General features: G+C 68.4%; 121 protein-coding genes and 1 tRNA gene (1 of these 122 cut by a window edge). 50 read left to right on the top strand and 72 right to left on the bottom strand.

From position 1 onward, the window contains the following. Positions 1-220: the 5' portion of a lysylphosphatidylglycerol synthase transmembrane domain-containing protein gene (locus ACIA8G_RS34725; RefSeq protein ID WP_396422966.1), read on the bottom strand. The gene continues 794 nt to the left of window position 1, outside the view; the window shows 220 of its 1014 coding nt (coding positions 1-220); the start codon lies at positions 218-220; its stop codon lies off the left edge, out of view. A 226-nt stretch (positions 221-446) separates the two neighbouring features. On the opposite strand from ACIA8G_RS34725, the gene ACIA8G_RS34720 reads away from it, so the two are divergent. The 6 genes from ACIA8G_RS34720 (at position 447) to ACIA8G_RS34695 (ending at position 6279) form a co-directional block, all read left to right on the top strand. Continuing rightward, a complete protein-coding gene (locus ACIA8G_RS34720) occupies positions 447-1544 on the top strand; it encodes a DegT/DnrJ/EryC1/StrS family aminotransferase (RefSeq protein ID WP_396422964.1) in 1098 nt (365 codons plus the stop codon). After that, positions 1541-2521 carry a Gfo/Idh/MocA family protein gene (locus tag ACIA8G_RS34715; protein ID WP_396422963.1) on the top strand — a complete coding sequence of 327 codons (981 nt, stop codon included), beginning with the start codon at positions 1541-1543 and terminating at the stop codon, positions 2519-2521. Before ACIA8G_RS34720 ends, ACIA8G_RS34715 begins: the two co-directional genes overlap by 4 nt. A 6-nt stretch (positions 2522-2527) precedes the next feature. Further along, complete coding sequence (locus ACIA8G_RS34710) at positions 2528-3727, top strand: glycosyltransferase family 4 protein (protein WP_396422962.1); 1200 nt, start codon at positions 2528-2530, stop codon at positions 3725-3727. Between the two features lie 2 nt (positions 3728-3729). Then, entirely contained in the window at positions 3730-4911 is a 1182-nt protein-coding gene (gene lhgO, locus ACIA8G_RS34705) for an L-2-hydroxyglutarate oxidase (protein WP_396422961.1), read from the top strand. Between the two features lie 161 nt (positions 4912-5072). Further along, complete coding sequence (locus ACIA8G_RS34700; RefSeq protein ID WP_396422960.1) at positions 5073-5567, top strand: hypothetical protein; 495 nt, start codon at positions 5073-5075, stop codon at positions 5565-5567. A gap of 139 nt (positions 5568-5706) precedes the next feature. Continuing rightward, positions 5707-6279: a hypothetical protein gene (locus ACIA8G_RS34695; protein WP_396422959.1), complete on the top strand. Its 573-nt coding sequence runs from the start codon at positions 5707-5709 to the stop codon at positions 6277-6279. A gap of 60 nt (positions 6280-6339) precedes the next feature. On the opposite strand, the gene ACIA8G_RS34690 is transcribed toward ACIA8G_RS34695, so the two are convergent. The 11 genes from ACIA8G_RS34690 to ACIA8G_RS34640 all read right to left on the bottom strand — a co-directional run bounded on the left by ACIA8G_RS34690 (position 6340) and on the right by ACIA8G_RS34640 (position 16951). Next, positions 6340-7566 carry an acyl-CoA reductase gene (locus ACIA8G_RS34690; RefSeq protein WP_396422958.1) on the bottom strand — a complete coding sequence of 409 codons (1227 nt, stop codon included), beginning with the start codon at positions 7564-7566 and terminating at the stop codon, positions 6340-6342. Further along, on the bottom strand, positions 7563-8618 hold the full coding sequence (locus tag ACIA8G_RS34685; RefSeq protein WP_396422957.1) for an acyl-protein synthetase: 1056 nt from the start codon (positions 8616-8618) through the stop codon (positions 7563-7565). The genes ACIA8G_RS34690 and ACIA8G_RS34685 overlap by 4 nt, the downstream gene beginning before the upstream one ends. Then, positions 8615-9988, bottom strand: a complete 1374-nt coding sequence (locus ACIA8G_RS34680; RefSeq protein WP_396422956.1) for an AMP-binding protein — start codon at positions 9986-9988, stop codon at positions 8615-8617. The genes ACIA8G_RS34685 and ACIA8G_RS34680 overlap by 4 nt, the downstream gene beginning before the upstream one ends. Continuing rightward, the gene (locus ACIA8G_RS34675) at positions 9985-10719 is read right to left on the bottom strand and encodes an SDR family NAD(P)-dependent oxidoreductase (RefSeq protein ID WP_396422955.1); all 735 of its coding nucleotides are present in this window, start codon (positions 10717-10719) and stop codon (positions 9985-9987) included. The genes ACIA8G_RS34680 and ACIA8G_RS34675 overlap by 4 nt, the downstream gene beginning before the upstream one ends. Continuing rightward, positions 10712-10951: an acyl carrier protein gene (locus tag ACIA8G_RS34670; protein WP_355446320.1), complete on the bottom strand. Its 240-nt coding sequence runs from the start codon at positions 10949-10951 to the stop codon at positions 10712-10714. Before ACIA8G_RS34670 ends, ACIA8G_RS34675 begins: the two co-directional genes overlap by 8 nt. Positions 10952-10989: 38 nt before the next feature. Further along, positions 10990-11688, bottom strand: a complete 699-nt coding sequence (locus ACIA8G_RS34665) for a UDP-N-acetylglucosamine acyltransferase (RefSeq protein WP_396422954.1) — start codon at positions 11686-11688, stop codon at positions 10990-10992. A gap of 110 nt (positions 11689-11798) precedes the next feature. Next, complete coding sequence (locus ACIA8G_RS34660) at positions 11799-13151, bottom strand: hypothetical protein (RefSeq protein WP_396422953.1); 1353 nt, start codon at positions 13149-13151, stop codon at positions 11799-11801. Positions 13152-13264: 113 nt separating this feature from the next. Then, positions 13265-14512 (bottom strand): serine--tRNA ligase, encoded by a 1248-nt coding sequence (gene serS, locus ACIA8G_RS34655; protein ID WP_396422952.1) that lies wholly within the window; start codon positions 14510-14512, stop codon positions 13265-13267. A gap of 134 nt (positions 14513-14646) precedes the next feature. Beyond that, the gene (locus ACIA8G_RS34650) at positions 14647-15096 is read right to left on the bottom strand and encodes a DUF350 domain-containing protein (protein ID WP_396422951.1); all 450 of its coding nucleotides are present in this window, start codon (positions 15094-15096) and stop codon (positions 14647-14649) included. Between the two features lie 22 nt (positions 15097-15118). Beyond that, positions 15119-16282: a glutathionylspermidine synthase family protein gene (locus ACIA8G_RS34645; RefSeq protein ID WP_396422950.1), complete on the bottom strand. Its 1164-nt coding sequence runs from the start codon at positions 16280-16282 to the stop codon at positions 15119-15121. A 6-nt stretch (positions 16283-16288) separates the two neighbouring features. Further along, on the bottom strand, positions 16289-16951 hold the full coding sequence (locus ACIA8G_RS34640; RefSeq protein ID WP_396422949.1) for a hypothetical protein: 663 nt from the start codon (positions 16949-16951) through the stop codon (positions 16289-16291). A gap of 207 nt (positions 16952-17158) precedes the next feature. On the opposite strand from ACIA8G_RS34640, the gene ACIA8G_RS34635 reads away from it, so the two are divergent. Genes ACIA8G_RS34635 through ACIA8G_RS34625 form a run of 3 tightly spaced genes read left to right on the top strand, consistent with a single transcriptional unit; the run spans position 17159 to position 18950 of the window. Then, positions 17159-18148: a septum formation family protein gene (locus ACIA8G_RS34635; RefSeq protein WP_396422948.1), complete on the top strand. Its 990-nt coding sequence runs from the start codon at positions 17159-17161 to the stop codon at positions 18146-18148. Continuing rightward, positions 18145-18495, top strand: a complete 351-nt coding sequence (locus tag ACIA8G_RS34630; RefSeq protein ID WP_396422947.1) for a metallopeptidase family protein — start codon at positions 18145-18147, stop codon at positions 18493-18495. Before ACIA8G_RS34635 ends, ACIA8G_RS34630 begins: the two co-directional genes overlap by 4 nt. Then, entirely contained in the window at positions 18495-18950 is a 456-nt protein-coding gene (locus ACIA8G_RS34625) for a hypothetical protein (RefSeq protein ID WP_396422946.1), read from the top strand. Before ACIA8G_RS34630 ends, ACIA8G_RS34625 begins: the two co-directional genes overlap by 1 nt. On the opposite strand, the gene ACIA8G_RS34620 is transcribed toward ACIA8G_RS34625, so the two are convergent. Then, positions 18947-19540 (bottom strand): histidine phosphatase family protein, encoded by a 594-nt coding sequence (locus ACIA8G_RS34620; RefSeq protein ID WP_396422945.1) that lies wholly within the window; start codon positions 19538-19540, stop codon positions 18947-18949. The genes ACIA8G_RS34625 and ACIA8G_RS34620 overlap by 4 nt on opposite strands. Continuing rightward, positions 19537-20427 (bottom strand): prephenate dehydratase, encoded by an 891-nt coding sequence (pheA, locus tag ACIA8G_RS34615; RefSeq protein ID WP_396422944.1) that lies wholly within the window; start codon positions 20425-20427, stop codon positions 19537-19539. The genes ACIA8G_RS34620 and pheA overlap by 4 nt, the downstream gene beginning before the upstream one ends. Positions 20428-20563: 136 nt before the next feature. Here pheA and ACIA8G_RS34610 point away from each other — a divergent pair, with 136 nt between their 5' ends. Continuing rightward, positions 20564-21082, top strand: a complete 519-nt coding sequence (locus tag ACIA8G_RS34610; RefSeq protein WP_396423286.1) for a macro domain-containing protein — start codon at positions 20564-20566, stop codon at positions 21080-21082. A gap of 45 nt (positions 21083-21127) precedes the next feature. Here ACIA8G_RS34610 and ACIA8G_RS34605 read toward each other — a convergent pair whose 3' ends face one another. Next, entirely contained in the window at positions 21128-21565 is a 438-nt protein-coding gene (locus ACIA8G_RS34605; RefSeq protein ID WP_396422943.1) for a GNAT family N-acetyltransferase, read from the bottom strand. Between the two features lie 118 nt (positions 21566-21683). Here ACIA8G_RS34605 and ACIA8G_RS34600 point away from each other — a divergent pair, with 118 nt between their 5' ends. Beyond that, entirely contained in the window at positions 21684-22301 is a 618-nt protein-coding gene (locus ACIA8G_RS34600) for a response regulator (protein ID WP_396422942.1), read from the top strand. Here ACIA8G_RS34600 and ACIA8G_RS34595 read toward each other — a convergent pair. The 4 genes from ACIA8G_RS34595 to ACIA8G_RS34580 are packed head-to-tail and all read right to left on the bottom strand — an operon-like array spanning position 22279 to position 28850. Beyond that, positions 22279-23382 carry a GAF domain-containing sensor histidine kinase gene (locus ACIA8G_RS34595; protein WP_396422941.1) on the bottom strand — a complete coding sequence of 368 codons (1104 nt, stop codon included), beginning with the start codon at positions 23380-23382 and terminating at the stop codon, positions 22279-22281. The genes ACIA8G_RS34600 and ACIA8G_RS34595 overlap by 23 nt on opposite strands. 5 nt (positions 23383-23387) lie before the next feature. Further along, positions 23388-26399, bottom strand: coding sequence for a thiol reductant ABC exporter subunit CydD (gene cydD, locus ACIA8G_RS34590; protein WP_396422940.1), 3012 nt, complete (start codon positions 26397-26399; stop codon positions 23388-23390). A gap of 15 nt (positions 26400-26414) precedes the next feature. Continuing rightward, complete coding sequence (cydB, locus tag ACIA8G_RS34585; protein WP_396422939.1) at positions 26415-27383, bottom strand: cytochrome d ubiquinol oxidase subunit II; 969 nt, start codon at positions 27381-27383, stop codon at positions 26415-26417. 12 nt (positions 27384-27395) lie between these two features. After that, positions 27396-28850, bottom strand: a complete 1455-nt coding sequence (locus ACIA8G_RS34580; RefSeq protein ID WP_396422938.1) for a cytochrome ubiquinol oxidase subunit I — start codon at positions 28848-28850, stop codon at positions 27396-27398. A 329-nt stretch (positions 28851-29179) separates the two neighbouring features. On the opposite strand from ACIA8G_RS34580, the gene ACIA8G_RS34575 reads away from it, so the two are divergent. Continuing rightward, complete coding sequence (locus ACIA8G_RS34575; protein WP_396423285.1) at positions 29180-29758, top strand: TMEM165/GDT1 family protein; 579 nt, start codon at positions 29180-29182, stop codon at positions 29756-29758. A 3-nt stretch (positions 29759-29761) separates the two neighbouring features. On the opposite strand, the gene ACIA8G_RS34570 is transcribed toward ACIA8G_RS34575, so the two are convergent. Further along, positions 29762-30211, bottom strand: coding sequence for a MarR family winged helix-turn-helix transcriptional regulator (locus ACIA8G_RS34570; RefSeq protein ID WP_396422937.1), 450 nt, complete (start codon positions 30209-30211; stop codon positions 29762-29764). Between the two features lie 85 nt (positions 30212-30296). Between ACIA8G_RS34570 and ACIA8G_RS34565 the strand changes: the two genes are divergently transcribed. After that, a complete protein-coding gene (locus ACIA8G_RS34565; RefSeq protein ID WP_396422936.1) occupies positions 30297-30638 on the top strand; it encodes a cupin domain-containing protein in 342 nt (113 codons plus the stop codon). On the opposite strand, the gene ACIA8G_RS34560 is transcribed toward ACIA8G_RS34565, so the two are convergent. The 5 genes from ACIA8G_RS34560 to ACIA8G_RS34540 all read right to left on the bottom strand — a co-directional run bounded on the left by ACIA8G_RS34560 (position 30635) and on the right by ACIA8G_RS34540 (position 38324). Beyond that, entirely contained in the window at positions 30635-32764 is a 2130-nt protein-coding gene (locus tag ACIA8G_RS34560; RefSeq protein ID WP_396422935.1) for a DUF5682 family protein, read from the bottom strand. The two genes, ACIA8G_RS34565 and ACIA8G_RS34560, sit on opposite strands and share 4 nt — an antisense overlap. Beyond that, a complete protein-coding gene (locus ACIA8G_RS34555; RefSeq protein ID WP_396422934.1) occupies positions 32757-33842 on the bottom strand; it encodes an AAA family ATPase in 1086 nt (361 codons plus the stop codon). The genes ACIA8G_RS34560 and ACIA8G_RS34555 overlap by 8 nt, the downstream gene beginning before the upstream one ends. A 143-nt stretch (positions 33843-33985) precedes the next feature. Beyond that, positions 33986-35503 (bottom strand): DUF5691 domain-containing protein, encoded by a 1518-nt coding sequence (locus ACIA8G_RS34550; protein ID WP_396422933.1) that lies wholly within the window; start codon positions 35501-35503, stop codon positions 33986-33988. A gap of 451 nt (positions 35504-35954) precedes the next feature. Continuing rightward, positions 35955-37118: an SWIM zinc finger family protein gene (locus ACIA8G_RS34545; RefSeq protein WP_396422932.1), complete on the bottom strand. Its 1164-nt coding sequence runs from the start codon at positions 37116-37118 to the stop codon at positions 35955-35957. Between the two features lie 33 nt (positions 37119-37151). Continuing rightward, a complete protein-coding gene (locus tag ACIA8G_RS34540; protein WP_396422931.1) occupies positions 37152-38324 on the bottom strand; it encodes a homogentisate 1,2-dioxygenase in 1173 nt (390 codons plus the stop codon). 70 nt (positions 38325-38394) lie between these two features. On the opposite strand from ACIA8G_RS34540, the gene ACIA8G_RS34535 reads away from it, so the two are divergent. The 4 genes from ACIA8G_RS34535 to ACIA8G_RS34520 are packed head-to-tail and all read left to right on the top strand — an operon-like array spanning position 38395 to position 42189. Continuing rightward, complete coding sequence (locus tag ACIA8G_RS34535) at positions 38395-39258, top strand: hypothetical protein (RefSeq protein WP_396422930.1); 864 nt, start codon at positions 38395-38397, stop codon at positions 39256-39258. Then, positions 39255-40418: a fumarylacetoacetate hydrolase family protein gene (locus tag ACIA8G_RS34530; protein ID WP_396422929.1), complete on the top strand. Its 1164-nt coding sequence runs from the start codon at positions 39255-39257 to the stop codon at positions 40416-40418. The genes ACIA8G_RS34535 and ACIA8G_RS34530 overlap by 4 nt, the downstream gene beginning before the upstream one ends. Continuing rightward, positions 40418-41050, top strand: coding sequence for an IclR family transcriptional regulator (locus ACIA8G_RS34525; protein ID WP_396422928.1), 633 nt, complete (start codon positions 40418-40420; stop codon positions 41048-41050). The genes ACIA8G_RS34530 and ACIA8G_RS34525 overlap by 1 nt, the downstream gene beginning before the upstream one ends. After that, complete coding sequence (locus ACIA8G_RS34520) at positions 41047-42189, top strand: VWA domain-containing protein (RefSeq protein ID WP_396422927.1); 1143 nt, start codon at positions 41047-41049, stop codon at positions 42187-42189. Before ACIA8G_RS34525 ends, ACIA8G_RS34520 begins: the two co-directional genes overlap by 4 nt. On the opposite strand, the gene ACIA8G_RS34515 is transcribed toward ACIA8G_RS34520, so the two are convergent. Next, entirely contained in the window at positions 42186-42644 is a 459-nt protein-coding gene (locus ACIA8G_RS34515; RefSeq protein WP_396422926.1) for a hypothetical protein, read from the bottom strand. The genes ACIA8G_RS34520 and ACIA8G_RS34515 overlap by 4 nt on opposite strands. After that, positions 42635-43099 carry a hypothetical protein gene (locus tag ACIA8G_RS34510; protein ID WP_396422925.1) on the bottom strand — a complete coding sequence of 155 codons (465 nt, stop codon included), beginning with the start codon at positions 43097-43099 and terminating at the stop codon, positions 42635-42637. Before ACIA8G_RS34510 ends, ACIA8G_RS34515 begins: the two co-directional genes overlap by 10 nt. Positions 43100-43177: 78 nt before the next feature. Between ACIA8G_RS34510 and ACIA8G_RS34505 the strand changes: the two genes are divergently transcribed. From ACIA8G_RS34505 to ACIA8G_RS34490, 4 genes are all read left to right on the top strand, one after another. Beyond that, the gene (locus tag ACIA8G_RS34505; protein WP_396422924.1) at positions 43178-43942 is read left to right on the top strand and encodes a DUF2470 domain-containing protein; all 765 of its coding nucleotides are present in this window, start codon (positions 43178-43180) and stop codon (positions 43940-43942) included. A 73-nt stretch (positions 43943-44015) separates the two neighbouring features. Then, the gene (locus ACIA8G_RS34500; protein WP_396423284.1) at positions 44016-44714 is read left to right on the top strand and encodes a CPBP family intramembrane glutamic endopeptidase; all 699 of its coding nucleotides are present in this window, start codon (positions 44016-44018) and stop codon (positions 44712-44714) included. 147 nt (positions 44715-44861) lie between these two features. Continuing rightward, positions 44862-46049, top strand: coding sequence for an arginine deiminase (locus ACIA8G_RS34495; protein ID WP_396423283.1), 1188 nt, complete (start codon positions 44862-44864; stop codon positions 46047-46049). 99 nt (positions 46050-46148) lie between these two features. Then, positions 46149-46709 carry a ferritin gene (locus tag ACIA8G_RS34490; RefSeq protein ID WP_396422923.1) on the top strand — a complete coding sequence of 187 codons (561 nt, stop codon included), beginning with the start codon at positions 46149-46151 and terminating at the stop codon, positions 46707-46709. A 69-nt stretch (positions 46710-46778) separates the two neighbouring features. Here the strand turns inward: ACIA8G_RS34490 and ACIA8G_RS34485 are convergent, their stop codons facing one another. From ACIA8G_RS34485 to ACIA8G_RS34445, 9 genes are all read right to left on the bottom strand, one after another. Then, the gene (locus ACIA8G_RS34485; protein WP_396422922.1) at positions 46779-47921 is read right to left on the bottom strand and encodes an RNA polymerase sigma factor; all 1143 of its coding nucleotides are present in this window, start codon (positions 47919-47921) and stop codon (positions 46779-46781) included. A gap of 1 nt (position 47922) precedes the next feature. Further along, positions 47923-48330: a YciI family protein gene (locus ACIA8G_RS34480; protein ID WP_396422921.1), complete on the bottom strand. Its 408-nt coding sequence runs from the start codon at positions 48328-48330 to the stop codon at positions 47923-47925. Between the two features lie 107 nt (positions 48331-48437). Continuing rightward, complete coding sequence (locus tag ACIA8G_RS34475) at positions 48438-49310, bottom strand: hypothetical protein (protein ID WP_396422920.1); 873 nt, start codon at positions 49308-49310, stop codon at positions 48438-48440. Between the two features lie 88 nt (positions 49311-49398). Beyond that, the gene (locus tag ACIA8G_RS34470) at positions 49399-50007 is read right to left on the bottom strand and encodes a hypothetical protein (protein WP_396422919.1); all 609 of its coding nucleotides are present in this window, start codon (positions 50005-50007) and stop codon (positions 49399-49401) included. Positions 50008-50176: 169 nt separating this feature from the next. Then, a complete protein-coding gene (locus tag ACIA8G_RS34465) occupies positions 50177-50980 on the bottom strand; it encodes a hypothetical protein (protein WP_396422918.1) in 804 nt (267 codons plus the stop codon). Between the two features lie 3 nt (positions 50981-50983). Next, positions 50984-51508 carry a SigE family RNA polymerase sigma factor gene (locus tag ACIA8G_RS34460; RefSeq protein ID WP_396422917.1) on the bottom strand — a complete coding sequence of 175 codons (525 nt, stop codon included), beginning with the start codon at positions 51506-51508 and terminating at the stop codon, positions 50984-50986. Positions 51509-51598: 90 nt separating this feature from the next. Next, positions 51599-51934, bottom strand: a complete 336-nt coding sequence (locus ACIA8G_RS34455) for a DUF952 domain-containing protein (RefSeq protein WP_396422916.1) — start codon at positions 51932-51934, stop codon at positions 51599-51601. A gap of 60 nt (positions 51935-51994) precedes the next feature. Continuing rightward, positions 51995-52930 (bottom strand): DUF5926 family protein, encoded by a 936-nt coding sequence (locus tag ACIA8G_RS34450; protein ID WP_396422915.1) that lies wholly within the window; start codon positions 52928-52930, stop codon positions 51995-51997. A 26-nt stretch (positions 52931-52956) separates the two neighbouring features. Further along, a complete protein-coding gene (locus ACIA8G_RS34445) occupies positions 52957-53697 on the bottom strand; it encodes a glycerophosphodiester phosphodiesterase (protein WP_396422914.1) in 741 nt (246 codons plus the stop codon). Between the two features lie 89 nt (positions 53698-53786). On the opposite strand from ACIA8G_RS34445, the gene ACIA8G_RS34440 reads away from it, so the two are divergent. Beyond that, positions 53787-54986, top strand: a complete 1200-nt coding sequence (locus ACIA8G_RS34440; RefSeq protein WP_396422913.1) for a cytochrome P450 — start codon at positions 53787-53789, stop codon at positions 54984-54986. Here the strand turns inward: ACIA8G_RS34440 and ACIA8G_RS34435 are convergent. From ACIA8G_RS34435 to ACIA8G_RS34375, 13 genes are all read right to left on the bottom strand, one after another. Beyond that, positions 54958-55965, bottom strand: a complete 1008-nt coding sequence (locus tag ACIA8G_RS34435; protein WP_396422912.1) for a glycerophosphodiester phosphodiesterase — start codon at positions 55963-55965, stop codon at positions 54958-54960. The genes ACIA8G_RS34440 and ACIA8G_RS34435 overlap by 29 nt on opposite strands. A 23-nt stretch (positions 55966-55988) precedes the next feature. After that, positions 55989-56174, bottom strand: a complete 186-nt coding sequence (locus ACIA8G_RS34430) for a DUF397 domain-containing protein (protein WP_396422911.1) — start codon at positions 56172-56174, stop codon at positions 55989-55991. Between the two features lie 14 nt (positions 56175-56188). Next, a complete protein-coding gene (locus ACIA8G_RS34425) occupies positions 56189-57022 on the bottom strand; it encodes a helix-turn-helix domain-containing protein (protein WP_396422910.1) in 834 nt (277 codons plus the stop codon). 62 nt (positions 57023-57084) lie between these two features. Further along, the gene (locus ACIA8G_RS34420; protein ID WP_396422909.1) at positions 57085-57990 is read right to left on the bottom strand and encodes a DUF4328 domain-containing protein; all 906 of its coding nucleotides are present in this window, start codon (positions 57988-57990) and stop codon (positions 57085-57087) included. A gap of 2 nt (positions 57991-57992) precedes the next feature. Further along, positions 57993-58331 carry a rhodanese-like domain-containing protein gene (locus ACIA8G_RS34415; protein WP_396422908.1) on the bottom strand — a complete coding sequence of 113 codons (339 nt, stop codon included), beginning with the start codon at positions 58329-58331 and terminating at the stop codon, positions 57993-57995. A 58-nt stretch (positions 58332-58389) separates the two neighbouring features. After that, positions 58390-59250, bottom strand: a complete 861-nt coding sequence (locus ACIA8G_RS34410) for a hypothetical protein (protein WP_396422907.1) — start codon at positions 59248-59250, stop codon at positions 58390-58392. Continuing rightward, positions 59250-59756, bottom strand: coding sequence for a SigE family RNA polymerase sigma factor (locus tag ACIA8G_RS34405; RefSeq protein ID WP_396422906.1), 507 nt, complete (start codon positions 59754-59756; stop codon positions 59250-59252). Before ACIA8G_RS34405 ends, ACIA8G_RS34410 begins: the two co-directional genes overlap by 1 nt. Positions 59757-59866: 110 nt before the next feature. Next, positions 59867-61459 (bottom strand): cation acetate symporter, encoded by a 1593-nt coding sequence (locus ACIA8G_RS34400; RefSeq protein ID WP_396422905.1) that lies wholly within the window; start codon positions 61457-61459, stop codon positions 59867-59869. Next, the gene (locus tag ACIA8G_RS34395) at positions 61456-61806 is read right to left on the bottom strand and encodes a DUF485 domain-containing protein (RefSeq protein ID WP_396422904.1); all 351 of its coding nucleotides are present in this window, start codon (positions 61804-61806) and stop codon (positions 61456-61458) included. Before ACIA8G_RS34395 ends, ACIA8G_RS34400 begins: the two co-directional genes overlap by 4 nt. A 258-nt stretch (positions 61807-62064) precedes the next feature. After that, the gene (locus ACIA8G_RS34390) at positions 62065-63864 is read right to left on the bottom strand and encodes a cation acetate symporter (RefSeq protein ID WP_396422903.1); all 1800 of its coding nucleotides are present in this window, start codon (positions 63862-63864) and stop codon (positions 62065-62067) included. A gap of 1 nt (position 63865) precedes the next feature. After that, entirely contained in the window at positions 63866-64294 is a 429-nt protein-coding gene (locus ACIA8G_RS34385; protein WP_396422902.1) for a hypothetical protein, read from the bottom strand. Then, positions 64291-65160, bottom strand: a complete 870-nt coding sequence (locus ACIA8G_RS34380) for a LytR/AlgR family response regulator transcription factor (RefSeq protein ID WP_396422901.1) — start codon at positions 65158-65160, stop codon at positions 64291-64293. The genes ACIA8G_RS34385 and ACIA8G_RS34380 overlap by 4 nt, the downstream gene beginning before the upstream one ends. A 63-nt stretch (positions 65161-65223) precedes the next feature. Further along, positions 65224-66087 (bottom strand): S49 family peptidase, encoded by an 864-nt coding sequence (locus ACIA8G_RS34375; RefSeq protein WP_396422900.1) that lies wholly within the window; start codon positions 66085-66087, stop codon positions 65224-65226. A gap of 103 nt (positions 66088-66190) precedes the next feature. Between ACIA8G_RS34375 and ACIA8G_RS34370 the strand changes: the two genes are divergently transcribed. Further along, the gene (locus ACIA8G_RS34370) at positions 66191-66358 is read left to right on the top strand and encodes a hypothetical protein (protein WP_166048541.1); all 168 of its coding nucleotides are present in this window, start codon (positions 66191-66193) and stop codon (positions 66356-66358) included. Between the two features lie 235 nt (positions 66359-66593). Here the strand turns inward: ACIA8G_RS34370 and ACIA8G_RS34365 are convergent, their stop codons facing one another. Next, positions 66594-67847 carry a sensor histidine kinase gene (locus ACIA8G_RS34365; protein WP_396422899.1) on the bottom strand — a complete coding sequence of 418 codons (1254 nt, stop codon included), beginning with the start codon at positions 67845-67847 and terminating at the stop codon, positions 66594-66596. 119 nt (positions 67848-67966) lie between these two features. On the opposite strand from ACIA8G_RS34365, the gene ACIA8G_RS34360 reads away from it, so the two are divergent. Genes ACIA8G_RS34360 through ACIA8G_RS34350 form a run of 3 tightly spaced genes read left to right on the top strand, consistent with a single transcriptional unit; the run spans position 67967 to position 70645 of the window. Then, positions 67967-68674: a (Fe-S)-binding protein gene (locus ACIA8G_RS34360; RefSeq protein ID WP_396423282.1), complete on the top strand. Its 708-nt coding sequence runs from the start codon at positions 67967-67969 to the stop codon at positions 68672-68674. Further along, a complete protein-coding gene (locus tag ACIA8G_RS34355; protein WP_396422898.1) occupies positions 68656-70074 on the top strand; it encodes a LutB/LldF family L-lactate oxidation iron-sulfur protein in 1419 nt (472 codons plus the stop codon). The genes ACIA8G_RS34360 and ACIA8G_RS34355 overlap by 19 nt, the downstream gene beginning before the upstream one ends. Further along, positions 70067-70645 (top strand): lactate utilization protein C, encoded by a 579-nt coding sequence (locus tag ACIA8G_RS34350; protein ID WP_396422897.1) that lies wholly within the window; start codon positions 70067-70069, stop codon positions 70643-70645. Before ACIA8G_RS34355 ends, ACIA8G_RS34350 begins: the two co-directional genes overlap by 8 nt. On the opposite strand, the gene ACIA8G_RS34345 is transcribed toward ACIA8G_RS34350, so the two are convergent. The 4 genes from ACIA8G_RS34345 to ACIA8G_RS34330 all read right to left on the bottom strand — a co-directional run bounded on the left by ACIA8G_RS34345 (position 70646) and on the right by ACIA8G_RS34330 (position 73840). Next, complete coding sequence (locus ACIA8G_RS34345) at positions 70646-71092, bottom strand: hypothetical protein (RefSeq protein WP_396422895.1); 447 nt, start codon at positions 71090-71092, stop codon at positions 70646-70648. It lies immediately after the preceding gene. Between the two features lie 35 nt (positions 71093-71127). Then, on the bottom strand, positions 71128-71994 hold the full coding sequence (locus ACIA8G_RS34340; protein WP_396422894.1) for an Fpg/Nei family DNA glycosylase: 867 nt from the start codon (positions 71992-71994) through the stop codon (positions 71128-71130). Between the two features lie 15 nt (positions 71995-72009). Then, on the bottom strand, positions 72010-72447 hold the full coding sequence (locus tag ACIA8G_RS34335) for a DUF983 domain-containing protein (protein ID WP_396422892.1): 438 nt from the start codon (positions 72445-72447) through the stop codon (positions 72010-72012). Between the two features lie 103 nt (positions 72448-72550). After that, positions 72551-73840: a sigma-70 family RNA polymerase sigma factor gene (locus tag ACIA8G_RS34330; RefSeq protein ID WP_396423281.1), complete on the bottom strand. Its 1290-nt coding sequence runs from the start codon at positions 73838-73840 to the stop codon at positions 72551-72553. A gap of 174 nt (positions 73841-74014) precedes the next feature. Between ACIA8G_RS34330 and ACIA8G_RS34325 the strand changes: the two genes are divergently transcribed. Further along, positions 74015-74413 carry a hypothetical protein gene (locus ACIA8G_RS34325; RefSeq protein ID WP_396422891.1) on the top strand — a complete coding sequence of 133 codons (399 nt, stop codon included), beginning with the start codon at positions 74015-74017 and terminating at the stop codon, positions 74411-74413. Positions 74414-74445: 32 nt separating this feature from the next. Continuing rightward, positions 74446-74521: transfer RNA gene (locus tag ACIA8G_RS34320), tRNA-Gly, on the top strand. A 39-nt stretch (positions 74522-74560) separates the two neighbouring features. On the opposite strand, the gene ACIA8G_RS34315 is transcribed toward ACIA8G_RS34320, so the two are convergent. Then, entirely contained in the window at positions 74561-75463 is a 903-nt protein-coding gene (locus ACIA8G_RS34315; RefSeq protein WP_396422890.1) for an LD-carboxypeptidase, read from the bottom strand. 127 nt (positions 75464-75590) lie between these two features. Between ACIA8G_RS34315 and ACIA8G_RS34310 the strand changes: the two genes are divergently transcribed. Beyond that, positions 75591-76019, top strand: a complete 429-nt coding sequence (locus ACIA8G_RS34310) for an OsmC family peroxiredoxin (RefSeq protein ID WP_396422889.1) — start codon at positions 75591-75593, stop codon at positions 76017-76019. On the opposite strand, the gene ACIA8G_RS34305 is transcribed toward ACIA8G_RS34310, so the two are convergent. Beyond that, positions 75994-76785 (bottom strand): cytochrome P450, encoded by a 792-nt coding sequence (locus tag ACIA8G_RS34305; RefSeq protein WP_396422888.1) that lies wholly within the window; start codon positions 76783-76785, stop codon positions 75994-75996. The two genes, ACIA8G_RS34310 and ACIA8G_RS34305, sit on opposite strands and share 26 nt — an antisense overlap. A 314-nt stretch (positions 76786-77099) precedes the next feature. On the opposite strand from ACIA8G_RS34305, the gene ACIA8G_RS34300 reads away from it, so the two are divergent. Genes ACIA8G_RS34300 through ACIA8G_RS34285 form a run of 4 tightly spaced genes read left to right on the top strand, consistent with a single transcriptional unit; the run spans position 77100 to position 81375 of the window. Beyond that, complete coding sequence (locus tag ACIA8G_RS34300) at positions 77100-79886, top strand: BTAD domain-containing putative transcriptional regulator (protein WP_396422887.1); 2787 nt, start codon at positions 77100-77102, stop codon at positions 79884-79886. A 39-nt stretch (positions 79887-79925) separates the two neighbouring features. Next, positions 79926-80552, top strand: coding sequence for a hypothetical protein (locus tag ACIA8G_RS34295; protein ID WP_396422886.1), 627 nt, complete (start codon positions 79926-79928; stop codon positions 80550-80552). A gap of 28 nt (positions 80553-80580) precedes the next feature. After that, positions 80581-80973: a contact-dependent growth inhibition system immunity protein gene (locus ACIA8G_RS34290; RefSeq protein WP_396422885.1), complete on the top strand. Its 393-nt coding sequence runs from the start codon at positions 80581-80583 to the stop codon at positions 80971-80973. A 45-nt stretch (positions 80974-81018) separates the two neighbouring features. After that, positions 81019-81375, top strand: coding sequence for a septal ring lytic transglycosylase RlpA family protein (locus tag ACIA8G_RS34285; RefSeq protein ID WP_396422884.1), 357 nt, complete (start codon positions 81019-81021; stop codon positions 81373-81375). Positions 81376-81826: 451 nt separating this feature from the next. On the opposite strand, the gene ACIA8G_RS34280 is transcribed toward ACIA8G_RS34285, so the two are convergent. The 4 genes from ACIA8G_RS34280 to msrA form a co-directional block, all read right to left on the bottom strand. Next, on the bottom strand, positions 81827-82771 hold the full coding sequence (locus tag ACIA8G_RS34280) for a hypothetical protein (protein ID WP_396422883.1): 945 nt from the start codon (positions 82769-82771) through the stop codon (positions 81827-81829). A 7-nt stretch (positions 82772-82778) separates the two neighbouring features. Beyond that, positions 82779-83066 (bottom strand): multiprotein-bridging factor 1 family protein, encoded by a 288-nt coding sequence (locus ACIA8G_RS34275; RefSeq protein WP_396422882.1) that lies wholly within the window; start codon positions 83064-83066, stop codon positions 82779-82781. 5 nt (positions 83067-83071) lie between these two features. Further along, the gene (locus ACIA8G_RS34270; protein ID WP_396423280.1) at positions 83072-83335 is read right to left on the bottom strand and encodes a type II toxin-antitoxin system RelE/ParE family toxin; all 264 of its coding nucleotides are present in this window, start codon (positions 83333-83335) and stop codon (positions 83072-83074) included. An 80-nt stretch (positions 83336-83415) separates the two neighbouring features. Continuing rightward, on the bottom strand, positions 83416-84084 hold the full coding sequence (msrA, locus tag ACIA8G_RS34265) for a peptide-methionine (S)-S-oxide reductase MsrA (RefSeq protein ID WP_396422881.1): 669 nt from the start codon (positions 84082-84084) through the stop codon (positions 83416-83418). A 123-nt stretch (positions 84085-84207) separates the two neighbouring features. Between msrA and ACIA8G_RS34260 the strand changes: the two genes are divergently transcribed. Continuing rightward, positions 84208-85302 carry a hypothetical protein gene (locus ACIA8G_RS34260; protein WP_396422880.1) on the top strand — a complete coding sequence of 365 codons (1095 nt, stop codon included), beginning with the start codon at positions 84208-84210 and terminating at the stop codon, positions 85300-85302. On the opposite strand, the gene galE is transcribed toward ACIA8G_RS34260, so the two are convergent. Continuing rightward, positions 85287-86267 carry a UDP-glucose 4-epimerase GalE gene (galE, locus tag ACIA8G_RS34255; protein WP_396422878.1) on the bottom strand — a complete coding sequence of 327 codons (981 nt, stop codon included), beginning with the start codon at positions 86265-86267 and terminating at the stop codon, positions 85287-85289. The genes ACIA8G_RS34260 and galE overlap by 16 nt on opposite strands. A 53-nt stretch (positions 86268-86320) precedes the next feature. On the opposite strand from galE, the gene ACIA8G_RS34250 reads away from it, so the two are divergent. From ACIA8G_RS34250 to ACIA8G_RS34240, 3 genes are all read left to right on the top strand, one after another. Then, positions 86321-87739 carry a glycosyltransferase gene (locus ACIA8G_RS34250; protein ID WP_396422877.1) on the top strand — a complete coding sequence of 473 codons (1419 nt, stop codon included), beginning with the start codon at positions 86321-86323 and terminating at the stop codon, positions 87737-87739. Next, positions 87732-89675, top strand: a complete 1944-nt coding sequence (locus tag ACIA8G_RS34245) for a glycosyltransferase (protein WP_396422876.1) — start codon at positions 87732-87734, stop codon at positions 89673-89675. The genes ACIA8G_RS34250 and ACIA8G_RS34245 overlap by 8 nt, the downstream gene beginning before the upstream one ends. 69 nt (positions 89676-89744) lie before the next feature. Next, positions 89745-90686 (top strand): UDP-glucuronic acid decarboxylase family protein, encoded by a 942-nt coding sequence (locus tag ACIA8G_RS34240; RefSeq protein ID WP_396422874.1) that lies wholly within the window; start codon positions 89745-89747, stop codon positions 90684-90686. 6 nt (positions 90687-90692) lie between these two features. On the opposite strand, the gene ACIA8G_RS34235 is transcribed toward ACIA8G_RS34240, so the two are convergent. Next, complete coding sequence (locus ACIA8G_RS34235; RefSeq protein ID WP_396422873.1) at positions 90693-91979, bottom strand: UDP-glucose dehydrogenase family protein; 1287 nt, start codon at positions 91977-91979, stop codon at positions 90693-90695. A 440-nt stretch (positions 91980-92419) separates the two neighbouring features. On the opposite strand from ACIA8G_RS34235, the gene ACIA8G_RS34230 reads away from it, so the two are divergent. Continuing rightward, positions 92420-92794 (top strand): hypothetical protein, encoded by a 375-nt coding sequence (locus ACIA8G_RS34230; protein ID WP_396422872.1) that lies wholly within the window; start codon positions 92420-92422, stop codon positions 92792-92794. Positions 92795-92798: 4 nt separating this feature from the next. On the opposite strand, the gene ACIA8G_RS34225 is transcribed toward ACIA8G_RS34230, so the two are convergent. Next, complete coding sequence (locus ACIA8G_RS34225; RefSeq protein WP_396423279.1) at positions 92799-92987, bottom strand: DUF397 domain-containing protein; 189 nt, start codon at positions 92985-92987, stop codon at positions 92799-92801. A 12-nt stretch (positions 92988-92999) separates the two neighbouring features. Further along, positions 93000-93812, bottom strand: a complete 813-nt coding sequence (locus ACIA8G_RS34220) for a helix-turn-helix domain-containing protein (RefSeq protein WP_396422871.1) — start codon at positions 93810-93812, stop codon at positions 93000-93002. A gap of 73 nt (positions 93813-93885) precedes the next feature. On the opposite strand from ACIA8G_RS34220, the gene ACIA8G_RS34215 reads away from it, so the two are divergent. The 3 genes from ACIA8G_RS34215 (at position 93886) to ACIA8G_RS34205 (ending at position 94869) form a co-directional block, all read left to right on the top strand. Then, positions 93886-94143, top strand: coding sequence for a hypothetical protein (locus tag ACIA8G_RS34215; RefSeq protein ID WP_396422870.1), 258 nt, complete (start codon positions 93886-93888; stop codon positions 94141-94143). 65 nt (positions 94144-94208) lie between these two features. Further along, positions 94209-94553 carry a hypothetical protein gene (locus ACIA8G_RS34210; RefSeq protein WP_396422869.1) on the top strand — a complete coding sequence of 115 codons (345 nt, stop codon included), beginning with the start codon at positions 94209-94211 and terminating at the stop codon, positions 94551-94553. An 88-nt stretch (positions 94554-94641) separates the two neighbouring features. Further along, positions 94642-94869, top strand: a complete 228-nt coding sequence (locus ACIA8G_RS34205) for a hypothetical protein (RefSeq protein ID WP_396422868.1) — start codon at positions 94642-94644, stop codon at positions 94867-94869. Here ACIA8G_RS34205 and ACIA8G_RS34200 read toward each other — a convergent pair. Then, entirely contained in the window at positions 94866-96647 is a 1782-nt protein-coding gene (locus ACIA8G_RS34200) for a gamma-glutamyltransferase family protein (RefSeq protein ID WP_396422867.1), read from the bottom strand. The two genes, ACIA8G_RS34205 and ACIA8G_RS34200, sit on opposite strands and share 4 nt — an antisense overlap. A gap of 335 nt (positions 96648-96982) precedes the next feature. On the opposite strand from ACIA8G_RS34200, the gene ACIA8G_RS34195 reads away from it, so the two are divergent. Beyond that, positions 96983-97741: an SDR family NAD(P)-dependent oxidoreductase gene (locus tag ACIA8G_RS34195; RefSeq protein WP_396422866.1), complete on the top strand. Its 759-nt coding sequence runs from the start codon at positions 96983-96985 to the stop codon at positions 97739-97741. Here ACIA8G_RS34195 and ACIA8G_RS34190 read toward each other — a convergent pair. Continuing rightward, the gene (locus ACIA8G_RS34190; RefSeq protein ID WP_396422865.1) at positions 97738-99381 is read right to left on the bottom strand and encodes a TM0106 family RecB-like putative nuclease; all 1644 of its coding nucleotides are present in this window, start codon (positions 99379-99381) and stop codon (positions 97738-97740) included. The genes ACIA8G_RS34195 and ACIA8G_RS34190 overlap by 4 nt on opposite strands. Positions 99382-99463: 82 nt before the next feature. Between ACIA8G_RS34190 and ACIA8G_RS34185 the strand changes: the two genes are divergently transcribed. Beyond that, entirely contained in the window at positions 99464-99898 is a 435-nt protein-coding gene (locus ACIA8G_RS34185; protein WP_396422864.1) for a DUF6474 family protein, read from the top strand. Here ACIA8G_RS34185 and ACIA8G_RS34180 read toward each other — a convergent pair. Beyond that, positions 99895-101526 carry a BCCT family transporter gene (locus ACIA8G_RS34180; RefSeq protein ID WP_396422863.1) on the bottom strand — a complete coding sequence of 544 codons (1632 nt, stop codon included), beginning with the start codon at positions 101524-101526 and terminating at the stop codon, positions 99895-99897. The two genes, ACIA8G_RS34185 and ACIA8G_RS34180, sit on opposite strands and share 4 nt — an antisense overlap. A 58-nt stretch (positions 101527-101584) precedes the next feature. On the opposite strand from ACIA8G_RS34180, the gene ACIA8G_RS34175 reads away from it, so the two are divergent. Genes ACIA8G_RS34175 through ACIA8G_RS34160 form a run of 4 tightly spaced genes read left to right on the top strand, consistent with a single transcriptional unit; the run spans position 101585 to position 104427 of the window. Beyond that, complete coding sequence (locus ACIA8G_RS34175; RefSeq protein ID WP_396422862.1) at positions 101585-102100, top strand: hypothetical protein; 516 nt, start codon at positions 101585-101587, stop codon at positions 102098-102100. 46 nt (positions 102101-102146) lie between these two features. Further along, a complete protein-coding gene (locus tag ACIA8G_RS34170; RefSeq protein ID WP_396422861.1) occupies positions 102147-102884 on the top strand; it encodes a YcnI family protein in 738 nt (245 codons plus the stop codon). Beyond that, entirely contained in the window at positions 102881-103411 is a 531-nt protein-coding gene (locus tag ACIA8G_RS34165; RefSeq protein WP_396422860.1) for a copper resistance CopC family protein, read from the top strand. Before ACIA8G_RS34170 ends, ACIA8G_RS34165 begins: the two co-directional genes overlap by 4 nt. Next, complete coding sequence (locus ACIA8G_RS34160; protein ID WP_396422859.1) at positions 103408-104427, top strand: copper resistance D family protein; 1020 nt, start codon at positions 103408-103410, stop codon at positions 104425-104427. The genes ACIA8G_RS34165 and ACIA8G_RS34160 overlap by 4 nt, the downstream gene beginning before the upstream one ends. A 73-nt stretch (positions 104428-104500) precedes the next feature. On the opposite strand, the gene ACIA8G_RS34155 is transcribed toward ACIA8G_RS34160, so the two are convergent. Both ACIA8G_RS34155 and ACIA8G_RS34150 read right to left on the bottom strand, forming a co-directional pair. Further along, on the bottom strand, positions 104501-104782 hold the full coding sequence (locus ACIA8G_RS34155; protein ID WP_396422858.1) for a hypothetical protein: 282 nt from the start codon (positions 104780-104782) through the stop codon (positions 104501-104503). Positions 104783-104934: 152 nt separating this feature from the next. Beyond that, entirely contained in the window at positions 104935-106317 is a 1383-nt protein-coding gene (locus ACIA8G_RS34150) for a helix-turn-helix domain-containing protein (RefSeq protein WP_396422857.1), read from the bottom strand. A 191-nt stretch (positions 106318-106508) separates the two neighbouring features. Between ACIA8G_RS34150 and ACIA8G_RS34145 the strand changes: the two genes are divergently transcribed. Together ACIA8G_RS34145 and ACIA8G_RS34140 are read left to right on the top strand one after the other, a co-directional pair. Then, positions 106509-106799, top strand: coding sequence for a hypothetical protein (locus ACIA8G_RS34145; RefSeq protein WP_396422856.1), 291 nt, complete (start codon positions 106509-106511; stop codon positions 106797-106799). Positions 106800-106812: 13 nt separating this feature from the next. Beyond that, a complete protein-coding gene (locus ACIA8G_RS34140) occupies positions 106813-107172 on the top strand; it encodes a hypothetical protein (protein WP_035909125.1) in 360 nt (119 codons plus the stop codon). 244 nt (positions 107173-107416) lie between these two features. Here the strand turns inward: ACIA8G_RS34140 and ACIA8G_RS34135 are convergent, their stop codons facing one another. Genes ACIA8G_RS34135 through ACIA8G_RS34125 form a run of 3 tightly spaced genes read right to left on the bottom strand, consistent with a single transcriptional unit; the run spans position 107417 to position 110644 of the window. Continuing rightward, positions 107417-108196, bottom strand: a complete 780-nt coding sequence (locus tag ACIA8G_RS34135) for an SDR family NAD(P)-dependent oxidoreductase (RefSeq protein ID WP_396422855.1) — start codon at positions 108194-108196, stop codon at positions 107417-107419. Continuing rightward, positions 108196-109356: an MFS transporter gene (locus ACIA8G_RS34130; RefSeq protein WP_396423278.1), complete on the bottom strand. Its 1161-nt coding sequence runs from the start codon at positions 109354-109356 to the stop codon at positions 108196-108198. The genes ACIA8G_RS34135 and ACIA8G_RS34130 overlap by 1 nt, the downstream gene beginning before the upstream one ends. A 40-nt stretch (positions 109357-109396) precedes the next feature. Continuing rightward, positions 109397-110644, bottom strand: a complete 1248-nt coding sequence (locus tag ACIA8G_RS34125) for a GH1 family beta-glucosidase (protein WP_396422854.1) — start codon at positions 110642-110644, stop codon at positions 109397-109399. A 113-nt stretch (positions 110645-110757) separates the two neighbouring features. Between ACIA8G_RS34125 and ACIA8G_RS34120 the strand changes: the two genes are divergently transcribed. After that, positions 110758-111372 (top strand): TetR family transcriptional regulator, encoded by a 615-nt coding sequence (locus ACIA8G_RS34120; protein WP_396422853.1) that lies wholly within the window; start codon positions 110758-110760, stop codon positions 111370-111372. Positions 111373-111463: the final 91 nt, after the last annotated feature.

The raw sequence follows: 111463 nt of genomic DNA, 5'->3' as shown, positions 1-111463 counted from the left end.
CCGCGATCAGCGACAGCACGACGGACTGCCACGGCAGCGCGAGCAGTGTGGGGTAGACCTCGTCCCACTGGGAGTAGAGCGACCACGCGGCAGCGGCCAGCACGGCGACGATCAGGATTCGCTTGGCCCACGCGATCATCACGGCCTTGCGCGTCTTCCCCGGAGCCGGAGGCGTCACCTGCTCCTCTTGGGCAGCGGCGACGTCGGGCTTCACGGTCATGTTCTCTCCGGTTCCTGCATCGTTTCCCAGCAACGGGCCGGGCACGGCGGGCTGGGAGTCCACGAAAGTCGTTCTCCTGCGCTGCGGATCCACAACGGACCCTGAAAAAGATCACTCCATCAGGCAGGTAGCCTGTGGTCCGCGCCTGGTCTGCACCTGGCAGTAACACCGCGGGGCAACTGTACCGGACGCATCCAACCGTCTCCGGAAGTGGAAAGTCTGCTGCATGATTCCGATTACCGTCGTCGACGTCCAGGACGCCGAGCCGCTCGTGCTGGAAGTGCTCCGCTCCGGTGTCATCGCACAGGGCCCGATGGTCAAGCGGTTCGAGGACGCTTTCGCCTCCGTTGCGGGAGTGCCGCACGCGGTCGCCGTCAACAACGGCACGACCGCGCTGGTCGCGTCCATCCAGGCGCTCGACCTCAAGCCCGGTGACGAGGTCATCACGACCCCGTTCACCTTCGTGGCCACGCTGAACGCGATTTTGGAGGCGGGCGCCACCGCGCGGTTCGCCGACATCAGCGCGGTGGACTTCAACATCGACCCGGAGAAGGTCAGCGCCGCGGTCACCGAGCGCACCAAGGTCCTCATGCCGGTGCACCTGTACGGCCAGATGGCCGACATGGGCAGGCTCGTTCCGCTGGCGCAGCAGCACGGTCTGACGATCGTCGAGGACTCCGCGCAGGCCGTGGGCGCGACGTTCGAGGGCAAGCCGGCCGGCTCGTTCGGCATCGGCTGCTTCTCGCTCTACGCGACCAAGAACATCACCACCGCCGAGGGCGGCGTCATCACGACGTCGGACGACGCGCTGGCGGACAAGCTGCGCGTGATGCGCAACCAGGGCATGCGCGCCCGCTACCAGTACGAGATGGCGGGCCACAACTACCGCCTCACGGACCTGCACGCGGCGCTCGGCATCCCGCAGCTGGAGAAGCTGCAGCAGCTCACCGACGCGCGCCGGCGCAACGCCGAGGCGCTCTCGAAGGGCCTCGACGGCGTGACGGGTCTCACCGTCCCCGCTGTGCTGCCCGGCCGTGAGCACGTGTGGCACCAGTACACGATCCTGGTCGGCGACGACGCCCCGGTGACCCGCGACGAGCTCGCGGCGAAGCTCACCGAGAAGGGCATCGGCAACGGGATCTACTACCCGAAGCTGGTCTTCGACTACGACTGCTACCGGGACAACCCGCAGGTCATCGCCTCCGACGTGCCGGTCGCCCAGAAGGTCGCCGAGCAGGCGCTCTCGCTGCCGGTGCACCCGAAGCTGACCGACGGCGAGCTCGACACCATCGTCTCTTCCGTCCGGGAGGTGTTCGGCGCATGACCGCACGTCCCAAGATCGCTCTCGTCGGCGCGGGCACGATGGGCTCGCTGCACGCCCGCGTGCTGTCGCAGTCCGACCGCGTCGACTTCAAGTTCGTCGTGGAGCAGAACGCCGAGACCGGTCAGGCCATCGCCGACCGCTTCGGCATCGAGCACACCAGCTCGCTGGACGGGCTGAAGGACGTCGACGCCGTCGTCATCGCGGCCGCCACCGAGGCGCACTACGCCATCGCGAAGCAGGCGCTGGAGCTCGGCAAGCCGCTGCTCATCGAGAAGCCGCTGGCCGCGACGTACGCGCAGTCCGAGGAGCTCGTCGCCGAGTCGGAGAAGCGCGGTCTGCCGCTGGTCTGCGGCTTCCTCGAGCGCTTCAACCCGGCGATCCTCACCGCGAAGCAGTTCGTCGGCGAGGTCGTGCAGATCAACGCGATGCGGCACTCGCCGTTCGTGCCGCGCATCAAGACCGGTGTCGCGGGCGACCTGCTGATCCACGACGTCGACCTGGCGATCCGCTTCGTCGGCACCGCCCCGGCGGCCGTGAAGGGCTCGTTCGGCTTCTTCCACGAGCAGTCGAAGGACAACCGCGCCGAGGACTCCGCGGACGCGACCATGTCGTTCGACAGCGGTGCGCTCGCCACGATCTCCGCGTCGCGGATCAGCCAGCGCAAGGTGCGGCAGATCTCGGTGCTGGAGATCGACCGGCTGATCGAGATCGACCTGCTGCGCCGCGACATCACGATCTACAAGCACGTCGCGGACTCGCCGGCGGCGGACGGCGTCGGCTACCAGTCGCAGACCGTCATCGAGCTGCCGACGATCCTGCAGAGCGCCGAGCCGCTGGCCGCACAGCTGAACCACTTCCTGAACCTGCTCGAACTGGGTGCCGGTTCGGACGAGGTGGCCGCGGAGCGGAACGCGATCCTCCCGGCGCACAAGGTCGTGCACGAGGCGACCCTGTCGGCCACCAACGGGAAGGCCTGACCCGCGATGCGCATCGCGATCATCAACAACTTCTTCCCGCCGCGGATGGGCGGCAGCGCCTACGTGTCGGACACGCTGGCGCGGTACTACGCGGCACAGGGCCACGAGGTCCTGGTCATCACCGCCGCGTACGGCGGTGCGCTGCCGGTGGAGGAGCGCGACGGCATCAAGATCGTGCGTCTGCCGTCGTGGACGCTGCCGGAGACCCGCATCTCCTTCAACTTCGACATCACGTTCGCGTTGAAGTGGGGCAACCGCAAGAAGGTCTTCAAGCTGCTGGACGGCTTCAAGCCGGACGTCGTCCACCAGCACGGCCAGTTCTTCGACCTGACCTGGCAGAGCGGCCTGTGGGCGCGCAAGCGGAAGGTGCCGTCGGTGCTGACGCTGCACACCCGCCTGCAGAGCCCGATGAAGCCGATCCACGCGGTCTTCCGGATGCTCGACGCGTTCGTCGTCAAGCCGATCACGTCGTACAACAAGCCGACGAAGCTGATCGCGATCGACACGATCTTCTACGAGTACATCAAGAAGCGCTACAAGACGCCGGACGAGCGCATCGAGAAGCTGGCCGTCGGCGTCGAGCTCGACCGCTTCCACGACCTCGACCCGGTCGCCGAGCGCGCGAAGCTGCGCGAGCGGTTCGACATCGGTGACGGCCCGGTCATCGCGTCGCTCGGCCACGTGATCCCGGTCCGCGACCGCATCAACCTGGTCAAGGCGCTGCCCGAGGTGCTCAAGAAGCACCCGGACACCAAGGTCATCGTCATCGGCGGCCTGTACAACTCGACGTTCCTCGACCTGGCGAAGCAGCTGGGCGTCGAGGACGCGCTGATCTGCACCGGCACGCTGCCGAAGGCGGAGATCCCCGGCATCCTCGCGGGCTCCGACATGGAGGTCCACGACCTGCAGGGCTTCGGCATCGGCATCGCCTCGCTGGAGGCGATGGCGGCGGGCGTCCCGACGGTCATGGCCGAGCGGGCCGACTACTTCCCGAACGCCGTGATCACCAACGGCACGGAGTCGCTGCTCACCAAGCCGGGCGACCACCACGCGCTGGCCGAGTCGATCAACCGCCTCATCGAGGACGAGGGCGTCGCCAAGAAGATCGGCGAGGCCGGTCGTCAGTGGGTCTTCGACAACTTCGACATGCCGAAGATCTGCGAAGCCAACCTCGACATCCTGAAGAAGATCTCGGGTAAGGCCTGACGTTGAGTCACGTCGTCGTGATCGGCGGAGGGATCCTCGGTCTCTCCGCCGCTCACGAACTTCTCCGGCGCGGTCACGACGTGACGGTGCTGGAGAAGGAGGCTCGCTGGGCCGCCCATCAGACCGGGCACAACAGCAACGTCGTGCACGCCGGTCTGTACTACAGGCCCGGTTCGCTCAAGGCCCGGATGTCCGTGGCGGGCAACGCTTCCATGGTGGCCTTCGCCAAGGAGCACGGCGTTCCCGTCGACGTCTGCGGCAAGCTGGTCGTGGCCACCTCGGCCGACGAGCTCCCCCGTCTCAACGCACTGGCCGAACGCGCCGCGGCGAACGGCGTTCCCGCCAGGCTGATCTCCCCCGCCGAGGCTCGCGAGTACGAGCCAGAGGTGTCCGCCGTCTCCGCCCTGCGCGTCGAGTCCACGGCGATCATCGACTTCCCGGCCGTGTGCCGGGTTCTCGTCGGCCTGCTGTCCGGCGCCGACCTCCGCCTCCAGTCCCCGGTGCTGGCCATCCGCTCCACGGCAGCGGGCGTCGAGGTGGCCACGCCGCAGGGCATCGTCCGCGCGGACGCGCTGGTGAACTGCGCGGGCCTGCAGAGCGACCGCGTCGCCCGGCTCGCCGGCCTGAGCCCCAAAGCCACCATCGTCCCGTTCCGCGGCGAGTACTACGAGCTGCGTCCCGAACGGCGTGAGCTGGTGCGCGGCCTGATCTACCCGGTGCCGGACCCGGCGCTGCCGTTCCTCGGCGTGCACCTGACCCGCATGCTCGACGGCTCCGTGCACGCCGGCCCGAACGCGGTGCTGGCGCTGCGCCGCGAAGGCTACCGCTGGGCCGACATCAGCCCGCGCGACGTGTGGGACGTGCTGCGCTTCCCCGGCACCTGGAAGCTGGCCCGCCGGTTCGGCAGGACCGGCCTGGACGAGGTGCTGAGGTCGTTCTCCCGCAAGCGTTTCGCGGCGAGCCTGGCCCGCCTGGTCCCGGCCGTCGGAGAGCACGACATCGTGCGCGCCGAGGCGGGTGTGCGCGCCCAGGCGATGCTGCCGGACGGCTCGCTCGTCGACGACTTCCTCATCGAGTCCGCACCGCGCCAGGTGCACGTGCTGAACGCGCCCTCTCCCGCGGCGACCGGCGCGCTGGAAATCGGCAGGCACATCGCCGACGAGACCGTCGCCTCGCTCGTTTAGGCAGTTCACAGGGCCTTTACAGGTCCTTCAGGTTCTTAGCAGCGAACTTGCAGAAGATTTGCAGACCCTCCCCTCAGAGTTGGTGTTGTCAACCGAGCCCGCCCCGCTGGGGGTGGGGCGGGCCCGGTGGTTTCGCACACCAACTCCTTGGGGGGAAGAAAGTGAACCGCTCGCTCGTCCTCGTCACGATCGCCGCCGCTCTCGGCCTGGCCGCCTGCACGTCCACGCCCGCTCAGGAGCAGAACGCCGCTCCCGCCGCCGAGCAGCCGGCGGGCACGGCGCCCACGACCTCGGAGGTCACCGCCACGGTCTCCGACCAGCCCCAGGCCCAGAACGTGGCGAAGACCGACAGCCGCCTCGGCTACGGCGCCCTCAAGCTGGGCATGACGCTGGACGAGGCGAGGTCCGCCGGCCTGACCACCCTGACCTGGGACAGCCCCGGTGACGGCACCTGCGTGGGCGACGACAAGGTCGCGATCTCCAAGAAGTACGGCGTCGTCCGGATCTCGCTTCCCGCGGATGCCAGGACTTCCAAGGGGATCGGCGTCGGCTCTACCTACGCCGAGGTGAAGAGGGCCTACCCGAACGCTTCCGAGTACCGCGCGGGCTGGTCGGCGAGCATCGCCGACAACGCGGGGCTACGCCTTCATCGGTAGCTCCAAGACCGACCGGTTCACCGACACCGACAAGGTCACGCACATCACCATGCACTCGTTCGGGGCCGACTGCGCGATGTACCTCCTCTGAGGTTTCACGCAACACTCTTACGCAGCAACATCCCTGGGGGGAAAGAAAGTGAACCGCTCGCTCGTCCTCGTCACCATCGCCGCCGCTCTCGGCCTGGCCGCGTGCACGTCCACACCGGACACCAACACGTCCACACCGTCCAGCACGACGACGCCACCCGCACAGGTGGTCACCGAGGTCGTGACCCAGACCGTGACCAACCCGCCCGCGCCACCGACCAAGCCGGTGATCGGCTCGTTCGGCTACGGCAACCTCAAACTCGGCATGACGGGGCAGCAGGCGATCGACGCCAAGTTGATCGGTCCTGTCAGCGGGCCTGGCGGGTCTTGCTCTTCCCACCAGATCATCGGCACCGACCAGTACGTCTGGGTGTCCTCGAAGCTCGGCGTCGCGAGCATCAGTTTCACCGCGGACATGACGGCCGACGGCGCCGGCATCGGCGCGACCGAGGCAACGCTCAAGGCCGAGTACACCAATCTCAAGCCGACCGGCCCGAACTACAGCTGGGTCGCCGAGGCCGACGACAACCCGTCCGCCAAGTTCATCTTCGGGGTGAACAAGGAAACCAAGAAGGTCGTCGCGGCGATCCTCTCGCTCCACGACCAGGACTGCCACAACTAGTGTCGCGAAATGACGAAAGCCGCACCGGGCTCCGGTGCGGCTTTCGTCGTGTGTGGACTGTCAGCTTTGGACAGTCACCAGGCGGGTGAACTCCGCGGGCAGGTCGTAGCCGTCCCAGTGGTCGGAGAACGTCAGCGCGTTGCCGAACGGCACGATGCGGTCGACGCCGCGGCCGGCCAGCTCGTGCGCCAGCGTCTCCAGCTCCTCCTGGGAGAAGCCGAAGACCGACAGCGTCTGGTCCTTGCGCTGCACCATCGGCACCAGCGCGGACAGCGTCGGCAGGGTGGCGAACGGGAAGGTGCCCGCGCCGAGCCACTCGCGCGGCACGTCCGCCGCGGCCGTGAGCTCCAGCGTGGCCACCGCGTTGCCGTCGAACGAGATGGACGTCGCGTGGCCGTCCGCCGCGACACCGTAGGCGGACACCCGCTTCTGCACTGCCATCGCGGGCTCGACGACGTGGTGCTTGGCTTCCAGCACCGCGCTCAGCTCGACCCGGAACTCGGCCCGCGCCTGCTGGGCCGCGGCTTCGTCGCCCACCCAGAACAGTGCGCGCGGCGAGGAGCAGGCGGCCTGGTCGAACCAGTAGGAGTCGTTGTAGAAACCGAGGGCCACGTCGCGCTTCTGCTCCGGCGTCGCGGAAGCCCAGCCGTCGACGGAGATCAGGGCGAACGAGGCGCGGTCGGGGAACGTCACGTCGCGCGCGTGCGGCGCCAGCGGCAGCTTGCGCACCTCGTTGACGGCGCGGTCACCGCCCCAGATGACGCGCAGGTCGCACGCCGCGGACAGGGCGGCGGTCACCTTGTCGTCGCGGTCGTAGGTGACCATGACCTGGGTCTCGGCCACTGCCGGGTGCGCGTCCTTCAGCGCCTCGTTCAGCGCCTCGACGACGGCCTCCGCCGCACCGGCTGAACGCGGCGAAATGCGCACCACGTTGCTGTTGCCGGCGAGCGCCGACAGCGCCCACGAGTACACGAAGATCGTGTCGACGTTGGCGGGCGGGATGTGGAAGACGAGCCCGCGGCCGAAACGCAGCACGCCCGCCGGGGTCTCCAGCTGGCGCAGCACCTTGTTGATCTCGCCGCGGCGCAGGAAGAAGCCGAGCGACGCGAGCTCCGGGTAGCGGCGGGCGGTCGCCGGGGCGAGCAGCTTGCGCGCGAACTTCACCAGGAAGTCGACGATCCGCTCGTCGCCGACCTTCAGCCGGCCACCGGTGGGCTCACCGGAGATGCTGGCGAGCAGCTCGTCGACGGAGGAGACGTCCGATCCGGCGGGGAAACGGCGCTTCATGAGGCAACAGCTCCAGAGAAGGTGTCCGAACAGCCGCGGGCCTCGGCGCGCGGGAGCCTGCCGAGCACGGAGAACCGCTTGCCCGGCCAGTCGCCGTCGTCGATGCCGTGCACCACGCCGAGGTCCTCGGTCAGCAGCACGTGACCGGGGTAGCTGCGCGGCAGCGTCGAGACGACCTCGATGACACCGGGCACGCCGACCGGCTGCTCCTCCCAGGTGTCCGGGTTGCGGATGATCACGTCCGCGAAGTCCGGGCAGTACAACGAGTTCCCGGACCGACCCTCGAGGAAGACCGTGCCGATCTGCTCGATCATCCCGTAGTAGTTGTAGATCTGGGTCAGGCCGGTGTCCTCGGCGAAGCGCTTGCGGAACTCGGCGTTGTCGACCGCGATGTCGATCAGCTTTTTCCAGCCACCGGAGTGGATCAGGATGCCGTTCGACAGGTCGAGCTTGTGCTCACGCGCGACCTCGTAGAGGTACTGCCACACCATGAACGTGAAGCCGAAGATCAGGAACGGCTCGGAGCCGTGCTTCGCGAGGAACTCCTTGACCGCCTCGACGTCCGGCTGGTCGTTCTCGTCCAGCGCGTAGACGTGACCGCGGCCGAAGGTCGCCATGCCCAGCACGCCCGCACCGCGCGCGGAGAACGACCGGCGGTTCTTGATGATGCTGATCGTGTCGACCATCAGCATCGGCAGTCGCTTGCCGCCGAGCACTTCCTGCAGCGTCGCGCCGAGCTGGCGGGTCTGCACCCCGGCGGCTTCCTTGTCGAGGTAGATCCGCGACGCGCCGCCACCGGTCGTGCCGGACGACGTGAGGACCTTGAAGACCTCGGAGTCCGGAATGGACTTCAGCTCGTGCGTCTTGAACATGCGCACGGGCAGCCACGGCAGGTCGTTCAACGACGCGAACGGCTCACCGGACTTGTGGCCGAGCGACGACAGGATTCGGTCGTACTGCTCGGAGTTCGCGCGGTGGTGCTCGGTCAGCTCGGTCAGTTCAGCCAGGAGCGCGACCTCGCGCTCGGCCTGACTGCGTCCGAAGACGCTCATACCTGTGCCTCCAGTGACCGGTAGTCGATCTTGCCGCTGGGCAGCTGCGGGAAACCCTCCGCCGGCCGCACGTCGAAGCCCGTGACGTGCAGGTGCAGCGTCTCGGACAACAACTTCGCGGCCTGCTTGCAGGTGTCCTTCTCGGCCCTGTCGAGGAAGACGACGACCTTGTCGCCCGCGGGCACGGCGGCGGCCGCGCCGAAGCCCTTCACGATCTGCTCCAGGTCGTCCAGGTTGACCCGGTTGCCGAACACCTTGCCGATCCGCTTCAACCGGCCGGTGATGTAGAGGAACCCGTCCTCGTCGAGGTATCCGAGGTCGCCGGTGACGAGCACGCCGCCGGTCTCGTCACCGAGCGCGAGCTCGGCTTCGGACTCGGCGTAGCCCATCATCACGTTCGGACCGCGGTACACCACCTCACCGGCAACACCCGGCTCGGCGATTTCGTTCCCGTCCTCGTCGCGGACCGCGAAGGTGCCGCCGGGGAGAGCGGGGCCTGCGGAGCCGAGCTTCTCGGTGAGCCGGTCGGACGGCACGGTCGCCATCCGCGGCGCGGCCTCGGTCTGGCCGTACATCACGAACATCTGCCCGCCGACGGCGCGCATCTTGTCGTTGAACTCGCTGATCAGCTCGGTGCGGAGCTTGCCGCCGGCCTGGGTCAGCGTGCGCAGCGACGGGTACTTGGCCGGGTCGAACCGCAGCCTGCGCAGCATCTCGTAGTGGTACGGAACACCCGCGAGCGAGGTCACGCCGTACTGCGTGACCGCGTCCCAGAACGGGCGGGCGACCACGCCGGAGCCTTCGAGCAGCACGGTCGCGCCCTGGCGCAGGTGGCTGTTCAGCACGGACATGCCGTAGCTGTAGTGCAGCGGCAGCGTGGTCGGCGCGATCTCGTCGGAGTCGATGCCGAGCACCTCGGCGATCGCGTCGGCGTTCGCGAGGATCGCCGAGCGGGACAGCCGCACGAACTTCGGGTTACCGGTGGAGCCGCTGGTGGGCAGCATCACGGCCAGGTCGGAGTGCGGGGCGACGCCGTCCGCGTCCTCACGCACCCAGTCCTGCGAGTAACCGGGCGCGGGTTCGTCGTCGATGCCCAGGACGGCGGCGGGGCGGAACCGGGCGACGAGCCCGTCCAGCACCTCGCGGTCCTGCGCAGGGTCGAGCAGCGCGACCGCGCGACCCGCCTCGAACGCACCCAGGTACCGCAGCACGCTCGTCAGGTCCAGGCCGACCCGGAGGAACAGCACTCCGGACGGCAGATCGGCGAGTTCCTTGGCCACCTCGGACACGCGACCGGCGAGCTCGGCACCGCCGAGCAGCTCACCGGTCGCGGCGTCACGCAGGCGAGCCTGAGCGTGCAACAGCGTCACAGCACCAAACCTCCGTCGATACCGAGCACCTGGCCGGTGACGAACGAGGCGTCGTCACTGCTCAGGAATCGGATCACCTTGGCCACTTCTTCGGGCGTTCCGAGCCGGCCGAGGGCGGTGTCGCCCTTCACCCGCTCCAGCACCTCGTCGGACTGCTCCGAGATCAGGTCGGTCTGGATCACGCCGGGCGCGACCGCGTTGACCCTGATCCCGTGCCTGCCGAGTTCCTTCGCCGCGGACTTCGCGGCCGCGACCAGCGCCGCCTTGGACGCCGCGTAGACCATCTGACCGGCGTTGCCGCGCTCGCCGACGATCGAGCCGATCAGCACGATCGAGCCGGTGCGCTTGCGCATCATGGCCCGCGCCGCCGCCTGCACGGAGTTGATCGTGCCCGCGACGTTCGTGGTCAGCGTCCTGTTCACGTGCTCGTCGGTGAGCATGCCGATGAGGCCGCCCTCCAGCACGCCCGCGCTGGCCACGAGCACGTCGATGCGCCCGTGCTCCTTCGCGATCGCCTTGAAGACGTCCTTGATCGCGGCGGAGTCGGCGACGTCGAGCGCCACGCCGTGGACGCGTTCGCCCAGCTCGGCGGCACGCTTCTCGGTCGTCTCGCGGTCGCGGCCGGTGATGACGACCGTCGCACCGGCCTCGGCCAGCGCCGCGGCGGTGGCGAAGCCGATGCCGCGGGTGCCGCCGGTGACGACCGCTACCTTGCCGGCGAAGTCACTCACCAACGCCGAAGCCCTTGAGCATGTCGACGGCGACCTTGAAGCTGCTCATGTCGATGACCTGCTCGGTCTCGAACTGAACGTCGAACTCGTCCTCGATGGCGGCGACGAGCGCCATGTGGCCGACCGAGTCCCACTCCTCGATGTCGCGGTACTTCAGATTCTCGACGTCAACGGAGTCGTCGAGCTGGAGGGCGTCCACGAAGACACCACGAAGACGGTCGTTCAGGGACATGCTTCTCTCGTTCTCTTCGACGGGTGCTGGTCAGTAGCTCAGTGCTCGGTCGAACGCTCGGTCCACGCCTTGAGCAGCGCGGCGAGCTCCTCCGGCAGGCCGGCGGGAACATCCGCCTCCTTGCCGGTGAGGAAACCGGTGAGGCCGGCGATCGCGTCCTCGTCGCAGCCGCGGCGCGACAGGCCGATGACGTTGACGCCGGTCGTGCGGGCGGGGTTGCCCAGGGTGATGGTGAACGCACCGACCTCCTTGCGGATGGCCGAGCCGAGGCCGACCATCGCGCCGGGCCCGATCTGCACGCCCTGGTGCACGACGGTGCCGAGGCCGATGTTGGAGCCGCTCCACACGTGGCAGTGGCCGGCGATCTGCACGGCGCTCGTGATCACGACGCTGTTGTCGATCGTGCAGTCGTGCGCGACGTGCGCGCGGCCCATCACGTAGTTGTCGTTGCCGAGGCTCGTCGCGTGGCTGACGCCCTGGTTGATCGTGACGAACTCGCGGATGCGGTTGCGGTCGCCGATCACCACGCCGGGACCGTCGTTCTCGCCGTCCCAGCCGGCCAGGTGCGGCGCGCTCAGGTACTCGGCGGGGCCGCCGATGCTCACGTGCGGGCCGATGAAGTTGCCATCACCGATCCGGCACGGCCCGGCGATCACCGTGTACGGTCCGATCACGTTGTCGTCGCCGATCTCGACGTCCTTGCCGATGATCGCGGTCTCGTGAATTCGGTTCGCCACTGATCCTGTCCTGCCCGTGAGTTGATGTGTAACCCACGTCACCAGGGCACTTCCACCCGACGGGGCCGGTAGGCCACTCTACTTCACGGGCAGGACAGGGCCTGACGGGCTTAGGTGTTCAGCAGGCCGAGGCAGGCGTCCATGACGATCCGCTCGGTCGTACCCGCCGCCGGCGTGGCGCCAGCGGAGAACTTCAACGGGCTGGGCCACGCGTAGGAGATGGTCCAGCTGCCGAAACCCGCGACGAGCGGGTCGTTCTCGTTCCACCCTGCCTCGTAGCCGCCGTGCAGGTTGCCGCCCGAGCGCAGCGTGTCGTTGTCCGCGACGTAGCCCTCGCACTCGTTGGCGTATCCCATGACCCAGAGGTCTCCGTCGAACGCGGCACGAAGCTTCACGTCGTACGCGGACAACGGCTCGTGCGCGAGCGCGAGGATGGTCAGCCCGCCGAACCGCCAGCGGTGGATCGGCATCGGCAACGACGTGGGCAGCTCGCCCGAGTCGATCAGCTTCACCATCAGCTCGGCGTGCCGCCGGTGCGGGTCGCCCAGACCCATCACCTTGCGCCGGAGCTGGTACTTCGCGCGCAGGTTGGCTCGCGCGTCCGGGTTGGTGGTGTCGACCTGGAACGGCAGTTCGACCTCGATCAGCTTCGCCGTGACGGGCCCCGTGACGTCGGAGAACGCGCCACCCCCGAGCACGTTGACGACCTCCTGCCCGAGGACCGCCCCCAGGTTGTCGGTCGTGGCGGGAGCATGCGGGTCGTGCGCCTCCTGGTCACCGCACGCGCCCTGGACGAACAGCGCGGGCACACCGAAGGCCTGCTCGACGAGCGCGGCCGCCACGGCGGGGTACTCGCCGTCGAACACGTCGTCCTTGCCGCGCGAGACCGGGTGGCAGGCCGCTCCGAACACCACGGCGAACAGGTCTCCGCCGGTGGTGTCGAGGCGCAGCACCGGCACGGTGTCGAGCACGGCCGCACTGCTGGACACCCGGTTGAAGCCGATCTTGGCCTCACCCTCGGCGTAGGCCAGCGTGACGCCGGTCCGTGCCTGCTCCAGGGTGTCGCGCACCAGCTGGACCATCGCGTCGGTGATCAACCAGGTAGTGCCGTTGACCGCGTCGACGTCGGCCTGGCCGAGGTTCATCATCACGTGCGGGTTCGGCCGGGTGTCCCCGTACAACGGACCCGAGTGCGTGTGACTCGCCAGCAGGAGGAAGTCGTCGTGGGCGACGAGTCCTTCCGCGACGAGCGTTCCCCTGATCGCCTGGTGCACGTCCCTCGGAACGCTGATGAGGTCCGCGCGGAGCAGGACCTTCGGCACGTCGTTGTCCCAGATCACCAGGCACTGCGCACGCAACCGGCGTGCGATCGCGCCGTTGTTGCCGCGCGGGCCCCAGCCGTATCCGCCCATCCACAGGCTCGGGTACGGCGGGTGCACCGGCGTGATGTCGACTTCGTTCACTGCAGCTTCCAGCGCCATCGCTAACCCCCGTTAGTCGACACCACTCCCCCATGTGGTGGTGTCACCAACTAAGACGCGCAAGCGGCCGCAGAAGTACAGCTTTTGGTGAATTGTTACCTAAGGACTTCCAGGCCGCCCATGAACGGCCGCAGCGCGGCCGGCACGACGACGGACCCGTCCTCCTGCTGGTGGTTCTCCAGGATCGCCACGATCCACCGCGTGGTCGCCAGCGTGCCGTTGAGCGTGGCCGCGATCTGCGACTTGCCGTTCTCGTCGCGGTAGCGGACGTTCAGCCGGCGCGCCTGGAAGGTCGTGCAGTTCGACGTCGAGGTCAGCTCGCGGTACTTCTGCTGCGTCGGCACCCACGCCTCGCAGTCGAACTTGCGGTATGCCGACATGCCGAGGTCACCGGTCGCCGTGTCGATGACGCGGTAAGGCACCTCGATCTTGGCGAGCATCTCCTCTTCCCACCCGAGCAGCCGGGCGTGCTCCGCCTCGGCGTCCTCGGGCTTCACGTAGGAGAACATCTCGACCTTGTTGAACTGGTGCACGCGGATGATGCCGCGGGTGTCCTTGCCGTACGACCCGGCCTCGCGGCGGTAGCACGACGACCAGCCCGCGTACCTGCGTTCCCCGTCCAGGATCTCGTCGGCGTGGTAGCCCGCGAGCGGCACCTCCGACGTGCCGACGAGGTACAGGTCGTCGTTGGGCAGGTGGTAGATCTCGCTCGAGTGCGCACCGAGGAACCCGGTGCCCGCCATGATCTCCGGCCGGACCAGCGTCGGCGTGATCATGAGCGTGAAGCCGTTGGCCGTGGCCTGCGCCGCCGCCATGTTGAGCAGCGCGAGCTCGAGCTGCGCGCCCACGCCCTTGAGGAAGTAGAACCGGCTGCCGCCGACCTTGGCGCCGCGCTCCATGTCGATCGCGCCGAGCCTGGTGCCCAGGTCGAGGTGGTCGAGCGGCTCGAAGTCGAACTGGCGCGGCTCGCCGACCGTCTTGAGGACCACGAAGTCGTCCTCGCCACCGACCGGTGCGTCCGGGTGCACCAGGTTCGGGATCTTGGTCAGGAGCTCGGTGACCAGTTCGCTGGTGGCGTTCTGCTCGGCCTCGGCGGCCTTGACCTCGGCGGCCAGGTCCTTCGCCTTGGTGAGCAGCGCGGCGCGCTCGTCGCCCTTGGCCTTGCCGACCTCCTTGCCGAGCACCTTCTGCTCGGCGCGCAGGGTGTCCGCGCGGGAGATCGCGGTCCGCCGGCGCTCGTCAGCGGACAGCAGGGAGTCGACGACGCCCTCGTCCTCGCCGCGGGCACGCTGCGAAGCGCGCACGATCTCCGGGTTTTCGCGCAACACCTTGAGGTCAATCACCTGGAGAAGGGTAGTCCCCGCCCCTTCCGCACTTCACGCGGATATCCGTTCGCCGAACGTCACGCGGGGGCCCCGCGTTCCCCAGGAGGAAACGCGGGGCCCCCGCGTGACTTTCACAATGCGGAAAGGCGTGGCTAGTAGATCGCGACGGCCACCACGAGACCGAGCGCCACGTGCGCCGAGGCCACGACCACGGACGCGGGCGCGAACTTGTCGGACTCGATGATCCCGCCGATGTCGAGCTTGGTCACCCACTCGAGCAGCCGCACCGCGGCCACCTGCACGATGATGCCGACGACGCCGTAGATCAGCGCGCGGAGCAGGCCTTCGTCGAGCTTGCCGACCGCGCTGAGGATGGCGACGACGACGATGAACGCCATCGAGACCATGCCGGAGGCGGTCACGATGACGGCGTTCGGCGCACCGTTGCGAACGAGGATCGACAGCTTGCCCGGCGTCGTCCAGTCGATCGCGTAGAAGCCGAACACCATGAGGACCAGACCGACGACGGCGTACAGCGCGATCGCGCCGATGCCCTGGCCGATGTTCGAGCCGAAGCCGGGTTCCAACGCGAGCTGGATCATGTTGCTGTTCCCTTTCGGAGTTTCACTCAACAATTCGATGCGGCACGAACGCCGCGCCATCGTCGGTCACCAGACCGACTGTTTCCCGGATGCCGAGGCCGGCCGACGTGTCGCCGACGACCCAGGCGCCCAACGCGGGGCGGTAGCCGTCGAACTCCGGAAGCGGATCGAACAGCTGGTACACGAAACCTTCTTTGCCGTACACACCACCGGTCTGCGTTTCGTAACCGGGGGCGACGATCTGGATGTTCGACCCCTCACGGCCGAGCAGCGGTTTGCGCACGTACTCGGTGAGCATGCCGGGGTCGTTCAGGTAGGCCGGGAGCAGGTTGGGGTGGCCCGGGTACATCTCCCACAGCACCGCGAGCAGCGCCTTGTTGGAGAGCAGCATCTTCCACAGCGGCTCGATCCACAGCGTGCCGGGCAGCGACTCCACGGCGTGGCGGCCGAACTGCTCCTCGACCACCCACTCCCACGGGTAGAGCTTGAACGCCGAGTTCATCGGGGCCTCTTCGAGGTCGACGAACCGGTTGAGCAGGGTGTCCCAGCCGATGTCCTCCATCGCGATGCCCACCGTGTTCAGGCCGGCTTCCGCGGCCGTCTCCTGCAGGCACGCCGCGGTGAGGTGGTCCTCGCCGGACGGGTCGGCGCTCGACCAGCTGAAGTGCAGCTCACTGGACGGCAGCTTGGCACCGATCTCCGTCCAGCGCTCGACCAGGCGCTCGTGCAGCGAGTTCCACTGGTCGTCGTCCGGGAAGACGTCGGTCTTCCAGTACCACTGGATGTACGCGGCCTCGAGCAGTGACGTGGGGGTGTCCGCGTTGTACTCGAGCAGCTTCCCGGGACCGGACCCGTCGTAGCGCAGGTCGAAGCGGCCGTACACGTGCGGGTCGCGGCGGCGCCACGACTCGGCGATGTGCGGCCACACCCACTCGGGGATGCCGAAGTCGCGGTAACGCTCGGTCAGCACGACGTTGTCCACGGCGTCGAGGCACATGGAGTGGAGCAGCTCGACGTCGGCTTCGAGCGAGAGGATCTCGCTCATCTCGAACACGTAGTGCACGGACTCGTCCCAGTAGGGGCGGTCGGAGCCGTTCGCGTACTTCGCGGGCAGCCCGAAGACCAACCCCTGGTCCGAGACCGTGCGCTGCCAGTTCGGCCGCGGTTGCGAGGTTTCACGACGCAACTGTGCTCAGCCTCCGCTGCTGGACGAGCCGCTGCTGACCCCGAAGCCGCCGCGCTGCACCGAGGTGCCGGACTTCGTGGTGACGTTCGCGCCCTTGGGGATCGTGTAGCTGCCGCCGACGGCCTTCTGGCCGACCGCGCCGGACCCGCCGTAGTTGTAGCGGTACGAGCTGCCACCGATGTAGATGAAGCCGCCGCTGCTGTACCCGCCGTGACTGCGGTAGTACGACTCGTCGCAGTAGTCGTCGTCGACGATCACGTTGTTCGCGTCGGTGCACTGCGCCGTGACGTTGTCCGGCCTGCTGGCCGCGTACCAGATCGCGACCAGCGCGACCACGCCCAAGGTGACACCGCCACCGATGAGCAGGCGCTTGCGCTTCTTGCGGCGCTTCTCGAAGGCGGCGGACTCGGCGGCGAACCGCTCCTGCTGCGCCTTCAACGCGGCGGCACGCGCGCGCTGCTCGGCGACCGTCGCCTGGCGCGGCTGCGTCACGCCGGCCTGCTGCTGCCGCATCTTGCCCTTGACGGGCGGCTGCGGCGGCGGCTGGTTGGGCCCAGGCATCGGCACCGGCGGCTGCGGCGGCAGCTGCTGGTACGGCTGTTGTGGCTGGCCGGGCTGTCCCGACGGCGGCGTCGGCTGGCCAGGTCCTGGCAAGTTGTTGTCAGTCATCACCACTCCCGCGGGCAAGGTACCGAGCGACGCGGCTGAAACAGGGCCGATTGAGTGACGAGTGTCCTAATAGCAACACTCGACCCAACCCGGCGCACAGCCGCCTCACACAGCACGGGCATCATGGATGAGATGTCTCCGAGCGCCGGTTGGTTGAGTCGATCAGGTCACATCCGCGACACGCGGCTTGTGATGGTCGGCGCGTTCGTGGGCGCGTTCATCTTGTTGATGTTGTCCGCGTTCACCTCCGTGTTCGCCGGCGGACCTCTCGGCAAGCGCGAACTGGTCAACGCCGCGTACCAGGCGGTGACCGGCGACTGCCTCGACTGGGCGAAGGCCGACCTCTCCGACGCGAGGAAGGTCGACTGCTCGGCGGCCCACAAGTTCGAGGTCACGGGCACCACGGACATCACCGCCGCGTACCCGAAGGAAGCCCCGTTCCCGAACGCGGAGACCTGGCAGAAGATCTCGACGGAGCAATGCGCCCAGACCGCGACCACGTACATGTCCGGCAAGCTCGACCCGAAGGGCAAGTACGGCGTCAGCTCGTTGAACACGGACGAGAAGCGCTGGGGCAACGGCGACCGCCAGCTGCGCTGCGGCCTGCAGGTCACCGCACCGTCGGGCGCCCCGCTGCCGTCGTTCGGCAGCGCGAAGACCCAGGACCAGTCGAACGTGTACGACCCCGGCGTGTGCATCGCGCTCGGCGAGAACAACACGGTCGGCGACCCCATCGAGTGCGCTCAGCCGCACGCGTTCGAGATCATCGGCGTCGTCCAGCACCCGGAGGGCGCGTTCATGCCGGTCGAGCAGCAGGCAGAGGCCATGCTGACCCAGTGCACGCCGATGGCCGCCGAGTACACCGGCGGCGCGGACCTGAAGGCCAAGGGCCTGCTGGTCAGCTACGACACGCGTGCCGAGGAGAGCTGGGCCGTCGGCTCCCGCAAGGCGAACTGCAAGATCGCCGCCATCCCCCAGGGCGAGAACCTGGTCACGTGGAAGGGCAGCGTCCGCAACCCCAACGGCGCCCCGCTGACCACCGCGAACCCGCCGCAGACCACGTCGGTCCGGCCCCAGGACGAGCCGACCGGTGCGCCGCTGCACTCGGAGACCGGCAAGCCGTCGGGCAGCAACGAGCCCTCGGAGTCCGGCAAGCCGTCCAGCAGCCAGCCCACCGCGCCGTCTGAGAACCGATGACCGTCGAGATGACCCGCGCTCGCTTCGACGAGCTGGTCGAAGAAGCCCTGGACCTGGTCCCGCCCGAGTTCATGCACGCGATGAACAACGTCGTGGTGCTCGTCGAGGACCGCAACCCCGACGAGCCGTCACTGCTCGGGCTCTACCAGGGCATCGCGCTGACCGAGCGCAACACCGACTACGGCGGGACGCTGCCGGACCACATCTTCATCTACCGCGAGGCGATCCTCGACATGTGCGACACCGAGGACGACGTGGTGGAGGAAGTGATCATCACCGTCGTGCACGAGATCGCGCACCACTTCGGGGTGGACGACGCCAAGCTGCACGAACTGGGCTGGGGCTAGTGAAGGCCCCGCGGCCCGACCTGGCCGAGGCGGACCTGCCGGCGCTGTTCCCGGACGCGTCGCCGGAGCAGCTCGACCGCATCCGGCGCGCCACCGACCGGATGTCGCCGGGGCACTGGCACTGGTCGCACGGGCCTGGCCGGCGCTATTTGTTCGGCGGCGCGGTGTACCTGGGTGAGGACGCGGACGATCAGGTGGAGCTGAACCTGGACGTCTGCCTGGCGGAGGGGTCGGCGGGCGTGGAGGTCTCCGCGTCGATCGGTATCTGGTGCCAGTGCCCACAGGACCACAACATGCACTTCGTCCGTGACGTCGAGACGACGGCGACCACGCCCGAGGAACTGACAGCGGCGATCGAAGCCGCTGTCGACCAGGTGGTTCAGTGGCGCGAAACCGCCTCGCCGGACGCCGACCGGTGGCGTGCCGAGGCGGGTCTGCCCCTCAAGCGCGGCTAGACCTCGACGCCCGCCCACGACCGGCACACCCAGCCGTCACCCTCGGACTCCAGCACCACGACGCCGGTGTTCGGCAGCAGGTTCTCGGCCAGCTCCAACGGGACGTTGGCAGCCAGCGCCAGCGCGCCCATCCGGCCGGACCCACCGTGCGTCACGACCATGACGGTGCCGTCCTGCTTGATCGACTCGACCGCGCCGAGGAACCGGTCCAGCACCTGCTGCCCGGTCTCGCCGCCGCCGGGGAACGCCACGTCCAGGGCGCCCTCTGCCCACTTGATGACGGTCTCCAGGTAGGTCTTGTAGGCCTCGGTGTCGTTGCGGCCCTCCAGCGAGCCGACCTGGATCTCGTGGACACCCTCCAGGATCTGGACGGGCAGGCCGAAGCGTTCGGCGGTCGGCGCGGCGGTCTGCTGGGCGCGCAGGCCGATGCTGGCGTAGACGGCGGTGATGTCCTCCGCGGCCAGCGTGTCGGCGAGCTCGCGCGCCTGCTTCTGGCCCAGCTCGGTGAGCGGCGGACCCGGCATCGCCGTGTCCAGTTTGCGCTCGATGTTCGACGCCGTCTCACCGTGCCTGACCAGCAGCAACCTCACCCGCGTTCGCCCTTTCTGACAGCATCGACCCAAGCGGCTGCTGCGGCGAACTCGGCGTTGTGAGCCTCAACAGGCTCGCGGTCGGCCTTCGGGAAGGACCCGAGGAACCGGATCTCGCCCGAGTGTCGGTGCAGCGCGGCCAGCGCGTCACCGATCCTCGGTTCTGCGATGTGCCCCTCGACGTCGATGTAGAAGCGGTACGTCCCCAGTTTGCCCTTCGTGGGGCGCGATTCGAGGCCGGTGAGATTGATGCCACGCAAGGCCAGCTCGCTCAGCAGCTCCGAGAGCACGCCGACGCGGTTCGGGGTGGTCACGACGACGCTCGTGCGGTCGGCGCCCGTGGGTTCGGGCAGCTGACCTGGCAAACGGAGCAGCAGGAACCTGGTGCGCGCGTCCGCCACGTCCAGCACGTCCGTCGCGTACTCGTCGAGCTCGTAGTGGTTGATCGCGACCGGGGCGGTCACGGCCGCGTCGAACTCACCGCGCTCGACGGCGGCGGCGGCCGCGGCCGTCGAGGAGGTGGCGATCGAGGTCGCGCCCGGCAGCTCGGCGGCGATCCACTCCCGGACCTGGGCCAGCGCGTGCGGATGAGAAGCGACGGTCTTGATCTCGGTGGTACCCGGCCGGACCAGGACGCTGAACCGCACGTCCAGGATCGTCTCGGCGACGGCGACGACCGGGGTGTCGCGGATCAGCACGTCCAGCGTCGCGGGGACGGCGCCCTCGACGGAATTCTCGATCGGCACGCACGCGAAGTCCGTGTCTCCGCTGCGGACGGCCGCTACGGCGAGCTGAATCGTCTCGACCGGGACGAGTTCACCCTCGAAGCGGAGCGCCGCCTGCTCGGTGAAGGTCCCCTGTGGTCCGAAGTACGCAATGCGTGGCACGCCGCAAAGAGTAGAGGCGTACATCACCCCTGTGTCAGCGGCCAAACCTGGGTTCCGTCAGGACCGTTCGAACTGGAATGCTTGGGGCGTGCCCGCTCTAGCGCCAGAACTCGTGTTGTGCGCGGTCGACGAACCGATGGCCGACGCCTGGCTCGCCGTCGCGCACGGACGCCCCAGCGTGCGGGTGCATCGCGGGTCCGTGCTGGACATCCAGGCGCAGGCCGTCGTCAGCCCCGCCAACTCTCAGGGCTGGATGCGCGGCGGCATCGACGCCATCTACGCCACGGCGTTCCCGCTGGTGGAGAACAACGTCCGGAGCGCGGTGCTGGCGCTGCACGGCGGTGAACTGCCGGTCGGTGAGGCGCAGGTGGTGGCCACCGGCGAGACCGAGCCGGCGTGGCTGATCAGCGCGCCCACGATGCGGCGCCCCGGCGAACGCCTGCCGACCGACACCGTTCACCCGTACCTGGCCGCACGGGCCGTTCTGCGGCTGTGGCTCGAAGGACGCCTGGAGGACGGCACGCCGGTGCGCGACGCCGTCCGCACCATCGCGATGCCGGGCTTGGGCACCGGGGTGGGAGGCGTCGCGCCATCGACGTGTGCGCATCAGGTGGCCGCCGCGTGGGACGAGGCGTTCAACCCTCTGCGGGTCTAGAAGCCTGTGCACAACCCTGTGGACAGGGGTGTGGATACCTGTGGACTACTGCCGGGGTGCGACCCATCGTTCCAGGTCGAGCTCATCTGTGATGGGGATACCGAAATCCCCAACCGTGGGGATCTCCGGCTTGAGCTTGCGTGCTTCGCGGACCGCGTCCGGTCTCAGCGCGGCCAGCTTGAACCCGCGCCGCTGGTAGAAGCGGACCGCGTCCAGGTTGTCGTTGGTGGTCGTCAGGCGCACCCGGTTGCAGCCGAGTGTGCGCGCCTGGCGAACCGCGGCGTCGACCAGCGCGGTGCCGACACCGCGGCCCCGCCGAAGCGCGTCGATCGTGACGATCTCCAGCTGGTGGTTCGCCACCGCGTAGGTCAGCAGGCCCAGGACCTGACCCTGCTTCTCCACGAGGAAGCCCGGCAGACTCGCCGGGAAGAACACCTCACCGTGCGCGACGGCCGTGTGTGCTCCCCATAGCTCGAGAACCAATCGGGCGACAACTATGCGATCTGCTTCCTCGATCGGTCTTACCGAGCCTTCTGCCATGACAAGAACTGTCCCAATCCGAGACAGCCTCGTGAACCGGCATTCGACGTACGGTGGATTCGTGCCAGTGCGAGTTTTGTTGGTGGACGACCACGAGGTCGTGCGCAGAGGGTTGCGCGAGATGCTGGATGACGAGATCGACATCTCGGTGATCGCGGAGGCCGGATCCGTCGACGAGGCGGTGACACGTGCCCAGGCGAACACGCCCGATGTGGCCGTCGTGGACGTTCAGCTGCCCGACGGCACCGGCGTCGACCTCTGCCGGACGCTGCGCGATCTCGGTATCCGGTGCCTCGTGCTGACGGCGTTCGACGACGAGGAAGCGCTGGTGGGCGCCATCATGGCCGGTGCGTCGGGCTATCTGCTCAAGCAGGTTCGCGGCCAGGACGTCGTCACGGCCGTGCGCGAGGTCGCGGCTGGACGGTCCCTTCTGGACCCCGCCACGACGGCACGCGTGCTCGAGCGGATGCGCAACCCAGCGCCGGTCGGCCTCACCGATCAGGAACAGCGCGTGCTGGAGCTGATCGGCGAGGGCCTGACAAACAGACAGATCGGTGAACGGCTGTTCCTCGCGGAGAAGACCGTGAAGAACTACGTGACGTCCGTGCTGGCGAAACTCGGCATGGAACGGCGAACGCAAGCCGCCGCATGGGTGGCTAAACGGGGACGGACCAGGTGAGGGTCGTCCCGTTCGGTGAACTCACGACGCGGAAATCGCCACTCGCGGCCTTCGCGCGTTCCGCGAGGTGCCGCAATCCGCGCTGAGTGACGCCGGACGGGATGCCGCAACCGTTGTCCGCGACGCGCAGCAGCAGATGCTTCTCATCGCGCCGTACGTCGATCTGCACGTGCGTGGCGCCTGAGTGCCGCACCACGTTCGACAACGCCTCGCGAAGGGCCGCCCGTGCGTCGTCGGCGTGCGGGCGCGGCACGTTCGCCAGGTCGCCCGCCACGTGCAGGCGCGGCGGGAACCCGAGCAGCTCGCCGGCCGTGCGGACCTCGGCGTTGATCGAGTCGAGCAGGTCGGCGCCCTCGGCCGGGTCGGTGTTGCGCAGCTTGCGGACGGTCGCGCGGACCTCCGCGATCGTCTCGTCGACGAGGTCGACCGCTTCCTCGATCCTCGCTCGCTGAGAGGCGTCGAGCTTCTTGCCGAGCCGGCGTTCCAGCAGGTTGAGCTGCACGCCGGCGCCGTAGAGCCGTTGGATGATCACGTCGTGCAGGTCGCGGGCGATCCGCTCGCGTTCCTCGTAGACCGCGACGCGCTGCCGTGCCGTGAAGCCCTCGGCCAGCACGACGGCGAGACCGGCCTGGGCGGCGAACGCCGTCAGCACGTCCACGGTCTCCTGGGTGAACGGCGCCTTGTCCCGCCTGCGGTAGACGGCCAGCGCGCCGATCTTGTGGTCCGTCGTGCCGAACGGCGCCACGGCGAACGGTCCGTAGCCCCGCAACGCCTGCGGCACGTACGGGGCCGTGCGCGGATCGTTCGTCACGTCGTTGGCGACCACCGGGACACCGGTGCGCGCGGCCTTCGCGGCCGCACTGCGCGGGCTGAGCGTGGCCAGGACCGGCTCGCCGCTGGAGGCCTCGACGGTGAGCGTGCCGTCGTCGGCCGTACCGATCATGGCCAGCCCGAGGTCGGCGTCCGCGATCTCCGCGGCCGCCTCCACCACGAGCCGCAGCACGTTCTCCGGGTCTTCCAGCGCCGCCGTCGTGATCTCGGTCGACGCGACGAGCACGCGCCGCGCCAGGGAGGGGTCCATGGTCCTCAACGGTATGCGGGCGTGCCGAGGTCCAGCACGAGGTCCGCCCTCGCGGCCTCGTCGGGCCGGTGGGTGATGTGCAGGATGGTCCGCTTGTCGCGCCTGAGGTGCGTCAACAGCCGTTGCGCGGTCGGTTCGTCCAGGTGCGCGGTGGGCTCGTCGAGCAGGACCACGTCGGCGTCGTGCAGCAACGCCCTCGCGAGCGCCAGCCGTTGCGCCTCACCGCCCGACACCTGGTCTGGCCTGATCACCGTGTCGAGCCGGTCGGTCCACTCCGGCAGGCACGCGGTTTCCAGTGCCTCACGCAGCTGGTCGTCGTCGTGCTGGCCCGACATCCGGAGGTTCTCGCGGACCGTCGTGCTGACGAGCATCGGCTCCTGCGGGCACCAGGTGGCGCGCGGCAGCTCGACGATCCCGCGCTCCGGCTGGAGGAAACCCAGGAGCAGCGCGAAGAGCGTCGACTTGCCGCTGCCCGACGGTCCGACGATCGCGACGTGCATGCCGGGCTCGATGTTGAGGTGGAGGTCCTTGAGCGTCGGCTCGGTCGCGCCTGGCCACCGGACGTCGACGTTCTCCAGCCGGATCCGCTTGCCCTTCGGCTGCTCCGGGCGTTCCGGTGCGTCGAACTGGAGCCGCGCGCTGGCTTCCTGGAGTGCCTTGCGCTGCTGGGCGGCGAGAGGCAGGGCGGCCAGTGGTTCAGCGAGTGCGAGCGGGACCAGGCCGAGCACCGGGTTGCCGGTCGTGGCGCAGACGAGGGCCGCCGCACCGGTCGCGAGCAGGACGATCGCCGTGGCGGCACCCGTGCCAAACGCTTGCTTGCGGGTCTCCCCCGCGAGGTCGGCGTCTTCGGCGAGGAGCTGCGCCAGCAGGCGGTGGTGGGCGTCGTGCGCGATGAGATCCGGTGCGGCGGAGAATGCGTTGATCGTGTCGCGGGCGACCTTGCGACGGCCCCTCGCGAGCGTCGTGCTGGCCCTTCGCTCGGTCCAGACGGCGACGGCCGGCGCCGCGAGACCTGCCGCGAGGAGCAGGCCGCCGAGCGTGAGCGCGGCAGCCGGGTCGATGAACGCGAACAGGATCGTGGTCGCGATACCCGCTCCGATGGCCACGACCGGCGGCACCAGCACGCGTGGCACCAGATCGCGGACGGTGTCGGTGTCCTCGACGAGCCGTTGCAGTCCATCGCGTCGTTGCGTCCGGACGAGTCGCAGCCACAGCTCGGCGCGCAGGCTGGTGGCGAGCTTGAACGCCTCGTGGTGCGTGACCAGCCGCTCGACGTACCGGAGCACGCCCTTGCTCAGCGCGAACGTCCGCACGCCCACGACCAGCACCGACAGCGTCAGGATCGGCGGCATCTCGGCGGCCCGGGCGATCAGGTACGACGCCAGCGCGGTCAACGCGATGCCGGCGACCGTCGCCAGGACGCCCAACCCGGCGCCCTTCCACGGGATCGGCAGCCGTTTCGGGCTTTCATGGGATGGCTCGTCGGTGACGACCTTCGCGAACGTCTCGTCGTCGGTCGCCTCCTTCTCGCGGTGCGAGGCGAGGACGACGGCCGCCGTGGCGCTTGCTCTCTTGATCGCTTTGTCGACTTTGCGACTTGTCACCGGGTCGAGGTGGGCGGTCGGTTCGTCGAGCAGCAGCACCGTCGCGCCGTGGCGAACCCTCAGCAGGGCGCGCGCGACTGCGACCCGTTGCCGCTCACCGGTCGACAGGTCGGTGATCTGCCGGTCGAGCAGATGCGCGGCCACGACCTCGTGCGCGACCTGCTCGATGTCGTCCGCGCCAGGAATCGTCAGCTCCAGCTCGGCGCGAGGTGTGGCGGCGGCGAACGCGGGCTTCTGTGGCACATAAGCGATGTCGCCGGCGACGAACGCGGTGCCGTCCGTGGGCTCCAGGAAGCCGAGAAGCACCTGGAACGTGGTCGACTTACCCGCACCGCTCGCGCCTTCAAGTCGATAAATCTCCCCCGGCCGAACCTCAAAGCTGACCCCGTCCGGTGCAAACCCCCCGCGCCGCAACATCCGCAGGTTCTCCACCCGGACGAGTGGTCCATGAGGGTGACCTTCATGGACCTGAGGTCCATGAAGGTCACCCTCATGGCAAACGACCTCGGCGACGCGGCGAACCGCTTCCAGGCCGTCCTCACTGGCGTGGTGAGCCGCACCGGCCGCCCGCAGCGGCAGATAGCACTCGGGCGCCAGGATCAGGACGACCAGCGCGGTCATCAGCGTCATGTCGCCGTGCACGAGCCGGACGCCCACGCCCACGGCGATCAGGGCTACGGAAAGGCTGGCCGCGATTTCCAGGACCAGAGCGCTCAGGAACGCGATCTTGAGCGTGCCCATCGTGGCCTTGCGGTGCTGCTCGCCGATCTGGCGGACGGCCGTGGCCTGCTGCTTGGCGCGGCCGAAGACCGTCAGGACCGGGAGGGCGCGCAGGAGTTCGAGGAGCTGGGCCGACAGGAGCTCGGTGACGTCCGCGGCCTTCTGCACGCGTTTCTCGGTGTACCAGCCGATCAGCGCGGCGAAGACCGGGATCAGCGGGACGGTGACCGCGATCAGGACCGCCGACGGCCAGTCCGTGAAGAGGATCCACGCGCCGACCAGCGGCGGCACGATCACGGCCGTGACCAGCGCGGGCAGGTAGCGGGTGAAGTAGGCGTCGAGCGCGTCGAGGCCCTTGGTCGCGAGCACGGACAGCTCGGCCGTGCCGCGATCGGCGATCCAGCCGGGACCGCGTTCGAACGACCTGGCCAGCAGCTGGGTCCGCAGCTCTTCCTTGGCGCCGGCGGCGGCACGGGCGGCGGCGCTTTCCGTTGCCCACGAAAGACCTGCGCGCGCCAGGATCGCCACGGCGAGCAGGGGCAGGCCTTCGCGGGTCGTGATCACCGACGCCAGCGCGACGGCCTGGGCGACGAGCGCCAGGGCGTTGAGGAACGCCAGGGCGCCCACCCCCGTGAGGGCGCGCCTGGCGTTCTTCGAGAGCTGGGGAAGTGCCCCCAGCGGGCCTCGCTTCATCTCAGTGCACCGTTCTCAATGCACTGGGATGTGCCGCACGCCGATGCGCTTGCGGAACACCCAGTAGGTCCAGCCCTGGTAGACGAGCACCGCGGGCGTGCCGAACCCGGCGACCCAGGTGATCACCTGCAGCGTGTACGGGCTCGAGGCGCTGTTCGCGACCGTGAGCGACCAGGCGTCGTTCAGCGTCGACGGCAGGACGTTCGGGTAGAGCGAGCCGAACAGGATCGCGACGCTGGCCGCGATCGCGAGCCCCATCAACGCGAACGACTGACCGTCGCGGTTCGCGAGCAGCCGCCACATCGCGGCGGCGAGGATCAGCACGACCACGCCCGCCCACAGGCCGGCGACGATCGCCAGCAGGGCGACGAGCGGGAGCAGTGCCACCGGCGCCAGCGTGAGTGCGACGCGGCGGGCCCGTTCGCTGATCTCGCCCTCGGTCTTGAGCGCGGTGAACACGGCGCCGTGGACCAGCGCGTAGCCGGCGAAGGCCAGCGCGCCGACGACCGTGTCGAGCCGGATCGCCGCGAAGGCCGAGCCCACCCGGTCACCGTTCGCGTCGATCGGCAGGCCCAGCACCGTCGTCGAGATCAGCAGGCCGACGCAGAGGGTCGCGGTCCACGAACCCACGACGATGGTGGCGTCCCACGCCTTGCGCCAGCGCGGGTTGTCGACCTTGCCGCGGTAGTCGAACGCGACGCCGCGCCCGATCAGGGCGATGAGGAACAACGTTAGTGGCAGGTACGCGGCGCTCAGCAGCGCCGCATACCAGCCGGGGAACGCCGCGAACGTGGCACCGATCGCGACGATGAGCCACACCTCGTTGCCGTCCCAGACCGGCCCGATGGTGTTGATCATTACTCGGCGTTCCGCGTTGTCGCGCCCGAGGACGGGCAGCAGCATGCCGACGCCGAAGTCGAATCCTTCGAGGAACAGGTAGCCCAGCCACAGCAGGGCGATCAGTACGAACCAGAGCGTTTCCACGTCGCCTCTCCCCTAGTACGCGAACGCCAGCGAGCCGTCTTCGGACTTCGGCGGGAGTGCGCCCGCGACTCCGCCTCTGACGTACTTGCGGATCAGGTAGAACTCCACGACCGCGAGCACGCTGTAGACGGTGGTCAGCGCGATGAGCGAGGTCAGGATCTCGCCGGGCGTGCTGTTCGAGACCGCCTGGGCGGTGAACATCCACACACCGTCCACACCGGACGGATTCGGCACGACCACGAACGGCTGCCTGCCCATCTCGGTGAAGATCCAGCCCGCGCTGTTGGCCAGGAAGGGCGTCGCGATGCCGGCGAGGCCGAGAGCCGGGAACCACCATCCGGTGGGCGTCCGGTTCTTGCGGGTCAACCAGAGCATGAAGACACCCAGACCGGCCGCGATGCCGCCGAACCCGATCATCAACCGGAAGCCCCAGTACGTCACGGGAAGCGCGGGCACGTAGTCGATCGGCTTGCCGCTGAGCTCACCCAGCCGTTCGTCGACCGGGTAGAACTCGCCGTATTTCTCCTGGTACAGCGGGACGAGGTCCTGGATGCCCTTGACCTCGCTGGTGAAGTCGTTGTGCGCCAAGAAGCTCAGCAGTGCGGGCACCGTGATGCTCTTGACGTTCTCGCAGTCGGGCCTGGTGACGTCGCCGACCGCGAAGATGCTGAAGCTCGCGGGCTGTTCGGTGTGGCACAACGCTTCCGCGGCGGCCATCTTCATCGGCTGCTGCTCGAACATCAGCTTGCCCTGCAGGTCACCGGTGATCGCGAGCGCGGTGAACGCCACCACGCCGACCCAGGTGCCGAGCTTGAGCGAGCTGCGCCAGACCCTGTCCTCGTCGGACTTCTTGTACAGGTGCCAGGCGGCGATGCCCACGAGGAACGCGCCGGACACCGCGAACGCGCCGGCGATGGTGTGCGGGAAGGCCGCGAGCGTCGTGTTGTTGGTCAGCACGGCCCAGATCGAGGTGAGGCGCGGCCGGCCTTCGTGCAGCTCGATGCCGACCGGGTGCTGCATCCACGAGTTGGCGGCGAGGATGAAGTACGCGCTGGCCATCGTGGCGAGACTGAACGCCCAGGCGCAGGCCAGGTGGACCTTCTTCGGCAGCTTGTCCCAGCCGAAGATCCACAGGCCGAGGAACGTCGACTCGACGAAGAAGGCGACGATCCCCTCCATCGCGAGCGGCGCGCCGAACACGTCACCGACGAACCGCGAGTAGGCGCTCCAGGCCATGCCGAACTGGAACTCCTGCACGATGCCCGTCACGACACCCATGGCGAAGTTGATCAGGAGGAGCTTCCCCCAGAACTTCGTCATCTTGTAGTAGCGCTCGTCGCCCGTGCGCACCCACGCGGTCTGCATCCCCGCGACCAGCAGGGAAAGGCCGATCGTCAGCGGCACCATCAGGAAGTGGTAGACGGTGGTGATGCCGAACTGCCACCGCGCGAGTTCGAGTACGTCCACGTTTCCGAGCGTAGGTGTGGATCATGGGTCCCATCAGGTACGACGGTCCCCTCCAGGCTCGGGACCAAGGTCCCGTGCGCGAAGTCACGCCCTTCGGGTGACGCTCGTTCGGTAAGATGCCGGGTGCCAGAGGGGAGTAGTTCCCACCGGGGTTTCCGACCGGTGGCGTGGAGATCGACATACTGATCCGCCTTCGAGTGGATCCGGTCCCACACCCGTCTTGTACGGGCGAACGAGACCTCCGGCCGGGTTGCCGCACACCCGGTCGGGGTCCGTTGCGCCTCCGTCCGGGTTTCGTATCGGACGTGGAGGACCTCTTGGCCACTTCTTTGCTCGCGTTCATCACCGCGTTCGCGGTGGTGTTCCTCGTCGAGCTCCCGGACAAGACCATGGTCGCGACCCTGGTGCTGACCACGCGCTACCGCGCCTGGCCGGTGTTCACGGGCGTGGTCCTGGCCTTCGCCGTGCAAAGCGTGGTCGCCGCCGCGTTCGGCTCGGCGCTGACCCTGCTGCCCGACCGGGTGGTGTCGCTTGTGGTCGCCGTGCTCTTCGCCGTGGGTGCGTTCCTGCTCCTGCGTGAGGGGTTCTCGCGCGATGCTTCGCCGGCCGACGAGGCAGGAGCCCGTTCCGAGGTGCCGTTCTGGCGGGCCGCGCTGACGTCGTTCGGTGTGCTGTTCGCGGCCGAGTGGGGCGATGCCTCCCAGCTGGCGACGGCCGGGATCACGGCCCGCTACGGGACGCCGCTGGCGGTGGGTCTCGGCGCCTGGTTGGCGCTGGTCACCGTGGCCGGGCTGGCGGTGCTGGTCGGGCGCAAGCTGGCCGGGCGGTTGCCGACGCACTGGATCCAGCGGGTGGCCGGCGTGCTCTTCGCCGGGTTCGGCGTGGTGGCGCTGTGGCAGGTCTTCTGATCGCTACCAGACCGGGCGCAGGCCCGGCTGGTCCTCACCGTGGACGTGCTGCAGATACGCGGTGAGGCCCTGCTTGATGGTCTCGAGGGTGCCGGGCCCGATCGCCTCGGCCATCTCGTTCTCCAGGTCCGACCACAGGTTGTCCGCGAGCTTGAGGTACTGGCGGCCCTTCGTGGTCAGCGTGACGTATTGGGCGCGCTTGTCCGTGGGATGCGGCTCCCTGATGACGTAACCCCAGTCGTCGAGCTCCGCGACGATCTTGGCTGCGGCCTGCTTGGTGACGCCGAGGTGCTGCCCGATGTCGACGGTGGTCGCGCGCTTCTCCTTGAGGAACCGGAAGACGTAGCCGTGTGCTGGCCGCAGCGGCTCCAGGCCGATCTGGCGCAGCCGGTCGTGGAACTGGTCCCCGATGGCCCGGTACGACATGGCCAGGAGCATCGTCACCGGTTCCATTCACAACCCCCCGTAGACAACCTGGTTGACCTTATTCTAGGGTTAGACAACTTGGTTGACCACTTTGGAGGTTGTCTTGCTGGTTATGGGGGATTCCGCCGCATCGCACTCGTTCGGCGGGTTCGAGTTCAGATCGCTGGCCGTGCCGTCGCGCGGTAGTTCCGAGATCGCGCTGTGGACGGTGGACGTGCCGGAGGGAGGTGACGGGACGCCGCACTCCGCGTCGAAGGAGGAGGTGTTCTACGTGCTGTCCGGGTCGGTGACGATCCAGGGCCAGACGGCGGGGCCGGGTGACGCGATCGTGGTGCCGGCGAACACCGAGCTGTCGCTGACCGGCGGACCCGCGCGCGTCGTCGTGGCCACGTCGGTGGGGATCAAGGGCACGCTGGCGGACGGTCAGACGATCACGCCGCCGTGGTCGCTCTAGGTCAGGAGGGTGCGGACGTGCGCGGCCAGGCGTGCCGCGATCTCCAGGTCCCACTCGTCGTCGTTGGAGGCCGGCTGAGGGGTTGAGCCGGCGACGACGCGTTCGCCGAGCAGGCGCCGCTCGGCGGGCGTGAAGTCGGTGATGGCACGGCGAAGCAGCGGCAGGGCGTCGTCGAAGGCCACGCCGCGCAGGTCCGTCAGCCATTCGTCGATCAGGCCGAAGAGGCGGGGGTCCGCGGCCAGCAGGGTCGCCGAGCCCCTGAGGAAACCGGCCACGAAGGCGGTGGCGACGCTGCGGTGCAGCCGGGCGGCCACGTCGTCGCTGGTCACCTCGCCCGCCTCCCACAGCAGGCGGGTGGCCCGGCCGGTCGGCAGGCCGTGGGCGTCTGCCTTGACCAACGCGTGCAGCGCCCGCCACCAGGTCTTCTGGTGGTCGTCGTCGGCCGCCAGGCGAGTGGCTTCGTGGGCACCGTCGACGGTGGCGAGCGCACGTTCGGCGGTCTCGTCGTCGAGGTTGCGGCAGGCGAGCGGGAGGCCCACCGCGCCGCGGGTCAGCAGGCCGTGCAGGGCGACGCGCAGCAGTTCGGGGTCGGTGCCGCGGACCGAGCCGTAGCGGACGGTGCGGGCGAGGTCCGGGAGGGCGGCCAGCAGTTCGAGGGCGTCGGTGGCGAGTGCCGCGCAGCGATCTAGGGAGTCGCGGGCATTCGTGACGGCGGCTTGCAGTTCACAGCCGACGGCTTTGCTCAGGGTCGCGGCGGCGTCGGCCACGCGCGTCGCGTCCTTGGCGGCCTGGGTCAGCACGTTCTCGGCCGCCGTGTGGACGGTGGTGCCGTGACGAGCGGCGACCGCCACGGACACCGCGAAGATCGGGTCCCAGCGAAGCTGCCAGACCTCGGCGAAGGTGCCGAGCGAGTTCGAGCGGTCCGGCTTGCCCCACGGCACGCCGAGGACTTCCAGCCGTTGCAGGAGCTTCGAGCGTTCGCGGTCGGTGTCCTTGCGGAGGTCGAGCTTGAGCTGCTTGGGCGTGACGTCGGCGGGCAGGCGGAGTTTGCGTTGCAGGCGCTGGAGATCCGCGGCCAGCGGCGAGCGCGGCACGGCTTCGCCGACCTCGCCCAGCCGTTCGCCGACCACGAGCTTGCGGTGCACGAGCCGCAGCGGAACCTCGTCACCGCCGCAGAGCACCGCGAGCGCGGCTTCGTTCACCTCGCTGAGGCCGGCACTCGGACGTTCCCTCAGTGCGGCAAGGGTTTCCGCGAGCCGGACGGCTTCCACCGCACTCGCGGTCGAGGCCGGGAGGTCTTCCTCCCGCAGGACGGCGGCGGCCTTGGCGAACCAGCGCGGCACCACGTCCTTCTGGTGTTGCCACAGGTGCGCGTACCAGCCCGGGGAGTCGACACCGGCGCCGTAGCCCGACTCGGCGGCGAGCTGGCCGTGACTCCACGGGACCCAGGTGCCGGAGATCCTGCGGCGCCGCAAGCCTTTCAGCAACGCGGTGTCCGCGGCGACCGTCGGTTTGGTGAGCAGCGCCGGCACGTGCCAGGCACCGCAGACAACGACGATCGGCCCGTCAGTCTCCTTGCGCGCCTTGCGAATCGTCTGGCGCATGAACGCTTCTCGCCTCAGCGTGCGTTCACCCACCTCGTCCTCGAACTCGTGCCGGACCGCGACCATGGCCTCGGCGATGGCGTCCGCGAGATCGAGCGGGTCGGTAGTGCTGTGCTCGACGACGTCTTCCCACCAGCGTTCCGGATCGTCGAAGCCCGCGGCCTCGGCGAGCAGGCTGATGGGGTCGACGTGGCCGCTCGGACTGTCGTCGCCGATCGACGCGGCGGCGGGCAGGTCGAAGAAACGGGCGGTGATTTCGTTCTCGCTGGCGTACTTGAGCGCCTGCCACTCCGGGGAGAACTCCGCGAACGGCCAGAAAGCGGCATCCTCGGGCGCCGCCTCGTCGTGCAGCAGGATCGCGACCGGCGGCGTGAGCGCGTGGACGTGCTGAAGGAGCGCGTCGGCCTCCGGCGGCCCCTCGATGAGGATCAGTGCGGGCCGCGTCTGTTCGAGGGCCCGCTTGACCATCCGGGCCGAGCCGGGGCCGTGGTGCCGGATGCCGAGGAGGATCGGCTCACTCACCGCTGGCGTCCAGGCAGGCCCGGTAGAGGTCACGCCACTCGGCGCGCTCCTTCAACACGGTCTCCAGGTACTCCTGCCACACGGTCGCGTCCGACACGCGATCCTTGATGATGGACCCGATCAGCCCGCTGGCAAGCTCGTCCGCACCGAGCGTCCCGTCGCCGAAGTGCCCGGCGAGCGCCATGCCGTTCGCGATGACCGAGATCGCCTCAGCGGTGGACAGGCTGCCACTGGGCTTCTTCAGCTGCGTCCGACCATCCACAGTGGACCCGTTGCGCAACTCCCGGAAGATCCGCACCACCCGCCGCACCTCGTCCAACGCCGGCGGCTCGGCGGGCAGCTGAAGCGCCTTGCCGAGTTGCTGCGCGCGGGTCACGACGATCTCGACCTCGGCGTCCTCAGTCGCGGGCGGCGGCAGCACAACGGTGTTGAACCGCCGCGCAAGCGCCGACGACATCTGGTTCACGCCGCGGTCGCGGTCGTTGGCCGTGGCGATGACCGTGAAGCCGGGCACGGCCTGGATCTGCATGTTGAGCTCCGGGACCGGCAGCGCCTTCTCGCTCAGGATGGTGATGAACGAGTCCTGCACCTCGGACGGCATGCGGGTCAGCTCTTCCACCCGGACCACGGCCCCGCTCTGCATGCCCTTGAGGACGGGACTGGGCACGAGCGCGTTCTCGCTGGGCCCTTCCGCGATGAGGCGGGCGTAGTTCCAGCCGTACCGGACCTGGTCCTCACTGGTGCCCGCGGTGCCCTGAACCACGAGCGTCGAGTCCCCGCTGATCGCGGCCGCGAGGTGCTCGGACAGCCACGACTTCGCCGTGCCAGGCACCCCGACGAGCAAGAGCGCGCGGTCGGTGACAAGCGTGCCGACGGCGACCTCGACCAGCCGGCGGGAACCGACGTACTTCGGACTGATCACCGTGCCGTCCGGGAGCGTGCCGCCCAGCACGTACGTGACGACGGCCTGCGGCGACATCCGCCAGCTGGGCGGCCGCTGCCGGTCGTCCTGGGCCGCGATGGCTGCCAGCTCGTCGGCGTACTGCTGTTCGGCCGTCGGCCTGAGCACGGCGGTCACTGGGCCTCCTGGGGCGGGCGTTCGTTGTTGTCGCCCTGTTGGGTGAACATTGTCCTGAATCGGTTGCTCGGTCGTCCCGCATATATGTGGAACGCGGGGCGGGGCGGGCCGGGAGTTCGGTTTGGGGTGGCTCTGGGATGGGGTCACTGGGGATCGGATGGGGAGGCTTGGGTCGGGTCGGTGGAGTCTGGCGGCGCAGAGGCTTGGGTGGAGCCGATCGGCGCGGAAGCCTGGCCTGGCTCGGCCGCGCTCCCCGGCGCCGCGAAGGACTCGCGCAGCCGGATCCGCAGCCGCAGAACCTCCAGCTCGAGCGAGTTCTCGGGCCAGCGCCGGGTGAGGGCCTCCCAACTGGCGCCAAGCAGATCGGCGTTGCCCCGGGCCAGCAACACGGCCGGCGGGCGACCGGCACGCCAGCGCGGGTCCGGAAGGGCGGCGTAGCGGTGCAGAAGGGCTCGCGTCGTCTCGGCAGACCACGGGGCCGGGAGCTGGGCGCAGGCGTGATCCAGGAGGTCGTAGTGCCAGTTCACGGAGACGGCGACCACCGCCTGCTCGGCCACTGAGGAGGGTAGGGCGGCCAGCATCTCCAGCTGTTCCATGCCGGTCAGGGTTTCGGCGGCAGCCACCGCCCAGGGCCGAGGGTCGGTCGCCGCGGCCAACTGGTCGGCGATGCCTCGCAGGAGTGCGCCGGCCCACGGGCCGCGGCGCAGGACGGCGGCGGCACCCGCGTCGTCGGTCTGCAGGCGGGTGGTCCAGTACGAGAGCGGGACGCTGGCAGCTGCTGCCCGGATGCGGCCGGCCACGCCCTTCTCGGTGCCGTCGCGCATGAGGTCACGCAGCTCGGCCAGGTCGGGCTGGGCGGTCCAGGGGCCGTCGGTCCGGACGTCGAATCCGTCGGAGGTTCGGCGGAGGCCTTCGTCCAGGCGGGCGGCCGCTCGGGTTGCCAGGGCTGACGTCGGGAGTTTGCGGAGCAGGCGAAGGGCCTCGTCGTGGACGGCGGCGGCTCGGTCGTCCAGGGCCGACTCGAGGAGGGCTTCGTCGGCTGGGCCCAGGGCGGTTTCCAGGGCGCTGATCAGGACCTGGCGGTCGGCCGAGCGGCGGGAGGCTTCGAACTCCGCGGCGATGAAGGCGCCTACTGCCGAGGGTTCGGACCTGCGTTTGCGGCGCAGCGCGCGGACTCGTTGGGCGCTGGGGAGGTCGAGGACCTCGGCCAGCGGCACCTCGTCGACCAGCGGGGCGGTGCCCGACGCCCAGGACCAGCCCGGGCGGGTGTTGGCGAGCCAGCGGCCGCGGGTGCCGAGGACCTCGACCACGGCGGCGCGCAGGCCTGGGCGGGCGGTGCCGAGGGCCAGCAGGGCGGGCAGCATGCGGTGTTCGGCGACGACGTTGTTCGCCTTGGCGAGGGCACACCACTCGGTCAGCAGGACCTCGTCGTCGACGCTCATGATCGCTTCCAGGACCGCTTTGGCGGCTGGGCGCGGGCGCGATGCGGGGTCTGGCGGGGCCTCGGGGAGCGGATCTTCGGCTACCTCGGGCGGGAGGGTGGCGCCGAACGCGGCCACGCCCAGGGCGGCGCAGTCGGCGAGCAGGTCGGCCGGGGAGCCGCCGCCTCGGGTTGTGCCGATGAGGAGGGCTTGGACGGTTTGGGACCACTCGGCCTTCACGAGTTCACCCCCGCAGGGTCGGCTGGTGCCGCTACGGTCGGGGAGGCGGGGCGAGGTTCAGCGGGCCCGCCTGGCACCGCAACGGCCGAGGCGGGGCGAGGTTCAGCAGGGCCGGCCGGCGCCGCACCGGCCGAGAACACGGGGCCAGGCTCAGCGAAGTCGGTTGGCACCGCAACCACCGAGGCGGGGCGAGATTCAGCGGGGTCGACGGGCACCGCCACGGCCGAGGACGCGGGGCGAGGCTCAGCGAGATCGGCCGACGCCATGGCCGAGAAGCCAAGGCGAGGCCCAGCAGGACCGGCTGGCGCCGCCACGGCCGACGAGGCGAGGCAAGGCGCAGGTCGCCCAATGGGGTGAAGAAGGCGCGCAAAGTGCCCTGATTCGCTGCCTCGGGTATCTCGCATATCGAGGAAGCGCGCGGAAGGTGCGGACTCGAGGTGGCGTCGTGCAGTCACGCCACCACCTCCAGCACGCCGTCCACAACAACCGCGCCCAGCCGCAGCGCGTGCCCGTCCCACAGACCCCAGGCGTCGAACGCAACGCCGCCCGTCAGCGCCAGGGCCAGGTCCAGGCCGCCGTCGTCGCGAACCGGCAGCCCGTGCCCGAAAGCATCCACCAGGGACCCGCCGCACAACCGGACCGAGCCGCAGCCGAGGGGGAACAGGCGCTGCCACGGGTCGGCCGTCAGCATCGGCTCCAGGGTGGCGAGCGACGCGCGCCACGACGGTGGGGCCGGCACCGGGTCTGGCGCGCGGGAGCCGGCTAGCTCGCCTAGGGCTACGCGGTCGGAGCCGGGGTAGGGGTGCACGATGGCCGAGGACTCCAGGCCGTGGGGTAGCAGCGGGACGGGGGCGCCCACGGCGGAGTGGCGGATTGCTACCACCCAGCTGCCCGTCTGGCGGCCCCAGCACCACTGGCGGACGGTGCGGACGCGGCCGTCGTCGGTTTCCAGGCGTAGGAGCGCCACCCAGCGGTCGGAGACTCCTGGCGTGGCCCGGACGGTCTCCTCCGGCACGGTCACGCCCAGGCGGGAGCGGGGTTGTACGAAGCAGAGCAGGTGCAGGCCGCCTAGGCGGTCGGCCACGTCGGAGGTCCAGCGTGGACCTGAGCGGGCCACGATCTCCTGGATCTCGGCTACGGCCGCGGCCACGCCGGGGACCTGGGCGTCGATCATGCGGGCGATGAACGCCTGCCACCACGAGGCTGGGCGGCCCGGTAGTGAGGCCACGCCGGCGGAGGCTACGTCCAGGAGCCAGTCGCGCAGGCCGTCTATGCCGGAGGACATCGCGGCGGCGCGGTTTGACGCCGTTTTTTCCCTTGCGCGGGCTCGGCGGGCTACGGCTTCGGGTGAGGTGTCCAGTTCACGGGCGGCTCGGCGGGAGGTCCACTCCTCCACCCAGTCCGGCGGTAACGCGTCCGGGAGGTCCAGCTCCTGCAGGCTCACGGCGTGTTTGCAGGGGAACCTGCGCGAGGGGCACGTGCACTTCGCCGAACCCGCGGCCAGGTCGACGCACACTCGGTACGGCACGGAGCCGGAACCCGTGTAGAGGCCCCACAGCACCGGCAGGGCCTTGCCCAGGCCCTGCCAGCGCATCGGAACGGCTCGTGTCCTCACGGAACCAAACTAGCGAGGACCCCCGACAGAAAATCAGGCCGGACCGCGACGGGCCCACGTCCACGCATATGCCGGGTCTTCACAGGCCTCCGCGGCCTCGCCCAGTTCCAGCGGGCGGAAGGTGTCGACCATGACCGCGGTCTCGTCGAAGTAGTCCACGCCCAGCGAGGCTTCTACGGCGCCCGGCTGCGGGCCGTGCGTGCAGCCTGAGGGGTGCAGCGACATCGAGCCGATGCCGATGCCGGAGCCCTTGCGCGCCTCGTAGTTGCCGCCCACGTAGAACATCAGCTCGTCCGAGTCGACGTTCGCGTGGTTGTACGGCACCGGCACGGCCAGCGGGTGGTAGTCGACCTTGCGCGGGCAGAACGAGCACACGACGAAGTTCGGGCCCTCGAACGTCTGGTGCACGGGCGGTGGCTGGTGCACGCGGCCGGTGATCGGTTCGAAGTCACGGATGTTGAACGCCCACGGGTAGAGGTGGCCGTCCCAGCCGACGACGTCGAACGGGTGGTTGGCGTACGTGAAGCGCGTCAGTCCCGCACGGTGCCGCACGAGCACGTCGACGTCCGTGCCCTCCACCAAGAGCGGCGAGGAAGGACCGCGGATGTCGCGCTCGCAGTACGGCGAGTGCTCCAGGAACTGACCCTTCGAAGACAAGTACCGCTTGGGCGGCCCGATGTGCCCGGTTGCCTCCAGCACGAGCAGCGACATCGGCGACGAAGGCACCACCCGGTACGTGCACGAGGTCGGGATCACCACGTAGTCGCCATCACCGACCGAAAGCGCGCCGTAGATCGTCTCGATGACACCCGAACCGCCCTGCACGTACAGCAGCTCGTCACCGAAAGCGTTGCGGTACAAGGGAGAAGGCACGGAAGCGACCACAAAACCAATGGTCACGTCCGGGTTCCCGAACAACCGGCGGCGACCGGTCACCGCGTCGACCTCGTCAGAAGCCCAGGTCAGGTCGGTGGTCTTGAAGTGGCGGGGCTTCAACGGGAGGTTCGGCGCGACCGATCCGCGCTCGTCCTTCACCGTCTCCGCGTTCACGATCGCCGTGGGCAGGTAGCGGTGGTAGAGGAGGGCCGAATCAGCCGAGAACCCCTCGACCCCCATCAGCTCTTCCGCGTAGAGCCCACCGTCCGGTTTGCGGAACTGGGTGTGGCGCTTTCGGGGGATCTCCCCGACCTGGCGGTAGTGGGCCATGACGTCTCTCCGGGCGTTCGACTATCGGACATCTTTGTTCAGTTGGCGGTACACGGCTAGCGTGTCAGCCGTGTCAAGCGCTGTCGAACTCCGTGCGCCCGGTCCGCGCGGTACTCCGCCCCTGCTCGCGAGGCTTGTGGACGATGCCGCGCTCTTCCCTCCGGGGAACGCGTCGATGCCCGACGCGGTGCGTGGCCACCTGGACGGACGGGTCGGCGAGTGGTCCGGCGTCATGGGCCTCTTCCTGTGCCCGGCGTCCCGTCTCGCCGAGCTCATCACCGAGCTGATCAAGGTCAAGCCACCGAAACCGATAGCACTGAGTCTTGTGATCGACACCGGCCTCGGCGGCGTGCCGAAGGCCGTGTCCATCGTCGAAAGCAGAAGCGAACTTCTCGCTCTGCGCATGGTCGAGATGCCCGCACCGTCCGATGTGGACGAGGTGTGGCTGGAGCGCGTGTCGGAGTTCGTCCCCGAGGACGTCATCCGCGTCGTGGAACCCCGCCGCGGCGGGGCCGAATGGCTCGACGGCGTCCGCCGGGTCATCGAACACGGCAGCTGGCCCAAGCTCCGCTGCGGCGGCTTGAGTCAGGAGAACTTCCCCAGCGTCGACGAGGTCGCGGACTTCCTGTCCGTCGTCAGCGGTGGCGGCGTCGCGTTCAAGGCGACCGCGGGCCTGCACAGGGCCGTCCGCTACACCGACGAGCAGAACTTCACGCACCACGGCTTCCTGAACCTCCTCGTCGCCACGGCCAGGAGCCTCAGCGGCCGTGACGTCCGCGAGGCGCTGGCGAGCACGGACGCCGAGGCGCTCACCGCCGAGGCCAAGGCGCTCAGCGACCAGGCCGCGCACGCCGTCCGCGGCGTCTTCGCGAGCTACGGCTCGTGCTCGCTCGCCGAACCTGTCGCCGACCTCGAGGGGCTTGGACTGCTGTGAGCTGGATCAGCGACCCGAACTTCACCGAAGACCAGCCGTTCGGACCGCAGACCCTCCCCTACGGCGTCGTCGACGGGGGCGTGGCCGTCCGCGTCGGCGACCAGGCGTTGCTCCTCAAGAGCCTCGCCCTGGGCAAGTGCAGCGAGCTCGTCCAAGGCGACTCGCTGGACCCGCTGCTGAAGGCCGGCCGTCCGGTCTGGAGTGCTCTGCGCGCCAAGCTCAAGGAGATCGTCACGGCGCCGAGCGCACCGCGCGGCGCCGAACTGACGAGCATCGAGACCGCGAAGCTGCCGTTCACCGTCGGCGACTACGTGGACTTCTACTCGAGCCGGCACCACGCGGAGAACGTCGGCAAGATGTTCCGCCCCGACGGTGACGCGCTCACGCCGAACTGGACGCACCTCCCGATCGGCTACCACGGCCGCGCGGGCACGGTGTACGTCTCGGGCACGGAGATCGTCCGCCCGAACGGCCAGCGCCGGAGCAGTGAAGGCCCCAAGTTCGGCCCCTCCGAGCGCCTCGACATCGAGGCCGAGGTCGGGTTCGTCTGCGGTGGTCCCCAGGCGGCCAACGTGAGCACCAGCCGCGCCGCCGAGCACGTCTTCGGCGTCGCGCTGGTCAACGACTGGTCGGCGCGCGACATCCAGGCCTGGGAGTACCAGCCGCTCGGCCCGTTCCTGGCCAAGTCGTTCGCCACGTCGATCGGCGCCTGGATCACCCCGCTCGAGGCGTTCTCAGTTGCACGCGTCCCGACGCCGCCGCTGCCGAACAAGCTGCACGACTACCTGACCTGCGATCAGCCGTGGGGCCTGGACATCACCATCACGGTCGAGCTGAACGACACCATCGTGGCGCGGCCCCCGTTCCGCGAGATGTCGTGGTCGTTTGTTCAACAACTCGCCCACATGACCGTGAACGGGGCTACGGTTCGCCCAGGTGATCTGTTCGCCTCCGGCACGGTCTCGGGACCGGAGAAGGACGAGCGGGGCTCGTTCCTCGAGCTGAGCTGGGGCGGCAAGGAGCCTTTCAAACTCGACGACGGTTCCACGAGGTCGTTCCTGGAGGACGGGGACACGGTCAGGCTGACCGCGACGGCGCCCGGTGAGGGCGGCTCGGTGGTCGGTCTCGCCGAAGTGGTGGGCACAGTTCGGAGTGCGTGATGGTCGGAGCGACGAAGGAGAGTTCGCTGACCCTGGAACGGGGTCTGGCGCTCCTTCAGGCTGTCGCTGAGGCGGAGTCGGAGGCACCGTCCATCTCGGAGCTCGCGACGGCCATCGGCGCGTCGAGAGCCGCCGTCTACCGGCTCCTGGTTCCTCTGCAGGCGCGCGGCCTCGTGCGCCGGGAGGGTTCCAAGGTCCGGCTCGGCCTCGGCGTGCTCAGGCTCGCGTCGAACGTCCTGCCGCAGCTGCGGATGGCGGCCAACCCGGCGCTGCGAGAGCTCGCGGAGAAGGTCGGCGCCACCGCGCACCTGACCGTCGCGGACGGCACGGAGGCCCAGGCGGTCGCCGTCGTCGAACCGTCGTGGACGGCGTTCCACGTGGCCTACCGGGTGGGTTCCCGCCACCCGGTGCACCGCGGGGCCGCCGGCAAGGCGATCTCGCAGCCCACAGACGGCTGGGCCATCTCCACCGGTGAGCTCCAGCCGAACGCGTACGGCGTGGCGGCTCCGGTCCGGGGCGTCCCGGGCCTGAGGGCGTCCGTGGGCGTTGTCGCGCTGGAGAAGCTCGACGCGGACATCGTCGGCCCGCACGTCGTGCGTGCGGCCGAACTGGTGGCGGCGGCGCTGAAGTGACCGAGGAACGCCTCAGGCGCTGGCGGTTGCTCCTCGGGCCCAGCGCGGAAGACGTGTCGCAGCTGGGCGATGACGACCAACGGCGCGACAACGCGCTCACGGGTCTCTACGGCGGCGGTGGCGATCGAGGTGCCGGTCTCGGCGCGAGCTCGCCCCAGCTGCACCGGTGGCTCGGTGACGTCCGCAAGTACTTTCCCACGTCCGTCGTGCAGGTGATGCAACGGGACGCGGTCGAGAAGCTCGGTCTCCGGCAGCTCCTCCTCGAACCCGAGCTGCTGCAGTCCGTCGAGCCGGACGTGAACCTCGTCAGCACACTTCTGCAGCTCTCCCGCGCCATCCCCGCCCGCACCCGCGACACCGCGAAAGCCGTGGTGCGCAAGGTGGTCGAGGACATCGAGAAGCGGCTGCAGGACCGGCTCGTCGAGGCGGTGCGCGGCGCCGTCGACAGGTCCAGGCGCACCCGCCGGCCGCAGCTGCAGGACGTCGACTGGGCGACCACGATCAAGGCGAACCTGAAGAACTACCAGCCACAGCACAAGACCGTCATCGTCGAGGACCTGATCGGCCACCGCAGGCGCAGCCGGACCGCCGCGATGCGGGACGTGATCCTGCTGGTCGACCAGTCCGGCTCGATGGCCGACTCGCTGGTGCACGCCGCCGTGCTCGGGTCGGCGCTGGCGAGCATCCGCTCGGTCTCGACGCGGCTCGTCGTGTTCGACACCGAGGTAGCGGACCTGACCGATCAGCTGAGCGACCCGGTCGAGCTGCTCTTCAGCGCCCAGCTCGGCGGCGGCACGGACATCAACCGCGCGGTCGCCTACGCGCAGACCCAGGTCCGCCGGCCGGTCGACACGGTCATCGTGATCATCAGCGACCTGTACGAGGGCGGTTCGGAGGCCGAGCTGCAACGCCGGGTGCGCGAACTGGTCGCGAGCGGCGTCACGGTCGTCAACCTGCTTGCGCTGAGCGACAGCGGCACCCCGGCCTACGACCACGAGCTCGCGGCGAAGCTTTCCGCGCTCGGCGCACCGGCGTTCGCCTGCACGCCGGACAAGTTCCCCGAACTGCTGGCGGCAGCGTTGCGCAAGGACGACCTCACGCAGTGGGCGGAGTCCGAGGGCATCGCAACGGGTCGTTAGCGCTCAATGACCCGTCCGCGCACCATGAACGCAAGGCCGCGGGTCATCGCCACAAGGCGGCCGCGTTCGTCCGGGCCGGCCACCCACACCCGTCCGGTGTGCCGGACCAGTATGCGAGCTCGTTCGGGCATCTCGGGCAGCCTCAGGTTCTTCTCCGAACCCTCGACGCGCAGGTAGGCCTGGCGCCCGATGCGCCGCCCAGCCACGAAACTCACCGACACGGGCCGCCACGGGAAGCGCTCGATCAGCTTCCTGGTCCCGCGCCGCTGGAGGAAGTGCCGCAGCCCCGGCGCGGCCAGCTCCAGCACCACCGGCACGGACAGCACGATGAGCCACAGCCAGCCGATGATCAGCACGACGGCGAGCGCGGCGAGAGCGAAGAGCATGTGCCCCACCGCGCGCCGGTCCGCCCGCGCGAGGCAGGTGTCGGTCCAGTTCTCCAGGATCATCGACACACGCGCGCCCTGATCAGCTCAGGCACTCCGCGGAACGTCACGACAGTGTTCCCCGCCGGATCCGGCGGCACGAACCACACACGCCGGTGCCGCGCGATCCGCCCGCGCAGGAAAGGACCGACGTGCACGGCCAACAACAAAGGCTGTGATCCCAGCACGACCAGACGCCCTCCTTCCCATTGCACATGGGCGAAATGCCACGGTTCGCCCTCCGGTAAACGCACCGGGCGGCGGCGTGTCACCACCCACAGCACGACCGCCGCGAAGAACAGCAGCAGCAACGCCAGCGGTGACGACCACGACCACACAAGTACCAGCACGAACTGCAGGAGGAAGGCTGCTCCGGCGAGAACGGTCCACATCAGGGCACGACGACTCGCCCGGTCGACACAGTGCCGGGTCCACCGGTCATCGAGCGCCGTCACCTCGGTGGACGGCTTGTTCGGCACGACCACCAGTCCACCGTACAGGTGACGCTTCCCATGATGAGCAAAGCTAAGTTAGGCTTACCTAACCTTGAAGGAGGTGGAGTGGTGAGCGACACCCAGACCAAGCGCCCACCGGCGCCGCATGCCGCCGAGCGCGCACGCACCATCGCGGCTCGCGGTGGTCACGCCGCACTGCTTCCTCAAGCAGGATCCCGCACCAGCCCGTTGTTCCACCACGTGCACCCGTGCGGCTCGACGATCTTGCTGCTCGCCGACGAGCACCCGCTGGTCGCGCAGCTGTGGCAGACCCCGCGGTCCGAGGTGACCGCGATGCTGGAGATCGCCGACCAGGCACCGGTGCCGTTGCGCGAGCCCGTCCGTGGCCTGTTGTGGCTCACCGGCTGGGTGACCGCGCTGGACGGCGACGAGGCGCGTGAGGAGATCCTCGCGGTCGCCGACGTGCGGCCGGACCACCGGCTGCTGGACGCGGGACACGGTGCCAGCGTGCTGAGGCTCACACCCGCGTCGATGGTGATCGCGGACGCCGAGGGCACGTCGTCGCTCCGGCCGGAGCAGTTCGCGAGCGCGACGCCGGACCCGTTCTGCCGCAACGAGGACCACTGGCTGCGGCACCTGGAGGTGGCGCACAGCGACGTCGTCAGCCAGCTCGCGCGGCACCTGCCGGAGGAGCTGCAGAACGGCCACGTGCGGCCGCTCGGGCTCGACCGGTTCGGGCTGCGGCTGCGGATCGAGGCGGAGTGCGACGACCACGACGTGCGGATCGCGTTCTCCAAGCCGGTGAGCACACCGACGGAACTCGCCGCGGAGCTTCAGCGCCTGATGGGCTGCCCGTTCCTCTCCCAGAGGTAGCCTCGCGCGGGTGACCTTGATTGCTGAGGACGAGAAGCGCGGTTACCAGCTCGAACTGCTGATCGTCTTCAGCATGACGCTCGGGCTGTCCGGGCTGCGCAGCCTCGTGCGGCTGATCGACAGCCTGCTGCAGCCGACCCCGCTGAACCAGCAGTCGGTCGCGATCAACGTCCCGCAGGCGCGCGCCGACCTGCTGGACCTGGTCGCGCAGCTGCTGGGCGTGCTGCAGCTCGCGGCGTGGGGTGGCATCGGCCTGTACCTGTTGTGGCGCACCGGAATCAAGCTGCGGGTGATCGGGCTCGACGCCACGCGCAAGCTCGCTGACTCCCTCGGGGCCCTCGGGCTCGCGGCGATCATCGGCATCCCGGGGCTCGCGTTCTACTTCGCCGCGTGGGCGCTCGGGCTGAACCTGGCAGTGCAGCCGTCCACTTTGGACAACGCGTGGTGGATGAGCGTCGCGCTGATCCTCGCCGCCGCCGGCAACGCGTGGGCGGAGGAGGTGCTCGTCGTCGGGTACCTGATCACCCGGCTGAACCAGCTCGGCTGGCGGCAGTACACGGCACTGCTCGCCGCGGCGGTTCTGCGCGGCTCGTACCACCTCTACCAGGGCTTCGGCGGGTTCGTCGGCAACCTGGTCATGGGCCTGGTCTTCGGGTTCTACTGGCAACGCACCAAGCGGTTGTGGCCGCTGGTGATCGCCCACACGATCCTCGATGTCGTCGCATTCATCGGATACACAACGTTGCGAGGCAAAGTCAGCTGGTTGCCGTAATGATTCGACCGTAGACTCTGATATTCCGCACCATTCGTTGCGAATCTGGGCCCAGCAGCGGCGATTTGTGCTGTTCAGGGTTACGCTCGTTCGGTGACTGCGCACACGATCGCTGAGACCGAAGCACTTCCGGACGCCGCGCCCCGCGTGGACAGCGAGGTCGGCCCGCTGCGCACGGTGCTGCTGCACCGGCCGGGCAACGAGCTCAAGAGGCTCACCCCGCGCAACAACGACCAGCTGCTGTTCGACGGTGTGCCGTGGGTCGGCAGGGCCCAGGAGGAGCACGACGCGTTCGCCGCGGTGCTGACCTCCAAGGGCGTCGAGGTCCTGCTGCTGGCCGACGTGCTGGTGCAGGCGCTGGAGGACAACCGGGCCCGCATCGCCGGCATCCACAGCGCGGTCAACGAGCGCCGTCTCGGCATCGACCTGGCCGACGCGCTGCGCAGCCACCTCACGTCGCTGGCCGCGCCGCAGCTCGCGCAGGTGCTGATGACCGGCATGACGTTCGAGGAGATGCCCGCCGCCGAGGGCGCGTCGCTGGTGCGCAAGATGCACCTCCCGATCGACTTCGCCGTCGACCCGCTGCCGAACCTGCTCTTCACCCGCGACTCGTCGGTGTGGGTCGGCGACCGCGTGGCGATCACGTCGCTGGCGCTGCCCGCCCGCGACCGCGAGACGACCCTCACGGACCTGATCTACGCCTACCATCCGCGGTTCCGCCGCACGGGTCGCGCGTACGGCGCCCACTCTGCACCGCTGGAGGGCGGCGACGTGCTGCTGCTGGCGCCGGGCGTGATCGCCATCGGTGTCGGCGAGCGCACGACCCCGGCGGGCGCCGAGTCGTTCGCCCGCTCCGCGCTCGCGGACGGCCTCGCGCACACGGTGCTGGCGGTGCCGATCGCGCAGGAACGCGCCACGATGCACCTCGACACCGTCTGCACGATGGTCGACCGCGACGCCGTGGTGATGTACCCGGCGATCAGCGACAGTCTGTCCGCGTTCCCGATGCGCCTGGACGGCAACGGCAGCGTGCGCGTGGACGGCCCGGTGCCGTTCCTGGAGGCGGCGGCCGAGGCGATGGGCATCGAGCGCCTGCGCGTGATCGACACGGGCCTCGACGCGGTCACCGCCGAGCGCGAGCAGTGGGACGACGGCAACAACACGCTGGCGGTCGGCCCCGGTCTCGTCGTGGCGTACGAGCGCAACGTCGAGACGAACGAGCGACTGGAAGCGGCAGGCATCGAGGTGCTGCGGATCGCCGGTTCCGAACTGGGTTCCGGCCGTGGCGGCCCGCGCTGCATGTCGTGCCCGATCGACCGCGCACCATTGGTGTGATCGTTAGGAACGCCTAACCTTTGTTTGGATTGCCTTTCCAAACAAAGGTTAGCTTTTCCTGGAATGCGCGCCTGTTGATAATCGGCTACCGTACTCCGCATGGCCTCGAACGTGAAGAAGATTGCCCTCAAGAAGTCGAAGTTCCACGACCTCCTGCAGACCCAGGTCGGCAACGAGTTCTCCGCTTCGCAGCAGTACATCGCGCTCGCTGTGTGGTTCGACAACGAGGACCTGCCGCGTCTCGCGTCGCACTTCTACAAGCAGGCTCTCGAAGAGCGCAACCACGCCATGATGATCGTGCAGTTCCTCATGGACAACGACATCCCGGTCGTCATTCCCGGCACCGTGAGCCCGATCAACGACTTCAAGGCCCCGCGTGACCTCGTCGACCTGGCCCTGCGCCAGGAGCAGCAGGTCACCGACCAGATCGTGGCGCTCGCCAAGGCCGCCCGCGAGGAGGGCGACTACATCGGCGAGCAGTTCCTGCAGTGGTTCCTGAAGGAGCAGGTCGAGGAGGTCTCCTCGATGAAGACGCTGCTGACCATCATGGACCGCGCGGACGGCAACATGTTCTACGTGGAGACGTTCCTGACCCGCGAGAGCGTGGGCGACGGCGGTGGCGACTCCGGTGCGCCGACGGCCGCCGGTGGCACTGTGTAATTCTTTCTTCGCACGATTGAGTGCCTGATCGCAGAGCCCGCCTCACCCGTTTCGGGGAGGCGGGCTCTTTCAGCTTTCCCGGCTGTTGAGCCGGGCGGACTGACGGGTGAGGTAATTGCGCTCGGCGAGGTTCGACGCTTTCTGTGCTGCTTCGGCGTACAACCGTGCCGCTGTTTCCCGGTCGCCATCGCGCTCGTGGAGGTATGCCGCGACAGCCGCGTAGCGGGGCAGTGAGTCGTCCAGCTCCGCGAGAGCTTTCAGCCCGGCCCGCGGTCCGTCCGCCTCCCCCACGGCCACCGCGCGGTTGAGCCGCACGACCGGGCTGGGCGTGAGCGCCGCGAGCTCGTCGTACCACTCGACGATCTGCACCCAGTCGGTCTCCTCGGCGGTGGGTGCGTCGGCGTGCAGCGCCGCGATGGCGGCCTGGGCCTGGAACTCGCCCAGCCGATCACGGGACAGCGCCGTCTGGAGGATCTGGACACCTTCGGTGATCAACGTCGTGTCCCACCGGCCGCGGTCCTGCGCGGCCAGCGGCACCAGGCCGCCGTCCGGCGCGATCCGGCTGGCGCGGCGGGCGTGGTGCAGCAGCATCAGGGCGAGCAGCCCGGCCACCTCGGGGTGGTCGATCGCGGCCGCGAGCTGCCGGGTGAGCCGGATCGCCTCCGCGGCGAGGTCGACGTCACCCGAGTAGCCCTCGTTGAAGACCAGGTAGAGCACGCGCAGCACGGTGGCGACGTCGCCGGGCTGGTCGAACCGCACGTCGCCGACCGTGCGCTTGGCCCGGCTGATGCGTTGCGCCATGGTCGCTTCCGGCACCAGGTAGGCCTCGGCGATCTGACGCGTGGTCAGCCCGCCGACGGCCCTGAGGGTGAGCGCGACCGCCGATGACGGCGTCAGCGACGGGTGCGCACACAGGAAGTAGAGCTGGAGCGTGTCATCGGTCCCGGACACCGGCCCCGGCTCCGGCTCGGCGTCGATGCGATCCTCACGCCTGCGCCGCGCCGTTTCCGCTCGTGTCGCGTCGAGGAACTTGCGCCAGGCAGCCGTGACCAGCCAGCCCTTCGGATCCCGCGGCGGATCGTCCGCCCACACGCGGACAGCCTCGAGCAGCGCGTCCTGGACGGCGTCCTCGGCCGCCGCGAAATCTGCTCCGCGGCGGACGAGGATCCCCAGCACGCTGGGAGTCAGACTCCTGAGCAGTGCCTCGTCCACGTCACTCCGAGATCGTCGGCGGGTTGCCGTAGAACGGACGGAGCTCGAGCCACTCGTGAATCGGCTTGCCGCCCGCACCCGGCGCCGCCGACAGCTCCCCGGCCAGCTCCAGCGCCCGCTCGTAGCTGTCGACGTCGATCACCATCCAGCCGGCGATCAGGTCCTTCGTCTCCGCGAACGGGCCATCGGTGACCGGCGGCTTGCCCTCGCCGTCGTACCGGACCCACGTCCCTTCGGGAGCGAGCGCCTGGCCGTCGACGAACTCGCCGGTCTCCTTCAGCTTGTCGGCGAAGTCGTTCATGTACTGGATGTGCGCGGAGATCTCGCCCGGCGTCCACTGGTCCATCATCACGTCGTTCACCGGTGCAGGGGCGCCGCGGTAGTGCTTGAGCAGCAGGTACTTGGCCATCGCTGGTGTCTCCCTCTGGTGCTTGTCGCGACCCCATCTTGGCCGCTTTCACCACGGGGACGGAGCCGTTCCCTGCTTCTCGACATCGTGTTCCAAGATTTTTTCAACTAGTTGTGGCAGTCCTGGTTGTTGCGGCTCAGGTACGCCGACATGACCTTGCCCTGGTCCACGCTGAAGAAGAACTTCGCGGCCGGGTTGTTGTCGGCAGGGGCTGAGAAGGACTGCCGCTGAACGGCCGGCTTCAGGTTGGTGTACTCGGCCTTGAGCTTCTCCTCGGTCACACCCGCGCCAACTCCGTCGGACGTCATGTCCGGAGTGAAGGCGATGCTCGCCACGCCCTGGGTCGCGGACACCCACGCTTTTGCGCTGGTGCCGGTGATCTCGTGGAGCGTGCAGGTGTCGGCCGGCTTGCCGCCTTCGAGGGCAGGGCCGATCAGCTTGGCGTCGAGCGCCTGCTGCCGGGCCATGCCGAGCTTCAGCGGGCCGTAACCGAACGAGTCGATCACCGGCTTGGGCGGTGCTGCGGGCGGGTTGGTCACGGTCTGGGTCACGACCTGAGTGACCACCGAGGTCGACGGCGTGGTGGTGCTGGACGTGGCGTTGTTGTCCGGCGCGGGCGTGGGCGTGGACGTGCACGCGGCCAGACCGAGAGCGGCGGTGACGGCGATGAGGATGATCGAGCGGTTCATGTTCTTCCCCCAGGAAGTTTCTTGACTAGTAGTGGCATTCCTGGCCCCGAAGGGCCACAACCGCCGTCGTGATGTTGCCGTCGAGACCGACGAACAGGAACTCGGCCGCCGGGTTGCCCTCGGCTTCGTCTTGGAGACCCACGCCTTCTGGCTGGTGCCGACGATGTCGTGCAGCGTGCAGAGGTCGGCGGGCTTGCCGGTCTGCAGCGCCGGGCCGATGTGGTTCGCGTCCAGTGCCTGCTGGAGCGTCATGCCCAGCTTGAGGTCGCCGTAGCCGAACGAGTCGATCACCGGCTCGGCCGACGGCGCGCCCGGTGGTTCGGGCGCGTTGGTCGGGGTCTGCGGCGCAGTCAGGGTCTGCAGATTTGATTCTTACGATTTACAGCAAGGCGAACGAACAATCGACATCAAGAGCAAGAAGCTTGATCCGGTCGACCGTGTCGGAATCCTTGTACGGCATGTAGGCGTTGATCTTGCTCTGGAACTCGACCGCGGCACCCGTGATCCTCGCGCTGTACCCCTTGTTGAACTCACTCGCATTCGGGTACGCCCGCTTCACATCGGCGTAGGTCGCGCCGACACCGATTCCGGCCGACGTCTTCGCGTCGCGCGGCAGCGTGATCCTTTCCACGCCGTGCTTCTTCGAGATCGCGACCACGCCGTTCGACGCGCATCCGGACTGGTAGTCGCCAAGGTCACCGATCATCCCGGTGGCCCTGGCCTCGTCCAACGTCATGCCGAGCTTCAGAGCGCCGTAACCAGGGCGGTTGTCGACCTTCTTGGCCACGGCCTGCGGCTTCGGCGGGTTCGTGACGGTCTGGGTCACGACCTCGGTGACGACGGAAGGCGGCGGGATCTGGCTCGACGCCGACGTCGGCGTGGAAGAGGTGGGTGCGGCGTTATTCTCCGAATTCGGCGCGGAAGTGCACGCGGCCATTCCTACGGCGGCAATTGCGGCGACAAAAGCGATCTTGATCGAGTTCTTCATTTCAAGCCCCCAGGCTCGCTGTTCGTTGAGACACCAGTAAGACGCCATCACCGCACGGTGGTTGCGAAGTCCGTTGTCACAAGAAAGTCACGGCACAGAGGCTTGTTTCGGGCACGACGAAGCCCCGCCACACCCCCAGGAGCGGCGGGGCTTGCGTCAGCTCATCGGGTCAGGCGCCAGGACAGTCGCCACCTGCCAGTCGCATGCGGACCCTCGTCACCGTGGTTCCGTCGTTCTCGAACACGTAGATCCACCTCGGCGTCGCGGTCATCGCCACCAGGAGTTCCGAGCCGCTCTGCGTGGCGCTCGGGTACGCGGTCTTCGCCGCGGCCACCGTCGAGCCGGCGCCGATGTTCTTCGTCGACTTGGCGTAGCTCGGGAGCGTGATGCGCGCGATGCCCTTGGCCGCCGAGATGATCACCGCGTCACCGTCGGCCACCGACTGCGTGGCGTACGACTTGCAGTGGGCCTCCGGGTCGGTGGTCGTGCTCGGCTCGATCAGCACCCCGGTCTTCAGCGCGTCGGCCTCGGACATGCCGAGCGCGAGATCACCGAAGGCACCTCGGCCGGATTCCGGCGTGATCGGCGGCGGGATGGTGTTGCTGGGCTTGCCGGTGTTGTTGCCCGGCTTGCCGGGGGTGACGCCGCCGGTACCGGATGGCGGCGGGTCAGCGATCGTGGTGACCGTCGAGGTGTACGTGCTGACCGGCACCGAAGACGGGGTGTCCGATGCGGTCGATGAGGACGTCGGGAGCAACTCCCCTGCCGTGTCGTCCACCGGTGGCCGGAGCAGGCTCAGCCCGATGCCGGCGCCCACAAGTGTCACCACGGCGAACGCACCGGTCACGGCCGTGCGGCGGCGGCGTCGTCGATCGGCACCGCGCACCACGGCGTCGGTCGCGTCCGGCGTCACGTGGACGTCGAGGCGATCGTCGCTGAAGAGCCTGCGCAGCTCGTCGTCGAGGTCGTCCACTGCTCAGTCCCTTCCCAGGCGTGTTCGAAGACTCGCCATCGCCTTGCTGCTCTGGCTCTTCACCGTGCCGCACGTGATCCCGAGCGCATGCGCGATCTCGGCCTCGGAGAGGTTCTCGTAGTAACGCAGCACCACCACCGCGCGCTGCCGTGGCGGCAGGGCGCGCAGTGCTTGCCAGAGCGGTTCGTGCTCGAGCCTGGTCAGCTCGGGCGCCAGCGCACCTGTGTCCGGGATGTCCGCCACGAGGTTCTCGCGACGGCGCCGGCGCCAGATGCTGATGTGCGTGTTCGCCATCGCCCTTCGGACGTAGGCGCGCGGGTCGTCACCCTTGCGCTGCACGGCCAACCAGCGCGAACCGACCTTCTCCAGCACTGCCTGCACCAGGTCGGCGGCGTCGTGCTGGTTGCCTGTCAGCGCATGCCCGTAGCGCAGAAGTCCGGGCATCGACATGCGCACGAACTCCGCGAAATCCCCCACGGCTTCCGCTCTTCCCCCGCCGCTTTCGGCGGCCAACTCAAGTTGCAGCACCGCCGTCACGGCATGCCCCCCTCCCCAAAGCAGCAACCTGGCTCCGGGGAATTTCACGCGCAACAGTGCAAGACGGTTGCCGTCACTAAATCACAGAACGGCAACGGCCTCTGGCAGAACGAACGAACCGTCAGGTCCGCACGGGAAGTCGTGCACCTCGACGACGGCCTCGACCGGAATCGGGCCGTACACGTGCGGGAACCACAGCGGCGAGTCCGGCACGGCCTCCCAGCGCACCGGCACGTCGAGCAGCTTCGGATCCACGACGAGCAGGAGCAGCCCGCTCTGCCCGTGGAAGAACTTGCCGGCCGTCACGTGCACGACGCCCCGGTCGGAGCAGTGCACGAAGTCCTCGCCGGTGGGCGAGATCGAACCGGCCGACTGGGCAGCAACCCAGCCGGCCGTCGAGATGATGTGCAGCAGCACTTATCCACAGCTCCCTGGGGACAACCTGTGTACAACGTTGTGGACAGCCTGTGGACAGCCTCAGCGAAGGGTGATCTGACGACCCCTCAGGCCGTCACGGGCGCGACGCTCGGCGTCGTTCAGCGGCTCGTCGGAGGCCAGCGCCTCCAGCAAGCGCTTGCCCAGCGCCTCGGCCGGGTCTGCCCACTCGCGGGCGTGCATCTCGCGGTCGAGGTCCCAGACCGGCACCAGCAGGCCGTGCGCGCGGAACGACCCCGCGTACCGCGAACCCTCGCCCAGGTCCAGCTCACCGCGGGCTGCCAGCCGTGCCATCGCGGGCAGCAACTTCTCCTCGGGCTCCGGGCGAACCCAGCGCAGGTGCGCCTTGTCGCCCGCGTCCACCCAGTACGCGGCCTTCACGCCGGGGGCGTCGAGACGTTCGGTCGGCAGGATCGCGGCGTTCGCGCGCTCAAGAGAGAGGGCGACATCACCGGAGGGCTCGGTGCCCTCCGGCATCCACCACACGAAGTCGGCGTGCAGCTGCGGCACGATCTCGGCCTCGGGGTCGAGCAGGTCCTGCAGGCGACCGGGGTTCTCGCCGCTGTCCGGTCCGACGACCGGCAGCACGTCACCGGTCTTCGCCTGCTGCGCCCACTGCAGCGCCCGCGCCAGGTCACGGCTCAGGTCGCCGGACCGCGTCTGCACCTGCAGGCCGACGAACGGCACGTCGTCGCCGCGGATCAGGCCGGCGGCCGCCATCGGCAGCACCGTGGCCAGCGTGACCTCGCGGCCGTCCTTGACCGGCAGCTTCGCGACCGCCGACGGCACGAACTCGCGCAGCGCGATCAGCTCGCACTCGGCGGCCAGCCCCTCGAACGGGCGGGACACGATCACGTCCGTCGCACCGCCCGGCGCACCGTGGCAGGCCTTGTAGCGCTTGCCGGAGCCGCACGGGCAGGGCTGCTTCGGGTTGATCCCGTCCTTCGGTGCGTCCTTGACCGCGGTCCGCTTGGCCACCTTGGCCCTCCTCGTGCTCAGGCTTGTCAGGTCGCCAAGTTAGCCGTCAGCAGGCGGCGCGTGTTCGCCGGGGCGTTCGTCGCGAGGTAGCGGACCCCCAGGTCACGGCACAGCGCGACGTCCTCGGGACTGTCGACCGTCCAGACGTACGTCTCATGCCCTGCCCGGCGCGCCCGATCGACGTAATCGGGGTCGTTGCGCAGCAGGTGCACGCCCGGCCCGGTGTAGTCGGCGAACGACGGCAGCGCGCCGCTGCGGTACCGGCCGAGGCGGTCGAGCAGCAGCACCGTGCGGATGTCCGGCGCGAACTCGCGGAACGCCTTCACCGCCGTGGGCGAGAACGACATCATGACGATCTGGGCGTCCAGCTTGTGCTTCTTGAGGGCTTCCGCGAGCTTGCGTTCGACCTCGTTGCGGTACCGGACCGGGTGCTTGGTCTCCACGAAGAGCTGGGCGTTCGTGCCCTTGACCAGCTCCAGCAGCTGGTCGAGCACGAGCAACTCGGCCGGCTGACCGTGCCGGTGCCAGCTGCCGTAGTCGAACTTCTTGAGTTCATCGAGCGTCAGCGCGCTGACCGTGCCACGCCCGTTGGACGTGCGGGTGAGCGTGCGGTCGTGCACGCACACGATCTCGCCGTCACGCGAGAGGCGGATGTCGCACTCAAGCCCGTCTGCGCCCTCTTGGAGGGCGAGCTCGTAGGCCTCGATGGTGTGCTCAGGACGGTCGGTGGACGCGCCACGATGCGCGACGACGGAAGGCTGCTGCACCCCTCAGACGATAGTTCCTTCGCAACAATTTGAGACGTCAATCAAATGGACGTGGACGAAACCGCAAACGCGACTTACCGTCCGGCCTTGTGACGTTCGACCAGCGAGACCCCGCGTTCATCGCCGACCCGTACCCGGCCTTCGCCCAGCTGCGAGAGGCCGGCGAGGTGCACCACCACGAGGGCATGGACGTCGCGGTCGCGGTCTCGCACGCGGCCTGCTCCGCCGTGCTGCGGCACCGCTCGCTCGGCCGCATCTGGTCGGACGTGAAGCCGGTCGAGCAGTTCATGGCCTTCAACCTCCTGCACCGCAACTCGCTGCTGGAGAACGAGCCGCCGACGCACACCCGCCTGCGCCGCCTGGTCGCCGCCGCGTTCGGCCGCGGCCACGTGGAGCGCCTCCGCCCGTGGGTCGCCGACCTCGCCGACCGCCTGGTCGACGAACTGGTCGCGAAGATCGCCGACGTCGGCCAGGCCGACCTGCTCGCCCACGTCGCCGCGCCGCTGCCGGTCGAGGTGATCGCCGAGCTGCTGGGCGTGCCCCAGTCCGACCGGTATCTCCTGCAGCCCTGGTCGAACGCGATCGTGAAGATGTACGAGTACGGCCTGCCTCCCGAGCAGCAGGACGTGGCCGAACGCGCAGCCGCGGAGTTCGTCGCCTACCTGCGCGAGCTGATCGCGCTGCGCCGGGTGTCGCCGGGCACGGACCTGGTGTCGGACCTCGTCGCCGTGACGGACACCGACGGTGCGCGGTTGACCGAGGACGAACTCGTCGCCACGGCGGTGCTGCTGCTGATGGCCGGGCACGAAGCCACGGTGAACGTCATCGGCAACGGCGTGTTCGCCCTTATGCAGCACCGTTCTCAGTGGGAACGGCTGACGCCCGAACTGCTGCCCACGGCCGTCGAGGAACTGATCCGGTACGACTCGCCGCTGCAGTTGTTCGAGCGCACCGCCACCGAGCGCGTGGAGATCGCCGGGCACGTCATCGAGCCCGGCCAGAAGATCGCGGCCCTGCTCGGTGCGGCCGCCCGTGATCCGCTGGTCTTCGAGAACCCGGACGTGCTCGACATCGGGCGGGAGAAGAACCAGCACCTCGGGTTCGGCATGGGGATCCACTACTGCCTCGGCGCACCGCTGGCCAGGATCGAGGTGGAGGCCGCGCTGTCCTCGTTGCAGCGCAAGCTTCCCGGGGCGGTGCTGGCCGAGGAACCCAACCGGCGGGCGGAGTTCGTGATCCGCGGGCTGCACTCGTTGTCGCTCAGCGCGGATAGCGTTTCGGGAGCTTGAAACCTCGCTCCTTCAGCACGTTTCGCAGGCGATCGGGGTAGTCGGTGATGATGCCGTCCACCCCGTCGTCGATCAGCTTGTTCATGGTCGCGGGGTCGTTGGTCGTCCACGGGACCACCTTGAGGCCCTGGCGATGCGCGTCCGCCACGAGTTCTTTGGTGGTGAAGGGGACGTAGTTCGGGTCGCCGATCTTGCCGTTCTGCGGGTTGCCGTGCACCGGGGACAGCGCGTGGGCACCGAAGCTGCGCACCGCTTTGGCGACGCTGCCGCCGAAGTCGTCGAGGTTCAGGCCACCGGTCCACGGTGAGCCGGGGCGCAGGAACTCGGGCTGGGTCAGTGCCACCAGCCGGATGCGCGGCTCGACCTCGCGCAGGCGCATGAGGGTGCCCCAGTCGAACGACTGGACGGTCACGTTGGGCAGGAAGCCGCTGCGGCGGATCTCTTTCACGGCCCTCTGCACGAACTGCTCGCGCGGGGCGGTCTCGTGCGGGGCGGCGGCCTCGACCTTGGTCTCGATGTTGAAGCGGATGCCCCAGGCGCGGTGTTTGCGGGCCAGGTCGAACAGCTCGGCCAGGGTGGGCATGCGGGCGCCGGGCGAGAGTTCCTGGTCCGGGTACTGCGACCACCTGGTGCTGCCGCAGTCGAGAGTGCGGACCTGGGCGAACGTCAGGTCCTTCACGTACTTGCCGGCGTAGGGGAACTCCGGGTCACCGGGAAAGGCCGGCTTCGTGTCGAGGCACTTCGCCGGGTTCGTCTTGCGGTCGTGGGTGATGACCTCACGGCCGTCCTTGGTGATCTGGATGTCCAGTTCGAGCGTGGTCACGCCGAGTTCGAGCGCTTTGCCGAACGCCTTGAGCGTGCTCTCCACCGTCAGGCCGATGCCGCCGCGGTGGGCTTGCAGGTCGAATTCCCGGTGGTGCGCTTCCGCTACTCCTGGTGTGGCCATTGCGATCACCAGAGCCCCGATGAGTGTCCGCATCCACCCAACCTGGCACTGATGGGTCAGTCCCGGAAGCCCTTGAGGAAGAACGACCACTGAACAGCCGAGAACACGAGTGCGCCGGAGGCCGGGCTCTTGGAGTCACGCACGCCTACGGCTGGGCCGACGAACGCGACCTCGACGCAGTTGTCGCTGGTCGCTCCACCGCTTCGACTGCTCTTGCGCCACACCGCAGCAGAAAAGTCCACAGTGGACACCTCTTTCATTCGGCCAGGATCCGCTCGATCAGAGCCGTTGACTGATCCGGCGTCAGCGCCTTCGCCGCCAAGCGGTCGAATGTCAGCCTAGCCGCCTTCGGCTCCTCCTGGTTCTCGATGTGAAGGGCACCGGTGACGTACGGAACGTAGAGAACATCGAGATCATCTGGATCGGGGAAGCCAACCAGCGTGAAGCTGCCACTGCTCATCGCGTCGTAGACACCCAGGTCCGCGGACAAGATCCGCAACATCACGTTCGGCAACGCCATCATCTCCAGCAAGTGCCGCAACTGTGCCCGCATGACGTCCGGCCCGCCGACCATCTTCCGCAGCGCCGCTTCATCGATGATCGCTTCGAGTGCCAGCGGGTGGTCCGGATCCGTCAACCGTCGCTGCCTGATGAGGCGGACCGCGACGTTGTTGCGCAAGGCTTCCGCACTGTGCCGTGGGTGGTGTGCCTCGAAGATCGCGTGCATGTACGCCTCGGTTTGCAGCAAGCCCGGAATCGTCAGCAGCGCTAGTTCCCGAACGATTGCGGCTTCGGTCTCGACGTCGAGATACCCGTGACCCTTGATCCCAAAAGCACGCCACCAACCTGCCTTCAGCGCATCGCGTACCTGATCGAGCAGGTCGGGGTCGTAAGCGTCATACAGATCCATCATTGACCGCACCAGGTGCACGTCGACGCGGGTCTCCGCAGCTTCGATGCGGTAGAGCGCCTGGACGTCCTTGTCGAGAGCCTTGGCCGCCTCCTGGATGCTCATCCGGGCATGCAGACGCAGCTTCCGCAGTTTCTTGGCCAGCTTGCGGCGACGAAAAGGCGGGTGACGCTTGCGCATCCCTTGATGATCGTCAGCGAGATCCCGGAAGTGAGATTCTCACGAAAGATCACACGAAAGGCTTACCGAGGCGAGCCAGACGCGCGAACCGACCGCAGCGGCGGTTCGGGGGCGTCCCTGACCTCCACCACCCGCATCAGCCGCACCGACGCGGCCTCGACCGGCAGCAGCAGCGTGGTGATCCGGCGGACGATCAACGCCGACGTCACCGCCACGCCGACCAGCACCAGGTCGGCGAACGCGTGCAGCAGGATGCCGTCCGCGAAGGCCTGGGTGCTGTCACGGAACGACCACAGGATCTGGATCACGAACAGCAGGCCGGAGGCGGCCCAGAAGCCCCACCACCAGCGCAGCAGCTTCGACGGGACCGGGCGCTCGCCGGACGGGCGGCGCGCCACCGCGTGTTCGAGTTCGGCCAGCACCGAGCCGGGGACGACGAGGTTCATGCCGGGCACGATCAGGCCGACGACGGCGGCCCGGTCGGAGCGGGAGGGGCCGTAGCCCACGAGGGTCGCGGCCACGTTTCGTGCGCGCCGCACCCACAGGAGCGTCAGGATCAGGGACAGCAGGCAGCCGGTGATCGTGAGCGCCGACGCGGACACCACCATCGCGTCCGACGCGGACAGGACGTTCGCCGAGAGCGCGCCGTAGCGGCTCAACGCGAGCAGGACATAACGCCAGACTTCGGAAAATGCCGCCCATAACGCCACGAAGCCGAGCAACCAGAGCGCGTTCTGCGCGGTCTTGCCCAGCCGGCGCACGCCGTCGACCGAGTCGGCCTGCTCGACCGTGCCGGGTACCGCTGTCGGCCAGCGCCACGCGAGCAGCGGGAAGCCCCAGCGCGGCGTGACCGGGTAGTTCGGCGGGCCGCCGTAGGTCAGCCGCTGCGACCGGCGCTGAGGCTGCGGGTAGGCACCGGGTGGCGGAGTCGCCACCCAGTCCACGCGCATCGGCTGCAGCGGGTGCACGGTCAGATGACCTCGGGTTCCATGCCGTCGACGCCGCCTTCGAGCGGGCGGCCGGAGGCGTCCCAGTGCTGCATGCCGCCCTCGACGTTCACGGCCTCCCAGCCGTTCTCGTTGAGGTACTGGGTCACGCGGGCGGAACGGCCGCCGGCCCGGCACACGACGTAGAGCTGCACGTCGTTCGGGACCTCTTCGAGGCGGGCACCGATCTCGCTCATCGGGATGTGCAGCGCGCCGGGCGCATGGCCGGCGTCCCACTCGTCCTGCTCGCGCACGTCCAGCAGGACGGCGCCCTCCGGCAGCACCGCGGGCACGTCGGCGATCTCCACGCTTGGAACAGTCACCCCCAGATGTTCCCATGCCGGAGGTTTCACGGTTGTGAGCCTCCGGCACGGGTCCACCTCAGGCTCCCTCCGCGACGGCGAGCCCGAACCTCGCGAACTGCTCCTCGGTGAGCGGCAACGACGGCCTGCCTGACACGAACGGCTCCCAGAAGCCGGCGCTGCCCGGTACAGGACGCATGTGCCGGCTGCCGACGGTGCGAATTTCGATCTTCAGGATCAGCCCGTCGTGCCGATAGGCGTAAACCGCCTGCGAATACACCTCGACCGGCTTGTCCGGCCGGAACCGGTGCACGCTGTGCAACTGCAGGATCGTGCCGTCGGCGAGCACCTTGCGGCGGGGAGGCGCGCAGTCCCCGGTGATCCAGAGCCCGTCGTCGGCATAGGTCTGCGGCGACCCGCTGGTGAACCGGCCGGCGATGAGCTGCGCACTTCCCGTGCCTTCACCGTCGGTCAGGTCGAACTGCTGCTCCCACTTGTAGTTGCCGTCCTTCACGGCGGTCGGCTCGATCTTGAAGCCGGGCATCAGCTCCCGCATGTCCTGCAGGAACCGGGCGACGAACTCCGGCGGAACGTCCCCTGCGCCGATCCCGGTCGACGGTTGCACGGTCCTGCCCCCGCGTTCGCAGTCCTGGCCTTTCGGCTGCTGGGGCGGCACGTCGACGCGCGTCCAGTCGAGATCGCGCTCGACAGCCACCCTCGGCAGCTGGACGGCGGTCGCCGGTGACGCCGGCGGCGGTCCCGAGGTCAGCGTGCCGGCACCCAACCCGACGCCGGCGACCACGGCGACCACACCGGCCACCGCACCCGCCCGCTGGGCGAACACCCGGCGCCTGCCTCGCCGCAGCACGGCCTCCAGGCTGGTCGTGGCAGGTGGCGCGGCGACGTCGAGAGCTCCGCGCAGCTCGTCTTCGATGTTCATCAGGCACTCTCCGACTTGACCGGCTCGCCGTACGCCTCGCGGAGCGTCGCCAAGCCTCTGGCTGTCTGACTTTTGACGGTGCCCGCCGAGCACCCGAGCTCGAGGGCCGTCTGCTCGATGGACAGGTCGTGCACGTAGCGCAGCACGAGCGCCGCACGCTGTTTCGGCGGCACCTGCCGCAACGCGGCGTGCAACCGGGCGTCGGGATCGGAGAAACCGCCGGCGACCCCGTGCTCCGGCAGGTCCGCGACAGGGCGTTCACGGTCGCGGCCGCGGCGCCTGCTGTTGACGAACAGCCGCGTCACGATCGTGCGGACATAAGCCTCCGCCGTTTCGCGCCGGATGCTCGGCCATTTCGCGTACGCCTTCACGAATGCGTTCTGCGTGAGCTCCTCCGCCTCCGACCAGTCGCCGCACAACGCGTATGCGGTGCGCCGAACCCAGTCGAATCTGCTCGTGAAGAACTCCGAGAACTCCTCGTCTCGTCGCACTCTGCGGTCCCCCATGCTCGTGCTGCGTTCGCACTCAATACGCGGTCAGCACGAGCAGGGTTGCACGCACGCACGAAAACGGGCCGCCCTGGAATCCAGGACGGCCCGTTCGAGCGGTCACGGCACTAGTGCGCGATGGCCTTCTCGGCGCCCACACCGGTGAGGGAGCGGACCTCCATCTCGGCCTGCTTGACCGGGTCGGCCTTGTCCTTGGAGAGGATCGTGCCGATGTAGCCGAGCAGGAACGCGACCGGGATCGACACGATGCCGGGGTTCGACAGCGGGAAGAGCGCGAAGTCGGCGTTCTTGAACATCGACGTCGGCAGACCGGAGACGGCCGGCGACAGGATGATCAGGGTGATCGTCACGATCAGACCGCCGTAGATGCTCCACAGCGCGCCCGAGGTGTTGAACCTCTTCCAGAACAGCGAGTAGAGGATCGTCGGCAGGTTCGCCGAGGCGGCGACCGCGAACGCCAGCGCCACGAGGAACGCGATGTTCTGGCCGTTGGCGATGATGCCGCCACCGATGGACACCAGGCCGATGACGATCGCCGTGAGGCGGGCGACCTTGACCTCGGAGTCCTTGTCCTCGGCCTGGCCCTTCTTGATGATGTTGGCGTAGATGTCGTGTGCGAACGACGCCGACGCCGTGATCGTCAGGCCTGCCACCACCGCCAGGATCGTCGCGAACGCGACCGCCGCGATCAGGCCCAGCAGGATCGGGCCACCCAGTTCCAGCGCGAGCAGCGGAGCCGCCGAGTTCGCCTTGCCGGGTGCCGCGTTGATCTTGTCCGGACCCACCAGCGCACCGGCGCCGTAGCCGAGGACCAGCGTGAACAGGTAGAAGATGCCGATCAGCCAGATGGCCCACACGACCGAGCGACGGGCTTCCTTCGCCGTCGGCACGGTGTAGAAGCGCATCAGGATGTGCGGCAGACCCGCGGTGCCGAGGACCAGCGCGAGGGCCAGCGACAGGAAGTCGAGCTGCGTGGTGCCGTTCTTGCCGTAGGCGAGACCAGGGCCGAGCAGCTTCTCGCCCGCCTTGGGCGCGTTGTCGACCGCGGCGCCGAGCAGCGTGGAGAGGTTGAAGCCGTACTTGCCGAGCACCCAGAGCGTCATGATGCCGGCGCCGGTGATCAGCAGGACGGCCTTGATGATCTGCACCCAGGTGGTGCCCTTCATGCCGCCGATGAGGACGTAGGCGATCATCAGGGCGCCGACCACGGCGATGACCAGTGCCTGGCCGCCAGAGCCGGTGATGCCGAGCAGCAGCGCGACGAGGCCACCGGCACCGGCCATCTGGGCCAGCAGGTAGAAGAACGAGACAGCCATGGTCGACGTGGCGGCGGCGGCGCGGACCGGACGCTGGCGCATCCGGAAGCTCAGCACGTCGCCCATCGTGTACTTGCCGGTGTTGCGCAGCAGTTCGGCGACCAGCAGCAACGCGACGAGCCACGCCACCAGGAAGCCGATCGAGTACAGGAAGCCGTCGTAGCCGTTGAGCGCGATGGCGCCCGCGATGCCGAGGAACGACGCGGCCGAGAGGTAGTCACCAGCGATCGCGATGCCGTTCTGGGGACCGGTGAACGCACGACCGGCGGCCAGGTAGTCGGCGGCGGTCTTGTTGTTCCGGCTCGCCCGGATGACCACGAAGAGCGTGATCAGGACGAAGACACCGAAGATGCTGATGTTGAGGATCGGGCTGCTGTTGTTCACTTGCCGTCTCCCTCGAGCTCGTCGCGGAGCTTCTCCGCCAGCGGGTCGAGGTTCTTGTTGGCGTGCCGCACGTAGAGCGTCGTGATCACGAACGTGGACACGAACTGCAGCAGGCCGAAGATGAGCCCGACGTTGATGTTGCCGATCACCTTGGTGGACATGAAGCCGTGCGCGTAATCCGCGAGCAGCACGTACAGCAGGTACCACGCAAGGAACAGGCCCGAGACGGGGAACACGAACTTGCGCAGGCGACGCTTCAGCTCTACGAAGTCATCACTTGCTTGGACATCGACCCATTTCTGCGCGTCTGGGGCCGACTCGGCCGGGGTGTGTTCAACAGTGCTCACAGTCCCCTCCTCGCGGTACTCGTCGTAGGTGTCAGCAACGTGACGGGCACGTAATGCCTCCAGGTGCGGTCCGTTCTTGGTGCAGAACCGTATGGAGACTTGACTCACTCAGGTAAGGCCCCGTTCGTGCCGTTGCGCCAAGCAGTCGGGTGAAGCGACGAACGGTCAGTATGCGTAGACGAACAGCACGCTCAGTGACCGCAATCACCGTTCACCGATTCGAGTGACCAATTTTCACCCATTTGAAACGCTGGCTACTCACCGTGTGCGTCCTGCTCCCCTGCGCTTGTCGTCTTCCATCCTGGCCTTCTCCTCGGCGGTGCCGAAGCGCGCGATATCGCGGTCGCGGATGAAGCCCAACGGGTCGGGAGCGTGCAGCCGCAGCAGGATCTGACTGACGTCCGCGGGGGCACGTCTGCGGGTCGCCTTGCTGACCACGATCATGGTCATGAACGCGATCGGCACGGTGATCAGCGCAGGTTGAGTGACGACGGGCCACGCCCAGCCACCCGTGTACGAGCTGACCACGCTGACCACCTGGGCGGTGATCACCATGCCGCCGCCGACGACGAGCCCGCACACGGCGCCGACCCACGTGAGGCCGCGCCACCAGATTCCGAGCACCAGCAGCGGGCAGAAAGTCGACGCCGCGAGGGCGAACGACATGGCCACGGTCAGTGACGCATCGGCGCGGGGAAGCAGCAGAGCGAGCCCGATCGCGACGGCTCCGGTGAAGACGGTTGCCCACCTGAAGTCACGAACCTTGCCCGGCATGATGTCCGTCGAGACCACCCCGGCGACCGACACGACCAAGCCGGACGAGGTGGACAGGAAGGCCGCGAACGCACCCGCGGCGACGATCGCGCCGAGGATCTGGCCGCCCAGGTTCGGCACCATCGTGCCGGGCAGCATCAGCACCGCGGCGTCGGTTTTCCCGCTCACCAGCAGCTGCGGCAGGTACAGCCGGGACAGCACGCCGAGCACGGTCGGGAAGATGTAGAAGAGGCCCAGCAGGTAGAGCACGTGCAACGCCGTGCGGCGGGCAGCCTTGCCGTCCGGGTTGGTGTAGAAGCGGACCAGCACGTGCGGCAGGCCCATCGTGCCGAGGAACGTCGCGAAGATCAGCGAGTACGTCTTGATCAGATCGGAGATCCCGCCGGTCTGCGGGCGCATCCAGTCGTGGTTGTTCGTCGGCGAGCCCTCGACCACCGGCACCGGGCTGCCCGCGGCGAACTCCATCGTCGTGCCGGGGCTGAGCTCGTAGACGCCGCGGCCCCAGAACACCGGCCCGTCCGCCTGCCGTCCGTCGATCTTGCCGTAGACCTTCAACGTCAGCGGCTCGTCGACCCTGACCTTGATCAGCTGCTCGGCGACAGTGATCTTCTCGGCCTGCGGGAAGCGCACCACGCCGCCATCGCTGATCGGCTGCGTGCCCCGGTCCGGCGAGGCGAGGAACACCACGAACAGCACGAACGTGGGCGCGGCGATCGCGAAGAGCTTGCCCCAGTACTGGAAAGCCTGCACGAGCGTGATCGCGCGCATGCCGCCGCCCAGCACGTTGACCACCACGATGACCGTGACGATCAACCCGCCGAACCACGCCGGCAGCCCGGTGATCGTGGTCAGCGTCAGGCCGGCCGACTGCAGCTGCGGCACCAGGTACAGCACGCCGATGCACACCACGAAGAACGTGCAGAAGTGCCGCAGGTTCGCCGATCCCAGCCGGGCCTCTGCGAAGTCCGGCAGCGTGTACGCGCCGGACCTGCGCAGCGGCGCGGCGACGAACAGCAGCAGCGCGAGATACCCGGCGGTGAAACCGATCGGGTACCAGAGCGCGTCGATGCCGTCCTTGAGCACGAGCCCGGCCACGCCGAGGAACGACGCCGCGGACAGGTACTCACCGGAGATCGCGGCGGCGTTGCGGGTGGCCGGAATCGCCCGGCGCGCCACCAGGAAGTCCGGGGTGGTGTTCGCCTTGCGCGACCCGACGTAGCCGAGCAGGAACGTCACCAGCGCGACGGCGAGGATTGCGGCGAGGCTCCAGATGGTGGCGTTCACGTCAGCGGTCGACCATGTTCACGAAGTCGCGCTCGTGGCGTTCGGCCTGCCTGCGGAAGACCCAGCCCACGCCGTAGAGCAGCGGGAAGGGCACCAGTCCGAGCAGGAGCCAGGGGATGCCGATGCCGAGCACGTTCCAATCCCCGATCTGCGGGAACAGGTAGAAGGTGATCGGGAGCAGGCACATCCCGATCAGGACGATGAAGGCCAGCCCGAACGCGGACTTGAGCTGCTGCCTGATGAGGTCGCGGACGAGCTTCTCACCGACGCTGGTCTGCTCCTCCAGCTCGATGATCGTGCGCAACGCCTTGCCGCGCGACTTCGTCGAGTCCGCGAGCACGACCCTGCGGCGGCGCGGCCTGCCGCCCTGCTCACCGAGCCAGGCCTCCCGGGCGGGCTGCTCGGGCTTTCCCGCGTCGTGCCTGCTCACCAGCCGCTCTTCGGCGGTCGGACGATGCGTTCCTTGAGTTCCTTGGTGTGCCGGCGGCTGACCGGGAGCTCCTTGGCGTTGTCACCGGTGCCGATCACGACCGCGTAGCCGTTCGCGGTCATCCGCAGCTCGCTCACCAACGGCAGCGCGACCAGGTACGACCGGTGGATGCGCACGAACCCGGCGTTCGCCCAGCGCTCTTCGAGCTGGGCGAGCGGGATGCGCACCAGGTGGCTGCCGTCCTGGGTGTGCAGGCGGGCGTAGTCGCCCTGCGCCTCGACGTACCGCACGGTCGCCCGCGGCACGAGCTTGATGGTGCCGCCGAGCTCGACGGGGATGACCTCGTCGTCGGTCGGTTCGGCGGGGTTCTGCGCCGCCGCCTGGGCCTGCGTGGCGGTCGGTGCCGCGGTGCGGCCCACCCGGTCCGCGACCCGGGAGATCGCCTTGAGCACGCGCTCTTCGTTGATCGGCTTGTTGATGAAGTCGAGCGCGCCGACGTCGAACGCCGTGACCAGCGCGTCACGTTCTTCCACACCGGTCACGAAAACGAGCGCGGGCGGATACCGGAACGCGCTGAGCACCCGTGCGAGATCCATGCCGGACAAGCCAGGCATGTTGATGTCCGCGAACACCGCGTCGACCGGCGGAAGGCCGGCCTTGGTGCGCGCCATCACCTCTTGCTCGTAGTCACCCCTCAGGATGCGCAGAGCCTCGGCGGCGTCGAACGCCGTGAGGACGCGCCGGATGTGAGGGCTGCTCTCGAGCAGGAACTTGATCTCGCTCAGGCCAGGAGCCTCGTCATCGACTGCGAGGACGAGGAGACCGGCGTTGTCTTGGGTACTCACTGTGTCGGGCATCTTGCCCATCAATGTGCGGTCATGTCTACGTCAGGGTTTGGCTCGACACGCCCTGCGAAACCGAACTGATGCTCACAGCCCGAATCGGGACCAGCGCGCACGTTCCTCGATGCTCGCGAGCACCTGCGTCACGAGATCGCCCGATCGGGTGGACGTCCCGGTCAGTCCGAGCTTGGCCAGCAACGGCCTGCGCGGCTCGGCGACGGTCAGCTCGGCGTCCGGGAAGCGCTTGGCGATGACGCTGCGGATCGTGCCGATCCCGTCGACGAGGCCGAGTTCCTGCGCCCTCGCGCCGGTCCAGACCTCACCGGTGAACAGCTCGTCGTCGGAGCCCTTGAGCTTGTTGTTCCTGCGCTCCTTCACCCACGCCTTGAACTGCTCGTGCAGATCCGCGTGCAGCCCCTTGAGCCACTCGACGTCCTCGGGCTTCTCGGCCTGGAACGGGTCGAGCCGCACCTTGTTCTCACCTGCCGTGTAGACGCGGCGCTCGACGCCGGCCTTGTCCAGCAGGTTGTTGAGCCCGAAGCCCGCGCTGACCACGCCGATGGAACCGACGAGCGAAGTGCCGTGCGCGTAGATCTCGTCGCCCGCACACGCCAGCCAGTAGCCGCCGCTCGCCGCCACGTCCTCGCAGAACGCGAGCACCGGCACGTGCTTCTTGTTCGCGAGCTCCCGGATGCGCTCGGCGATCAGTGCGCTCTGCGTGGGTGCGCCGCCAGGCGAGTTGATGAGCAGCGCCACGGCGATCAGGCGCTCGTTGTCGAACGCCCGGTTGATGGCCGACTCCACGTTCTGGAGGCTGATCGTGTTGCGCGCGACCGGCGAGGACTGCGGGGTGATCACCCCGTGCAACCGCACCGCCGCGACGACCGGAGGCCGCTCACCCCGGTCCATGACCCTCGGGAGACGGGCCGCGATCCTGTCCGTGACGCTCATGTACTCGACAGTACGTGCGTTTCGCGGCCACGCGGGAGCCCAACTGCGCTGTCGGTTGCTCCCGCGTGACTTGGAACACGTATTGCCGGGTTAGCATCGGTGCGTGACGTTCAACCCGATCCGCTGGCTCGAGCGCTATGTCGAGTGGTGGGACGACCGGGGCAGGCAAAACGCCGCCGGACCTACGCCGATGCACATCTACTGGATGTGGGTGAGCTGGAGCGTGTGCGCCGTCGTGTTGATCACGACTTTGGCTGTTGCAGCACGCTGACCTGCAGCGCTTCTCAGCACTTGCAGCTGTTGAATCCCTTTGCGGTGCACTTGATGCAGACACGGACGCGTTCGGGTGCTTGTTGTTCCTGCAATGTGTTGATGCCCTTAACTCGCGGCCGATTCGCTGATGTGCGAATGGCGGCTGTTCATTGACACCGGCTTCATCGGCACGTTCGGGGCCGAGGTTGAGGGTTGGTCCCACGAACCTCAGGCCCAGAAGTCTGGCCCAGCAGTCAGGCGCGGATCGCCGGCTGTTCGTTCGTCATCGGCTCATCCGTCAGCTGGGACCCGATGTTCAGGTTCGGCAGCACGTTGCGGGCGAACTTCGGCACCTTGAGGATCACCTTGGTGCCCGCGTTCGGCGCCGTCTCCACGACCAGGGCGTACTCGGCGCCGAAGACCGTGCGCATGCGGTCGTTGATGTTGCCGATGCCGACGTGGGCGCCGGTCTGGTGGGCGTCCTTGATGTCGTCGAGGCGGTCCGGGTCCATGCCGACGCCGTCGTCCTCGACGCTGATCAGGGCTTCGCTGCCGTTGTCCTCGGCGGTGATGGTGAGCATGCCGCCGCCGGGCTTCTTGGCCAGGCCGTGGCGGACCGCGTTCTCGACCAACGGCTGGAGCACCAGGAACGGCAGGACGACCTGCAGCACCTCGGGGGCGATCCTCAACCGGACGTTGAGCCGGGAGCCGTACCGGGCCTGCTCGATGGTCAGGTAGCGGTGGATGTTCGTCAGCTCGTCGGCCAGCGTCGTGAACAGCCCGTCGGTGCGGAACGAGTAGCGCGTGAACTCGGCGAACTCCTGCAGCAGCTCACGGGCGTGCGCCGGATCGGTGCGGATCAGCGACGAGATGGTGTTCAGGGCGTTGTAGACGAAGTGCGGCGAGATCTGCGCCCGCAGCGCCTTCACCTCGGCCTGGGCGAGGGCCTGGCGCTGCTTCTGGACGACCTCCAGCTCCAGCTGCGTCGAGACGAAGCGCGCGGTCTCCTCTGCCATGCGGATCTGGCGCTTGGAGGCGACGCCGGACACCACGATCAGCGTGCCGGCCACGTCGCCCTCGACGACCAGCGGCACGACCACAACGCTGTGCAGGGAGCACGGGCCCTGCAGCTCGCAGCTGAGCTTGCGGTGGTCGACGTGTTCCTTGTGGCAGTTGTTGATGGCCCTGGCCACCGTGTCGCGGAGGTATTCATAGTGGTCGTTCGCGCCGCCGTCCCACGACAGGACGGTGCCCTCTTCGTCGGTGATGGCGACCGCGACGCACCGCAGCATCTCGCGCAGGTGGGGTGTCGCCTTGTTCGCCGCATCCTCCGTCAGGCCCGCGCGGAGGTCGCTCGACGCCCTGGACATGCGGTCGAGCATGTCCATCACAGCATCCTCGACGGAGGTGCTGACTCGTCGAGCGCGGCACAGCATCACGAAGAGGCCCAGAACGGCCAGGGTCGCGATGACGCCGAGCACAGCGCGCTCGGTCAACAGGTCGCCCACAGGCACATGCTGTGCTGTGGGGCACCCCTATAGCAAGAGGCGCGCCCGGCGTACCCCCGTACGGTCCACCGATCCGGGTAGACATCGGATGAATTTGGGGAGAGGGTGTCCGCGTGAAAGTGGCACTGTTCGCGACCTGCCTCACCGACACGTTCTTCCCGTCGACAGCGGTCGCCGTGGTTCGCCTGCTGGAGCGACTCGGCTGTTCGGTCGACTTCCCGCTCGACCAGACCTGCTGCGGGCAGATGCACTTCAACACCGGTTACCGGGAACACGCCAAGCCGCTGGCGCGCAAGTACACCGACGTCTTCGCGAACTACGACTTCGTGGTTGCGCCATCCGGGTCATGCGCGGGCATGGTTCGCGAGATCCATCCCACGCTGGGCACCTCTCCGCCGCGGACGTTCGAGCTCGCGGAGTTCCTCGTGGACGTGCTGGGCGTGACGAACGTCGGCGCCTGGTTCCCCCACCGGGTCACCTACCACCCCACCTGTCACTCGCTGCGCATGCTGGGCGTCGGCGACAAGCCGTTGGCACTGCTCAGGGCCGTCAAAGGACTCGATCTGGTGGAGTTGCCGGATTCGACGCAGTGCTGCGGCTTCGGCGGCACGTTCGCGGTGAAGAACGCCGACACGTCCACGGCGATGCTCGCGGACAAGATGAGGTGCGTGCTCGACACGGGCGCCGAGGTGCTCAGCGCGGGCGACAACTCCTGCCTCATGCACATCGGCGGTGGCCTGTCGCGGCTGCGCACGGGCGTCCGGCCGGTGCACCTGGCGGAGATCCTGGCGTCGACGGAGGAGGACCCGTGGCTCGCAACCCGGTGACGTGGCTGGGCAGCCCGACGTTCCCCAAGGCCGCCAAAGCCGCTTTGAACGACACCCAGCTGCGGCAGAACCTGCGCAAGGCCACCGGAACCATCCGCGGCCGCCGGGCGGCCGCCGTCGCCGAGATGAACGACTGGGAGCAGCTCAGGGTCGCCGGCGAGCAGATCAAGGACGACGTGCTGGCACGCCTCGAGACCCTCCTCGTGCAGCTGGAGGAGTCGGTCACGGCCAGAGGCGGAGTGGTCCACTGGGCACGGGATGCCGAAGAGGCGAACCGGATCGTGCTCGACCTCTGCCGCCAGGAGAACGCCACCGAGGTCGTCAAGGTCAAGTCGATGGCGACCGCCGAGATCGGGCTCAACGAGGCCCTCGAAGCCGGTGGCGTGCACGCGATCGAGACCGACCTGGCCGAGTTGATCGTGCAGCTCGGCGACGACCGGCCGTCGCACATCCTGGTGCCCGCGATCCACCGCAACCGCTCGGAGATCCGCGAGATCTTCCAGCGCCGCATGGGTTTCTCCGGATCGGACGAGCCGGCGGAACTGGCAGAGGCGGCTCGCATCTACCTGCGGCAGAAGTTCCTCACCACGAAGGTCGCCATCTCGGGAGCGAACTTCGCCGTCGCCGACACCGGGTCGATCGTGGTGCTGGAGTCCGAGGGCAACGGCCGGATGTGCCTGACCCTGCCGGACACGCTGATCACCGTGATGGGCATCGAGAAGCTCGTGCCGACGTGGCAGGACCTCGAGGTCTTCCTGCAGCTGCTGCCCCGCTCCTCCACCGCGGAACGAATGAACCCGTACACGAGCGTGTGGACCGGCGTGACGCCCGGCGACGGGCCGCAGCGGTTCCACCTCGTGCTGATCGACAACGGCCGGACCGCCACGCTCGAGGATTCCGTTGGGCGCCAAGCGTTGCGGTGCATCAGGTGCTCGGCGTGCCTCAACGTCTGCCCGGTCTACGAACGCACCGGCGGCCAGTCGTACGGCTCGGTCTACCCCGGCCCGATCGGCGCGATCCTGACGCCGCAGCTGGTCGGGGACCTGCACGACCCGCAGGCCGCCTCACTGCCCTTCGCGTCCTCGCTGTGCGGCGCGTGCTTCGAGGTCTGCCCGGTGCGGATCGACATCCCGTCGGTCCTCACCCACCTCCGCGCCGAGGTCGTGGAAGCCAAGGGCCGCACGGCCGAGTCGGTCGCGATGGCGGCCGCCGCGTGGATCTTCCGGGAGGCCTCGCGCTACGAGAAGGCGCAGAAAGCCGGTTCCCTGGCCAGATTCCTCGCGCGGGACGGCCGGATCACCTCGCTGCCGTGGCCCGGTTCGAAGTGGACGTCCTCACGGGACGTTCCCGTGCCCCCGGCAGAGTCCTTCCGAGCGTGGTGGAGGAAGAACCGTGGCTAGCGCACGCGAGGAGATCCTGCGGCGGATCCGCAACGCGAAGGTGCCCCCGGCCCAGCCCGTCATCCGCGGCTACCACCACGAAGGATCAGGCGGTGTCGAGCTGTTCGCCGAGCGGGTCGCCGACTACCGGGCGATCGTGCACACCGTCACCGACGTGCCCGAAGCACTCACCCTGTTGGCGGGCAAGCGAATCGTGGCTCCGGCCGACGTGCCGGAGGAGTGGCTGATCGACGGCGTCACCTGGCTGCGCGAGCCGTTGTCGATCGAGGAGCTGGATCAGGCGGACGGCGTGCTCACCGGGTGCGCGGCCGCGATCGCGGACACCGGCACGATCATCCTCGACGGCGGCGAGGCCCAGGGCCGCCGCGCACTCACGTTGCTCCCGGACTACCACCTGTGCGTGGTGCGGGTGGACCAGATCGCGGCGTCGGTACCGGAGGCGCTGCAACGACTCGAGCCCACCCGGCCGCTGACGTTCATCAGCGGCCCGTCGGCGACAAGTGACATCGAGCTCAACCGGGTAGAGGGCGTCCACGGTCCTCGCACCCTGGAGGTCCTCATCGTCAGCTGATCAGCCGCAGTGGACTCCGACGGCGTCCTTGATGCCCCGCTCGGTGTAGTAGTTGGTGACGGCGCGGATGGTCACGCACTTGCCCTTGGCGTACACCTTGACCGGACCGGCGTAGTACTGGAAGTCACCGGCGTCGAAGTCGTTGTTGTAGCCGGGACGGTTGTTGTCGTCCTCGCGGAAGTCCTGGTTGTACATGCTGATGCTGGCGAAGTGCTTGAACTGCGAGTAGTACGCGGTCTTCACGTTGGCCGCGCAGTTGTAGCCCGTGCTGGAGTTGTAGTAGAGCCGGATCGTGCTCAGGTGGTTGGGCACGCTGGAGTAGACCTTGTAGGTGTCGATCAGCGATCCGGTGCATCCGTACTCAGCGGCGTTGGCGTTCATCGGCGCGATAACGGAGGCCGCAGCGGCAACAGCCAGGACGGCAGCGGCTTTCGTGAGACGTGTCATGCACCCGAGCCTGTGCGAGGCCGGTTAAGCGGCGGTTATTTGAGCAGTCGCGAGAGCCTGCGGTCGGCCAGCGGCTTGCCGCCGGTCTGGCACGTCGGGCAGTACTGGAACGCCTTGTCCGCGAACGACACCTCACGAACCGTGTCGCCGCAGACGGGACACGGCAGCCCGGTCCGCGCGTGCACCTTGAGACCCGATCGCTTCTCACCCTTGAGCCGGGCGGCGTCCTGACCGACGGACCGCGCGACCGCATCGGTCAGCGTGCTGATCATCGCCTCGTGCAGGTGGTCCAGTTGTTCGGAGTTCAACCGGCCGGCCGTCGCGTACGGGGACAGGCGGGCCGCGTGCATGATTTCGTCAGAGTAGGCGTTGCCGATGCCCGCGATCAGGCTCTGATCGGTCAGCGAGGTCTTCAACCGCTCGGTTCGCTTGTCGAAGAGGTCTTCCAACTGCGTGCGGGTGATGCCCAGCGCGTCCGGGCCCAGCCTGGCGACGCTCGCGATCGTCTTCGGGTCGCGGACGATCCACGCCGCGAGCCCCTTCTTGGTCCCTGCCTCGGTCAGGTCGAACCCCGGCCCCTGCCCGGGAGGCCCGAGGTGCACCCGCAATGCCAGCGGGCCGCGGCCCTGCTTGGGCGGTGGTGCGGACATGTTGTCGGCCCAGCGCAGCCACCCGGCGCGCGCGAGGTGAACGACCAGGTGGAGGCCGTCCGCGACTTCCAGGTCGAGGTGCTTGCCGTGCCGGTGCGCGGCCACGACCTCCTGGCCGTGCAGCGCGGTCCACGGCGGGTCGAACGTCTTCAACACCTGCAGCGATGCCACGTCGACGCGGTGCACGGTGCGGCCGACAGCGTGTTCACGCAGGTGGTGAACCAGTGCTTCTACCTCGGGTAGTTCGGGCACCGGTCCAGTGTCGCATCAGTCGACGGGCTGCAACGGGCCTTCGACGTCCGGCAGCGAGTGCATCTCGATCGTCCTGGCGACCCGCGAGGCCTCCTGGCGGACCGCCATCGGCCCGCGGATCTGGCCGATCCAGCGCTCCGGCGGCAGCTCGTCGGCCGTGGCCTTGCTCTCCGCGACCAGCGTGTGCGGCCGGCGCAGCGCCCAGCGAACCGGGAAGAAGGCGAACAGGAAGATCAACGCGAGGATCAGCCACGCGGGCACGACGACCTGCGCGGGCGTCCACGCGATCAGCACCACCACCATGACGAGCAGCAGGCCGGCCATCATGATGCCGGGCAGCACACCGCCGCTGACGTCGTGCTCGAAGTCGTCGGATTCCACGGGATTGCGCCATTCGATCCGGCTGTGGACAGTCCACATCCGCCCGTCGGCACCGCGCACCAGCCGCGTCATGTACCCGTCTCCCACGCTCGGTCGGTCTTGCTCAAACCGTACCTTCCACGAGGTGAGCCTTGTGGGTGAACTCAGGTGTCCTTGATCGTCACGGTGAGTTCGGCTACTCCGGCCTCGGGTAAAGCGTGATCGTCGTGGGTGTGGTCTGCGGTGATGTGCACGGCGTCGTGGTGGACGGCGGCTCCGACGACGAGGACGGTGCGTCCAGCGACTTGATGTCCCTGGACGACGTCGACGTGATCACGACATCGCTCGACTGCGACGTCGGCCTGACGACGGGCTCCGCCCGCTCGGCCGCCGTTTCCTTCTGGTTCTCGGTGGGCGGCGGCGCGACGGCCGTCGTCTTCCGCACGGTCTCCTGCCGCTGGCCACCGGGGTTGACCACGTTCTCGCGCGGCTTCTCCTGCTGCCCCTGAGGCGGCGGCGCGACCACGACCTCGTTGCTGTGCCCGGCGCTGGCCGAACCGGACGACGTGTTCAGCGCGATCACGGCCGGGTTCTGGTCCGGCTGCAGCAACGCGATGCCCGGCCCGCCGTTGAACACGGTGGCCGCGGTCCCGATCAGCCCGATCGTGGCCACCGAGGCGGCCGCGATGGCGATCTTCGCCTTGCTGAGCAGCACCTTCCCGGCGAACGCCAGCCCCAGCGTGGACGGCACGACGAGGAACGCCGCGTTGGCCCTCAGCGTCGCGCAGACCTCGTTCAGCTCGGCGTGGAGCTGTGAGCAGGGCGAACAGGTGTCGAGATGGGCGCGGATCCGGCGTTCCTCGACGCCCTGGACCCCGCCCGCGGTGTAGGTGCCGAGCTTGGCCCGGATCGCCGCGCACGACGAACGGCCCTCGTCGACGGCGAGGTGTGCCTGCAGGTAGGCCGCGCGCAGCCCTTCACGGGCGCGGCGCGCCAGCGCGGACATGGCGTTCGGCGAGAGGCCGAAGTGCGGGGCCACGGTGGCGGGGCGTTCGCCCTCCACCTCGACGCGCCACAGCACGACCCGCCAGCGTTCGGGCAGGCTGGAGAAGGCTCTGGTGATCAGGTTGTGCTCGACCCTGCGGTTGGCGTTGTCACCCACCGGCTCGACGCGCCTGCCCAGTTCCTCGTCCTCGACGGGAACGTCACGGCGCCGCCCGCTCCACTCCCACGCGACGCGGCGAGCCACCGTCAGCAGGTAGGTGCGGACGTGGTCCGTGGGGCCGCTGCCCCGGCGGATCGCCTGGAGCATGCGGAAGAACGCCTCGGCGGTGAGATCATCAGCCTCGGCCGCCTCGCGGACGTGCCTGAGGGAGAAACGGCGGATCGCGTCCGCGTGCCGGGAGAACAGTTCGCCGTAGGCCGAGTCATCTCCCTCGCGCACCCTGGCGAGCAGGTCCCGGTCGACCTCGTTCTCGTCGACCATCACACAGCTCAACATGCCACAAGGGGCCAGACCTGCTGCTGGATGAGAACAGGTCGATATACAAGACCATCCGTTCGTCGTGAGCTGATCAGCGCAACGCATTCGGTGACGAGAGGGTCACAGGTGGGCGTCGGGCCGTCGGCGTAACAAGATCCAGCGACTATCGTCACGGGCGTGGTGGACTGGCGGGAACGGGCTTCGGCACTTGTGCCGGAACTTCGTGCTGTAGCCGAGACCGAGGAGTGGTCCTGCCACGTCTTCTTCTCCGAGCTGTCTCAACTGGCGATGGAAGCGCACCGCGAGCAGGACGACGACGTGCTGCGTCGCGCGTACGGGTTCGCGCACTGGTGCTTCCACCAGCCGGAGCAGTTCCTCGAGAACGCCGCGTTGATCAGCTTCTACGAGCACGTGTTCGACGACTGGGATCTTCGCGAGGAGGTCGCGGCCTGGTTGCCGGTCGACGTGCTGGCCAAGGTGCGGGCGTTGTGGGAGTGGCGGTGGACCAAGGAGCGGTTGGAGGAGGTAGATCAGCTTCTGGCCGGTTTGCAGCCCCCTGGTCGAGACGCCGTCTGACGCTGTTGTATAGTTCTTTCCCGTAAGGCAGTGCGGATGTAGCGCAGTTGGTAGCGCATCACCTTGCCAAGGTGAGGGTCGCGAGTTCGAGTCTCGTCATCCGCTCCACAAGAAGACCGGTACCCGTTGGGTGCCGGTCTTCTGCGTTCAGCAGACCGCAGGACCGATGGTGAACGTGCCCCCCTCGGCGTCCAGTTCGGCGATCGGCCCGAGGGGTGTGGACAACGGGTCGTCGCCGTGGCCGACGTCGATCCCGCCGATCACCGGCACGCCCAGGGTCTCCAGGCGGTCCCGCAGCACGTCGACCACGTCCCAGTCGCGGTCGACGTAGCCCTCGAACCCCGGGAACCGGCCGAGCGCCACCCCGCGCAGGCCGCGCAGCGAGCCCGAGCGCATGAGTTGCGTCAGGTGCCGGTCGACGTGCCCCAGTCCGACCGCACGCGGCTCCTCCAGGAAGAGGATCGCGCCGTCCAGACTGGGCAGTCCGGCACCGACAGACCAGGCGAGCGTGCCCAGATGACCTCCGACGAGATGCCCGGTGGCCACCCCACCGAACCGGACGGCCGCCGTGAGCGCCTTGGAGTCCCGGTGCAGAACAGTGGGCTTGCTCTCCATCAACAGCGCCCGCGTCGAGGCGGCAGAGCGATCGCCGGCCAGGAACCCGTGGATTCCGGCGACCTGGCACTCCCGCCACAGAGCCAGGTGCAGGTTGGTGATGTCACTGAGCCCGACCAACGGCTTGGGATCGGCGCGCACGGCGTCGAAGTCGAGGTCGTTGGCGATCCGGTACGCCCCCGCGCCCCCTCGGGTGGCGAACAACGCGCGGATGCCGGGATCGCGGTAAGCCTCGTTGAGATCGGCAAGCCGGTCCTCGTCCCGGCCCGCCATGTACCCGTGGCGGTCCAGCACGTGCTTCCCGACCTCGACGACCAGACCCCAGCTCTCCAGCGTCCGCACGGACTCGGCGAGCAGTTCCTCGCTCGGGTAGCTCGCCGGCGACACCAGCCGAACCCGATCTCCGGCGCGGACTCGCGGTGGCAGAACGACCATCGGCAACGACCCTTCCAGTTCCCGTCCTTTGGTTCTCAGGGTGATCTCCGAGCCCACCCGTGAATAAGGTGGTCCCTGTCCGCTCGTATCAACCTGATCGAGCTCGTTCGACAAGGACCTGGAGATCATGGCCATCACGCAGACGGCAAACGCGCACTGGGAAGGCTCTCTCACCGAGGGCAAGGGCAACGTCAGCCTCGACACGTCCAAGAGCGGCAGCTTCGAGATCGACTGGAAGGCGCGCGCCGAGGAAGCCGGTGGCAAGACCAGCCCCGAGGAGCTCATCGCCGCTGCGCACTCGTCGTGCTTCTCGATGGCGCTCTCGCACGGCCTGACCGGTGCGGGCACGCCGCCCACCTCCATCGACACCAAGGCCGAGGTCCAGTTCCAGGCGGGCCAGGGTGTCATCGGCATTCACCTGACCGTGCGCGCCAACGTGCCGGGCCTGTCCAACGACGATTTCGTCAAGGCAGCCGAGGGCGCCAAGGCGAACTGCCCGGTCTCCAAGGCGCTCGCGGCCGTCGAGAACATCACCCTGGACGCCGCGCTGATCTGATTCGCAGCTCCGCGGGCCCGTGACTGATCAGGTGCCTGCGGTAGCGCACGTCGCCGGGCTGCTCGACCACCTCGAACGACCGGTCGAGCAGCTCTTCGGCGACGATCCGGCCCTGTGCCCTGGCCAGCAGGGCGCCGAGGCAGTAGTGCGGGCCGTGCCCGAAGCCGAGATGGGCCGGCACGGACGGGCGGCCGGGGTCGAAGTCCGCGGTGAAGATCCGTGGGTCGCGGTTGCCCGCCGCGAAGTCGAGGAACAGGTGCTCGCCGTCGGCGATCTTCACCCCGCCCACCGACACCGGGCAGGTCGCCGTCCGGAAGAAGCCCCTGAACGGCGTGTCGAGCCGCACCACCTCCTCCACCACGCCACCCAGCCGGCGTTCCCGGCGGTTCAGCCGCAGCAGCGTGCTGGCCAGCAGGTTCGTGGTCGAGTCGGTGCCGGCCACGACGATCGCGAGGCACAGCGACAGCCGTTCCTGCTCGGACAGCTGGGCCCCCTTGAAGACCTCCGAGCGGGCGAAATAGGCGCTGAACTCGTGCATCGCGGCGAAGTACGACCCGAGTACCCGCTCGCTGACCTCCTCGCCGCTGGTCAGCTCCAGCACCGGTGCCACGAACTCGCGGAACAACGGGAAGTCCCGTTGCGGCACGCCGAGCACGTCACCGACGACACCCAACGCGAACGGCGCGGCGAACTCACTGACGAAGTCGGCTTCTTCCGGCAGTTCGTCGAGTAACGCGCGGGCCCGCTCACGAATTGGGTCAGCCATTTGGCGCACGGCCGTTGGAGTGAATTTCTGATTCGCTGCGGCACGAATTCGGGCATGTCTGATGCCGTCTGCCGTGTTCAACGAGGACATCAATTCCAGCAATCGCCGCTGCTCCGGCGGCAGCAGTGCCGCCACGGCCGCTACCTGCGGTCCTGCCATGTTCCGGGAGGAGAACGTCACCGGATCAGCCAACACAGCACGTAGATCGGCGTACGCGGTCACGCGTTGGGCGTTGATTCTCGGGTCGAATTCCATTGCAGTATCTTGTCCCGGTTCCAGCCTTTTGTCGGGGGCTGACGACAGGACAAATCAAAGTGATCATCCGGCTGCTCGGACCGCTCGAACTCACCGGTCCGAACGGAGCAGTTCCGCTCAGCAGCGCGGGCCAGCGGACCCTGGTTGCCCGCCTGGCCCTCAAGCCGGGAGAGACGGTGCCGAGGAGCGCGCTCATGGACGCGCTCTGGTCGGACGAGGCGCCGGCCACCGCGACCAAGACCCTGCACAGCCTTCTCGCACGTCTGCGCGGCCAGATCCGCGACGCCGGGCTCGGCGAGCTGATCACCACCCGTGAACCGGGCTACGTGCTGAACGCGACCGCCGACACCGTTGACGCGGCACGGTTCGAGACGCTCGTTGCAGCAGCACGGCAGAGCGACGACCCGGTGGAATCCGCACGGCTGCTGCGCGAGGCTCTCGCGTTGTGGGCGGGTGATCCGCTCGCGGACTGCCGGCAGGGCGAGTGGACCCGGCAGGAGTCGGCGCGGCTCACCGGGCTGCGGATGGACGCGACCGAGGACCTGATGGAGGCGTCGCTGGCGCTCGGCGAGCACGCCGCGGTGGGGCCGCTGGTCAGCTCGCTGGTCGAGCAGCACCCGTTCCGGGAGCGGCTGTGGGAGTTGTTGATGATCTCCCTCTACCGGGCGGGCCGGCAGGCGGACGCGCTGGCCACCTACCAACGGGCCCGCGGCGTGCTGGTCGGCGAGCTGGGCATCGAGCCCGGCACCCGGCTGCGCGACCTCGAACAGGCGGTGCTGACCGCCGATCCACGCCTGGACCTGACCGAACGCACCCCGCCGCCGGTGCGCGGCAACCTGCCCGCCGACCGGTCGAGCTTCGTGGACCGCCCGGAGACCGAGCACGTGTCCGGGCTGATCAAGGAGCACCGGCTGGTCACGCTGATCGGCGTCGGCGGCGTGGGCAAGACCCGGCTCGCGGTGCACGTGGCGCGCGGCGAGCAGCCACCGGACGGGGTCTGGCTGGTGGAGCTGGCCGCGTTGCGCGACCGGGCACTGGTCCCGCACACGGTGGCCGAGGCGCTGGGCGTGGTCGACCAGACCGGGCGCGGGCAGTTGGTCGTGCTCACGGAGTTCCTCGCCGACCGGGACGCGTTGCTGGTGCTGGACAACTGCGAGCACGTCGTCGACCACTGCGCGGTCCTGATCGACACGCTGCTGCGGGTCGCGCCACGGTTGCGGGTCATCGCCACGTCCCGCCGGGCGTTGCGGGTCTACGGGGAGCAGGTGCTGTCCGTCGCACCGCTTTCCGTGCCGTATCCGGCGGCGACGCTGTTCGCGCAACGCGCCGACGCCGCGATACCCGGCTCGTTCGTCATCACGGGGGCGAACGAGCAGGCCGTGACGGACCTGTGCCGGCGGCTGGACGGGATTCCGCTGGCGATCGAGATGGCGGCGCTTCGCGTGCGGGTGTTGACGCCGGCACAGCTGCTGGAACGCCTCGACGATCGGTTCAAGGTGCTGACAGACGGCGGGCGGACGGCGTTGCCGCAGCACCAGACCCTGATCGCGACCATGGACTGGAGCTTCGACCTGTGCTCGCCGCGCGAGCAGCTGCTGTGGGCGCGGGCCTCGGTCTTCGCCGGCAACTTCGACCTGGCCGCGGCCGAGGCGGTGTGCTCCGACGACGCGCTGACCGCGGACTTCATGTTCGACGCGGTCGACGGTCTGGTCGACAAGTCCGTGTTGCTGCGCGAAGAACACGCAGGCGTGGCGCGCTATCGGCTGTTGGAGACCATGCGCCAGTACGGGCAGACGCGGTTGCGTGCGACCGGTGAGGAACCACGGCTGCGCGCGCGGCATCGTGACTGGTACGCAGGAGTCGCCGTGCAGGGCGAACGGGCGTGGTTCACACCGCGGCAGGCCGCGACGGTCAGCTGGATGACGACGGAGAGCGGCAACCTGCGGGCGGCGCTGGAGTACTCGCTGACGACCCCCGGCGAGGCCGACACCGGGCTGCGGCTGGCGGCGACGCTGTGGTTCTACTGGATCGGCTGCGGGCGGTTCGCCGAGGGACGGCACTGGCTGAACTGGGCGCTGTCGCTGGAGACCGAGCCGTCACGTGCGCGCTGCAAGGCGTTGTGGGTCAACGGCTACGTGGCCTCGCTGCAGGGCCACACCGCTTCGGTGCCGGCGCTGCTGGAGACGTGCCGCACCGAGGCCGCACTGCTGGGCGACAGCGACGCGGACGTCTACGCGATCTACGTGCAGGGTGCGGCGGCGGTGTTCGACGACGACCTGCCGCGCGGCGCGTCGTTGCTGGCAGAGGCCGTCCGCCGGCACAGCGCGCTGGGCCACCTGGACAGCAACGTGATCATGGCGCGAGTAGCGCTGGCGATCACCGTGGCGTTCAGCGGCGAGCTCGACCGGGCGGCGTCGTTGTGCGCCGAGGCGCGGGCTCTGTGTGAGGAGAACGGCGAGCTCTGGGCGCGCGCGTACGCGTTGTACGTCCTGGCCTTCGTGGCGATGGGACGTGGTGACGTCGTAGAGGCGCGTGAGCTGGCGACTTCTTCGTTGCTCATCAAAGAGAAGTTCGACGACCTCCTGGGCATCGCGCTGTCGGTGGAGCTGCTGGCGTTGATCTCGGTGGTCACCGGCTCACCGACGCACGCCGCGATGCTGCTCGGCGGGGCGGACCGGGTGTGGCAGTCGGTCGGGCTGCCGCTGTTCGGGTCGGCGAGCTTCGCGGCCTCACACGACCAGTGCATCGCGTTGTGTCAGCAGGCCCTGGGAGAGGACTACGCCGAACACTTCGCGCGGGGTACGGCGATGACCGTGCCCCAGGTCGTCGAGGCCGCGCAGTCGTGACGCAGTCTTCGCGCAACTGGTGGCGAGAAGCGTGACTCCATGAGGACCAGCGTGCGCACGCCCGACGCGGAAACCGTCGAGGAAGTGCTGAAGCTCGCGGCACGGGCACCGTCGTTCGGCATCGTTCCGCCGTGGCGGTGGCGTCGGGGCGACGAGTGCCTCGGCCTCGTGACGGCCCGTACCGACCAAACGGCGTTGCTCGCGTGTGGCGCGGTCCTGCACCACATCCGCGTCGCCTTCTCGGCGATGGGCTGGGACTGCCACGTGCTGCGCAACGGCACCGACGGCCAGGTCGCGTCGGTGCACCCACGCTGGGAGCTGGACGCGTTCTCGTGCGAGGTGGCCTCCGCGGCGGCGATCTCCCTGCGCCGCGCCGACCCGCGCCCCTACCTGGCCACCGAGGTACCGGACTCGGCGCTGACGTGGTTGCTGCACGCGGCCAGAGCCGAGAACTGCGACCTGGAACTGGTGGCGCGCCGCAACGGCGTGCTGATCCGCCTGATGGGCCAAGATCCGTTGCGAATGGGCGAAGCGCTGAGCGCCGTAGTGCTGGCCTCGACCGTGTGGGGACTCGCGTCCGAGCCGTTGCTGCACGAGGGCGAGGTGCTCGTGCGGGTCGGCTGGCAGACACCCAATGCCGAACCGTTGCCTCAGTCTGCTCGGTAGGACTTCCCCCGGCGTGCACGATGGGTGCGTGGACCGCGACAGAACGCTCGCGCACCTGAGCGACGACGACTGGCTGAGACCTGACCCGTCGTCCACCCAGCTGTACCGGGACCTGTGCGCGCTGCGCGCCCTACCGGTGCGGGAGCTGACGCCCACGTCGCTGCACCTCCTGGTGACACACCAGGTGGGCCTGGACGTGACGGCGGTGCTGGCGCTCGAGCACGTGGAGTCCGACCCGCTCCGATCGGTCTCGCTGTACCCAGGCGACCTGCTCGCCGCTCTACTGAGAGTAGATCCGTCGTTCTGGGCAGATCACCCCACGCTGCGTGACCGGTTGACGGTCGTGCTGGACCGCCTGCGGACCCTGCCTCCAGGCGACTGGCAACTGCTGGTGTCGGCGGCCGAGCAGTTCCCCGGTTAGGCGCGCGTTAGGCGAGTCTTTGCCGCTGGGTGAGTTCCTGACCTCATGGCAAAGACTCTCGCGGCCGCCGGCATCACGCTGGCTTCCCTCGCCGCTTCCGCTGTGTTCTTCTCGCCCGTGGCCTCAGCCGAGACCTGCAACGCCTCCTACTACACCGGTGGCGGCACGACGGCCAGCGGCGAGCGCTTCGACCCGAACAAGCTGACCGGCGCGCACAAGACGCTGCCGTTCGGCACCCGCGTGAAGGTGAAGAACCGCTCCAACGGCAAAACCGTGACCATCCGCATCAACGACCGAGGCCCGTTCATCGCCGGACGCTGCGTCGACCTCACCCCGCGCGCGTTCAAGGCGATTGCCCCGTTGTCACAGGGCGTGGTCGGCGTGACGGTAACTCGGGTCTGATCCCTATCGATACAGCCGTTCTGCTTGACCCAATCGAGTGAACGGGATAGGCAATTGGGGTGTTTGCGGCGATGAGCGGGCCGGGGCGGCTCGCAACAGGGGCGCTACTCGGTGCCGCCGTAGCCGCGTTTTACGTGCTCGCGCCGCATGTCGGATCGCTCGCATCGGGCGATCCGGCACGGCCGGGAGAGAACAGACCGGCGCGTGTTTCGCTGATCAACACGCCTTCTTTGATCCCCACTCCCACTGAGCAGTCATCACAGACAGTGTCGTCCAGCTCTTCGTCTGCGCCGTCTTCTTCTTCGGCTACTACTACGACGACAACCACGACGACTACGGCTCAGACCACGACGGTGACTACCACTACGCCTCCGCCGCCTGCGCCTACTACGACTACGCCGCCGCGGCCTACGACCACCACTACTACGCGGCCGTGCGGTCTGATCTTCTGCTAGGTCGTTGGGATCCTGGCCCTGAGCGCGTAGATCTCGTCGAACCTTCTTGGGTTGGTTAGGCCGTGTCTCAACAGGTTGGCGGCGTCGATCAGGTTCTTGTCGTCACGGGTCATCTCTGGTGAGACGTGGTCGAGGCACGTGTTGACCACTTCGTCGTGGCTCAGCCGGTTCTGGATTTCCGGGTGGAGTTCTTCTAGGCGGGCTACGAAGTTCGCCTGGTGGAGCGCTACTTCCTTCGGGGTGAAGGCCTCTCTGGTGAGGCCGTGATGCCACATCCAGAACGTGAACTGCACGAAGTCCTGGCGGTTTCGCACGTGGTCGTGGCTTGCCGTGCGATTTGCGGTCAGGCGGGTGCAGTAGCGCCACCAGGCTCGGTCGGGCGCGTTTCGTTCGGCCCAGCGGACCCGCGCCGGCTCGGGCATCGCGGCGACTTCCTTCAGTTGCTGCCACACGGCTCGGTGGTCGGCGTCGAACGTGTCGCGGTGGTCCTCGCCGTATGCGGAGACGATGTTCTGCACGGTTCCGGTGGCGGGGTCCACGTGCAGGGTTGTCTGTGCGTCCGGCTGCCAGTACTGCTCACGCTTCTCCAGCTTGATCAGCTCGACGCCTCTGTTCGTCAGCTCTTGCTGCAGCTCGTCGAACATCTGCGGGCCCGCGAACCGGCCATACCTGGCTGCGATCGCGTCGTCGACCATTGCGTCATCGCGCTCTAGCCGGTGCGCCTGCACTGACCAGTGCTCGCCCTGCAAGCCCAGTCCACGCTCGCGCCGGTACCAGGACAGGTCGACCAGGCCGTACGCCCGCCAGTAGACGCGGCTGCTCCAGTTCTCGCCGAAACCGTCGCCCAGGACGGCGCTGGCCGCGTCCGGTCCCAGGTTCGCGTCGAGGCCCATGATGGTGCCGGTCTGCACCACGTCGGCCAGGAAGTCGAGCTTTGCCATCACAAGCTCAAGCTGCGGACCGCGGCGCCAGCCGCACCACCAACTCCAGATCCAACGCATGCGCGAGGCGTTCCAACACCGGGATCGTGGGCACCGTGCCGCCTGCCTCGAACCGGGCAACCGCAGGTTGTGTCATCCCCGCTGCCTCGGCGAGCTGCGTTTGGCTCCATCCACGCTCTTCTCGAAGCTCCCGGACCGAACGGCCCAGTTCAAACGCGATGCGGGTCGCCTCGTAGGCCTCGTCAGCTCCAGGCTCGGCCATCCGCCGATCGCGGAGCTCCTTCCAGTCAGCCACCCTCATCACTCCCCGTCGTGCGTATCCACGGTGTGCTGCTGATCAATACACAATGCGAGCGCGGATCGCGCGCGAGCGACCTCACGGCCCTCTCGCATTCGCGTCTTGCGGAACACCGTCAGCAACACGATCCGCCTCCCGGACGCGATCCAATAGGTAACGCGCACCGCGTTGCCATCCAAGTAGAACCGCAGCTCGCGAAGCTTCCCGTCCAGTTGGCGCGAGTACGGCTCGCCGAGGTGCACGCCTTCCGCGGCCAGAAGATCGATGTAGAACGCAGCGGTCGCGAACTCATACCATCGATGCTATATCTGTGATCGGGTCGTCACGTCCGGGGGAACAGCCTTGGTCAGGCTTGGTCGACGTTCAACCCCACCGGACAGGACACGCCTGTCCCACCCAACCCGCAGTACCCATAAGGATTCTTGGCATCCGACAGGTACTGCTGGTGGTAGTCCTCGGCGTAGTAGAACTCCCCCACCCCCACCACCTCAGTGGTGATCGAGCCGTACCCGGCCGAATCCAAAACCCGCTGGTAAACAGCCAAAGAGGCCAAAGCAGTAACCCGCTGCCCCTCATCAGCACAAAGAACCATGGACCGGTACTGAGTCCCGATGTCCGCCCCCTGCCGCATCCCCATGGTGGGGTCGTGCCCCTCCCAGAACACCCGCAGCAAATCCTGATACGGCACCACAGCAGGATCGAAGACAACGAGAACAGCCTCGGTATGCCCAGTCAGCCCAGAACAGACCTCTTCATAGGTGGGGTGAGGCGTGAACCCACCCGCATACCCGACAGCAGTGGTCCAGACCCCGTCCGTCTGCCAGAAAAGTCGTTCAGCGCCCCAGAAACAGCCCATTCCGAACACAGCGGTCCGATGACCGGATGGAAATGGCGGCGTGAGCGGGCGGTCCGGGAAGACTGCGTGCGAGGGTGGCACGGCGATGGCCGTCGAGCGGCCTGGCAGTGCGTCCGAGGCGGCCACCATCAGCGGTTTTCTGCTTCCGAACCACGCCATGCCAGCAATATACGGGTGCTTCTCACCACAACCAGGTCACGACTTGAGAGGCCCGCACGAAGGGCTGAGGGGGCACGGGCACAATGTCCGAGTCTCATGTTCGCGCGGAAGGGGGTGCCAGGGGTGACCTGGCAAGACGAGCTGCAGAAGCTCGACAACGAACTCGCCTCTGGTCGGATCTCGGCTGATGACTACCGTCGCCGCCGGGATGAGGTCCTCTCCGGGTCGGCCGGCGGTGGGCCCGCCCAGAATCCTCAGAGCGGGCCATTTGCCCCTCCGTTCAAGTGGGAGGCGCAGCCGCCCAGCACGTCGGACCGGACCCAGGTCGTCAACGTCCAGGGGCCTCCGCAGCCACAGCAGCAGAACCCGAACCCGGACGCCACGCAGGTGGTCAGCGGGCAGCGGCCGGCTGACGCTGATCGCACGCAGTTCGTGGCGCCGGTTCAGCCCGGTCCCGGTGGGTGGGGGCAGCAACAGCAGCAACAGCAGGCCGCGCCGCCGCCTTGGGTCGGCGGTGACTTCGACTCGATCAACCAGCCGTCTCCTGGCTGGAGCCACGGGCCCGAGGTCTTCGACGAGTCCAGTGGTGGGGGCAAGGGTCGCGTCTTCGCGATCATCGGTGTCGTGCTGGTGCTGGCGCTGATCGGTGGCGGCATCTGGTGGTTCACCGCGGGCAGCAAGACGACGAACGACCCCGCGGCCAGCAGCACGCCGACCACGCCCACCTCGACGACTCCGTCGGGGCCGAAGCTGCCTCTCACCGGGCTGCAGGGCAAGGTCGACTCGGCCAGCACCGGGCCGATCACCGTGGAGAAGGCCTCGAAGGAGAAGTCGCAGTTCAGCCCGGACGAGGCGGCTCTGCTGACCACGTGCGGCGCCGAGACCGGCCTCTCGCAGGTGCTCTTCGCGGACGAGTGGTTCACGCAGGTCCACGTGTTCAACTGCAGTGACGGTGCGGCGGCCAAGACCGCGGCCGACGCGCTCTCCGAGCTGCAGAAGGGTTACGGCTTCGCGGCCGTCACGGGGGCCAAGCAGCTGCCCGCGATGGTGTCCGAGAAGGCCACCGACGTGCCGGACGCGCCGTTCGACGAGCGCATCTTCTACGTCTCCGAGAAGTCTGTTGTGCGCATCGAGGTGCGTGGCAAGTCGAAGGCCGCGATGGACACCGGTGCCGAGAAGGTCGTCACCGCCATCGACAAGAACTACCCCGCCAAGTGAGAGCTGGCGTGCCACTGCCACGCGGTGGCGAGGATCTCGGGAAGACCGAACCTGGCACGCCAGCCCAGCACGTCGAAGGCACGGGCCGGATCCGCCCACACCACGGGCGGGTCCCCCGGCCTCCGGTCGCCGAAGGTCACCGGCAACGGCCGGCCCGCGACCTGCTCCAGCCCCTTCACGACCTGCAGCACCGAGTACCCGGTGCCGGTCCCCAGGTTCAACGAACCGGAAGCACCGTCGCCCCGCAGGTGGCCCAGCGCCAGGACGTGCGCTTCCGCCAGGTCCACCACGTGCGTGTAGTCGCGGACCGCGGTGCCGTCCTCGGTCGGGTAGTCGCTGCCGAACAACGTCACGGGCGGCCGCGCCCCCAAGGCAGCCTTGGCCAGCAGCGGCACCAGGTTGTGCGTGGGACCCCAGTCCTCGCCGATGCGGCCGTCCAAGGAAGCGCCCGCCGCGTTGAAGTAGCGCAACGACATCCAGCGCAGGCCGTGCGCGTTGCCGAACGCCTCGATCATCCGCTCGCCCACGAGCTTGCTGTCGCCGTACGGGCTGATCGGCAGCAACGGGCTGTTCTCGGTGATCGGCAGCGTCTCGGCTGCGCCGTAGACCGAGCAGGACGACGAGAAGACCAGATCACGAACACCCGTGTTGACCAGGGCGTTCAGCACGGACAACGTGCCGGTGGCGTTGTGGTGGAAGTAAAGGCCGGGGTCCTTCATGGACTCGCCGGGGTTCTTCAGGCCCGCGAGGTGAATGCAGGCCGTCACACCGTGATCCCGAATGACCTGTTCCAGCTTCACGGTCTCGGTGACGTCGATAGTGTGTACCGGAGTACCGGCAGGGACGGCTTTCGGTGAACCCGTGCGCATGTTGTCCACCACGACGGCGCCACGCCCGGCATCGGCCAGCGCGTGCACGACGTGCGAGCCGACGTAGCCCGCACCGCCGGTAACCAGGATCGTCACCGCTTGTCCTCCGTTCGACGGCGACAGGCTATGCCAGACCCACGAGGGGATTGATGTCGACCATGACTCGCCAGGTCGTGTACGTAGTCCCGGACGTCACGGAGCCGTCCGGTGGCGTGCACGCCATCTACCGGCACGCTGAGCTCGCCGAGCGAACCGGCGTCGACGCCAAGGTGTGGCACCTCGCCGAGGGCTTCCGGTGTTGGTGGTTCTCCTCGAGCGCGAAGGTCATCAGCGGCGAGACCCTCGAGCTGGGCCCGGACGACGTGCTGGTCGTGCCGGAAGTGCTGGTGCTGGACGGGTTCGACCCGGCGCCCGGCGTGCGCAAGGTCATCTACAACCAGAACCACTACTACACGTACGACAACTTCACCGGTGCCGACTACCCGGCGTGGAAGCCCGCGCCGCAGGTGTGGGCGGGCTCGGTGATGACCACGAACGTGCTGAAGGCGTTGCTGCCCAAGCTCAAGGTCCACCTGGTGCCGAACGTGATCGACACCGAGCTCTACCGCTTCGCCGAGGAGCGCAAGCGCAAGATCGTGCTGCTGCCGCGCAAGCGTCCGCGCGAGGCGGCCGTGCTGTCCGCGATCTTCAAGAACGACAAGCGTTTCGCGGGCGTCGAGGTCGTGGCGCTCGACGACGTGACCGAGCAGCAGATCGCCGACGAGCTGGCGGACGCGTCGATCTTCATCGCGCTGCACCGCGACGAGGGCTTCGGCCTGCCCGTCGCCCAGGCGCTCGCCGCCGGCTGCGTCGTCATCGGTTACCCGGCGGGCGGCGGTGCCGAGCAGTTCGAGGCGCCCGGCACGCACGCGGTCGAGGACGCCGACGTGCTGTCCATCGTGGAGAAGGCCGCCGCGGTGCTCGCGAACGAGCCGGACCTCGCCGAACGGCGCTCCTACCGCGAGTGGGTCGAGCAGCGGTACTCCGAGGACGCGATGGTCGAGAAGCTGCAGGTAGCGATCGAGGCGGCTACGAAGATCAGGGCGAAGGGCGGCACGGCCACGCACCCGCTGACCCAGGTCGTCACCCCGGAGGTCCCGCCGGTCAGCGAGCAGCTGGAGCACAGCCTCGCGTTCGCCCAGGAGCAGAAGGAAGCCCGCGAGCGCGCCGAGTCGGTCGCGACCGGTCTCGAGGACGCACTGGGCAAGGCACTCGCCGAGCTGGAGGAGTCCCGCCGCCGCGAATACGTGGTGGCGCAGGAGCTTCACGACCTCAAGAACGAGTACACCGAGCTGACCAAGGCGGCCGAGCGCCTCACCGCGCTGGACGAGGCGACGACGCTGCTCGCCGAGTACGCGCGCGACAACGACCGCCTCAGCCGCAGGCTGGACGAGGAGATCCGCCAGCACCTGCACTGGCGCACGACGTTGCAGGACAAGATCGACGACCTGGAGCGCTCCACGTCGTGGCGCGTCACGGCCCCGCTGCGCAAGGCGACCGGCGTCATCAAGGGCGGCCGCAATGGCTGACCTGCGTCTGCGCGTCGTCCAGTCGCGGTTCCAGAACGCGTTCTTCCACGAGCTGGCCGAGGCGATCGTCGACGAGGCGACCAGGCTCGGCGTGACCGCCGACGTCGTGACGAGCGTGGTGGACACCGAGCCGGACGACGTGTTCGTGCTGCTGCCCACGCACGAGTACGCGGTGCTGGAGGGCGGCCAGTTCCTGGACGACCCGCGCCTCGCCAAGCGCTGCATCGGCATCACCGCCGAGCAGCCGTCGTCGTCGCATTTCGACACGAACGTCCACTACGGACACAAGCTCGGCGCGGTCTTCGACTTCAGCACGCTGTCGGTCAAGCGCTACCAGGCGCAGGGCATCACGGCGGAGCACCTGCAGTTCGGCTGGACCCCGACCTGGGACAAGTTCGACCCGGACACCCTGGGCCAGGAGCTCGACATCCTGTTCCTGGGCTGCGCCACGCCACGCCGTGAGCACGCTCTCTCCAAGATCGGCCGCCAGCTGTGGGCACGCCGCAGCCGGCTGATCCTCTCCGACAACGCGGCGCCGAACACCGGCGACCACGCGGCGTTCGTCACCGGCGACCGCAAGCGGGAGCTGTTGGCGGGCACCAAGGTCCTGGTCAACGTGCACCAGGCGGACGAGCCGTACTTCGAGTGGCTGCGCGCCGCCGAGGCCGCGCACTGCGGCGCGGTGATGCTGTCCGAGACCTCGCTGCACACCGAGCCGTTCCAGCACGACGAGCACCTGGTGTTCTCGGCGCTCTCGACCATGCCGCACGCGCTGGGCGCGTTGCTGGAAGACCCCGATCGGCTCAAGACGTTGCGCCGCAACGCCTACGAGCTGATCAAGGAGAACCCGTTCTCCGTCGGCGTCGAGAAGCTGGTGTCGGTGGCGCAGGACCTGCGCAAGACCACCGAGGGCCACCGGCTGCGGCTCGGCCCGAGCCGCACGCAGCCGTTCCGGCAGCGGATCACGCCGTCGTGGGAGCGCCAGACCGACAGCGTCGACGCGGTGCGCCAGGCGATGCGCGAGATCCGGCTCGACATCATCGACCTGCGGCGGCGCGTCTCGACGGACCCGACGATCGACCCGACGCCGGTGATCGACCGCCGCACACCCGCGTGGGACCGCCGCACACCGCGCGTCTCGGTGATCATGGCTCTGTACAACCACGAGCCGTACGTCGTGGAGGCGCTGGAGTCAGCGGCTTCCGGCACGTACGGCGACCTGGAGATCATCGTCGTCGACGACTGCTCGAACGACGGCTCCAACGAGACCGTGCGCAAGTGGATGGACCGCAGCCCGCACATCCCGATGACGCTGGTCAGGCACCCGGTGAACCGCGGTCTGCCGCGCTCGCGCAACGAGGCGTTCCGGCACGCGCGCGGTGAGCTCGTGTTCGTGCTCGACTCGGACAACGCGATCGTGCCGACCGGCCTGGAGCGCCTGGTCGAGGCCATCGACGCGGACCCGGAGGCGTCGTTCGCGTACGGCGTGCTGCAGCGGTTCGACTCGACCGGCCCGGTAGGACTCATGGGCGTCTGGCCGTGGGAGCCGTGGCGGCTGCGCTACGGCAACTACATCGACGCGATGGCGCTGGTGAGGGCAACGGCGTTGAAGAAGCTCGAGGGCTACACGCTCGACCGCCGCCTGCACGGGTGGGAGGACTACGAGCTGTGGTGCCGAGTCGCCGAAAGCGGCGGGCACGCGGCGCACGTGCAGACGGTCGTCGGGCGCTACCGGCAGTCGGCGACCTCGATGCTCAGCCTCACGAACATCTCCCAGGACGCCGGCTTCGACGCCGTCCGGGAAAGCTGCCCACGCCTCATGTCTGGCGCACTTGAGCTGCAAGACGACACACTGGGTGATTGGCTTGCATCTGTCCGCAGCGAACGCGACGCACGTGACGTGTGGCTCAGCAACTGGGAGTCGCAAAAAGCCTAGACCGGATCGTTTCGTAGCCTAGGTTTCACTCGTTCGTGTCTTGTCCTGGGGGAGGGGTTGGTTCACGCCATGCGTGCAGTGGTCACCGGTGGTGCGGGCTTCATCGGATCGCACCTGGTAGACGCGGTGCTCGACCGCGGTTGGTCGGTCGTGGTGGTGGACGACTTCTCCTCCGGGCTCACGGAAAACGTCACGAGGTACGCGGACGAACCGCGCTTCGAGTTCATCGAGGCGGACATCTGCGGTGACTGGTCCATCGAGGGCCCGGTCGACCTGGTCCTCAACTTCGCGAGCCCGGCCTCGCCGCCGAAGTTCCTGGAGCGTCCGCTGGAGACGCTGGAGGTCGGCTCGACGGGCATGAAGAAGGTCGCCGAGATGGCCATCGCGAAGGGCGCGCGCCTGATCCAGGCGTCGACCAGCGAGGTCTACGGCGAGCCGCAGGTGCACCCGCAGCCCGAGGAGTACTGGGGCAACGTCAACCCGATCGGCCCGCGCAGCGTGTACGACGAGTCGAAGCGCTACGCGGAGGCGCTGCTCGGCGCCTACCACCGCATGGGGCTGCTCGACGTCGGCATCGTGCGCATCTTCAACACCTACGGCCCGCGCCTGCACGCGACGGACGGCCGGGTGGTCTCGAACTTCGTGCACCAGGCGCTGAGCGGCAAGCCGTTGAGCGTCTACGGCTCCGGCAAGCAGACCCGCAGCTTCTGCTACGTCGGCGACCTCGTCCGCGGCATCCTCGCGCTGGGCGACAAGCGCGGCGAGTTCGGCCCGGTGAACCTCGGCAACCCGCAGGAGATCACCGTCCTGGAGCTGGCCCAGATCGTCGGCGAGCTGACCGACACCCCGGTCAACCTCGAGTACTCGGACCTGCCGACCGACGACCCGACCCAGCGCAAGCCGGACATCACCCGCGCGCAGGAGGTCCTCGGCTGGGAGCCGGAGGTCGACCTGCGCGAGGGCCTGCTGCGGACGATCGAATGGTTCTCGACGAGTGCGCTGGTGCGGTAACCGCACCTACCTGCCGACGCCGTGTGACGTGAGGCCGGCGCGGGTCAGGATGTCCGTGTCGAGCAGGTTGCGCGTGTCCACGACGACCTGCCCCGTCATCGTCCCGGCGAGCGCCGCCCAGTCCAGCGACCGGAACTGAGGCCACTCGGTCAGCACGACCAGCGCCTCCGCGTCCTTCGCCGCCTGCTGCACGTCGTCGACCACCGTGACGGCGTCCGTGACACCTTCGACGGCCTGCTGGATCGCCGGGTCGTACGCGATCAACTCGGCGCCTTCGTCCTTGAGCAGACCCGCGATCTTCAACGCCGGGGAGTCGCGCAGGTCGTTGGTGCCCGCCTTGAACGCGAGGCCCAGCAACCCGAGCCGCTTGCCCCTGAGATCACCACCGACGGCGTTGGCGATCTTCTGGATGATCAGCCTGCTCTGCTTCTCGTTGGTGTTGATCGTGGCGCTGAGCAGCTCGAACTCGTGCCCCGCCGCCTCCGCGATCTGCAGCAGCGCGTGCGTGTCCTTCGGCAGGCACGACCCGCCCCAGCCCGGACCGGGCTGCAGGAAGGACTGCCCGATCCGCTGGTCGAAGCCCATGCCCTCGGTGACGTTCGCGATGTCCGCGCCCAGCCGCTCGCACAGCTCGGCCATCGCGTTGACGTAGCTGAGCTTCATCGCGAGGAAGCAGTTCGCCGAGTACTTCACCAGCTCGGCGCTGGCGGCGTCCATGAGAACGGTCGGCGCACCGAGCCGGGCGTAGAGAGCTGAAACGCGCTCGGCGGCGTTCTGCGCGTCGGACCCGACGACGATCCGGTCGGGGTGCATGAAGTCCTTGACCGCGCTGCCCTCGCGGAGGAACTCCGGGTTGCTCGCGACGAACACGTCGTCACGGCCCAGGAGTTCGAGCACGCGGGCGGCGGTGCCGACCGGGACTGTCGACTTGTTGACAACGACGGTGCCGGGCGCGAGCAGGTCCTTCATCTCCGCGACCGCGGCCTCGACGGCGGCCAGGTCGGCGGCGCCGCCGTGCCCCATGGGCGTCGGCACGCAGAGGAAGACGACCTCGGCGTCCTGCACGGCGTTGCGCACGCCGACGACGAACTCCAGGCGGCCGGCGGCGATCCCCTCGGCGACGAGCTCGGGCAGCTCGGGCTCGAAGATGGAGACCTGAGCCTTCTTGAGCTGTTCGACCTTCTTCTCGTCGATGTCCGCGCACACGACGTGGTGCCCCAACGACGCGAGGCAAGCGGCCGACGTGAGACCGACGTACCCGGCCCCGACCACCGCAACCCGACGAACGAACATCCTCAAACCGCCCTTGATCAGCGCGAACAGTTGGCGGCCGATCGTCGCACAGCGATCAAGCGAACAAGGGTGCTTTGAGGGGGGCCGTGACGGGACTCGCACAAGGTTCTGTTAAGAAGGCGAGTCGGAGCTACTTGCAACCGGCGGCGAGTGCTAGACGTCTACTACGGGTGTAGGTAGCCACTCGGAGGCGACACATGTGGATCAGCGTGACATTAGTCACATTGGGCGGTTTGGCGTTCCTGACGCGAACCGTAGCGGCCGTCCTGGCCGTTTCCCCCAATAAGAAGACGAACGATTACCCTAAGCCACAGACGTCCACCAATTGAGATACTCGATCGGGCTAAGGCTTACGTCAGAACGTTGACTTACCGTACGATCCTTTCGGGTCGTATGACTGAACGGTCACCCGTTGGGGACCTCACAGGGGTAGGTGCGCCATGGACCACGCACTGAGCAAGGTCATCGAGCTGCGCGAGTGCGGATTTCAGTTCCTCCACCTGAGGGACGACGCCGGGCAGCTGGACCGCATCATGGCGTTCAAACAGCGCAGAGGCTTCATCGACTCCATCCTGTTCTGGTCGGAGACCGAGGCCCGCGCAGGCCGTCTGCCTGCGGTGCGCGACTCAGCCCGACCGGCCCAGGCCGTGTGGATCTACGAGGGCCCGCTGTCCGAGGCCGTCGACCGGCTCCTCGATCTGCCGGAGCCCGGCGCCCGCAACGCGCCCATGCTCATGAAAGCGACAGCTTCTGATTTGGCCGTTGTCACGACGCTGCCATTTAAGTTGAAGCTTCCACCGGGTGCGATCGCCTAGCTCGTTAAGCCTTTTCGAACTCGCCGCGCTTAACGGCGCCGATGAACGCTGCCCATTCGGGCACGCCAATGACAGAACCTGCCCGGTTCTTGGAGTCGCGCACGCGCGCCATTGATCCGTTCAGCGCAATCTCAACGCAGTTACCGCTACCGCCGCCGCCACTGCGGCTGCTCTTCCGCCACAGAGTGGACACCTGGATCACTACCTACCTCTCGGCAGCCAACCTCTCGATCCACGCGGCGGACTCTTCATGGGACATCGCCAACTTCGAGAGGTGTTTGAACACAAGGTTAGCGGTCTTCACCCGCTCCGGATCCTCGATGTGGATCGAACCGGCCATGTGCTCGATGTAGAGGACCTTCGGATCGCCGGCGAAGGGTAGGTCCAGCAGGGCGAACGAACCGAACTGGCCATCCTGCGAGCCTGCCGACTCCAGCAACACCTGGATGGTCACGTTGGGCAGGCGGCCCACGTCGAGCAGGTGCAGGAGCTGCTCTCGATCAGAGTTCCGCACAACCGACTCCGCGATGATCGCGTGGTACTCCAGCGGGTTGTCGCCGACCAACCGCTGCTGTCGGCGTTGTCGGATGGCGATCTCGTTCTCGATCCACTTCTTGGATCGCTGGATCGTGGTGCCCGCGAACACAGATCGCATGGTTCGCACGGTCTGCACCTGCCCCGGGATGAAGCCCAGCTGAAACTCCCGGACGCGCGATGCATCGTGCTCGAGGCTGATGTAGCCCTGCACGTCGATGCCGAAGGCGCGCCACCACCCCTTCTCCTTGGCGAGCTCCCACATCTCGATGTACGGCTGCTCCTCGTCGCCGATCACGCCGTACAGATCAAGCATCGCTCGCAAGGCGTGGATGTCCGGCAGCTGGCCGTTCTCGATGCGGCTGACCTTGGGGACGTTGTAAAGCAGACGGTCTGCGACCTGTTGCTGGCTCATGCCCGCGCGCTCACGCAGCAACTGGAGCGCCTCGCCGAGGCGCTGCTGCCGGAACGTGGGATCTGCCACGGCCCAAACGTTACGGGCATGATCCGGAAGTTGAGATTCTCACCTTTCAGCTGCGGTGAGGAACGTCCTGGTCATGGACCACTTCCATCGCATCGAGTACCACCGCAGGCTGCCCGGCGGTGCGCTGGACCTCGAACAGATCGAGGAGGTCCAGGATCATGGTTGGTACATAAGGAAAGGCGAGGAGTGGCGCCGCCGGTACACCCTGGAGTGCGCGTACGACTTCTTGTCGCGCACCGAAACGAAGGCGGGCGTTTTCGCGATCACGGTGTGGCGGCGGAAAGTTCGCGTCTGCACCGTCGGATTGGAGTGGAGCCCCCTGAAGGGGTGAAGAAGTTCCCACTCCTGAGTTACGCAGCTTGATGTAGAGGGGTCAGACGCGAAACGTTCGCGCCCATGAACCTCAGGAAGACCGTCACGGGGGCCGCTGTTGCCCTCGGCAGCGCTACCGTCATGCTCGGCCTGGGTGGTATCGCGCACGCTGACACCGCTGACGTCAACGCTCTTACGCAGCCTGACATCGGTGGCCAGCTGGGCGATGTTGCGTCCGCCGGCTCGCTCGCGGCCGTCAACACGGAAGACGTCAACGGCAAGATCCAGGCCATCAACGCTCAGGACGCGGACGTCACCGCGATCGTCGAGAACGTCGACGCCGGTGGCAACGGTGTTCCCGCCGCGACGCTGCTCGGCCTCAACGAGCCGCAGGGCCCGTGGAGCGGCCTCGCGCACGTCGCCATCTGATCCAACCAGTACTTCCTGGCCGGGGCGGCGCCCGATTCCCTCCCCCTCGAATCGGGCGCCGTTCCACTTTTTGTAGGAGCGGAAAGCCTTGAGCATCAAGAAGATCGTCGCTTCCGCCGGTATCGCCGCCGGTGCGCTCGCCGCACTGGCAGGTACCGCTCAGGCTTCGGCGCTGCCGACGCCGCAGCTGCCGGACGTCGACCCGATCAGCAAGATCAGCGATGTCGCCGGCGCCGCGGGCGTCAGCACGCTGCACAACTTCGGAAGCGCCAACGTGGACATGATCCACGACGGCTCGCAGGTCATCGGGGGCTAACGCCCCACCGCGTAGCCCTGCGCGCCGCGTGGATTCGCACCGGCGCGCAGGAGTCCGTCTGCGGCATCCCTTGCCACGGCGGACATCCGGCCCAGCGTCCACTCGCCGGCGTCGACGACCAGGTGGCCCTTCGCCCGCAGCTGGTCGAGCACGTCCGCGCCGGCGCTCGACTCGATGACGAGTTCGCCAGGAGTCCAGGCGCGCGGGTAGAACGAGCTCGGGAACGCGTTCGAGTGCCACATCGGTGAGTCGATGGCCTCCTGCAGGTTCAGGCCTGCCCGGTGTGCCAGCCAGAAGCCGAGCTGCCACTGGTCCTGCTGGTCCCCACCCGGCGTGCCGAATGCCAGCGCCGCCTCACCGTCGCGCAGCGCCATCGACGGCGAGAGCGTGATGCGCGGGCGCTTGCCGGGAGCCAGCGAGTTCGGCAATCCCTTGTCCAGCCAGAACATCTGCGCCCGGCTGCCGAGGCAGAAGCCCAGCGACGGGATCGTCGGCGACGACTGCAGCCAGCCGCCGGACGGGGTCGCGGAGACCATGTTGCCCCAGCGGTCCACGACGTCGACGTGCACGGTGTCGCCGCGCGTCACGCCGGAGCGCGCCACCGTGGGTTCGCCGATCGCACCGGTCGGATCGCTGACCGGAGTCGAGGGACCGCCGATGATGTGCTGGGGCAGCAACGGTTCCCGGCCGTCGGGCGAGCCCGGCCGCAGTTCGTACGAAGCGGTGTCGCCGATCAACGCGCGGCGCTCGTCGGCGTAGGCGCGCGAGACCAGCGTTTCGAGCGGAACGTCGTCGGCGTCGCCGTACCAGGCCTCGCGGTCGGCGAACGCCAGATTGGCGGCCTCGGTCGCCAGGTGCACGGTCTCCGCGGTCGGCTTGCCGTCCACATAGGACAGCTCGTATCCCTCCAGCAGCCGGAGCTGCTGTGCCAGCACGGGCCCCTGCGTCCACGCGCCGGCCTTGACGAGCGCCCACTCGTCGAAGTCGACGACCAGCGCGTCCTCGTACGAGGCCTCCCAGGACGCCATGTCCGCGCCCGTCAGCACACCGGCGTGGTCGCGGCCGGAGTCGTCGCGGAACTCGTTGCGGCAGAACTGGTCGATCTGTGCCGCCACGAACCCCTGCGACCACGCCCGGCGCGCGGCCTCGATCTGCGCTTCACGGCCGGCGCCCGCGGCCTCGGCGGCGGCCAGCAGCCACTCCCAGGTGTCGGCGAGCTTCGGGTTGCGGAACAGGCCACCGGGCTTGGGCAGGACGCCACCCGGCATCCACTGCGCGGCGGAGGTGGTCCAGTGGTCGCGGAAGAGGTCCGAGACGCGCTCGATGGTGTCGACGACGCGGGGCAGGAGCGGGAAGCCGTGGCGGGCGTAGCCGATGGCGCGGTCCAGCACCTCGCGCAACGACTTCGTTCCGTAGTCGCGCAGCAGAGTGAGCCAGCCGTCCCACGCACCCGGCACGGTCGCGGCGAGCAGTCCGCTGCCCGGCACCAGGTCGAGGCCGAGGCCGGTGTAGTGCTCGATCGTCGCACCGGCCGGCGCGACGCCCTGCCCGCACAGCACGCGCGGAGCGCTGCCCGCGGCCGCGAAGATGATCGGCACCTCGCCACCGGGACCGTTGAGGTGCGGCTCCACGACCTGCAGGACGAAGCCGGCGGTGACGGCGGCGTCGAAGGCGTTGCCGCCGTCCTCCAGCACGGCCATGGCGGCCGAGGAGGCGATCCAGTGGGTCGAGCCGACCATGCCAAAGGTGCCGACGAGTTCGGGGCGAGTGGTGAACACCCCATAAAGGTACGCGGGGCTAACTAATTTGCGTGACTCCGAGTGACACATTACCCACACCCGAACGGAGCAGCCCGAGGTCACCGTACGACTTTTGATGTAGCTGACCGTGACGGATCTCCTACCAGAGGTCTACCGGCGCGGACGATGTGTTCGAACACCTTCGAACGGCACAGTTCAGGCATGGGAATCCTGGGTACCGCGACGATCTTCATCGGCCTCGCGTTGCTGGCTGCGGTGCCGTTGGTGGCACTGCTCCACTGGACCGACCGTTGAGCTCGAGGTAACGAGCGTTAACCTCCTCGCGAGCAGTTCGCTTCGAGGAGGATGAAGGCATGGAGATCTCGGGTACCGCGGCCATCGTCACCGGTGGCGCATCCGGCCTCGGCGGCGCGACCGCACGTGCGCTGGCGGCGCGTGGAGCGCAGGTGTTCGCGCTCGACCTGCCCGGCGCCATCGAGAAGGCCGACGTCATCGAGAACGTCACCTACCTGTCGGCCGACGTGACCTCGGGCGAAGAGGTCCAGGCCGCCGTCGACACCGCGGCAGGCTCCGGCGCCCCGCTGCGCATCACGGTGAACTGCGCGGGCATCGGCCCGTCGACCCGCACCGTCGGCAAGACCGGTCCGCACGACCTCGACCTGTACCGCAAGGTCATCGAGATCAACCTGATCGGCACGTTCAACGTCCTGCGCCTGGCGGCCGCCGCGATGGGCAAGACCGAGGAGCTGGAGCACGGCGCCCGCGGCGTCATCATCAACACCGCGTCGATCGCCGCGTTCGACGGCCAGATCGGCCAGGTCGCCTACGCCTCCTCCAAGGGCGGCGTCGTCGGCATGACCCTCCCGGCCGCACGCGACCTCTCGTCCGTCGGCATCCGCGTGCTGACCATCGCACCTGGCATCGTCGACACCCCGATGCTCGCCACGGTCTCCGACGAGTTCCGCGCGGGCCTCGCCGCCGGCGTGCCGTTCCCGAAGCGCCTGGCCGCGCCGGGCGAGTACGCGCAGCTCGCCGTCTCGCTCGTCGAGCACGACTACCTGAACGGTGAGGTCATCCGCATGGACGGCGCTCTCCGCATGGCCCCGCGCTAGAGGTCTCCCGCAAACGGCAACCTGGACATCGCGTCCGAGGTCATCCACTCGCGCAGGCGGTGGGTGGCCCGGACGTCGTCCTCGTTGTACTCGAGCAGCCGACGGCGCTGGTCGGTGTCGAGCTCGTCGCCGTTCATCCCGACCGCGGACCGGTACCAGCGCATGGAGTTCTCGCCGCCGGCCTCCGGGTCCCGCCACCGGAATCCCGCGACCGGCGCGATGATCTTCAGGCCCTTGCCGTGCGCGCACAGGAACTGCTCGCGGACGATGCCGAACAGGTCGACCCACGAGTCCGACCCGATGAACTCCTTGACCTGCGCGATGGTCGGGATGCCGGGCTTGCCCGCGAACCTCTCGGCTGAAGCGAGCAGCCAGCGGTTCTCGGCGAGCTCGTTGTAGCAGTAGGCGCGGAAGCTCAGGCCGCGCGCCTTGGCCCGCAGGCGGATGCCCGTCAACCACGTCCAGAACTCGGCGAAGCTGCGCGCCTCGTCGTCGCACGGCAGCGCGTCCCACGTGACGAACGCGCGGTAGCCGTGCTCCTCGTCGATGTCCTTTCCGGACAGCAGGCAGCCCCACATGTACGCGCCGAGATCGCCGAAGCTCTCCATGTCGACGTCGACCTCGACGTCCGCGCGCGGCACGCTCATCTCGGGCACCCGCCGCACGAGGCTCAGGTCGCGCAGCCAGGCCCTGGCGAGCACCACCGCGTCACCGAACGGCATGCCGACGAGCTGGATCGGCCCTTCCTCCGCCGGATCCAGCTCGGCCAGCAGGTCCACAGTGGACAGTCCGATCTTCCGCAGCGCCGCCGCGTCCTCACCCCGGACGACGAGACTGACGTCCCGGCCGCGCTTGAGGTCGTTGTCGCACGTCGGCCACCACGGGCACGTCTTGCAGTCGACGATCCGCGACGGCCTGGCGAGCGGCTCCTTCTGGTTCGCCGACGCGAGCGCCACCGCCAGCCGGTCCGCGAACCGAGCGTCGTACTCAGCCAGCGCGTTGCGGCCGCCGGGCCACGTCGGCGCCTCCAGGTCGTGCCACAGCACCACATCGGCGTCCATGCCGATGACGCCACCGGTAGCGCGCCCGTTCGTCGCGTACCCGGCGGCCTGCAGCTGCCGTTGCGCGTGAGCCAGCCTGAGCTGATCACGGGGCTGCGGCCGCACCTTGCGATGCGGGTCCGTGCGGCTGCCACCGGGCAACGGCATCGTCAGCGGACTGGTCCGCGCACCCTGGCCGGGATCGGTGATCTTGTGCCGCACCACGAGCACCGGCACGTACCCCGTGGCGTCCTTGACCAGCAGGTCGATGCCACCACGACGGCCGCCACGCGGATCACGCGGCAACGCGGCGCCCCAGATGTACTGGGCACCCATCTCCATCGCCGCGAGCGTCACCCGTTCCCGGTCCGAACTGCGCACGTCAGGCCCGCTCGGCACCTCGAAGAGGTTCGAGCCGACCCTTCTGGCGAACGCGTCCGCCACCGCACGGCGGTGGTTCATCGCGTCCGCTTTGCGTTGTTCCGAAGCCGGATCCGGCGCCGCCCTGGGGACGTCGCGCATCTCCGGATCGTTTTCGAGGTGCACCCGCCGCCGACAACGAGTGACCACGCCGGCGTCGAGCTGCACCTGGGAAGTCACTGAAGAAGGGTATGTCGCGCGTCGAGCCGATGCGTCGGCAACCTGGGCAGTAAGTTTCACGTGACGGAGGAGGTGTACCCGAATGGCGCGCAAAGCAGGCCATCTGATCACGCCCAGCAGGGCCAAGAACCTGGTCGGCGTGGCAAAGGTGGTGGCGCCCGCACTGATTCCGATCCTCGCTCCGGTGCTGGCGCGCGGCGCCGGTGTGCTGAGCGACCAGTACGACCGGTACCGCGCCCGGCGCCTCGGGATTTCCGTTGAGGACATCGGCAAGTACTCCGGGTTCGGTGCCCGGTTGCACGCGCGGATTGTCGGGATTGCGGAGTCGACGGAGGCTTTGCGTGCTTCCGACTCCGCCTGGGTCACCAAGACCGAGGCGCGGCTTTCTCAGCTGCTTGCCGCTGTGCGGGCTTCTGAGCGGATGCCGACGGCCCGGCGCAAGGCTGCGCACCGGGCCGTCGCCACTGATCTGGATGTGCTGGAGCAGGAGCTGCTGCGCCGCCTGAACGTGCGCTAGCGCACCGGTGACCGCCCGGTCACCTCGGCCACGGCCCTGACCGCCGCCTCCTCGACCACCTCACCGGGATCGAGGTGCGCGGTGACCTCTTCCATGACCTCGGCCACCCGCTCCTCACGCCGAATCATCGGATCCGACCGCAGATCCCGAGCCAGCGAAACGCACAACCCGATCATCACCACCATGAACGGCAACGCCGCGATGATCGTCATGTTCTGCAACCCTGTCAGCGCGTTTGACCCGCCGACCAGCAGCATCACCGCCGCCACGGCCCCGGTGAGCACGCCCCAGAAGACCACCACCGGCCGGGCGGGCCGGATCGTGCCCTCCTGCGAGAGCGTGCCCATGACGATCGAGGCCGCGTCCGCGCCGGACACGAAGAAGATCGCCACCAGGATCATCACCACGACGCCGGCCACCGCGGCCAGCGGGAACTGGTCCAGCAGCGCGAACAGCTGGGACTCCGGTGTGGACTGACCGGCCAGGTCCACCCCGGACCGCTGCTCGAAGATCGCGGTCCCGCCCAGGATCGCGAACCACACCAGCGACACCGCGGACGGCACCAGGATCACGCCGGCCACGAACTGCCGGATCGTCCGGCCGCGGGAGATGCGTGCGATGAACATGCCGACGAACGGCGTCCACGAGATCCACCAGGCCCAGTAGAAGATCGTCCACCCGGACAGCCAGGTCTCGGTCGCGTCGCCACCGGAGGCCGCGGTCCGGCCGGCCATCGTGGCGAGTTCGCGGAAGTAGTCACCGATGGCCGTGGGCAGCAGGTTCAGGATGAACACGGTCGGCCCGACCACGAACAGGAACAACGCCAGCACCACGGCCAGCACCATGTTGGTGTTCGAGAGCCACTGGATCCCGCGCGCGACACCCGAGACCGCGGACACGACGAACGCCACGGTCAGCACCGCGATGATCGCGACCAGCAGGCCCTTGCCGACCTGGCCGGTCCACCCGGCGGCCTCCATCCCGCTCCCGATCTGCAGCGCGCCGAGGCCGAGGGAGGCTGCCGAGCCGAACAGGGTCGCGAAGATGGCCATCACGTCGATCGCGCGGCCCCAGCCACCGGTGGCGCGTCGTCCGAGCAGAGGAGCGAACGCGGCGCTGATCAGCGAAGACCGGCCGCGGCGGAAGCTGCCGTAGGCGATCGCGATGCCGACGACGGCGTAGATGGCCCACGGGTGCATCGTCCAGTGGAAGAGCGTGGTGGCCATCGCGGTTTCCAGCGGATCGCCTTCTGTACCCGGCGGTGGCTTGACGAAGTGGGTCAGCGGCTCGTTGACGCCGTAGAACATGAGACCGATGCCCATGCCGGCGCTGAACATCATCGCGACCCACGAGACGGTCTTGAACTCGGGTTTTTCGTCGTCACGACCGAGCGGGATCTTGCCGTAGCGGCTGAAGGCGAGCCACAACGCGAAGACCACGAACCCGGAGGCCGAGATCACGAACGCCCATCCCAGATGCTGGATGATCCAGCCCAGCGCTGTCTTCGAGACGGACGCCAAACTCTCTGTACCGACGATTCCCCAGGTCACGAACGCAAGCGTGAGACCTGCGGCAACGCCGAACACAACCCGGTCGGTTCGGCCCGGCCTGTCGCATTGAACGGTCATGCGGCCCTAGTTACCCGCTCATAGACCTAGGCAAACTGCCCGATTACGCTCAACTGCCGTGAGCACCTGGTCGAGTGAGTTGCGCACCCTGCGTGGTGCCGTTCTTGCGCTGACCTCTGCCGCGCTCACGATCACCGCCCACGGACTGGGCGGCGGAAAGCTGACCGAGTTCATCCACGCCTTGCCGCTGGTCGTGCTCATCGCGTTCGCTGCGGCGTCACTCGCCGACAAGCGGACCGGGAAGCTCTCTGTCATCGCCGGGCTCGGCACGGCCCAGCTGGCGCAGCACGTGCTGCTGACCTGGGTCAACCACGAGCACACCAACACGCTCACCGGGCAGATGTTCGTGGCGCACCTCGTCGCGGCCACGTTCACCGGTCTGCTGCTGTTCCACGCCGAGAACGCTCTGTTCAGGGTGTTCGCCGCCGTCACCCGCCTGATCCCCCGCAGGCTCACGCCGCTGCCGGTCACCAAGCCGGCGCGGACGTTCACCAGCACGCCGTTCATCCAGCGCACCCAGTCCGTGCAGCTGACGCGTGCACACGGGCGGCGCGGGCCGCCCTGTGGTTCCTGATCACCCGAATCCCCCAATCCCCTTGGCAATCAGGAGCCACAACTTCATGTCGACAAATCGATTTGGCGTGCGCACGCTCGCCGTCCTCGCCGTTGCCGGAATCGCTGTCCTGGGCACCCCGTCCATCGCATCCGCGCACGTCAGCGCCCAGCCGTCCGAGTTCACCCAGGGCGGCCGCGCGACCTTCGCGTTCCGCGTCCCGAACGAGCGGGACAACGCCGGCACCACCAAGATCGAGGTGACGCTGCCGCAGGACACGCCGCTCACGTCGGTGCGCACGAAGCCGCTGCCCGGCTGGAAGGCCGAGGTCGTCAAGGGCAAGCTCGACAAGCCCGTGACGCTCGCCGGCAAGGAGGTCACGGAGGCCTTCAAGACGATCACCTGGACCGCCGAGCCCGGTGTGAAGATCGCGGTGAACGAGTACCAGGAGTTCTTCGTCGCGCTCGGCACCCTGCCCGAGGGCAAGGACAAGCTCGAGCTGCCGACCAAGCAGACCTACGAGAACGGTGAGGTCGTCGACTGGAGCCAGTCGGCAGGTGCCGACGGCAAGGAGCCGGAGCACCCGGCGCCCGCGCTGAAGCTCGCCCCGAAGAAGGCCGCCGACGACGGCCACGGTGGCCACGGCACGACCCCGGCCGCGAACACCGGCACCGACACGCACGAGGCGTCGGCCGCCGGTTCCGACAAGACCGCCCGCTACCTCGGTGGCGCCGGTCTCGCGGTCGGCGCGCTCGGCCTGGGCTTCGGCGTCGGCGCCATCCTGCGTTCGCGGCGCAAGGCATGAAGCGCGCTCTCATCGCGTGCCTGATCGCTGGTGCGGCCGTGCTTGCCACGGCCGCCCCCGCGGCGGCGCACAACGCGCTGATCAGCAGCGACCCGAAGGACAAGACCTCGCTGGAGGCAGGTCCGGCCGCGGTCACGCTGACGTTCGACCAGGACGTGCAGGGCGGCCAGGGCATCAACACCATCAGCGTCGTGGACGCGAACGGCGGCCACTACGAGGTGCAGGGCGACCCGACGATCAAGGACAACGCGGTCTCCGCGAAGGTCAACGCGCTCGGCAAGGCCGGGCAGTACAAGATCGGCTACCGCATCCTCTCCGCGGACGGCCACCCGGTGTCCGGTGAGCTGACCTTCACGCTGACCAAGGACGGCACCGGCACGCCCGCCGCGGCGCCCAACACGAGCACCGCGCCCGAGGGCGGTTCCGGCGACGGTCTGCCCATCTGGGTGTGGATCGTCGGCGCCGTGGTGCTGCTCGGCGGTGGCGTGTTCTTCGCCCTGCGCAGTGGCGGAGGCGCGAAGGTATGAGCGACGTCCGGACCGCCGCCCCCACCCACTACCGCGTGCTCGCCGGGCTCGTCCTCGGCGCACTCGCGGGCATCGCGCTCGGCTTCGTGCTGGCACCACCTGTCGTGGTCGCCGGGGTCGTCGACGCCGGGGCGGCGGTCCGGTTCGGTCTGCCGGTCACCCGCGTGCTGCTGGACGTCTCGGCGACGATCGTCGTCGGGCTGTCCCTGCTGCCGAAGCTGCTCGGCTTCGACCGGCCCACGCACACGGAACCCGTCATGCGGATCGCCCGGCCGGCCGCGGTCGTCGCCGCGGCGGTCTGGGTGATCACCGCGCTGCTGGCCATCGTGCTGCAGGCCGCCGAACTGCGGCCGGGCAGCGACGTCAGCATCGGCAACGCCGTCGACTACATCGCGACCGTCGGCGCCGGCAAGGGCCTGCTGTTCAGCGCGGCCTGCGCGTTCGTCTACGTGGTGATCGGCGTGCTGGCGGTGCGCAACGGCGAGTCGGTGCCCGCTGAGCTGCGGATTCTCATCTCGATGTTCGGCCTGCTGCCGATCCCGGTGACCGGGCACGCCTCCAACTGGAAGTACCACGACTACTCGATGGTCTCCATGGAGCTGCACGTGCTGGGTGCCGCCGCGTGGACAGGCGGGCTCGGGGCGTTGATCGCGCTGGTCGCCTACCGCAAGGGACTGCTGGCCGTCGCGCTGCCGAAGTTCTCCAAGATCGCGACCATCAGCCTGATCGTCGTCTCGGTGACGGGCCTGTTCAACGGGCTGCTGGAGCTGGTGCTCAACCCGGTCATCCCGTTCCCGCAGTCGCTGTTCACGACCGGCTACGGGCTGCTGGTCCTCGGCAAGACGGCCTGTGCGGGCGCGGTCGCGGTGCTCGGGGCGCACATCAGGTGGCGGCTGCTACCGCAGATCTCCCTGCACAAGACCACCGCGATCGTGCAGTGGGCGGTCCTGGAGGTCATGATCATGGGCCTGGCGTTCGGCCTGGCAGTGGTGCTGAGCCGCGCTCCTGTGAGCTGAGTCTCGTTCAACGTGAAACATTCGCAGACTCGGCGAGTGGTCCGATCGGCGCGACGAGCTGCGCACGAACGGCCTAATCGGTGATCAGCCGAGCCGAAGATTCTTCACGCATGCGCGCCAGCCGGTTCATCGTCCGCTGACCGCGGCGGTCCAGCTCGCGGCTGTCGATCCAGCCGTTCGCGTAGAAACGGTAGTCCTGCGCCAACGCCACCAGCTCCGCGAGGTAGTCGGCGGAACGCCGCCGTCGCTCCTCGTCGAACGCCGCCAGAAGTGGCAGCTGGGTGTCCACCACCTCGTCGAGCAACTGCGCGGACCGCAGCGCTCTCTTGGAACGCCACCTCCGTGTAAGGCTCACGCGCCGCACCTCGCCCTTCGCCCCGACCTGCCGCACCTTAGGCGTGGATTTCTCGCCCGTCGATGCTGCATTCGTGTGCGAAGCTCCTGGCGTTACCGGTTCGTGTCCCACACCATCCAATCGGGGTGCTATGGGGCCCAAACGAGATGCGGTCAGGCGGCCGTGTCGGCACCGGTGAAACGAGCGACGCGGTCGGCCAGCTCGCGGGCCTCCGGGTTGTTGCGACGCTTCTCGGCTTCCTGGCGAAGCGGTTCCATGCGCTGCTTGGTGCGCACCGACTTGAGGCTTTCCGACAGGTCAACGGCCTGGCGACCGATCTTGGCGCCGTGGTCGATGTCGCCCTCGAGCAGGTGGTTGATCGCCATCGAGGTGAGGTTGAACGAGCGGCTGCGCGCGTACTCGTCACCGAAGTTGTTGATCGCCTTGGACAGCGCCGGGATGGCGGTCCTCGTGTATTTGGCGTCCACCGTCTGTGCCAGCTCCGTGTGCACTGTGCCGATCATGGACGAGAGGTCGATCTCGTTGAAGAACCGCGCCCACGCAGGAGCTTCGGCGATGTTCGAACGGGAGAACTCGTCACGGGCGCGGCCGAGCAGCTTGAGGGCCTGCTCGTCGGAACCCATCTTCGCGTAGGCCCAGGCCTCGTTCGCGCAGAGGATGCCGACCGCCAGTTCGGAACCGGAGTTCTGCGCGGCCAGCTGACCCAGCTGGAACACCTTCAGCGCGTCGTCCGGGGCGTTCTGGTGCAAGTACACGCGGCCCATGCGGTACAGGATGTTCGCCATCAGGGCCTCGTTCTCGCCCTGTTTCGCGAGGTCGAGAGCCTGACCGAAGTGGTTGCGGGCCGAGTCCATCAGGCCGGTGTCGAACGACGTCCAGCCGGCGAGGTTGTGCAGGTCGGCCAGCGCGACGTAGAGGCGCTGGCGAACGATGTCCGTGGAGTTCGCACCGAGCATCTGCTGTCCCCAGGACAGCTGGGCCACCACGGCGTCACGGCACGAGCCGCCGCCGTACTGGTAATCAAGCGCACGCAGAGCCCGCGTCGCCGCTTCGACCTGGCGCACATCGGTCATACCGATGCGTCCCGGAGCCGGAGTCTGTGTGGGGTGTGAAACCCACGACCCGGAGTCCGCTCCGAACACGGCCGCGCCGACTGTCACGGCGGCGGCGTGCGCGAGGAACTTCCGACGCTTCACCGACTCGTCCTCCTCAGGATGGGGTGAGTCCGCGGTTGCGGCCACCCTCACTGCCGTTGTCTCGTCATAGGCGAGACCCATGTATCCACGTGGGACACCCAAGCCACAGGCGATCCTGGTCAGGACGTCGTATGCCATCACCTGGCGTCCCTTGAGGATCTCTGAGACCTCGGACTGCGATTGACCCGTGAGCGCCGCGATCTGGCGCTGGGACACACCGTGCCGTCGGAGCAGCCGGTAAACCGAGCTGATCTCGCGGCGGGCCAGTGCGTCCCGCATCTCCTGGTGGTCCCACACCTCGGCGGGGATCGGAGAGCCCTGGGAACTCATGGTGTTCATCGCGCACCCTCACAGTCCGTTGGGCGTCATCGGCAGACTAGGGGCAGGTCCCCGAGCCCGAGAAGTCCTCTTCGGCGGAGCTGATCGGCCCTACCGATAACCGCTTACCGCTCACCGTAAGACTTCCACCGGTCAGCGCTGTGACGTCCCGTTCCGGCATGAATCATCGCAATCTAGATTCCGGTAAGCGAGTGAGCACGGAGAGGAACGACCTGATCGTGGACAGCTCCTCTACGTACTCGACCTCCATTGTGGAGAAGGGTGACACCGACTCCACATGGCGCGGCACGACCGGGCAACGTCGGACGTGGCAGATCAGCTGCGGCGATGTGGTCGACCGGGACCGCCAGCTCACCGTGAAGGTCGTTCAGGGCCAAGTGGTTCTGGTCGGACCTCCCGGGGAGACGGCAGTCTTGTCCCACGACCAGCTCGTACAGCTCAGGGCTGCGCTACGCGAAGCCGCCGACCAGGCGGAAAGGTGACGGTGACGTTTCGATGGACGCGATCCTCGGACAGGTTCTTCGCAACGCTGTGTGGGAACGTCTCGACCTGCTCACTGAGCTGGCGAGCCGCGCGGACGCCCCGTCCCTCCTGTCGGTGGCTCGATCCGAGCTCCCTCGGCTGACCGAGGGATGGCGTGCTCTGCTGGCAGCGCACGAGCCGGACGAGAAGGGCAACTGCCCTGAGTGCTCCGGCCGCTGGCGCCAGCAGAAGTCACCTTGCTCGGTGTGGCGCGCCGCGTACGAACACCTGGTTGCGGGCGGACTCGCCCCGCGCCCGGCTCGCCACCTGCGCGAGGCTCCGGTGACACCTCCTGTCACCAGGACCCGCCGCGCGGTGGCTCGAGCCCACTAACGGGCGTTTGCGACTGACCTGGCGTCCCCCCGACACGACCAGGTCTGCAAACCGCCTACTGACCGGTGGTCCGCGATGTGCGAACCCCCGACCGCTACATCGCGGACCCCGGTCAGCTTTACAACTCCACAGATTCCCGCGGGCTGGTGACGTGCACCTTCCCTCCCCGACCGTTACTGGTCCGCGGTCACCAACCACGGCCCTTGTCTGCACCTCCCGCGCAGACAGGGGCCGTTTCACGTCTCTAGCGGTGCGTGCCGGTCTTCCAGGTCAAATACGAGGTCAGACCGGGCAACAGCCGCCCGGAGAGCTCGAACGCCTTGAGCTGCCACGGAAACAGGTGCTCAGCACGTTCCTTCTCCACCGCGTCCACGATCGCCTTCGCGCACTGCGCCGGCGTCACAGTCGGGATGAGCCGCGCGATCGACGGGATGCGTTCCTCCGCACCGGGGTTGTTGTTGAAGTACTCGCTGGACACCTTGCCCGGCACCACTTCGCTGATCCCGACACCGGTCCCCCGCAGGTCAAGCCGCAGAGACGCGGTCAGGCCGCGCAACGCCCACCGCGACGACTGGTAGCCCACCGCACCGGGAATCGGTAGCCGCGAGACCGGCGAGTTCACGTTGACGATCCAGCCCGACCCGCGCGAACGCATGGCGCCCAGGTACTCCCTGGTCAGCAGCAACGCCGCCAGGTACGGCACCGAGGTCATCGTCTGCAGCTCGTCGGCCGTCGTGTCGTCCAGGAACAGCCAGCGGCCGACGCCGGCGTTGTTGACGAGCACGTCAGGTGCGGGAACCTCCTCGGCGAGCGCGCGGATCTCCGCGGCGTCCGACAAATCGGCCACGTGAGCGGACGCCGAGCCGCCGAACTCGGTGATCCGTTTGACCTGTAGATCGAGCAGTTCGGCGCTCCGGGCCACAAGGTGGACATGCGCGCCGTGCGCCGCGAAGCGGAACGCGGCCTCCGCGCCGATTCCCTGGGACGCCCCCGTGACCAGAACCTTCTTGCCCGAGACCTGCATCAGACCACCGATCGCACTCGACTCATCAACACCGCCGCCAGCGTCGTCGCCAGCGCCGACACCGCGAACAGGCCGCGGTAGCCACCTAGGTTGGCGAGGATCAACGCGGTCAGCAAGGGGGCGATGACCTGGGGCAACGCGTTGGCCACGTTGAGCACGCCCAAATCCTTGGCCCGATCGGACGCCGCCGGCAACACCTGGGTCAGCAGCGCGATCGCCACCGCCCAGTACGTGCCGAACCCGACGCCGAGCAGCGGTGCGGCGATCAGGGCCGCGGTCCACGTCGGCCAGGCGGCCAGCAGCAACGCTGCGAGCGCCATCACCGTCGCCGCGAGGTACACGTACGGCTTGCGGCGGCCAGAACGATCACTCCGTGCGCCGAACAGCACCGCTCCTGCGGCGAGTGCCACCCCGTAGAGCGCCATCAACACCAGCAGGCCGTCCTCGGGTGACGGGTGGTGGACGACGTCGCCGAGGAAGTAGAGCAGGTACAACGTCCCGAACGCGTTGCCGAGGTTGATCATGAGGTGGCCGAGCCAGGCCCACGCGAAGTCGGGGTGCTGGCTCGGTGAGATCCAGAACGTCGGGCGCACCGGCTTCACGACGAGCTGCGTGTCAGGCGTGCGCCACACGAAGAAGATGGCGCCGGCCACGACGATGGCCGCGCACGCCAGGTAACCGGCGGGCAGACCACTGACCAGCAACGTCACCACGACCGCGCCCAGCACCGTGCCGAGCATCTGGCTGATGCCGATCAGGCCGCCGACCTGCGCCCGTTGTTCGACGGGCACCCGGTCCGGCACCGCGGAGGTCAGTGAGGCGAGCATGCCGCCGATCCCCGCCTGCACCAGGCACCAGCCCACGGTCATCACGAAGACCGAAGGCGCAGAAGAGAGAACAGCGAGGCCAACGGCACCGATGATGGCGCCGGCCAGCGTCCACGGATGACGGCGACCGAACCGCGAGGTCGTGCGGTCGGACAGGAAGCCGATGAGCGGCACCACCACCAGCGACACCACACCACCGACGCCGGTGACGATGCCGAAGACGAGCTCCTTGTTGGCCTTGTCCAGCAGTTCGGCCTGCTGCGGCAACAACACCTGGATGGGCGCGTAGATCGCCAGCCACAGCCCCAGGTTCGCGAAGAACAGCCAGGCCATCCACCCGCGGCGGACTCTGACGATCGGCTCTGCCAGTGCCTCACTCACCGTTGATCACCTTGCGGTACCAGTGGAACGAGGCGCGCGGCGTGCGGCGCTGCGTCTCGTAGTCGACCTGCACGAGGCCGAACCGCTGCGAATATCCGGCCTCCCACTCGAAGTTGTCGAGCAACGACCACACGAAGTACCCGGCGACCTTCGACTCCACCGCGGCACGGAGGTGTCCGTCCAGGTAGGCGATCCGCTCGGTGTCCTCGATCTCGTCGGGGAAGCTGCAGCCGCTCTCGGTCACGTGGACCGGCGGCAGGTCCGGGTACCGCTCGCGCAACGTGGCGATCATCTCGGCCAGTCCGGACGGCACGATCGGCCAGTCGAACCCGGTGCGGGGGTACTCATCGATGTCCATCAGGTCAAACGGCAGCGGGTTGCCCTCTGACGGCGACTTGAGTCGTGTTGGGTTGTAGTAGTTGACGCCGTAGAAGTCGAGGGGCTGGTGGATCGTCTCGAGGTCGCCGTCGGCGATCGGCAGAAGTTCGGCGACTGCGTCGGGATATCGGCCCGACAGCACGGGGTCCGCGTAGATCCAGTTGTGGATTTCGCTGTAGGCCTCTGCAGCTGCTACGTCGTTCGGAGTAGCCGGCCAGGCCGGCGTGTGGTTGTTGGCGGTGCCAACGGCCTGTGCGTTGTACGAACGCAGCACCTCCACCGCACGGCCGTGCGCGAGGTTCAGGTGGTGGGCGGTCGGCAACGCGTCGAACAACAACGTCTTGCCCGGTGCGTGCTGGCCGATCGCGTAACCCTGCAACGTGACCATCGCGGGTTCGTTGACCGGGATCCACATCTTGACCCGGTCGGCCAGGCGGTCGGCGACCAGCGCGGTGTAGTCGGCGAACCGGTCGACGATGTCCCTGGTCAGCCAGCCGCCCTCGGCTTCGAGCTGCGTGGGCGTGTCCCAGTGGTAGAGCGTCACGACCGGGGCGATGCCGACCTCGACGAGCGCGTCGACCAGCCGGTCGTAGAAGTCGAGGCCCTCGGCGTTGACCGGCCCCTTGCCGGTGGGCTGGATCCGCGGCCAGGCGATGGAGAACCGGTACGCGTTCACACCGAGTTGTGTCATCAGCGCAACGTCTTCGCGCCAGCGGTGGAAATGATCGCAAGCAACCCTGGCGTTCTGGCTCTCGTGTACCTGAGCGAAGTCGTCCCACACGGAGGGACCCCGGCCGCCCTCGCCGAACGCGCCCTCGATCTGGAACGCGGACGTCGACACTCCCCAGAGGAAGTCGCTCATCGATCCTCCAAAATGTGAAATTCGTTCGGATCGTAGGCGTGTTGACAGCTTCAAGGAAGTGAAAACGCCGTACAACAGGCAAGATAGAAGCACCCGAACTACTGGGAGTCGCCGTGACGAGCACCACCCCGCTTCGCCGTCAGCCCGTCCAGCAGCGCAGCGCCAAGCGAGTCGAGCGAATGCTCGAGGCGTGCGCGACTCTCATCGATGAGGTGGGCTACGACGGCGTCACCACCACGTTGATCGCGGAGAGAGCGGGTGTCGCGGTCGGTTCGCTGTACCAGTTCTTCCCGGACAAGAGAGCCGTCGTGCAGGCGCTGACGTTGCGCAACGTCGACAGGTTCTCGCAAGGGATCAACGACCGGCTCGAGCAGGCGACGCTCGAGCACTGGTGGGACGCCGTGGACACGGTGTTCGACGTCTACGTGTCGATGCACCGCGAGATCCCCGCGTTCGGGAAGCTGCACTTCGGCGACGTCGTGGACATGCGGCTGCTGGACGACCGCCGCGACAACAACGCCGTCATCTCCGACAAGATCTCCGAGCTGATCTCCGGGAAGTTCGGCATTCCGATGACCGAGGTCCAGCTGCCGATCGCGATCGCCGTCGAGGCCGCGGACGCCGTGCTGAAGATGGCGTTCCGCAACAACGCGACCGGCGACACGGCGATCCTGATCGAGGCGAAGGCGCTCGTCAGGGGCTATCTCTCCGCCAGGCTGCCGAGCTAGCTTGAGTTTTAACCTGTTCGGTCCGGGTGTGGGTGGCAGGGCTCGGTTGTGTTGTGGTGCTTGTGTTTGCGCCTGTCTGCGCTGGTGACGA

It is taken from the genome of Lentzea sp. NPDC051213, assembly GCF_044455585.1.
Lineage (GTDB): Bacteria > Actinomycetota > Actinomycetes > Mycobacteriales > Pseudonocardiaceae > Lentzea.
The sequence above is the reverse complement of the archived record's forward strand: the minus strand, read 5'-3'. Positions and strand labels throughout refer to the sequence as shown.

Excerpts from the sequence above, each read along its gene's own strand:
- ACIA8G_RS34720 (WP_396422964.1), top strand. The coding sequence starts at position 447 with ATGATTCCGATTACCGTCGTCGACGTCCAGGACGCCGAGCCGCTCGTG.
- ACIA8G_RS34715 (WP_396422963.1), top strand. The coding sequence starts at position 1,541 with ATGACCGCACGTCCCAAGATCGCTCTCGTCGGCGCGGGCACGATGGGC.
- ACIA8G_RS34710 (WP_396422962.1), top strand. The coding sequence starts at position 2,528 with ATGCGCATCGCGATCATCAACAACTTCTTCCCGCCGCGGATGGGCGGC.
- ACIA8G_RS34690 (WP_396422958.1), bottom strand. The coding sequence starts at position 7,566 with ATGAAGCGCCGTTTCCCCGCCGGATCGGACGTCTCCTCCGTCGACGAG.
- ACIA8G_RS34685 (WP_396422957.1), bottom strand. The coding sequence starts at position 8,618 with ATGAGCGTCTTCGGACGCAGTCAGGCCGAGCGCGAGGTCGCGCTCCTG.
- ACIA8G_RS34670 (WP_355446320.1), bottom strand. The coding sequence starts at position 10,951 with ATGTCCCTGAACGACCGTCTTCGTGGTGTCTTCGTGGACGCCCTCCAG.
- ACIA8G_RS34650 (WP_396422951.1), bottom strand. The coding sequence starts at position 15,096 with ATGATCCAGCTCGCGTTGGAACCCGGCTTCGGCTCGAACATCGGCCAG.
- ACIA8G_RS34640 (WP_396422949.1), bottom strand. The coding sequence starts at position 16,951 with ATGACTGACAACAACTTGCCAGGACCTGGCCAGCCGACGCCGCCGTCG.
- ACIA8G_RS34630 (WP_396422947.1), top strand. The coding sequence starts at position 18,145 with ATGACCGTCGAGATGACCCGCGCTCGCTTCGACGAGCTGGTCGAAGAA.
- ACIA8G_RS34610 (WP_396423286.1), top strand. The coding sequence starts at position 20,564 with ATGGCCGACGCCTGGCTCGCCGTCGCGCACGGACGCCCCAGCGTGCGG.
- ACIA8G_RS34595 (WP_396422941.1), bottom strand. The coding sequence starts at position 23,382 with ATGGACCCCTCCCTGGCGCGGCGCGTGCTCGTCGCGTCGACCGAGATC.
- cydD (WP_396422940.1), bottom strand. The coding sequence starts at position 26,399 with ATGAAGCGAGGCCCGCTGGGGGCACTTCCCCAGCTCTCGAAGAACGCC.
- ACIA8G_RS34570 (WP_396422937.1), bottom strand. The coding sequence starts at position 30,211 with ATGGAACCGGTGACGATGCTCCTGGCCATGTCGTACCGGGCCATCGGG.
- ACIA8G_RS34565 (WP_396422936.1), top strand. The coding sequence starts at position 30,297 with ATGGGGGATTCCGCCGCATCGCACTCGTTCGGCGGGTTCGAGTTCAGA.
- ACIA8G_RS34540 (WP_396422931.1), bottom strand. The coding sequence starts at position 38,324 with ATGGCCCACTACCGCCAGGTCGGGGAGATCCCCCGAAAGCGCCACACC.
- ACIA8G_RS34525 (WP_396422928.1), top strand. The coding sequence starts at position 40,418 with ATGGTCGGAGCGACGAAGGAGAGTTCGCTGACCCTGGAACGGGGTCTG.
- ACIA8G_RS34500 (WP_396423284.1), top strand. The coding sequence starts at position 44,016 with ATGACGCTCGGGCTGTCCGGGCTGCGCAGCCTCGTGCGGCTGATCGAC.
- ACIA8G_RS34490 (WP_396422923.1), top strand. The coding sequence starts at position 46,149 with ATGGCCTCGAACGTGAAGAAGATTGCCCTCAAGAAGTCGAAGTTCCAC.
- ACIA8G_RS34480 (WP_396422921.1), bottom strand. The coding sequence starts at position 48,330 with ATGGCCAAGTACCTGCTGCTCAAGCACTACCGCGGCGCCCCTGCACCG.
- ACIA8G_RS34470 (WP_396422919.1), bottom strand. The coding sequence starts at position 50,007 with ATGAAGAACTCGATCAAGATCGCTTTTGTCGCCGCAATTGCCGCCGTA.
- ACIA8G_RS34435 (WP_396422912.1), bottom strand. The coding sequence starts at position 55,965 with ATGCGGACACTCATCGGGGCTCTGGTGATCGCAATGGCCACACCAGGA.
- ACIA8G_RS34425 (WP_396422910.1), bottom strand. The coding sequence starts at position 57,022 with ATGCGCAAGCGTCACCCGCCTTTTCGTCGCCGCAAGCTGGCCAAGAAA.
- ACIA8G_RS34410 (WP_396422907.1), bottom strand. The coding sequence starts at position 59,250 with ATGAACATCGAAGACGAGCTGCGCGGAGCTCTCGACGTCGCCGCGCCA.
- ACIA8G_RS34405 (WP_396422906.1), bottom strand. The coding sequence starts at position 59,756 with ATGGGGGACCGCAGAGTGCGACGAGACGAGGAGTTCTCGGAGTTCTTC.
- ACIA8G_RS34380 (WP_396422901.1), bottom strand. The coding sequence starts at position 65,160 with ATGGGCAAGATGCCCGACACAGTGAGTACCCAAGACAACGCCGGTCTC.
- ACIA8G_RS34375 (WP_396422900.1), bottom strand. The coding sequence starts at position 66,087 with ATGAGCGTCACGGACAGGATCGCGGCCCGTCTCCCGAGGGTCATGGAC.
- ACIA8G_RS34345 (WP_396422895.1), bottom strand. The coding sequence starts at position 71,092 with ATGACACGTCTCACGAAAGCCGCTGCCGTCCTGGCTGTTGCCGCTGCG.
- ACIA8G_RS34335 (WP_396422892.1), bottom strand. The coding sequence starts at position 72,447 with ATGACGCGGCTGGTGCGCGGTGCCGACGGGCGGATGTGGACTGTCCAC.
- ACIA8G_RS34330 (WP_396423281.1), bottom strand. The coding sequence starts at position 73,840 with ATGGTCGACGAGAACGAGGTCGACCGGGACCTGCTCGCCAGGGTGCGC.
- ACIA8G_RS34315 (WP_396422890.1), bottom strand. The coding sequence starts at position 75,463 with ATGGTCGTTCTGCCACCGCGAGTCCGCGCCGGAGATCGGGTTCGGCTG.
- ACIA8G_RS34310 (WP_396422889.1), top strand. The coding sequence starts at position 75,591 with ATGGCCATCACGCAGACGGCAAACGCGCACTGGGAAGGCTCTCTCACC.
- ACIA8G_RS34305 (WP_396422888.1), bottom strand. The coding sequence starts at position 76,785 with ATGGCTGACCCAATTCGTGAGCGGGCCCGCGCGTTACTCGACGAACTG.
- ACIA8G_RS34295 (WP_396422886.1), top strand. The coding sequence starts at position 79,926 with ATGAGGACCAGCGTGCGCACGCCCGACGCGGAAACCGTCGAGGAAGTG.
- ACIA8G_RS34285 (WP_396422884.1), top strand. The coding sequence starts at position 81,019 with ATGGCAAAGACTCTCGCGGCCGCCGGCATCACGCTGGCTTCCCTCGCC.
- ACIA8G_RS34280 (WP_396422883.1), bottom strand. The coding sequence starts at position 82,771 with ATGGCAAAGCTCGACTTCCTGGCCGACGTGGTGCAGACCGGCACCATC.
- msrA (WP_396422881.1), bottom strand. The coding sequence starts at position 84,084 with ATGGCGTGGTTCGGAAGCAGAAAACCGCTGATGGTGGCCGCCTCGGAC.
- ACIA8G_RS34250 (WP_396422877.1), top strand. The coding sequence starts at position 86,321 with ATGTCGACCATGACTCGCCAGGTCGTGTACGTAGTCCCGGACGTCACG.
- ACIA8G_RS34245 (WP_396422876.1), top strand. The coding sequence starts at position 87,732 with ATGGCTGACCTGCGTCTGCGCGTCGTCCAGTCGCGGTTCCAGAACGCG.
- ACIA8G_RS34240 (WP_396422874.1), top strand. The coding sequence starts at position 89,745 with ATGCGTGCAGTGGTCACCGGTGGTGCGGGCTTCATCGGATCGCACCTG.
- ACIA8G_RS34235 (WP_396422873.1), bottom strand. The coding sequence starts at position 91,979 with ATGTTCGTTCGTCGGGTTGCGGTGGTCGGGGCCGGGTACGTCGGTCTC.
- ACIA8G_RS34230 (WP_396422872.1), top strand. The coding sequence starts at position 92,420 with ATGGACCACGCACTGAGCAAGGTCATCGAGCTGCGCGAGTGCGGATTT.
- ACIA8G_RS34215 (WP_396422870.1), top strand. The coding sequence starts at position 93,886 with ATGGACCACTTCCATCGCATCGAGTACCACCGCAGGCTGCCCGGCGGT.
- ACIA8G_RS34210 (WP_396422869.1), top strand. The coding sequence starts at position 94,209 with ATGAACCTCAGGAAGACCGTCACGGGGGCCGCTGTTGCCCTCGGCAGC.
- ACIA8G_RS34195 (WP_396422866.1), top strand. The coding sequence starts at position 96,983 with ATGGAGATCTCGGGTACCGCGGCCATCGTCACCGGTGGCGCATCCGGC.
- ACIA8G_RS34185 (WP_396422864.1), top strand. The coding sequence starts at position 99,464 with ATGGCGCGCAAAGCAGGCCATCTGATCACGCCCAGCAGGGCCAAGAAC.
- ACIA8G_RS34180 (WP_396422863.1), bottom strand. The coding sequence starts at position 101,526 with ATGACCGTTCAATGCGACAGGCCGGGCCGAACCGACCGGGTTGTGTTC.
- ACIA8G_RS34170 (WP_396422861.1), top strand. The coding sequence starts at position 102,147 with ATGTCGACAAATCGATTTGGCGTGCGCACGCTCGCCGTCCTCGCCGTT.
- ACIA8G_RS34165 (WP_396422860.1), top strand. The coding sequence starts at position 102,881 with ATGAAGCGCGCTCTCATCGCGTGCCTGATCGCTGGTGCGGCCGTGCTT.
- ACIA8G_RS34160 (WP_396422859.1), top strand. The coding sequence starts at position 103,408 with ATGAGCGACGTCCGGACCGCCGCCCCCACCCACTACCGCGTGCTCGCC.
- ACIA8G_RS34150 (WP_396422857.1), bottom strand. The coding sequence starts at position 106,317 with ATGAACACCATGAGTTCCCAGGGCTCTCCGATCCCCGCCGAGGTGTGG.
- ACIA8G_RS34140 (WP_035909125.1), top strand. The coding sequence starts at position 106,813 with ATGGACGCGATCCTCGGACAGGTTCTTCGCAACGCTGTGTGGGAACGT.
- ACIA8G_RS34135 (WP_396422855.1), bottom strand. The coding sequence starts at position 108,196 with ATGCAGGTCTCGGGCAAGAAGGTTCTGGTCACGGGGGCGTCCCAGGGA.
- ACIA8G_RS34130 (WP_396423278.1), bottom strand. The coding sequence starts at position 109,356 with ATGGCCTGGCTGTTCTTCGCGAACCTGGGGCTGTGGCTGGCGATCTAC.
- ACIA8G_RS34125 (WP_396422854.1), bottom strand. The coding sequence starts at position 110,644 with ATGAGCGACTTCCTCTGGGGAGTGTCGACGTCCGCGTTCCAGATCGAG.